Below are 111,736 nucleotides of genomic sequence, written 5' to 3'. Positions count from 1 at the left end.
AAGCCAAGCTCACCAAGCCGGGTGAAATCGTCGTCGGCAAGTCTTCCAAGCCTGCCGTCGAGCCGCAGCACCCCGCGCCCAAGGGCGTGAAGGGCGAAGGCACCTACACGGCCAAGCACATCATCATCGCCACCGGCGCCCGCCCGCGCGCGCTGCCGGGAATCGAGCCGGATGGCAAGCTGATCTGGACCTATTTCGAGGCGATGAAGCCGGACCTCATGCCGAAGTCGCTGGTCGTCATGGGCTCGGGCGCCATCGGCATCGAATTCGCGTCCTTCTACCGCTCCATGGGTGTGGATGTGACCGTCGTCGAAGTCATGTCCCAGATCATGCCGGTGGAAGATGCCGAAATCTCGGCAATCGCCCGCAAGGCGCTGGAGAAGCGCGGCATGAAGATCCTGACCGAGGCCAAGGTTGCCAAGGTCGAGAAGGGCGCCAATTCCATCACCGCCCATGTGGAGACCAAGGACGGCAAGGTGACCCAGATCACCGCTGACCGCCTGATTTCCGCTGTCGGCGTGCAGGGCAACATCGAGAACCTCGGCCTTGAGGCGCTTGGCGTGAAGACCGACCGCGGCTGCGTCGTCATCGACGGCTACGGCAAGACCAACGTTCCGGGGCTCTATGCCATCGGTGACGTGGCCGGCCCCCCGATGCTCGCCCACAAGGCCGAGCACGAAGGCGTCATCTGCATCGAGAAGATCGCAGGCCTGCCGGGCGTTCATGCCATGGACAAGGGCAAGATCCCGGGCTGCACCTACTGCAACCCGCAGGTCGCCTCTGTCGGCCTGACCGAAGCCAAGGCCAAGGAACAGGGCCGCGACATCCGCGTCGGCCGCTTCTCCTTTGCCGCCAACGGCAAGGCGATTGCTCTGGGTGAGGACAACGGCCTCATCAAGACCATCTTCGACAAGAAGACCGGCGAACTGCTGGGTGCCCACATGGTCGGCACGGAAGTGACCGAGCTGATCCAGGGCTTCGTGGTGGCGATGAACCTCGAAACCACCGAGGAAGATCTGATGCACACGATCTTCCCGCATCCGACCCTGTCGGAAATGATGAAGGAAAGCGTTCTGGACGCCTACGGGCGGGCGCTGAACGCCTGACGCAAGTCCCGCGGGGCCGCCCTTCGCAAGAGGTGCGGCCCTCTTGGCATTTCAGCCAGACAGGCCTCTTGCGGAACCGCGATGGTGTCTTCAGTGTTGATAAGGCAGCACGTCAATAGGGAGACTGCATCATGACACTTCAGACCGTGATCATCTGGGCGCTGATTGGCCTTGTCGCCGGGTGGATCGCCAGCTTCATCACTGGCGGCGGCGGGTTGATCCGCTACATCCTGACCGGTCTTGCCGGTGCCGTCGTTGGCGGCTTTCTGATGCATTACTTCGGGTTTTCTCTGAACCTCGGCAATGCCATCGCCAACGAGATTGCCGTAGCGGCCATCGGCGCGGTCGTGGTGGTCTTCGTCGCCCGCATACTCGCCTGAATACGGGTTTGAGCGGACGGTATCCCGGAGCAACTCAGCGCTTCCGGCGGCAGCGCCGGAAGCAGGGGAGGCAGAACGCATGATTTTCTGGATCATCATCGGGCTTCTGGCGGGCGCCATCGCCCACCGGGTGCTGGACAGCCGGGGCGGGTTCCTTGGTTCACTCATCGTCGGCCTGATCGGCGCGCTCGTCGGCGGCAAGCTGGCCGAAATGCTGCGGCTCAACCTGACTGGTGGCTTCATCGACCAGCTGGTTGTGGCGACGGTCGGAGCCATTCTGTTCCTGTTCGTCTGGCGCAAGATCAGAGGGCGCTGACAGGCGCGACGGGATAGGGGCGCCACAGGAAACTGGCGCCACAGGATGAAGGCGAAGGGAAGGGGGCATCATGCGGGGTGATCTGCCAGGTCTGGAAGACTTTCCGCTGCACAGCGAGGACAAGCTGCGCTATGGCGACACGGACCGTCAGGGCCATGTCAACAATGCCGTCTTCTCCACATTCCTTGAAACCGGCCGCGTCGAAGCGCTTTATGGCGCCGGCGCATCGCAGCAAGGCCTTGAGGAGGAGGGGGCAGCCTTCGTCATTGCCCGGCTTGAGCTGGATTTTCTGGCCGAAGTCACATGGCCGGGCACGGTGGTGACCGGCACGCGGGTCAAGGCGGTTGGCCGCAGCTCCATCACGCTGGAGCAGGCCCTGTTCCAGAATGGCGCCTGTGTGGCGCGGGCAGTGTCCGTGGTGGTGCAGATGGATGAAGCCACCCGCAAATCCCGTCCGCTTTCGCAGCAAACCGCCGCCCGCTTTGCTGCGCTGAGCGGATCTTCCGAAAACGCATGACACCGCGGCAAAGAGGCACTTGACCTTCGGCGCTGCTCACGACATTTGGATGCCATGGTAACGATCCTCGACACCCTGAACCGTCCGGCTCCCGCGCAGAGCGCAGACGACGCGAAGCCCCGGCATCCGGAAAAGGCCCACAGGCCCGACAATCCGGTCGCCCGCAAACCTGCGTGGATTCGCGTCAAGGCGCCGACGTCGCCGGTCTACCGCGAGACCCATCAGGTGGTGCGCGAGAACAAGCTCGTCACCGTGTGCGAGGAAGCCGGCTGCCCGAACATCGGCGAATGCTGGTCGAAGAAGCACGCAAGCTTCATGATCCTCGGTGATACCTGCACCCGCGCCTGTGCCTTCTGCAACGTGCGCACCGGCATGCCGGGGGCGGTGGACAAGAACGAGCCGGAAGGAATCGCCACGGCGGTTGCCACCATGGGGCTTGAGCATGTCGTCATCACCTCGGTGGACCGGGATGATCTGGATGACGGCGGCGCGAACCATTTCGCCGATGTGATCGCCGCGATCCGCGCCAAGGCGCCGAAGACCACCATCGAGGTGCTGACGCCGGACTTCCTGCGCAAGGAAGGCGCGCTGGAGATCGTCGTGAAGGCCAAGCCGGATGTGTTCAACCACAATCTGGAAACGGTGCCGTCGAAGTATCTGAAGGTGCGCCCCGGCGCCCGTTATTTCCACTCCATCCGCCTGCTGCAGCGGGTGAAGGAGCTGGATCCCACCATGTTCACCAAGTCCGGCATCATGGTCGGCCTCGGCGAGGAGCGCAACGAAGTGCTTCAGCTGATGGATGACCTGCGGACGGCGGACGTGGACTTCCTCACCATCGGCCAGTATCTGCAGCCCTCGAAGAAGCATCATCCGGTGCTGTCCTTCGTGACGCCGGAAGAGTTCAAGGCCTATGAAAAGATCGCCTATGCCAAGGGCTTCCTGAAGGTGTCGGCCAGCCCCCTGACCCGCTCCTCCCATCATGCGGGCGAGGATTTTGCTGACCTGAGGGCCGCACGCGCTGCAAAGCTCGGCCATTGACACAAAGAACCGCGCCGGCGGCTGCACCGCTCCTGCCGGGCGCATGAAGAGACTTACATGCCGTCATTTGAATCGAGCCGGGACGTGGCCCACAGCGCCAGCGACATGTTCGACCTTGTTGCCGATGTGGAGAAGTATCCCCAGTTTGTGCCCCTGTGCCAAAGCCTCGTGATCCGCGGACGCAAGCCGCTGGATGAAACGCGCGAGGTTCTGGTGGCCGACATGACGGTCGCCTACAAGCTGTTCAAGGAAACCTTCACCAGCCGCGTGGTGCTGGACAGGCCGAAGAACCAGATCCTCGTGGAGTATCTGGACGGCCCGTTCCAGCATCTGGAGAACCGCTGGACCTTCCAGCCGCTTGAAAATGGCGGCTGCAGCGTCGGTTTCTTCATTTCCTATGATTTCAAGAGCCGGACTTTTGCAGCCCTGATGGGCGCCATGTTCGACATGGCCTTCCGCAAGTTTGCCTCCGCCTTCGAGGCGCGGGCCGATGAGGTCTATGGCCGCAAGGCCGGGCTTCCGGTCACCGCCCGGTAAAGGCCCGGCGTATCTCCTGGAACCTGAACTCCCGTGGAGGAGGGGCCTCGCCGGTCAGGCTCCGCTCCACATGGGCCGGCAGGTTCAGGTCCTGAACCGTGACATGCAGTTGCGGGTTGCGGCAGACAGCCTGCCAGCGGCCGTTGGCGTTGCTCTCCAGATTGAGTTCAAAGCCGTCGTTTGCCTCTTTCTGCGTCCAGGCGACGGTGGTGGGGCGGACCCAGAATTGCGAGCCGCAATACTCCACGGCCATGAAACCCTGCTGTTCCCGGCGAAGCACCACGTGGCTGCCGCGGAAGCGGCCATTGTCTCTGGAGATGATATGAAATTCTGCGGCCTGCGGCTGTCCGGCCGTTTGTGCTGCAGTCTGGGCCACCGCCGTCACCGGCAGGACGCTGACTGCAATAAAAACCACCAGAAGAACACCAGCGAGGGTTGCCACGGCACAATTCCCTGTGTTGAGCCAGGCTTATGGTCGCCTGCAGGTTGCGCCGACCTGCCTGTCACTTTTTGCGACTAGAAGTTTTGCCTGCAAAGGAGGCAATATCAAGTCAATCCTGCGTCAACCTTGCGGATCGGTGTGCTCAGAGGCGCTGTTTTCCGAGGAATAAGTGTTACTGCTGATGGTACGTGCCCTTGGGCTTGCCGCCGGACTTGTTGGCAAAAGCTTCGCTGATCCGAGACAATTTGCTGCCCGGCGGTGTCATCGCGGCCGGTGTGTCGTTGCTGACCACCAGCGGGTCCTCGTCACTGCCAATATCCGCCATGGAGACATGTTTCTCGGCCTTGGCGCAGACCTCCACCCAGCCGCGTCCATTGCTGTATTCAAGACCGACGACGCGCTTGTTCTCAACTTCGATCAGGCTCCAGGCCACCGACTTGGGCCGGACCCAAACCCTGCGGCCGCAGTAAGCGACGGCGACATAGCCAGCCGCCTGCTCTTCAAGCACCTGATGGCTGCCGTGAAACGTGCCATCGACCTGCCGCGAGATGAGATAGAAATCTCCCGCTTTCACCACTTCCTCGGCTTGAGCCGGAAGAACGGTTGCGAGAATTCCCGTTAGAAAAATCAAGACGCGCATAACAACCTGCCCCGTTGTCAGCGCCAAGCCAGCAGATGCGCAGGCTCAGCACAAGTGCCACGATATAGTATAGCCGTCTTGATATTCTCTTCTGTCAGTCTATCAAATTTGACAGAATATCCAATGCTGTCGCTGCAGCGAGCACGCGGACCCCGTCCCGGCCCTGGTCTCCGAACTGGCAGGCCAGATGCCGTGTCTGCTTACCTTTACCTGCGGCTGCAAAATGGACGAGGCCCACCGGCTTTTCCGCTGAGCCACCGCTGGGGCCGGCGATGCCCGTTATGGCGACAGCCACATCTGCACGTGAGTGAGACAGAGCCCCTTCCGCCATGGCCCGGGCCGTTTCTTCGCTGACGGCGCCCACGCGGGCAAGCACCTCTGCCGGCACGCCCAGCATGTCCATCTTCGCTTCATTGGAATAGGTGACGAAACCCCGGTCCAGCACAGCGGAAGATCCGGCAATCTCCGTCACCAGCGCACAGACAAGGCCGCCGGTGCAGGACTCGGCCGCCGCCATCATCAGCCCCTTGCTTTTCAGCTTCAGGACAAGCGCCTCGGCCTGCGGCCGCAATTGCGTCAGATCGGTCATCGAAGCCTTCGGAGGGTTCAGTCCCCCAAATCTGGCAGACGGACCGTTGCCGTGGCAAGAGCGGCGATGCCTTCGCGCCGGCCGGTGAAGCCGAGTTCTTCCGAGGTGGTCGCTTTCACCGAAATCCGCTCGACCGGCAGGGAGCAGATGGCAGCGATGCTGCGCCGCATATCGTCGCGCACCGGGCCGATCTTCGGCGCTTCGCAGACGATGGTCACATCCAGATGCGCCACCCGCCCGCCGCGGGCGGCCACGAGCGACAGGGCGTGCTGCAGGAACCGGTCCGAGGACGCGCCCTTCCACTGCGGGTCGGAGGGCGGGAAATGGCCGCCGATGTCCTTGTCGGCAATGGCACCCAGAATGGCATCGGTGAGCGCATGCAGCGCCACGTCCGCATCGGAGTGGCCCTTGAGGCGCTTGTGGAAGGGAATGGCAATGCCGCCGAGAATGACCGCATCGCCATCCTCAAAGGCATGCACGTCATAGCCGTTGCCGGTGCGGATATCCGGCAGTTCAGACCAGGGCTTCATGCTGGCTCCTATTCGCTTTGAGGCCGGCGCAGAAGCACGGCCATGGCGCGCGCCCGGTCAAGGTCCGCGCGGGTTGTCACCTTGAAGGTTTCGGCCGCCCCTTCCACCAGCTGCACGCGCAGGCCTGCCCATTCGGCCAGGGATGTGTCGTCGGTGAAATGGTCCTGACCCAGAACGGCGGCCTTGCGGTGCGCTCCGAGCAGAGGCTCGAAGGCAAAGCCCTGCGGTGTCTGGGCGGCCCACAATCCGCTGCGGTCCACGGTTCCGGTGGCATAACCATCCGGCCCGGCGCGCTTCAGCGTGTCATGCACGGGCAGGGCGGCCAGCACGGCCTGTTCTCCGGCCTGAAGGGCGGCCGTCATGCGTTCAAGTGTGACGGCCATCAGGAAGGGACGGGCGGCATCATGCACCAGCACATGTGCAGGAACGTGCTCTTCCGGCCGGGAGGCGAGCGCCTCAAGCCCGGCATGCACGGACGCCTGACGGGTGGCGCCGCCGATGGCGGGCGGCAGAATTCTTTCGCGCATGGCCGGTTGCACTGCCGCCAGCGATGCTTCATAGAGGCCGCCATCATCGGCATGGATCACGACAAGCGCATCAGCCACATGCGGGCTTTGCAGAATGGCCTCCAGCGTCCAGGCCAGCATGGGCCGGTCGTCGAGGGTCAGATATTGCTTGGGGCACCTGTCCTGTGGATCGGCGAGACGCGTTCCGCGTCCGGCAGCGACGATCAGGGCAGATGTCTTGCGCGTCATCGAGGGTTTCCGCTGGTGGCGCCGCCTCATGCGCCGGGGCAATCAGGACCGCCAGCCGCCGCATATGGACAGTTTTGAGGCAGGCCGCGTTTCGTGCCTGTCTCTTAAGGGTTTTCCGGGGTTGTTCTCAACTCATTTTCAGAAGCTGTTACAACTTGTCCCTTGCCGCAATGCAAAAAATGTCTAATGTGTAGGCAAATCGAGATATGCACACGATATGAGCACACCTGCAGCTGCACGTTTTGAGAGTTCCCTGACGATCGGTCCGCACGTTCTGGCGAACCGGGCCTTTCTTGCGCCCATGTCCGGTGTGTCGGATCTGCCCTTCCGCAAACTGGCGGCGCGCTTCGGTGCGGGACTTGTCGTGTCCGAGATGGTGGCTTGCGAACAGCTGGTGGAAGGCGATGCCGAAACCCGCACCCGGGCGGAAGGCGAGGGGCTGGATCTGCATGTGGTGCAGCTGGCTGGCCGCGAGCCGCACTGGATGGCGGAAGCAGCCCGCATTGCGGAAGCTGCGGGTGCTGCGATCATCGACATCAACATGGGCTGCCCGGCCAAGCGCGTGACCACCGGCTATTCCGGCTCGGCTCTGATGCGCGATCTTGACCATGCGCTGACGCTGGTCGAGGCGACGGTGGGGGCCGTATCCGTGCCGGTGACGCTGAAGATGCGCCTTGGCTGGGACCGGGACTGCATGAACGCGCCGGAGCTGGCGCGCCGGGCACAGGATGCGGGCGTGCAACTCGTCACCGTGCATGGCCGCACGCGCAACCAGTTCTACAAGGGTGAGGCCGACTGGCAGGCGATCCGCGCCGTGTCCGAGGCTGTCAGCATTCCCGTCATTGCCAATGGCGACTGTGTGTCCATCGGGGCGGCGGAGACGATGCTGGACCAGTCCGGCGCCGATGGGGTGATGGTTGGCCGCGGTGCCTATGGCCGCCCCTGGCTGCCGGGGCAGATCGGCGCTCATCTCAACGGCACAGAGCCGCAGCCTGCGCCCGAGGGAGACGCCCTCGGCGATCTGGCGCTGGAGCATTATGACGCCCTCATCGCCCTTTACGGGCTGGAGCTGGGCCGGCGCATCGCGCGCAAGCATCTGGGCTGGTATCTGGACCAGACCGCCGATGTGCCAGCCGCCCTGCGTCAGGAAATCCTGACCAGCGACAGCCCCGCCACCGTCACGCGGCTTGTCCGCACCTGGTTTTCTGATCAACCCCAACGGAGCGCCGCATGACAGGACCGTCTGCGAAATCCGTGGAAGGACGCACCGAGGCCCTCGCCACCGATGGCCCGACCATTCTGGACTCCTTGCCACACCCCGTACTTCTGGTCGCTCCCGATGGAGTGATCGAGGCCGCCAACATGGCCGCCGAAATCTTCCTGCGCTCATCCGTATCCTTCCTGCGGCGGCATACGATTGACTATTTCGTGCCCTTCGGCAGCCCGCTCCTGACCCTGATCGAGCAGGTGCGCGAGCGCGGGGCTCCGGTCAACGAATACAAGGTGGACATCGGTTCGCCGCGCATCGGCGCCGAACGGGTGGTGGACATTCACGCAGCCCCGGTGGTGGAGAGGCCCGGCGCGGTGGTGCTGATGTTCCAGGAAAGGGGCATGGCGGAAAAGATCGACCGCCAGCTGACCTCGCGCGGGGCGGCCCGCACCGTCACCGGCCTTGCCGCCATGCTGGCGCATGAGATCAAGAACCCGCTCTCCGGCATCCGGGGCGCTGCCCAGCTGCTGGAACAATCCGCCAGCGAGGATGACCGGGCGCTGACGCGCCTCATCATGGACGAGACCGACCGGATCGTGAAACTCGTCGACCGGATGGAAGTCTTCTCGGATGAACGGCCGATCGAGCGCGAGCCGGTCAATATCCACGTGGTGCTGGACCACGTGAAGCGGCTGGCGGACACGGGCTTCGGGCGCGGCAAACGCATCATCGAGGAATATGACCCGTCGCTGCCGCCGGTCTATGCCAACCGCGACCAGCTGGTTCAGGTGTTCCTCAATCTGGTGAAGAATGCCTGCGAAGCCATCGGCGATGATCCCGATGGCGAGATCCGCATCACCACCGCCTTCCGTCCCGGTGTGCGCCTGTCGGTGCCCGGCACCTCGGAAAAGGTCAGCCTGCCGCTGGAATTCTGCGTCAAGGACAACGGCCCCGGCGTGCCGGAAGACCTGATGCCGCATATTTTCGAGCCTTTCATCACCACCAAGACCAACGGCTCGGGCCTTGGCCTGGCGCTGGTCGCCAAGATGATCAGCGACCACGGCGGCTTCATCGAATGCGACAGCGCGCCCCGGCGCACCGTTTTCCGCATCCTGATGCCTGCCTTCACCGAACCTGAAACCTCCTCCAGCGACAGGACCGCCTGACCATGCCGACCGGCACCATTCTTGTTGCAGACGACGATGCCGCCATCCGCACCGTGCTCAATCAGGCCCTGTCCCGGGCCGGCTACACCGTCCGCCTGACGTCCAACGCGGCCACCTTGTGGCGCTGGGTCAGTTCCGGCGACGGCGATCTGGTGGTCACCGATGTGGTGATGCCGGACGAGAACATCTTCGACGTTCTGCCGCGCATCAAGAAGCTGCGGCCGGACCTGCCGGTCATCGTCATGAGTGCTCAGAACACCTTCATGACGGCAATCCGCGCCTCGGAAAAGGGTGCTTACGAATATCTGCCCAAGCCCTTCGATCTCAAGGAACTGACCGGCATCATCGCCCGCGCCCTTGAGGAGCCCAAATCCCGCCGCCCGGCGGAAATGGACGACATGGGAGAGGCCATTCCGCTGGTCGGCCGCTCGCCTGCCATGCAGGAAATCTACCGGGTGCTCGCCCGTCTGATGCAGACCGACCTGACGGTCATGATCAACGGCGAAAGCGGCACCGGCAAGGAACTGGTGGCCCGCGCGCTGCATGACTACGGCAAGCGCCGCAATGGGCCTTTCGTGGCCATCAACATGGCCGCCATCCCGCGTGACCTGATCGAGGCGGAACTCTTCGGCCACGAGAAGGGCGCCTTCACCGGCGCGCAGGCCCGCTCATCCGGCCGGTTCGAACAGGCGGACGGCGGCACGCTGTTCCTGGACGAAATCGGCGACATGCCGATGGAAGCGCAGACCCGGCTTTTGCGCGTGCTGCAGCAGGGCGAATACACCACCGTCGGCGGGCGCACGCCCATCAAGACGGATGTGCGCATCGTCGCCGCCACCAACAAGGATCTGCGTCAGCTGATCAATCAGGGCCTGTTCCGCGAGGATCTGTTCTTCCGCCTCAACGTGGTGCCCATCCGCCTCCCGCCGCTGCGCGAGCGCGTGGAGGACATTCCGGATCTGGTGCGCCACTTCTTTGCGCTGGCCGAGAAGGAAGGCCTGCCGGCCAAGCAGATCGATCAGGCCGCGATGAACCTGCTGCGCCGCTACCGCTGGCCGGGCAACGTGCGCGAGCTGGAAAACCTCGTCCGGCGTCTCGCCGCGCTCTATCCGCAGGATGTCATCGGCGAGGGGCTGATCGAGCAGGAGCTGAGCACGCCCGCCGTCACCAGCGCCATCGAGGAGCCCACCGGCGAAATCAATCTCGGTCAGGCGGTCGAGCGCTATCTCAACACCTATTTCGCCAATTTCGGCGATGCCCTACCGCCTCCGGGCCTCTATCACCGCATCCTGCGGGAGGTGGAATATCCGCTGATCAGCGCCGCCCTTGCCGCCACGCGGGGCAACCAGATCAAGGCGGCCGAACTGCTCGGCGTCAACCGCAACACCCTGCGCAAGAAGATCCGCGATCTCGACGTCCAGGTGATGCGCTCCAGCCGCTGAGGGGCTGGGCGAGGGGACATGAAAGAAGGCCCGGATGCGTCAGGCATCCGGGTCATCAATTGGGGGAAAGGCGTTTTCCTGCCTCTCCATCGTCATCCCGGACGCGCCCGCGCGATCCGGGACCGGTGAGCCGAGGTGAAAGCTGGTTGTCCCCTGAACCACAATCGATGGGCCTTGGCTCACCGGTCCCGGATCTCCGCTTCGCTTCGTCCGGGATGACGATGGAGAGGGTGTGCAACGTTCCTGCAGTCCCTCAATGCGCTGCCGCAATTGATTTGCGGAAGCGGATGGCGGCGAGGGTGAAGAGGAGGAGGCCGACGAGGGTCATGGCAACGAATTTCGGCCAGACGATCCAGAAATCCGCCCCCCGGTAGAGCACCGCCTGCGCCATGCTGACGAACTGGGTGGAGGGCACCGCGCTCATCAGCGTGCGCAGCATCAGCGGCTGGCTCTCGATCGGGGTTTCGCCGCCGGACAAGAGGTTCATCGGCAGGATGGTGAGGATGAACAGCAGCCCGAACTGCGGCATCGACCGGGCGATGGTGCCCAGCAGGATCCCCAGAGCCGAGGCAAAGAAGAGATAAAGGGCGGTGCCGCTCAGGAACAGGGCGACGGAACCGGCGACCGGCACGCCCAGAAGCTGCTCGATGACGATCTTCAGCGACAGCCCGGCCACCACGAGAATGACGAGGCCATTGGCCCACACCTTGGCCATCATGATCTCGAAGGGCGTCAGCGGCATGGAGAGCAGATGCTCCAGCGTGCCATGCTCGCGCTCGCGCATCACCGCGGCCCCGGTCAGAACCACGGTCAGCATGGTGATGTTGTTGATGATCTCCATGATGGCCGAGAACCAGGAGCTGGTGAGGTTCGGATTGAAGGCATAGCGGATGATGAGATCAACCGGCATTGCCGCCGCCGCAATGCCCCGGCCGTGCTGATAGCGGGCGATTTCCTGGGCAAAGGCCTGGGCGATGTGATTGGCGCCCGTTCCGGCCTGCATCATGGCTGTGGCATCGATGTTGAGCAGGATCTTCGGAGTGTTGCCGCGCACCACATCCGCCTCGAACCGCTCCGGAATGACCAGCACGAAGGAATAGGCCTGCGTGTCGAGGCCACGGTCGATCTCGGCGAAGCTGATCAGCTCCGGCTTGCGGAATTCGGGCGGCCGCAGGGTGTCGATGAGCTGCCGGGACAGGGGCGAGCGGTCCTCATCGACCACGGCAACGGCCACGTTGTTGAGGTCCGAGCGCATGCCGTCGGCCGCCATATAGACCCCGGCGCTGAAGGCCCAGAGAATGAGGATCAGCAGCACCGGATCGCGCCGCAGGCTCTGCAGTTCCTTCAGTCCCAGCCGGAAAATACTGGCAAGCCTGTCCATCTCAGCGCTCCTGCCGCGGGAGAAGCAGGGCGCAGGTGGCAAGCACCAGCGGCGCAACCGGGGTCAAGGCCCAGAAATTCGCCGAGAGATCCGCAAAACCCAGCCCCTTGGTGAAGGTGCCGACGCTGATGGTCATGAAATGGGTGGTCGGATAGAGCGAACCGATCACCGCACCAGCGCCCGTCAGCGAGGAGACCGGCTGCAGCATGCCGGAGAACTGCACAGCGGGCAGAACCGTGCCGATGGCCGTGCCGAAGATCGCGGCCACCTGCGTCGAGGTGAAGGTGGAGAACAGCAGGCCGATGGCCGTGGTGGCACAGACATAGAGCAGGGCGCCCGCCGTCAGCGCCAGCAGGCTGCCTTTCACCGGCACGCCGAAGACAACCGTCGCCATCAGCATCATCAGTGCGAAATTGACCATGGCGATGGCCACATAGGGAAGCTGCTTGCCCATCAGGAACTCAAGCGGCGTCACTGGCGTCACATAGAGATTGGTGATCGAGCCCAGCTCCTTTTCCCGCACCACCGAAACGGCGGTCAGGATCGCCGGGATGAACACCAGCAGCAGCGCCATCACGGAAGGGGCGATGGCATTGATGCTCTTGAAGTCCTGATTGTAGCGGAAGCGCGGTTCAATGCTGGCAGCGGCAAAGACCGGGGTCTCGCCGAAGCGCTGGCGGTATTGCTCGGCGATGTAGGACTGATGCAGCCCCGTGACATAGCCTGCAATCGTATTGGCCCGGAACGGCATGGAGCCGTCGATGGTGGCGGCAATCTGCGGTGTCTCGCCGCGCAGCAGCGCCTTGCCGAAGCCTGGCGGAATTTCGACGGCGAGTGAAATATCGCCGCTGCGCATCCGCATCAGGATATCCGCTTCGCTGGTGAGCGGCGCCTGTTCCTTGAAGTAGCGCGAGCCGGACATGCTTTCGGCATATTGCCGGCTTTCAAGGGTCCGGTCATGGTCCAGCACCGCATAGGTGAGATCGTCCACGTCGGTGGTGATGCCGTAACCGAAGACCAGCATCAGCAGCATGGTGCCCGCCAGCGCCACGGCAAGACGCACCGGATCGCGCCGCAACTCCTTGGCCTCGCGCAGGGAATAGGCCATGAGGCGGCGCTTCGACAGGAAGCCCTGCCGCCGCTTCTGTGGCTTGGCGGGCGGCTCGATAGCCGCAGCCAGTGGAGCCTGCGCCTCTGTTGCCGGCTGCGCGGCAGCGGATGCGCCTTCAAGCGCGCTGATGAAGGCCTCTTCCAGTGTGGCGGCGCCGTAGCTGCGCACCAGCTCGTCCGGCGCGCCGCAGGCCAGCACCTTGCCCGCATGCATCAGGGAAATGCGGTCGCAGCGCTCACCTTCGTTCATGAAATGGGTGCTGAGGAAGATCGTCACCCGGTCCTTGCGGGCCAGATCGATCAAGAGGCTCCAGAACTCGTCCCGGGCAACCGGATCAACGCCGGAGGTCGGCTCATCGAGAATGAGCACATCGGGCCGGTGAACAATGGCAACGGCAAGAGACAGGCGCTGGCGCACGCCAAGGGGCAGGGAGCCGGGCAGGGCATCGGCATGATCCGTCAGGCGGAAGGTCTGCAGCAGTTCATCGACGCGGCCGGGGATTTCCGCTGCCGGCATATGGAAGAGCTGGGCATGCAGCGTCAGGTTCTGGCGCACCGTCAGCTCGCCATAAAGCGAGAAGGCCTGCGACATGTAGCCGACGCGCTTGCGGGTGTTCAGGTTGCGCGCATCGATCTCCTCGCCGAAGAGCCAGGCCTTGCCTTCGCTGGGCGGCAGCAGACCGGTCAGCATCTTCATGGTGGTGGACTTGCCGCAGCCGTTGGACCCGAGAAAGCCGAAGATTTCGCCGCGCCGGATCTCGAAGCTGACATGATCAACGGCGGTAAAACTGCCGAAGCGCTGCACCAGATCCTGCGCGACGATGGCCGGACCCTCGCCATTGCCTTCATAAGGCGGCACGGTGAGGCTCTGGTGCGGCTGGTTGGCGTATTCCGGCAGCAGGTTGACGAAGGCGGCCTCCAGCGTTGCGGCCTGTCCTTTTTCCTTCAGGTCCGCTGCGCTGCCTTCCGCCAGTATTTTCCCGCCATGCATGGCCACCAGATGGCCGAAACGCTCCGCCTCGTCCATATAGGCGGTGGCCACCACCACGGTCATGCCGGGGCGCGATGTGCGGATGGTGTCGATCAGCGTCCAGAACTGGCGGCGGGACAGGGGATCAACGCCCGTGGTCGGCTCATCCAGAATGAGCAGGTCCGGATCGTGAATGAGCGAGCAGCACAGCCCGAGTTTCTGTTTCATGCCGCCGGAGAGTTTCCCCGCCGGGCGGTCAAGGAAGGGATCAAGGCCGGTCGCAACGGTCAGCTCCGCAATGCGGCGCTGGCGTTCCCGCCGGTCCTGCCCAAAGAGGCGGCCGAAGAACTCCAGGTTCTCCGCGACCGTCAGGTCCATGTAGAGGTTCTTGCCAAGGCCCTGCGGCATATAGGCTATGCGTGGCAGCACGGCGCGGCGGTGGCGGGCATTGGCCATATCGCCGCCGAGCGCCTCCACCGTGCCCGTCTGGATCTTGCGGGCGCCTGACAGCAGGGCCAAAAGGGTGGACTTGCCGACGCCATCCGGCCCGATAAGGCCGATCATGCCGCCTGCGGGCAGGGCGAGCGTCACCCCATCAAGTGCCCGTGTCTTGCCGTAGAGATGCGACACGCCGGTCAGACGTGCCACGGTGGAAGCGGGCGAAGCCTGCAAGGGGGCCTGTGTCATGACCGCCTCACCGGGGTGCCGGCAGACGCACCGCCAGGGAATCCGGCCATGCCACGGGCGGCGCCATCATCACATAGGCCTCGCCGGGCAAACCGGTGCGGACCATCTCTAGATATTCGGTGAGCAGGGCCGGATCGATGCGCAGCTTGACGCGGAACATCAGCTTGTCCCGCTCGGAGCGGGTCTCCACCTCGCGCGGGGTGAACTGGGCATCGGCGGCGACAAAGGAGACACTGGCCGGAATCACAAGATCGGGAGCCGCATCCAGCACGATCCGCGCCTCGGCCTTGATGAAGACGCGGCCGACGCTGGCGGTCGGCAGATAGACGGTCATGTAGACGTCGGTGAGATTGAGCAGCGTCAGCACACGGCCGCCGGCTGCCACCACTTCGCCGGGCTCCGCCAGCCGGTACTGCACGCGGCCGGTGATCGGCGCGGTCAGGACGCTGTCGCGGATCAGGGATTCGATCCGGGCCACCTCGGCCTGCGCCGCCGTGACGGTGTTGCGGGCATTGGCGAGCTGTGCCCGGGCTGCTCTGAGTGCGGCTTCGGCGGTTTCGCGGGCGGTCTGGCGCTGATCCAGCTCCTGCTGCGAGACATGGCCGTTTTCCCGCAGGGTTATCGCGCGCTGAAGGGACTGATCCGCCAGCTTCAGTTCGCTTTCACGCTGTGCGATCAGCGCCTCTGCCGTATTGGCCGCATCCTCGGCGGCGCTGACCTGGGCCACGGCGCCAGCCTTGCGGGCATCCAGCTCATCCGTGTCAATCCGGGCGAGAACCGTGCCGGCTTGTACCAGATCACCTTCCCGGACAGTCACTTCCAGCACCCGCCCGCCGGTCTTGGCAGCGATCTGAACGGTTTCGGCTTCGATGCGGCCATTCGCCGTAGCGATTTCCGGCGGAAGTGTGGGGCGCGTTGCAAACCAGGCAAAGACAGCCCCTGCAATGACGGCAACAACCGTTGCAACGATCAAAAGGATTTTCTTCGTCATCTTTGCTTCAGCCCCTATGAAAGCAGATCACTGTTCAGCGTATTATTGCAGCTTCACGTCCGTCCAGCTGATTTATGGGCATGCCCCCTATGCATATGCAACGGCGAAGAAGTCCGTAGTGACGCGGACCTGGAAGAGGGCTGGCCGCATTCTTGTCGCATTTAGGCAACAGTGTGTGGTAACAAAGCCGCGCATTTGTGCCGGCGTTGCATTTCTGATTCTTCCCTCCGCCTTGCCTTGAGGACTGATGATACTGGAACGTGACCCGCCCGCGGATTTGGACCAGGGGTCGCGCGGCCGCGCTGGCCGCCGAGCCGGGCTGGCCGTCATGCTGGCTGCTCTCCTGGCGATTTCTGTCACCTTTGCCGTCCTGACGGGGCTCACCCCGATTGCGCCGACGCCGGAAGTCGTCTGGGTCGCGATGATGGTCAATGGCGGGCTTGGCGCCGCTCTGGTCGGCATGATCGGCCGGGAAATCTTCAAGCTGATGCAGGCGCGGCGAAGGGGCAGGGCGGCCGCGCGGCTTCATGTGCGCATTGTCGCCATGTTCTCTCTGATTGCCGCCGTTCCCGCCATCCTGATGGCGATCGTTGCGGCAATTACGCTGGATCAGGGCCTTGACCGCTGGTTCGAGCAGCGCACCCGCCAGATCATCGACAATGCCCTGACTGTGGCGCAGGCCTATCTGCAGGAACATGCCCGCGTGCTGCGCGGCGATCTGATCGCCATGTCGCAGGATGTGGATCAGGCCAAGGCCGTCTATGAATTCGAGCCCACGCGCTTTGATGCCTTCTTCGCCGGTCAGGCGCAGCTGCGCGGCATCGTGGCGGCGTTCCTGCTGAAAGCAGATGGCACGGTCGTCACCCGCGTCATCCTGGTGCCCGATGTCAACATCCTGCTGCCGCCGAACGACGTCTATGCCAAGGCGGATCAGGGCGAGGCGGTGCTGATCGCGCCGGGCCGGTCCAATCTGGTCGGCGGCATCGTCAAACTGGATGCCTATGACGGCATGTATCTTTATGTCGCCCGGACGGTGGATCAGCGTGTGCTGGATTACCAGCGCCTCGCCGAAGAGGGGGCGAGTGAATACAGCCAGCTGGAGCGCAGCCGCTTTGGCGTGCAGATCGCCTTCGCGCTCGTCTATCTGGGCGTGGCGCTGGTGCTGCTGCTGTCCGCCATCTGGATCGGCTTCGGCTTCGCCAACCGGCTGGTGTCGCCCATCCGGCGTCTGATTTCGGCGGCGGATCAGGTTTCCAAGGGCAATCTCTATGTGGAAGTGATGACCGAGAAGTCGGAGGGCGATCTCGCCAATCTCGGCACCACCTTCAACAACATGACCGGCCAGTTGCGCGGCCAGCGCGATGCACTGCTGGCGGCCAACGAGCAGATCGACCGCCGCCGACGCTTCACCGAGGCCGTTCTCTCCGGCGTCACCACCGGTGTGATCGGCATCGATGATGACGGGGCCATCACGCTCGTCAACCGTTCGGCGCGGGATCTGCTGAGGGTGGAGGAGAGCGAAATCCTCGACCGTCCGCTGGCCGATGTCATTCCGGAGCTGGAGGCCTTCGTCCGCGAAGCCCTGGCGAAGGAAAGCGACCGTATCAAGCAAACGCAGATTTCCCTGCGGATCGGCGGGCGCGAGCGGACCGTGAATGCGCGCATCACCACCGAACTCTCCACCCGGCGCGAGCATGGTTATGTGGTGACGCTGGATGACATCACCGACCTTGTATCCGCGCAGCGCAATTCGGCCTGGGCGGATGTGGCAAGGCGCATCGCCCATGAGATCAAGAACCCGCTGACCCCGATCCAGCTGTCAGCCGAGCGCATCCGCCGCCGTTATGGCAAGAAGGTGGAAGACGACCGTTCGGTCTTTGACCAGTGCATCGACACGATCATCCGGCAGGTTGGCGATATCGGTCAGATGGTGGACGAGTTCTCCTCCTTTGCCCGCATGCGCAAGCCCGCCAAGTCCATGGCGGACCTGCGCAACACGGTGCGCGAAGCTGCTTTCATGCAGAGTGTCGGCAATCCGGAAATCGAGGTGAAGACCGAATTGCCGGAAGAGAGCATCGAAGCCTGCTTCGACAGCCGCCTGATCGGTCAGGCACTCACCAACGTGATCAAGAATGCGGCCGAGGCGATTTCCGGCCGCAGCGGAGACAATTTGCCCAAGGGCCGCATCCGCATCCGGCTGAGCCATGAAAACGGCAAGGCTTTGATCGATATTATCGATAATGGCATCGGCCTGCCGAAGCAGGAACGGCAGAAGCTGCTGGAGCCCTACATGACGACGCGCGAAAAGGGCACCGGCCTTGGCCTCGCCATCGTGCGCAAGATCATGGAAGACCACAATGGCAGCATCGAGCTGCTGGACGCGCCGGACCTCGCCCCGGACGAAACCGGCGCCATGGTGCGCCTCATCATTGGACCGCCCGCCGCAGAAGACAGCACGGCGCAGGCCGGAAGAGCGCAGTCCGGATCCCAATCAGAGACCAGAGAACAAGTGACGAGCCATGGCCTATGACATCCTGATCGTCGATGACGAGACCGATATCCGTGAGATGATCGCCGGCATCCTTGATGACGAGGGTTATGGCACGCGCACGGCCAGCGACAGTGACACGGCGCTTGCCGCCATCAAGGAGCGGCGGCCATCCCTCGTGGTGCTGGACATCTGGCTTCAGGGCAGCCGCCTCGACGGGCTGGCGCTGCTGGACGAGATCAAGGCCCAGGACAAGGATCTGCCGGTCGTCATCATTTCCGGCCACGGCAATGTGGAAACCGCCGTTTCCGCCATCAAGCGCGGCGCCTATGACTATATCGAAAAGCCGTTCAAGGCCGACCGGCTGCTGCTGATCACGGAGCGCGCGCTGGAAGCCTCCATGCTGAAGCGCGAGATCCGGGACCTGAAACAGCGCAGCGGCGATGCGTCCCGCTTCATCGGCGAATCGTCGGCCATCAACCAGCTGCGCCAGACCATCGAGCGGATCGCCGGCACCAACAGCCGCATTCTGATTTCCGGCCCATCGGGCGCAGGCAAGGAACTGGCGGCGCGGCAGGTGCATGAGCTGTCGCCGCGCGCCAAGGGGCCATTCGTCGCCATCAACGCCGCGACCATCACCCCCGACCGCATGGAAGAGGAGCTCTTCGGCATCGAGGACGAAGGCGGCAACCTGCGCAAGGTTGGCGCGCTGGAAGAGGCGCATGGCGGCACGCTCTATCTCGATGAAGTGGCCGACATGCCGCGCGAGACGCAGGGCAAGATCCTGCGGGTGCTGGTGGACCAGACCTTCACCCGTCTTGGCGGTTCCACCCGCGTGCAGGTGGACGTGCGCATTCTCTCCTCGACCGCCCGCAATCTCGAAGAGGAAATCGCCAGCGGCGCCTTCCGCGAGGATCTTTATCATCGCCTTGGCGTGGTGCCGCTGCGCGTGCCGGGGCTGGCGGAGCGGCGCGAGGATGTGCCGATCCTGGTGCGTCACTTCATGGAGCAGATCTCCGCCTCCGCAGGCCTTCCCATGCGCCGCATCGGCGATGACGCCATGGCCGTTCTGCAGACCCACGACTGGCCCGGCAACATCCGCCAGCTGCGCAACAATGTGGAGCGGCTGATGATCCTCACCCGGGCCGATCCCGAGGCCGTGATCACGGCGGATCTCCTGCCTTCGGAAGTCGGCTCCATGGTGCCCAGCCTTCCGGCCAATGGCGGCGGCGAGCATCTGATGTCCATGCCGCTGCGCGATGCACGCGAAGTGTTCGAGCGTGAATATCTTCAGGCGCAGATCAAGCGCTTTGGCGGCAACATCTCGCGCACCGCAGAATTCGTGGGCATGGAACGTTCGGCCTTGCATCGCAAGCTGAAGTCGTTAGGTCTATCGTGAGACAAGCGCCGTGAAAGCGCTTCAAACGGGGACATGTGACCGATGAAGGTCGTCATTTGCGGGGCAGGGCAGGTCGGTTACGGCATCGCCGAACGTCTGGCTGCGGAACAGAACGATGTGTCGGTGATCGATTCGTCGTCGAAGCTGATTGCTGCCATCGGTGATCAGCTCGACGTGCGCGGTTTCGTCGGCAACGGCGCCCATCCGGATGTGCTGGCGCAGGCCGGTGCCGACGAAGCGGACATGATCATCGCCGTCACGCTCTATGACGAGGTGAACATGGTCGCCTGCCAGGTGGCCCATTCCCTCTTCAATGTGCCGACCAAGGTCGCGCGCGTGCGCGCCCAGAGCTATCTCCAGGGCCGCTGGCGCAATCTCTTCGCCCGCGAAAACCTGCCCATCGACGTGATCATCTCGCCCGAGATCGAGGTGGGGGACATGGTGCTGCGCCGCCTGTCGCTGCCCGGCGCGGTGGAGACCATGCGCTTTGCCGATGATCAGGTCGTGGTCATCGGCGTCAATTGCGAGGAAGACTGCCCGGTTGTCGACACGCCGCTGCGCCAGCTGACCGATCTGTTCCCCGATCTTGGCTCCGTGGTCGTCGGCATCAACCGGGGCGGCAAGCTGTTTGCACCCAAAAGCTCCGACAGCATGCTGGTGGGCGACCTTGCCTATGTGGTGGCCCGCCGCGATCAGGTGCGCCGCACCCTCGGCATCTTCGGTCACGAGGAACCGGAGGCCACCCGTGTCGTCATTGCCGGCGGCGGCAACATTGGCCTTTACGTGGCCCGCGCCCTTGAGCAGCGCCAGACATCCACCCGTGTGAAGATCATCGAATCGTCCCGCGAGCGGGCTGTCGGCATTGCCAATGAGCTGAAGCGCACCGTGATTCTTCACGGCAGCGCGCTGGATCAGGGGATCCTGGAAGAAGCGGATGTTGAAACCGCCGATACCATGATCACGCTGACCAATGATGACGAGGTGAACATCCTCTCCTGCGTCATGGCCAAGAAGCTTGGCTGCAAGCGCAACCTGTCGCTGCTCAACAACCCGAGCTATCCGGCCTTTGCCAATGCGCTGGGGATCGATGCCTTCATCAATCCGCGTGCCGTGACGATCTCCCGCATTCTCCAGCATGTGCGCCGGGGCCGCATCCGCGGCGTCCAGTCGCTGCACAATGGCGCGGCGGAGATCATCGAGGCCGAAGCGCTGGAAACCTCGCCGCTGGTGGGCCGCCCCTTGCGGGAAGTTGACCTGCAGGACGGTATCCGCATTGGTGCGGTGTTCCGCAATGGCAAGGTGCTGACCCCTAATGGCGATGTGCAGATCCAGGCGCGCGACCGGATCGTCATGTTTGCCATGGCCAATCGGGTGCGCCAGGTGGAGCAGATGTTCCGCGTCAGCCTTGAATTCTTCTGATCCGCCGGTCAGGATGTGCCGAAAGGGTACCCTCCCGTACCCGCCTCCCGCCTTGCCCGCCCAACGCTCCGGCCTTTGCCGTAAGGAGTTCTCATGAGCCGCATTGCCTATGTGAATGGACAGTACCTGCCGCACTCTTCGGCCGCCGTGCATGTGGAAGACCGTGGCTATCAGTTTGCCGATGGCGTCTATGAGGTCTGCGAGGTCTGGCAGGGCAATCTGGTCGATGGTCCGCGCCATCTGGCGCGTCTGGAGCGCTCCTGCAGCGAGCTGCGCATCCCCATGCCGATGGAACATAAGCCGCTGACGCTGGTTCTGAAGGAAGTCATCCGCCGCAACAAAGTGCGCAACGGCATCGTCTACATGCAGGTGACGCGCGGTGTGGCCCGGCGCGATCACTTCTTCCCGCTGACGCCCATCGCGCCGACGCTGGTGATCACGGCCAAGCCGGCGAACCCGGCAGCCTCCGACAAGCAGGCCGAAACCGGCATTGCCGTTGTCAGCCACCCGGAAAACCGCTGGCCGCGCGTGGACATCAAGACCGTTGGCCTGCTGCCGAACGTGCTGGCCAAGCAATACGCCCGCGAGCAGGGCGCCAAGGAAGTCTGGTATGTGGATCAGGACGGCTTTGTGACCGAAGGCGGTTCGACCAATGCCTGGATCGTGACCAAGGACGGCGTGCTGGTGACGCGCCCGGCCGAAAGCGGCATTCTGCGCGGCATCACCCGCAGCGTGGTTCTGGATCTGGTTGAGCGCGAGGGCCTGCGCTTTGAGGAGCGTCCGTTTACGCTGGAAGAGGCCAAGACCGCGCGTGAGGCTTTCGTGACGGCCGCCTCCACCATCTGCATGCCGGTGGTCAGTCTCGATGGGGCTTCGATCGGCAACGGCCATCCGGGAAGTGTTGCGACGGAGCTGCGCAAGCAGTTCCACACAGCAACCCATCTTGATGAAATATATTGATGATATGAAATAGTGCTGGGGTAACGGACGGGACTTGTTGTAAACTTGAATACCGGCGCCCGGTTCATCCGGGAGAGGCGCTTACGTTTGTGTTTTTTGCCTCGCTTGCCGGTCGCACAACAAGAACATGTCAGATGCCCCGGCCGCGGACGACAGAAACAGGATAAGAAGACTCATGGCTGAGCGTGCACAGAATCTGCAGGACACCTTCCTCAACTACCTTCGCAAGCAGAAAGTTCCGCTGACGATCTTCCTCATCAACGGCGTGAAGCTGCAGGGCGTGGTGACGTGGTTTGATAATTTCTGTGTTCTTTTGCGCCGGGATGGTCATTCCCAGCTTGTCTACAAGCATGCCATTTCGACCATCATGCCGAACGGCCCCGTGCAGCTGTTCGAAGGCGGTGAAGAAGGCGCCGAAAAAGCAGGCGCCTGATTGGCTCGCAAGAACAGACAGGCCGGAGAGGGCAGCTCCGGCAACGAATTTGAAGATCAGGACTGGCTGGACGGGGAAGACAGCCGGGGCAGGGACGGTGGCCATGGTGAGCCCGCCGCCCACGGCGGTGAACTTGTCTTCAAGGGACCGTCTTCCCGGGCGCTGGTGATCGAGCCGGTTCTGCCGGAACGGCTTCCCAAAGGCTTTGAAGGCACGCCGCCTCCGACGCGCACGCCCGAGGCGCGGCTGGAAGAGGCCGTCGGCCTGTGTGCCGCCATTGAGCTTGAGATCGTTTCCGCCTCCATCGCGCGCATCCACACGCCGCGCCCGGCAACCCTGCTGGGCCCCGGCAAGGTGGAGGAAATCGCGCGTGCGGCGGAAGAGGGCGATGTGGACGTGGTCGTGATCGACCATGCGCTGACGCCGATCCAGCAGCGGAATCTCGAAAAGGCGATGAAGACCAAGGTGATCGACCGGACCGGTCTGATCCTGGAGATCTTCGGCGCCCGCGCCCGCACCAAGGAAGGCCGCCTGCAGGTGGACCTTGCCCATCTGACCTGGCAGAAGAGCCGCCTTGTCCGCTCCTGGACCCACCTTGAGCGCCAGCGCGGCGGTGTCGGATTCATGGGCGGCCCCGGTGAAACCCAGATCGAAGCGGACAGGCGCCAGATCCAGGACAAGATCATGCGGCTGGAGCGGGAGCTGGAGCAGGTGCGCCGCACCCGTGACCTGCACCGCAAGAAGCGCAAGAAGATCCCGCAGCCGGTCATCGCGCTGGTCGGCTACACCAACGCCGGAAAGTCGACGCTGTTCAACCGGCTTACGCAGTCGGATGTGTTCGCCAAGGACCTTCTGTTTGCCACGCTCGATCCGACGCTCCGCCGCATCCGCCTGCCGCATGGACGCGAGGTGATCCTGTCCGACACGGTGGGTTTCATCTCCGAACTGCCGACCCATCTGGTCGCCGCTTTCCGCGCTACGCTGGAAGAGGTGCTGGAAGCCGATCTTATCCTGCATGTGCGCGACATCTCGCACGAGGACAGCGACGCCCAGTCGGTGGATGTGGGCCGCACGCTGGCCGACCTTGGCGTCAATCCGCAGACCGGTGCACCGGTGGTGGAAGTGTGGAACAAGATCGACAACCTCGATCCCGAGCGCCGCGCGAAGCTGCTGGAAGCCAACGGTCCGGACGGTGCCATCGCGCTCTCGGCGCTGACGGGTGACGGCATTCCTGCGCTGCTGTCCCGCATTGAGGCCTTCATGGCCGTGGGCGACGACCGTTTCGAGCTGGCGCTCCCGGTGACGGAGGGCGAACTGCTGGCGGGCCTCTACCAGATGGGGGAGGTGCTGGATCGGGCCGACGGCGAAGAGGTCATCGAGCTGACGGTGCGCATCTCCGACAAGCAGAAGGGCCCCTTCCGCAGCCGCTACGGCGCCTATATCTCCGGGGCGGATTGAGAAGGCTGCCGGAAATGGCCGGTGCCTTTATACCAAGGCTCTGAGATGCTGACGCATCACGCCTTGAAAAGGCTCAAGCGCCGCACGGGCTTGACCAAATCCCGATGAGTCAAGCTTATCGGGATTTGGCATTACCACACGAGCAGCGGTCATCCCGGGCCGAACGCAGTGAGGACCCGGGATCCACTCGCTTGCAGAGCGCTTGAGGAGCTCTCAAGCCAGTTTGCCTGACTGTTTCGGCAAGACATTCACCGCTCTGAGAACGAGTGCTTCCCGGCTCGCGCTGCGCTTGGCCGGGACGACGCTAGGGTGATTAGCCGCCTTACTTTCCCTTCGCGGCCTGCCAGATCTCTTCCATTTCGTCCAGAGTGAGCGCTTCCAGCGTGGTGCCGCGCCGGGCAGCTTCGGCTTCGATGGCGGCGAAGCGGCGGCGGAACTTGGCGTTGGTCCGCTTCAGGGCTGCCTCCGGCTCCACTTCGAGATGACGGGCGAGATTGGCAACGGCAAAGAGCACGTCGCCCAGCTCGTCCTTCACCGCATCGGGCACGGAACCGGTGACTGCTGGCGGTGTATGGTCCGTGAGTTCCGCTTCCAGTTCGTCCAGTTCCTCGCGGATCTTGGCAAAGACCGGGGCGAGCGTGTCCCAGTCGAAACCCACCTTCGCGGCGCGGCGCTGGATCTTCTCCGCTTCCATCAGGGCAGGGAAGGCGGAAGGCACCGCGTCGAGATAGCCGGGCTCTGTGTCCGGCAGGCCCATGGCTGCCCGGCGGGCCTTGCGCTCGGCCTTCTCCTCGGCCTTGATCCTGTCCCACATGCCCTTGGCCATGCCGGAGGAGCGGGCTTCCTCGCTGCCGAAGACATGCGGATGACGGCGGATCATCTTCTTCGTGATCGCCTCGACCACATCGGGAAAGCTGAAGACGCCGTCTTCCTCGGCCATGCGGGCGTGATAGACCACCTGCAGCAGCAGATCGCCCAGTTCCTCGCGCAGATCATCCAGATCATTGCGGCTGATGGCTTCGGCCACCTCATAGGCTTCTTCCACCGTGTAGGGCGCGATGGTTCCGAAGTCCTGCTCCAGGTCCCAGGGGCAACCGGTCACCGGCGTGCGCAGCGCCGCCATGATGTCGATGAGAACGGAGATATCGCGGCCAGGTTTCATGGGAGAATCCGGTAGGGAGGGAATGTCGGGACCCGGACCTTACCGGCTTGCAGGCCCCGCGTGAAGCTGCGGGGCCTGTTTTCGCTCACCCTCTCTGGGACGGGTGCCAGAAGGTGGCCCAGCGTTCCACCGCCGAAACAGCGGCGTAGAACAGGGAGCCGGCCAGCGCCGCCACGGCGATTTCCGCCCAGACCATGTCGAGGTTCATCCGGCCCACTTCCGTCGAGATGCGGAAGCCCATGCCGACGATGGGGGTGCCGAAGAACTCCGCCACGATGGCGCCGATGAGGGCGAGGGTGGAGTTGATCTTCAGCGCGTTGAAGATGAAGGGCAGCGCCATGGGCAGGCGCAGCTTCACCAGAGTCTGGCCGTGGCTGGCCGCGTAGGTGCGCATCAGGTCCTTCTGCATGGCATCGGCTGCGGCAAGGCCGGCCACCGTGTTCACCAGCATGGGGAAGAAGGTCATGATGATGACCACCGCTGCCTTCGACGGCCAGTCAAAGCCGAACCACATGACCATGATGGGTGCGACGCCGATGATCGGCAGGGCCGAGACCAGATTGCCGATGGGCAAAAGGCCGCGCTTCAGGAAGGGCACCCGGTCGGCGATGAGGGCCACGAGAAAACCCGAGCCGCAGCCCGCCACATAACCGAAGATCACCGCCTTCAAAAACGTCTGCTGGAAATCGGCCCAGAGGATGGGCAGGGATCCGGCAATGCGCAAGCCGATGGCGGAGGGAGCGGGCAGCAGCACCTGCGGCACCCCGGCGCCAACGGTGATCAGCTCCCACAGGGCCAGCAGTGTCAGGCCAAAGACGAGCGGAATGGCCAGATTGACGACTCGCGCCGCCGTCTTGCCAAGCCCCCGCCAGGCGGAGAGGCGGCTTGCCAGAAGCCAGGCGGACAGCCAGATGGCCACCACCAGCGCCCAGAAGCCGGGAGCGGCCTGCCCACGGTGATGATGCGCAACGCCGATCAGCAGCAGGGCGGATATGGCGGTGACGATGCCGATGGCCACGTCGCCGATGCGGTTCTGCTGGAAACCGAGCATGATGCGCACGCCCATGATGGCCATGAGGCTGACTGCGATGGCAACACGCGGCATTTCGACCACGCCGAGATCCGGCGTGAAGATGAGGCTGGTGAGGCCAATGACGGTGAGAAGCAGACTGGCACCGGCAATGAACGCCGTGCTGCTGAAGGAGGTGCTGTGCCGGGACTGGATCATCGGCTCATCCCCATGCGGCGGAGGGTGATTTTTTCGGCAAGGCCGATGAGGGAAACCAGAAGCCCGGCGAGAACGGCGGCCATGATCAGCGCCGACCAGATCTGCACCGTCTGGCCGTAATAGGACCCGGCCAGCAGCCGCGCCCCGAGACCCGCAACGGCCCCGGTCGGCAGCTCGCCAACAATGGCGCCAACGAGGCTTGCGGCAATCCCGACCTTCATCGAGGTAAAGAGATAGGGCACCGCATAGGGCAGGCGCAGCTTCCAGAAGGTTTCAAGCTTCGTCGCCGAATAGGTGTGCATCAGGTCCATGTGGATGATTTCCGGCGAGCGCAACCCCTTCACCATGCCTACGGTCACAGGAAAGAAGGACAGGTAGGTCGAGATCATGGCCTTGGGCAGAAGCCCCGAAATCCCCACGGCATTGAGGACGACGATGATCATGGGCGCGATCGCCAGGATCGGAATGGTCTGGGACGTGATCACCCAGGGCATGAGCGACTTGTCCAGAACGCGGCTGTGCACGATGCCGACGGCCAGGAGAATGCCGAGCAGCGTTCCCATGGCAAAGCCGGTCAGCGTCGAGGAGAGCGTGATGCCGGTGTGGTAGAACAGGCTGCGGTTGGAGGTGATGCGCCTGTTGACCGTCGTGTCCCAGATTTCCACCGCCACCTGCTGCGGCGAAGGCATGACGGGCCGTTCCTGCATCATGGTGTCGGCGACCAGCTGTGTGAAAGGCACATCCGTCTGGCCGGCGCGGGCATAGATGTCGCGCTGGAACGGGGCATTGAGGGCGATCGTTGCCACATACCAGAGGCCGAGGATCGCCAGCAGGAGCGTGAGGACGGGCAGGGTGGAGCCCGAGAGAAGCCGTGCGGTTTTGCCCTTGTCAGTCATCATAGGCATGCCCCGCCTTCAGCCCTTCGCGCACCCGGTGGGCGATCCTCAGGAATTCCGGGCTCTCGCGCATGTCCAGCGTCCGCTTGCGCGGCAGATCGCTTTCGATGATGTCATAGATACGGCCCGGGCGCGGGCACAGGACGACGATCTTGGTGGAGAGATAGACCGCTTCCGGAATGGAGTGGGTGACGAAGACGACCGTCTTGTTCGTCTTGGCCCAGAGCTGGTGCAGCTGGTCATTGAGGTGATCGCGCACGATTTCGTCCAGCGCGCCGAAGGGCTCGTCCATCAGCAGGAGATCGGGCTGAACGGCAAGGGCGCGCGCAATGGACGCGCGCTGCTGCATGCCGCCGGAGAGCTGCCAGGGGTATTTGCGGGCAAAGCCGCCGAGTTCCACCAGCTCCAGCACGTCGGCAATGCGCCTGCGCTGCTCCGCCCTGGCAAGGCCCATGATTTCCAGCGGCAGGGCGATGTTCTTCTCGATGGTGCGCCAGGGATAGAGCGCGGCGGCCTGAAACACATAGCCGTAGGAGCGGTCGAGGCGGGCATTTTCCGGGGTGGTGCCGTTGACGCTGATCTCGCCGGAGGTCTTCTGCTCCAGATCGGCGATGACGCGCAGCAGCGTGGTCTTGCCGCAGCCCGATGGGCCGATGAAGGAGACGAAGTCGCCCTTGGCAATGTCCAGATTGATGTTCGACAGGGCATGGACCGGCCCGTCATTCGTCTCGAAGGTCAGGCACAGATCCTTCGCCGAAATCACCGGCTGGGAGGCGGCTGGCCGCTCAACTGCTGCACTCGTCACGTTCATCGTTCCCCGCTGTTGCTGCTCACCCGCCGCCGGATTTTCCCCGTGTCATGCGGATGCCTCTCGCCCATTTTCACTGCTCTTCTGCCAGCTTACGGCAGGCACCGCATCAGTGGCCCCCAGCTCATTCCGTCCGGAAAGGTGACGAGATAGCCATCTGCCTGCTGCGAAAGGATGAGGGTGAATGGCACCGCTTCTTCCTCGCCCTCCTCGCGGCATTGCGCCTCGATTTCAATGCCGTCTGCGCCTGTCTTGCGCTCTGCCGAAAAGGCGCAATATGACACGGCGGTTGAAATGCCCTCATCATCCATCAGAAAGAAAAAACCGTCTCCCGCCGTGCTGCCGGTGCGTGCAAGGATACAGCCCTCCTCATCCCCGTAACGTCCGTCGAGCCGGCCCGTGCCGTCTGCGGCCAGGGCGCTGCCGCAAAGCAGAAGCATGACGAAGGCACAAGGGCCGGGGAGACGGACGGCCATGGTCTGTCTCACACTCCGCTCGCCGGAATGCCGGTGCGTTCCACCTTGCGGGGGGCGGTGAGTTCCTTCCAGGTGGAAAGCGCCTTGTTGACCGCCTGATAGGGCTCGCGCTTGACGAACTGGCCGTGGCCTTCCTGCGGGCGCACCGTGCCGTCTTCCACGGCCACACGGCCACGGGTGAGGGTGAAGCGGGGCAGGCCCTTCACCGTCTTGCCTTCGAAGACGTTGTAGTCGATGGCCGACTGCTGGCTGGCGGCGGAAATGGTCTTTTCCTTCGCCGGGTCCCAGACCACGATATCCGCATCCGCGCCCACGAGAATGGCGCCCTTCTTGGGATACATGTTCATGATCTTGGCGATGTTGGTGGAGGTAACGGCGACGAATTCGTTCATCGTCAGCCGGCCCGTTGCAACGCCGTAAGTCCAAAGCATGGGCATACGGTCTTCCAGGCCGCCGGTGCCGTTCGGGATCTTGGTGAAGTCGCCAAGGCCGAAGCGCTTCTGATCCGTGGTAAAGGCGCAATGGTCCGTCGCCACCACCTGCAGCGAGCCGGAGGCAAGGCCGGCCCAGAGGCTGTCCTGATGCTTCCTGTCACGGAACGGCGGGCTCATCACCCGGCGGGCGGCGTGGTCCCAGTCGGCATGGCGGTATTCGCTGTCGTCCAGCGTCAGATGCTGGATCAGCGGCTCGCCATAGGCACGGATGCCGTTCTGGCGCGCCCGGCGGATCGCCTCATGCGCCTGTTCGGACGAGGTGTGGACGATATAGACCGGCACACCGGCCATGTCGGCAATCATGATGGCGCGGTTGGTGGCCTCGCCTTCCACTTCCGGCGGACGGGAGTAAGCATGCGCCTCCGGCCCGTTGTTGCCTTCGGCCAACAGCTTCTGCTGCAGCGAGGCGACCACATCGCCGTTTTCCGCATGGACGAGCGGCAAGGCCCCCAGTTCGGCGCAGCGCTGGAACGAGGCGAACATCTCGTCGTCATTCACCATCAGCGCGCCCTTGTAGGCCATGAAATGCTTGAAGGTGTTGATGCCCTTCTCGCGAACGATGGTTTCCATCTCGTTGAAGACCGTCTCGCCCCACCAAGTGATCGCCATGTGGAAGGAATAGTCGCAATGGGCGCGGGTGGACTTGTTGTCCCACATGGACAGCGCCTCCAGCAGCGATTGGCCGGGCGAGGGCAGGGCGAAATCCACCACCATCGTGGTGCCCCCCGCCAGCGCCGCGCGGGTGCCGCTGTCGAAGTCATCGGCGGAATAGGTGCCCATGAAGGGCATCTCAAGGTGGGTATGCGGGTCGATGCCGCCCGGCATGACATAGCAGCCCGTGGCATCCAGCACGGTATCGCCGGAGAGGTTCTTGCCGATCTCGATGATCCTGCCGCCCTCGATCTTCACATCGGCCTCGTAGGTGAGGTCGGCGGTCACCACGGTTCCGCCCTTGATCACAGTGCTTGCCATGTCTGTTCCCTTTTTTCCGTTTCCGCGCTGTTGCCCCTTCGCGAAGCATTGCGCGGCTGTCTTCGTGTCAGTTTCCGCTGAGGCTTCTGCTCATGAACAGGCTGTAGGGATTGTCCTCATAGGGCCCGAAAGGCCCGCAGGGCGCATAACCGAAAGCCTTGTACATGCGCACCGCCTCCACATTGAGCTCACCCGTTTCCAGATAAAGCTGCCGCACGCCGCGCTCCCGCGCCAGATGTTCCAGCTTCTCCATCAGCGCCCGCCCGGCCCCCATGCCGCGTGCGGCCGGATCAACGAAAATGCGCTTCAGCTCGCCGCTGCCTTCGTCGAACCACTTCACCGCCCCGCAGCCGATCGCCTCACCATCCCCCTTGCGCACCACGATGAAATCCACATCGGCCCGCATCAGATCCTCAAGCGGCGAGCCGAAATTGCCCTCCGGCGGATAGAGACTGTCCGCATAGGCATCCGACTGCGTCAGAAGCTCCAGAACCTCGGGCTGGTCAGGTGTTTCGATGGCGATGCGCAGCGATGTCATGCGGTGCTTTCTGTGGTTCATGGTTCTGTTCGAGACTTGCCCCCCACTCCGCGCCGTCCCGGCCTTGTGCCGGGACCTGTTATGTGGAGTGAGGCCTGCATCAGCGGGCTCTTCTGTCTTCTTTGACCACCGGATCAACGTCCTATGCGGTACCTTCCTTACAGGTCCCGGCACAAGGCCGGGACGGCGTGTGGGGAGGGGCATGAGCGAAATTTCCCGATTCCGTACAAGTGTCCCCCGACCCACGCCGTGTGTGTTCCTCTGTCTTCCAACCTCACTCCGCACCGTCCCGGCCTTGTGCCGGGACCTGTTATGCTGCGTGAAGTCCGTGTTGTTTCTGCATGCCACGTCTTCAGTAGGGGATCTGGTCCGATACATCCCACCAGCCGGGATTGTGTTCGGTGATCAGATTTTCCTTCCAGATCCGTGGCCATCGTTTCAGCCTTTTCTCCCGGTGCAGCGCTTCGATGACGGTTTCATGCTGTTCAAAATAGACGAGGGTCTTGATGTTGTACCGCCGCGTATGCGCCACCACAGTTCCCGCCCGGTGCTGTTCCAGTCTCTGTCTCAAATCCCGCGTTGACCCGACGTAGATCGCGCCATGAGGCTGGTTTGCGAGAATGTAGACAAAATGGCTCAGCTCCAGTCTCCCTTACAGGTCCCAGCACAAGGCCGGGACGGTGCGTGGGGTTGGCATTTGCGCGCAGTTTGCATCGCCATCTGACCTGTAGACTTCAAATTCAAGAACCATCCGTCCTCCGAGCCTTTGTCTCTCCAAACCTTAAATCCCGCTCCGCGCCGTCCCGGCCTTGTGCCGGGACCCGTTATTTGAAGTGAGGCCTGCGTTACCGTGTTGTACTCCGTTCAGCAGCCGCTTCGAATGCCGTGCGTCCCTTACAGGTCCCGGCACAAGGCCGGGACGGCGCGAGAGGAGAGGCAGCGTTGGGATCACAAGGGTGAAGTAAAATGCTCACCCCACCACTTCCGCCGTCTCCAGCACCGAGTGCAGCAGAACATCACAGCCCGCGCCCGCCCATTCCTTGGAAATCTCCTCAGCCTCGTTATGCGAGAGCCCGCCCACGCAGGGGCACATGATCATGGTGGCGGGGGCGACCTTGGCGGCCCAGCAGGCGTCGTGGCCGGCGCCCGAGATGATGTTCATGTGGCTGTAGCCGAGCCGTTCGGCGGCGGAGCGCACGCTGGAGACGAGTTTCGGGTCGAAGGTCACCGGATCGAAATGGCCGACAGCCTCCACCGAACAGCCGACGCCGAGCGCCTCGCAGATGGTGGCGGCTTCCGCCTCGATGCGGGCGCGCATCGAGGTGAGTTTGGCAAGGTCGGGTGTACGGATGTCGACGGTGAAGACCACCTGACCGGGCAGCACGTTGCGGGAGTTGGGCGAGAAGAAGACCTGACCGACCCCGCCAACGGCGCCGGGCTGATGGTCCATGGCAACGCTCTGGACCATTTCCAGAATGCGCGACATGGCAAGCCCAGCGTTGACGCGCAGGTTCATCGGCGTGGAGCCGGTGTGCGCCTCGCGGCCTGTCAGGGTGAATTCCAGCCACCACAGGCCCTGGCAATGAGTGACGACGCCGATCTGCTTGCCTTCAGCCTCCAGAATCGGCCCCTGCTCGATGTGCAGCTCGTAATAGGCGTGCATCTTGCGGGCGCCCACTTCTTCGTCGCCCAGCCAGCCGATGCGCTTCAGCTCATCACCATAGGTCTTGCCCTCCGGGTCCTTGCGGCCATAGGCATAGTCAAGGCTGTGCACCCCGGCGAAAACGCCGGAGGCGAGCATCGCAGGAGCAAAGCGGGCGCCTTCCTCGTTGGCCCAGTTGGTGACAACGATGGGATGCTTCGTCTTGATGCTGAGATCATTCAGCGTGCGCACCAGCTCCAGCCCGGCCAGAACGCCGAGCACCCCGTCATATTTGCCGCCGGTCGGCTGGGTGTCGAGATGCGAACCCACATAGACGGGCAGGGCGTCCGGATCGGCGCCCGCCCGGGTCATGAACATGGTGCCCATCTTGTCGACGCCCATGGTCAGGCCTGCGTCCTCGCACCAGGACTGGAACAGCCTGCGTCCTGCGGCATCGGCATCCGTCAGGGTCTGGCGGTTGTTGCCGCCTGCAATGCCGGGACCGACCTTGGCCATGTCCATCAGGCTGTCCCACAGCCGGTCCGGGTTGATCTTCAGGTTCTGTCCGAGTGCTGTCATCGTGCTCTGCCTTGAAAATTGCGCCGCTGGCGGGATCTGGTCCTCTGGCCAGCCTCAGTCGAGGCTGGGGAAGGTGAAGACCGCGCCGTCCTTGATGCCGGCCGGCCAGCGGGTGGTCACCGTCTTGAGGCGGGTGTTGAAGCGCACGCCTTCCGGGCCGTAGATGGAATGATCGCCGAAGAGCGAGCGCTTCCAGCCGCCGAAGGAGAAATAGGCGACCGGCACCGGGATTGGCACGTTGATGCCGACCATGCCCACCTCGATCCGGTCGGCAAAGGCGCGGGCGGCGTCGCCGTCGCGGGTGAAAATGGCGGTGCCGTTGCCATACTCGTGGGTGCTGATGAGGTGGAGCGCCTCGTCATAGCCCTTGGCCCGCACCACGGAGAGCACCGGGCCGAAGATCTCTTCCTTGTAGATGGTCATGTCCGGGGTGACCCGGTCGAACAGGGTGCCGCCGACGAAATAGCCGTTCTCATAGCCCTGCAGCGAGAAGCCACGGCCATCGACCAGCAGCTCTGCGCCTTCCTTGACGCCCTGATCGATGTAGCCCAGCACCTTGCGCTTGTGTGCCTCGGTGATGACCGGGCCCATTTCGGCGTCCTTGTCCGTGGCCGGGCCGATCTTGAGGGCCTGCACACGCGGCACCAGCCTTTCGATCAAGGCATCGGCGGTCTTCTCGCCAATCGGCACGGCGACGGAAATGGCCATGCAGCGCTCACCGGCAGAGCCGTAGCCTGCGCCCATCAGCGCGTCGGCGGCCTGATCCATGTCCGCGTCGGGCATGATGATCATGTGGTTCTTCGCCCCGCCAAGCGCCTGCACACGTTTTCCATGGGCGGTGCCGGTGGCATAGACATATTCGGCAATCGGGGTGGAGCCGACGAAGGACACGGCCTTCACATCCGGGTGGGTGAGCAGCACATCCACGGCCTCCTTGCCGCCATGAACCACGTTGAGCACGCCTTCCGGGAAACCGGCCTCGCGGAACAGCTCATACACCACCATGACGGCGGAAGGGTCCCGCTCGGACGGCTTCAGGATGAAGGTGTTTCCGCAGGCAACCGAGATCGGATACATCCACAACGGCACCATGGCCGGGAAATTGAACGGCGTGATGCCGGCGACGACGCCCAGCGGCTGGCGGTCGCAATAGCTGTCGATGGCTGGTCCCACGTTGCGGGCGAAATCACCCTTCAGCAGATGCGGAATGCCGCAGGCAAATTCAACGACCTCGATGCCGCGCGCGACTTCCCCCAGCGCATCGTCATGGGTCTTGCCATGTTCGGCGGAAATCGCCCGCGCGATGTTGTCCGCGTTGGCTGTCAGAAGTTCCTTGAAGCGGAACATGAACCGCGCGCGCTTCAGCGGCGGCGTGTCGCGCCAAGCCGGGAAGGCCGCCTTGGCCGCAGCGATGGCACCGGCCACATCGGCGGCATTGGACAGGCCGAGTTCGGCCACCTGCTCGCCGGTTGCCGGGTTGAACACGGGCGAAACCTTGCCGGAGGTGACGGGCGTTTCCTTGCCGGCGATGATGTTGTGAATGGTCTTCATGGGTCGCGTTTCCGGGTTCTGCCTTGGAGCGCGCAAGCGGGGGCCTGGCGGCGGTCTGGCATCATCTTGTTGTGTGTGCGGGGCTTTGGTGCCGCGTCAGGGCAGGCGGTCCCGCCCTGACGCAACGCTTCATCAGATGTTGTTTTCCAGCACCTTGCGCAGCTTGCCGAACAGCTCGTCGATCTGCTCCTTCGAGATGATCAGCGGCGGCGACAGGGCGATGATATCGCCCGTGGTGCGGATGAGGATGCCGTCTTCATAGGCCTTCAGGAAGGCCGAGAAGGCGCGCTTCGTCGGCTCGCCGGGGATCGATTCCAGCTCGATGGCGCCGATGAGGCCGAGGTTGCGGATGTCGATCACATGCGGGCAGTCCTTCAGCGAATGCACCGCCGCTTCCCAGTAGGAGGCAAGATCGGCCGCACGGGTCAGCAGGCCCTCTTCCTCGTAGGTGTCGAGGGTGGCAAGCGCTGCGGCGCAGGCGACCGGATGGGCCGAGTAAGTATAGCCGTGGAACAGCTCGATCATGTGCTCCGGGCCGGTCATGAAGGTCTCGTAGATCTGCTTGGTGCAGAACACGGCGCCCATCGGAATGACGCCCGAGGTGATGCCCTTGGCCGTGGTGATCATGTCCGGCATCACGTCGAAATAATCGGTGGCGAACGGCGTGCCGATGCGGCCGAAACCGGTGATCACTTCGTCGAAGATCAGCAGGATGCCATGCTGGGTGCAAAGCTCGCGCAGGCGCTTGAGGTATCCCTTCGGCGGGATCAGAACGCCCGTGGACCCGGCCACCGGCTCGACGATGACGGCGGCGATGGTTGAGGGATCATGCAGCTGGATGACCTTGATCAGGTCATCGGCAAATTCCGCGCCATGCTCCGGCTCGCCGCGCGAGAAGGCATTGCGGACGGGATCATGGGTGTGGCGGATGTGATCGACGCCGGTCAGCATGGTGCCGAAATGCTTGCGGTTGTTGACGATGCCGCCAACGGAAATGCCGCCGAAGCCAACACCGTGATAGCCGCGCTCGCGCCCGATCAGCCGGGTGCGGGTGCCCTGGCCGATAGCGCGCTGATAGGCGAGCGCGATCTTCAGCGCCGTATCGACGCTTTCCGAACCCGAGTTGGTGAAGAACACGTGGTCCATCGGCGAGGGGAGCATGGCGGCAAGGCGGGCCGCCAGTTCAAAGGCCTTGGGATGGCCCATCTGGAAGGCCGGGGCATAATCCAGCTCGGCGATCTGCTTCTGCACCGCTTCCACGATGCGCGGGCGCGAGTGGCCCGCGTTGCAGCACCACAGGCCGGCCGTGCCGTCCAGCACCTTGTTGCCCTCGGCCGTGGTGTAATGCATGTCCTTGGCCGCGACGAACATGCGCGGCGCCTTCTTGAACTGGCGGTTCGAGGTGAACGGCATCCAGAAGGCTTCCAGATTGTTGGGAATGGCAGCGGACGCGGCCTTGTCAGACATAGTTCCTCCTTGCCGGTTCCGGCCCGATGCGGCACGGAAACACGGTCGTGGCTGCAGCAAACTTGCACACGGGTTCGGCTTCAGGCGAACACGGGTAGCCTGAGCCTAGCAGTGCCGGGCACGGTTGTCCGTCATCGTCTTGCGATTTTGCACCTGCGCTGTTCCCTTCATGGCCTGCCGCAGTCTTGTTGCCGCGTGCGGGCCAGTCGATCTCTGGACATGCCCCGTTCGGGGTCTTGTGTTTTGCGGTCAGGCCGCTTCGAGAGAGCCCGAAAGAAACCTGACCAATTGGTCAAGGAGCGTATGAATCCTTGACCAGACGGTCAAGATGATAATTTCATCGGCAGGATGAAAATCTGACCACAGATGTGCTGCGCCGCAATAGGCTGGCCAGCAGCGGGGACAGGAAGCGGGGGGCAATGGAGCACAAGCCATCCAGCCGGAGCACAGCGCGGGCGGAAACCGAACGGGCGATCCTTGAGGCCGCCGAAGCGGTGTTCGCCGAACACGGCTACCGGGGCGCCACCACGGGCATGATCGCCGCCCGGGCCGGCATCCCCAAGGCGAACCTGCACTACTACTTTGCCACCAAGGAAGCGCTGTACCGCCAGGTGGTGGAAAACATCTTCACGATCTGGCTGGAAGCGGCCAATTCCTTCGATGACTGCGAGGATCCGGAAGAGGCGCTGACCCGCTACATCACCACCAAAATGGACATTTCCCGGCAGCATCCCATGGGGTCCAAGGTCTGGGCCAACGAGATCCTGCACCGGGCGCCCGTCATCCAGGACTATCTCGAAACAACGCTGCGCGACTGGACCGCGAGCCGCATTGCCATCATCGACCGCTGGGTGGCGGAGGGGCGGATGGACCCGGTCGACCCGCGCACGCTGCTCTACATGATCTGGGCGACGACCCAGCACTACGCTGACTTCATTCATCAGATCGAGACGCTGAACGGCGGAGCGCCCCTGTCGGAGGCACAGTTCGCCTTGGCCCGGGAGAACGTGGTGCGAATCGTGCTATCGGGCGTCGGCATAAGGCCCAAGGCTTGCACCGGGGCTCAGGGTGGAGACAGTGCGGCATGACGGATCAGACTTCTTCCGGCCATCCTCCGGCCCGTGCCCGCACGCCGCGCCCGCGCACCCGCACGGCCCGCAGCACAGGCGCTGCGGCGCAGAACGAGGATGGCAATCTCAGCCGCATTCAGGAACTGAACCGCAGCCGCCTGCTGGATGCGGCGCTGGCCGAGTTCTCCCGCCTTGGCTTTTCCGGTGCGACGCTGGAAGCAATTGCCGGCGGGGCGGGCATGTCCAAGTCGAACCTGCTCTATTACTTCCGCTCCAAGACAGAGATTTATGAGGCGGTTCTGGCCTATATTCTGGAAGTCTGGCTTGCCCCCTTGCGCCGTCTTGATCCGGAGGGCGATCCGGCCTCGGAACTGACCGCCTATATCCGCCAGAAGCTGCAGATGTCCGCGGATCTGCCGGAAGCCTCGCGCCTCTTTGCCAACGAGGTGCTGCAGGGCGCCCCGCGCATCCGCAAGGTGCTGGAGGAGGATCTGAAGGAACTGGTGCGCGAGAAGGCCGGTGTCATCCGGCTCTGGATGGACAAGGGGCTGATCCGGCCCGCCGATCCGGTGCATCTCATCTTCATGATCTGGGCCATGACACAGCACTATGCCGATTTCGAAACCCAGATCCGCATGGTGACGGGCAAGTCGCTGGAAGACCCGGAGTTCCGCGAAGGGGCGGCGGAGACGGTCTGCGGGCTGGTGCTGTCTTCTCTGGGGCTGAAACCGGCCTGAAAGGGATAGGGCTGAAACGCGAAAGGCTGCGGCGCCAGTGGCAGCGCCGCAGCCCTTGCGGGAGGTCAGATGTCTTGAGAGACCGCAGGGAGCGTCAGGGCGGGGATCTCCTGACGGGATGGGCGGTCAAGGCTCAGCCCTTCTTCTTGTGAAGCGCCGTGCCAGAGGCACTGGAGGCCGTGCCGCTGCTTGCGGACTTCTGCTGTGTCTTGCCCGTCTGGGCGGCTGCGGCCGGTTTGGTGGCCGAAGTCTTCGTCAGCAGCTGCGTCTGGTGCTGTGCAGGTGCTCCGGTGTCCGCCCGCTTCATCGTGGTGGCTGCGAATGCGCCGCCTGCCATGGTGGCAAGGAAGGAAGCGGCAAGGACCGGGGCAATCATCTTCTGCAGTTTCATTTCACCAACTCCTGGGTTATCAGGCCATAAGGACCTGCAGGAAGCATCCGCCTTGCCCGGAGCGGCGCGTGGAGCGCTGTGGGGGAGGGCTTGGCTGGCCGCTCCGGAAGGCAAGATCAGCATCCGCCTTTCCGGGCATTCTGCCAAGCCATTGTTTTGTTAAATCTTTTTAAGATGGATGCGCGCAATTCCGCCGTAATGCAGGCGGACGGGAGCAAAGGAGGCGGGACTATGGCGGAAGAGAACGGCATGCCGCCGCGCGGCCGTATTCCCGTGACCGGGCGGCTTTTCATCGAGGAAGCGGACCTGCGCGAGGAGTTCATCCGCGCCTCCGGTCCGGGCGGGCAGAACGTCAACAAGGTTTCGACCGCCGTGCAGCTGCGCTTTGATCTTGCCGGCAACACAAGCCTGCCGGAGGATGTGAAGGCACGGGCGGCAGAGCTTGCCGGCAGCCGGCTGACGCGCAGCGGCGAGATCATCATTCAGGCCGACCGGTTCCGCACCCAGCAGATGAACCGGGACGACGCACTGGCCCGGCTGATTGAGTTGCTGGCGCGCGCTGCCCACCGCGACAAGCCCCGCAAGGCGACCCGGCCGACGCTCGCCTCCAAACGCCGCCGCGTCGAAGGCAAGAAGCACCGCGGCACGATCAAGAAGATGCGCGGCAGTGGGCCGGTGGAGTAGGGGATGGGCTATAGACTGGTGTTCTATAACTCATGAAGGGCGCGGTTTGTGAGCTATAGAAGGCCTTTGGTTTTGAGGCCCGGGGCAAAGGTTGCCAGTGGAATGACCAGCGTCAGGGGGCTGTCCTGCAAGGGCTCGGCGCCAAAGCTCCGGTACCAGGACGCTGCCCGGTCCGATTTGGCATCGATGATCAGCAACAGGCCACCACCGTCATTTGCAAGGCGCAGGCATCTGAGGGCGGCAGCCGCCAGCAACTGGCCGCCAAGACCCTTGCCCGCCATGGAAACATCGACGGCCAGCCGGGCCAGACGGAAGCCGGGCACTTCATGCCGGGCAATCCGCCGTGTCATGTGAGAGGGAACCTCGGCATAGTCGACACTGGCCGGAGCGAGTGTGTAGAAACCGAGAACGCGGTTGGGCTGCGCATCGGAAATTGCACAGAAGGTCTTGGAGGCGTTCATCTCATGGCTTTGGCGTGCATAGCGCCGCAGGAAGACATTGAGGTCTGCATCCCCGCAATCAAAGGCGTCGCGGTCATGAGCCTTCGCCACAGGCTCCTCATGCCAGCCGGGCAGGTTCACAATGATTCAGGCAGAGCGTGGATGGCCGCAGCCAGACGGTCATTTGCCTTGGGCGGATTTTCAAGAAGCGTCATGATCCTCGTGAAATCCCGGCTGGAGGCCTTGAGGGATTCAGCCTCTTCAATCACGGCTTCGGCTTCACGCAAAGCCGTTTGCGTGACGAAGCTGGTAAGGTCCGTGTGCTTCAGGGCTGCCGCACGGACAAGCTTTGCCTTCACCTCCGCCGGGATGCGCAGGTTCATGCGTTCATTGTCTTCAACAGCGGCCCTGGGCATCGCACTTATCTCCGTATGTCTTCAAAGAGTACAGAAAAGGAGCCCTGCCGTCAAACTTACGCTTCTTGCGCCTTCGGCAGGCGGAAGTTCCAGGCGATCAGCAGGTTCATGATCAGCGCGCCCAGGAGCGACCAGACGAGCTTGTCAGGCGCGATGACGAAAAGCGCGCCGGTGAAGATGAGCAGATCCAGCGCCATCTGCACCCAGCCGGCCGGGATGCCGCGGGTTTCCTGCAGATAGAGGCCGAGAATGCCGATGCCGCCGGCGCTGGCCTTGTGGCGGAACAGGGCGATGAGACCGATGGAGCAGCAGCAGCCGGCAAGAACGCCCGCCAGCGGCACGGGCAGCTGATGGAAGGTGATCAGGTCCCCCAGCAGCGGCGACAGCAGCGAGATACCTGCAACCGATATCAGCGTGCGCAGGGTGAAACCTGCCCCGCGCCGCCGCCAGGCCAGCACATAGAAGGGCAGGTTGACGCAGAAGAACGCCAGACCGAAGGGCAGGGGCGTTGCCATGGAGACAAGAACCGAGAGGCCCGCCAGCTGCCCCGTCACCAGCCCGGCGGCCTTGAGGAACACGACACCGAGGCTGGTCATGATGATGCCGAAGGCAAGCCCCTGCACGTCATCGAAAATGTCTTTGGCTCTGGACATGGCCGGAGGGCTCCGAAGGATCAGGACAGCTGGCTGGCCGGGGAAAGGGCATGGGGCAACGTGCCGGGGGCATCCTGCTTCAGCTCCCCGTCCAGCGCACGGGCAAGGATATCCGCCGTGACCGGCCCCAATGTAAAGCCCTGATGGCCATGGCCGAAATTCACCCACAGGCCTGTTTCGCGCAGCACCGGACCCACCATGGGCAGCATGCCCGGAAGGCAGGGGCGGGTACCGGACCATTGCGGCTCCTCGATGCGCGGCCCCAGTTCGATCAGCCCGCCAACACTGGCCTCTGCCCGGCGCAGCTGGCGCGGATCGGCCTTGGCACCATGCGTCACCAGCGCGGCCCCTGATGAGAGGCGCAGGCCCTTGCGCATGCCCGCCACAACAATGCCGTTGGCGGCATCCAGGAAGGGGCGGCGGGGCATCTGCGGTGCCTGATAATGGGCGTGATAGCCGCGCTTCAGTACCATCGGCACGGGGATGCCGAAGCGCTTCAGCAGCTGCCCCGTCCAGGGGCCGAGGCAAAGCACCACGGTTTGCGCACCGGCCGGCCCCTCCGCACCCGCGACCTGCCAGCCGGAGGAGGTCCGCCGCAGCGTTGCGGCATCAGCGGCGGCGATTGTCCCGCCACGGCTTTCAAAGAGCGCGGCATAGGCCTTGGTGAGGCCGCCGGGATCGGAGCAGCTCCAACTGCCTGTGTAGTGAATGACGCCTGCGGGAGCCTGCCGCAAGGAAGGCTCTTCACGCATCCATGCAGCCCCGGCCACAGCCCGGAACGGCACGCCATAGGCCTCCTGCAAACGCCGGGCCTCACCGGCCTCCGTTTCAAACGCCTTCGGGTCCCGGTGGAGAATGGCCAGTCCCTCGCGGGCAATGAGGTTGCCGCTGCCGGAGGCTTCGATCAGCGGCGCATGAGCGGCACAGGCCTGCGCCGTCAGCTGGCTGTAAACGGCAGAGACTGCCCGGTGCCGCGCCGGGGACGATGCCCGGAAATAGCGCCACAGGGCAGGGGCCATCGACGCAATGCCGGCAGGAGACCAGACAAGGTCATTGCTCTGCCCGAGCACATAGCGCAGCAGAGTCGGCAGATCACGCGGCATGGCATAGGGCTCAGCGGCCTCGGCCTGAATAACACCGGCATTGCCGTAGCTGGTTTCCTCACCCGGTAGCCTCCTGTCCGCCAGCACCACCTTATGCCCGCGTCCCTGCAGCGCCAGCGCGGTTGAAACGCCCACCATGCCGGCGCCCAGCACGAGAATGTCCTGCATTCATAAGGTTCCTTGAAGGAGGCCGGCAAATCGATGCCGGGGCAGAGAACTGTCCACCGCGCCGTCCCGGCCTTGTGCCGGGACGGCGCGGAGTTTGAATGATCTTACGCCTGCGCGATGACGGTGATTTCCAGCTTCGCATCGATCATCAGGCCGGACTGGACCGTGGTGCGCACGGGCAGGGGATCGGCGAAGAACTCCGCATAGACAGCGTTGAAGGCGGCGAAGTCCTTGGGGTCCGTCAGATAGCAGGTGCAGGAGACCACATGGGCCATGGTCAGGCCCTCACCTTCCAGCGTTGCCTTGATGCGCGACAGGCAGTTGCGGGTCTGTGCCTCAATGCCTTCGGGAACGGTGCCGTCTGCGGCAAAGCCGATTTCACCGGCGAGATAAACGGTGGAGCCGGCGCGGCGGACCTTGGAGAAGGGAAGTTTTGCAGGTGCGGTCATGGGGTCAGTCCTCTTTCTGGGTTGAAGAGCATTTGCGGCCTTCGCCAAGCGCGGACAGGCCATTGATCAGGAGGTCGAGCAGGAACTCGTAACTGGCGCCGTAAGGCACCTGCGTGCCGTTCTGCCAGCGCAGCACGAAGATGCGGTTGGCAATTTCCGGCAGGGCGGCATGGGTCAGCGGATAGAGGGCCGGGTCGATGGTGGCCACCTGCTGCTGGAAATGGCTCTCCCAGCCGCCGCTGCCGCCTTGCGGGCCGGGGGCAAGCTCCATGGTGACGAAGCCGCCGAGCCCGCCAATCAGGGCATTGAAGGCGCGGGTCAACTCATCCCCGCGAAAGCCGCCATCACGCAGGGCCGCGAGCACGGTTTCCACCCAGCCAAGATTGGCCACGCCGTTCGACTGCATCTCCGCACCCAGCAGTGGCGCGAGGTTGGGATGCTCATGCACCAGCGCCCGGTAGCCGAGAAACACCTGCCGAAGCCGTAGGCGCCAGTCCGCCGAGCGGTCAAAACCGGCGGGCAGCGCGCTGGTGATCGCGCCGGAAATGGCAGCGAACAGGTCTTCCTTGGTGCCGCCCACATGCCAGTAAATGACATTGGGCGAGACCTGCAGCGCCCTTGCCAGCTCGCGCAGGGAAAAACCGGCAAGGCCCTTCTCGTCGATCTGGGCAATCGCGGCCGCCACGATCTGCTCCCGTGTCAGGCCAATGGAAGCCGCCCGCCCGCGCGGCGGTTTGGTTTGTCCTGTGTCCGTGTCAGCTGCCATCTTTCCCTCAAAGGCTCAGGAAGCCATCGGCTTCGGACAGGCACGGCGCTGCCTTGAGCGCGGCAAGATCCGGCCCGTGTGGCGCAAGATCCGCGATGCCGGCAATGACAGCTTCCAGCTCTGCCGCCACAGTCAGAACGCCAAGGTCGTCGTGGCGCTTGCCGACGATCTGTAATCCGAACGGCATGCCATTGGCATCGAAACCGCAGGGAATGGTGATGGAGGGATGGCCTGCAATGGTCGAGGCATAGGCCATGGCGAGCCAGTGATAGTAGCTGAGCGTCGGCTTGCCGTCGATCTCAGTGGGGTAAAGCTCGTGCCAATCCCGCGGGCTGATGCAGACGGCTGGCGAGATCAGCACGTCCCAGTCCTCGAAGAAAGCCTGCCAGCGCTGGTAATAGGCGCCCTGCTGCGTCAGCGCACCCGCCACATCCTCACCGCTGAAGGATCGGCCTTCGCGGACATTTTCGGTGACATTGGGGCCGACCAGATCCGGGAACTCGTCCACCCGCTTGCCGTGGGTGCTGACGAAGACCACGCCGCGCAGGACGGAGAAGATCCGGTCCGCATGGGCGCAGTCCGGTGTTGCCTCATCGGCCGTGCCGAAGAAGGGCAGGAGGGTTTTCACGGCCTTGCGGAAATGATCACGCACCAGCCCCTCGACCGGCGCGAAGCCGTAATCTTCGGTGACGGCCACCTTCAGGCTGGACAGATCGCGCCGGGGCAGGGCGGCGAAGCTCTGCGCATCCCAGGGCGTGCGGCCGTTGATCACCGTGGTGTAGGGGTCCTTGCGGTCAGCGCGGGCCAAAACCGAGAGCATCAGCCCCGCATCGGCGACGGAACGCGCCATGGGGCCGGAGGTGGACATGGGGATGAGGCCGATGGAACGCGTATCGCCCGGCACCACGCCGGGGCTGGGACGGAAGCCGACGGTGCCGCAAAAGGCCGCGGGATTGCGCAAGGACCCCCCCGTGTCCGAGCCCGTCGCCAGCGGTGCATATCCGCAGGCGAGCGCCACGGCGGAGCCGCCGGACGAGCCGGCGCAGCTGCGGGTCACGTCATGCGGATTGGCGGTGACGCCATAGACCCGGTTGCGGGTGTTGCCGCCCGCGCTCCATTCCGGATTGTTGGTCTTGCCCAGCGGAATGGCACCTGCCGCCCGCATGGCTGCAACGATGGCATCGTCCTTCGCGGCGATGTTCCTGGCAAAGAGTTCCGAGCCGAAGGTGGTCGGCAGGCCCTTCACGTCGATCATGTCCTTGACGCCAAAGGGCAGGCCATGCAGCGGGCCAAGCGCATCGCCGCGCGCCAGCGCCTCATCGGCCACCTTCGCATCCTTCAGCACAGCGTCGAAATCCCGCGCGACCAGTGCATTGACCGCGTGGTCCACCGCTTCCACCCGGCGGATGCAGGCCTGCGCCAGTTCCGCCGCTGACAACTGCCGCCGCACCATCATCTGCCGCGCTTCAACAGCGCCAAGATCAGCCGGGTCTGTGGCAGTAGAAAGGGGACGGGCGGCTGCAGACATCGGCAAGGCTCCAGCGGAAGTGGCATCTGCCTCTATCGCTAGCGCACAATTGCACGATGTTCAATTGATTTGAGGAGGAGGTCAGACACGCACTCTGCGAGGAAAGGCAATGGTGAGACGCTGCGTGCTGACCTGATTTCAGCACCGCGTCACAATTTACCGCAGCGTCGCCCCGGCCTTTGAGCCGGGGCCCACTCATTTGCAGAGAGATGCCAAAATCTGCTGAAGGTGAGAAAAGGATGAGCTCATGCGCCTGCTGCGCCTTCGCGGTTCATTTCACCGCTCTGCAAGCGAGCAGCCCCCGGGTCTGCGCTCCGCTCCGCCCGGGGCGGCGCCGGATTTGTGGCATCGGGCAGAAATTAATGCGGAACCCAGATGAGGTTCTTCCTCACTCCACCGCGAACAGGCTGATGACCACGCCCTTGCCGAGCCTGGCGCCGCGGCTGACGAAGATGGTGCGGTTGACCCATTGATAGCGCGGGTCGCCGGTTTCGAGCCTTGCGGAGGAGCGCATGTAATAGGCGTCGGGGGAGACATCGCCGCCTTTGGCAAGCTCTGCCATCACATCCGCCGGGCCATGGCGGAAGCCGCTGTCGCGCATTTCGATGAGGGCGCCGTCCTCGGTCTCGAAGGCATAGCGGGCATCAAGCACCGCCAGCCCGCCTTCGTGCAGCGTCAGCCAGTCCGCGCCCAGATTGAGAATGCGGCCATTGAGACGGGGGCCGGAGACCGTGCCGCCGGTGATCTGCATGATCTTGCGCTCGCCGCCTCTGCCTTGCCCCATGGCGCGCGGCGGCGCGACCTCGACCCTCAGATCGCACATGTGCACAAGGCGTGGCGCCGCCAGGGCAGGGGATTCTGGGGCAGGGGCTTCGCGGCTCAAGTCTTCCGGCGTTCGGCTTGTCATCTGCGGCTTCCTTCCTGAGGTTCACACAGGCGCCGACACAGGCGCCGGGGCGGGCACCCTTGCACCTTCGGCAATCATGCGCGGGGCGGCGTTGAGGGCGTCCTTGGCAAAGCCGGCAGCGGCCTTGTAGGCGCCCATGAAGCTGGCGCGCTCTTCGGGAGAAATCACGTCATCAATGTTGTCAAAGTCGCCGCCACAGCGCTCGTCCACCATGTTGAGAAGGCCGAAGGGGCCTGCGCCCCGGTTGCGCAGGATGAGCTGGGAGACGGGGCCGCAGAGCTTTTCGTCATAGGCGGCAAGCGCCTCCGGCGTGACGCCATGGGCCAGCATCATGACACCGAGCGTGCGCGCATCGATGATGGCCTGGCTCGCGCCATTGGAGCCGGTCGGATACATGGCGTGGGCCGCATCGCCCATCAGCGCCACCGGGCCATCCACCCATGTGTCCACCGGGTCCCGGTCGATCATCGGGTTTTCATAGGCGACATCCGCACCGCGCAGCAGGGCCGGAACATCCATCCAGTCATAGGTCCAGTCCGCAAAGTGATGGAAGAAATCTTCCACCTCCACCTGACGGAACCAGCCGGTGGCATCGCGCTTGCTGATGTCGTCATAGGTGACTTCGGCGATCCAGTTGATGCGGGCAAGGCCGGTCTGCGGATCAACGGGCGAAATCGGATAGATGACCATGCGGTGCCGGTGCGAGCCGAGGCCGATGAAGGATGAGCCGGTGCGCACCGGCTTTGCCATGGCCGTGCCGCGCCACATGACAGCGCCGCCCCAGTGGATCGGCGGCTGGTCCGGGTGCATCTGCGCGCGCACGGCCGAGTGGATGCCGTCAGCGCCGATCAGCAGCGTGCCGGTTTCCTCGCCGGAAGAACCATCCGCATGGCGGAGCAGGGCGGTGACGGTTCCATCCGGGTTCTTGCGGTATCCCGTAACCTTCGCCCCCAGAATAACAGCTTCCTCACCGGCGCGGGCGCGGAAGGTCTCATAGAGCAGCATATGCAGTTCGCCCCGGTGCACGGCATATTGCGGCCAGTTGTAACCGGCCTCCAGCCCGCGCGGCTCGGCGTAGATTTCCTGGCCGTTGCGGCCGACAAGCGCCCATTCGCGCGCCGGAACACCCACCTTGTCCAGCATGTCTGCCGTGATGCCGAGATCGAACAGCTCGCGCACCGCATTGGGCTGGATGTTGATGCCGACGCCCAGCGGCTTCAGCTCGCGCACGGATTCAAACACCTTGCAGCGCACGCCGATCTGATGAAGCGTCAAGGCCAGCGCCATGCCGCCAATTCCGCCGCCTGCGATCAGGACCAGAGGTTCCGTCACCCGCATTCCTCCCCGAGTTTGCTTTTGGCAAGGGGTATAGCGGGAGCAGGGCGAAATGGGAATGGATTTGGCGGGAAGGGATCAGCCCGTCACCCCATGCGTTGCCCAGACGGCGCGCACATCCTCGTCAGACGCAAACTCACCACGGGCCGCCTGTGACCGGGAGATGGCCAAGGACGCCGTTTCCTCCGGGCTCAAATCATGAACAAGCATGCTGGTTGATTGCCCCAAGCAATCCAGCCCCCTTCGCATCGCCGGGGGAAGGGCGTCCGGTGACACCCAGCTGAGGGCCGATATCTCGTCAGGATTGGCAAGAAGCGCGCCGGACGGGTTCGCAAAGAGATAGCGCAGATCGATATGGACATGCGCCGGCTCGTTCTTCTTCCTGTTTTCAGGGATGCCGTGGACATCGATATCGATGGGAAGCCTATCCTGCAGCTGCGCGGTGAGACCGGTTTCTTCGGCGAGTTCCCGGGCGGCAGCTTCATGGGGCATTTCTCCGGCATCGATGTGTCCGCCGGGAAACAGCAGTTTTCCGAGCGTGAGATGTTCCACCATCAGGACTTTGCCATCCTGCAGCAGCACGGCACTTGCGGTGACATGCGCCGGAACCGTTGAACGAGCCGTCATATCCGCATCGCTGCGCCAGAGGCGGTCAATGGCGGAAAGCTCTTCGAGACGCGCCGGATGGGCCGCGCAAAAGGCGCTGATCAGGTCTTTGATTTCCGTATTATGGCTTGAAAACAAGGCTCTGGCTCCACAGTCCGGACGGGTCATTCAGCGGGCCGCGATGGCCTTTAGAATGGCAGAAGCCGGCGCAACTGTCGCGATTTTGCCGTCCATATAGGCCAGCGAGACACGGGCGTGTTCCTCGTCATAGGAGGCCGTGCAGTCCCGTGCAATGGTGACGCGCAGATCGCGCTGATAGGCATCGATGGCAGTCATGCGGACGCAGGCATGGGTGTTGATGCCGCACAGAACCACATGCCCGGCGCCCATATGCGCCAGCCGGTCTTCAAGGTCTGTCCGGAAGAAAGCGCTGTAGCGCTTCTTGACGATGACCACATCTCCGGGCCGCCAGTCGAGATCCGCATGAAGCTGCGCGCCGCGCGTGCCCATGATGGTGGCCTTGATGTTGCGCTCACGCATTTCGGCAAAGGCATCGCTGAGGCCTGGCTCGAACTCCTGACGCACCCAGATGACGGGAAGCCCGGCCATCCGGAAGGCAGCGGCCAGCCGGTTGGTCTGCGCAATCAGCTCCGCCGTTCGCCCGGCGTCACAGCTGTCGAGAAAGTCGTTGAGCAGATCGATGATGATGAGGCAATGTGAGGCCATGGCGCGAAACAACCGCAGCACCGTGTCATCCATGTGACGGGAGGCATGTGACGGGTGATATGCAACGGGCAGCCTGTGACAAGCGGCGGCGCTTCGGCGCCAATCTCACCGTATATAGATAAGTTCCATAATATATCTTATCCGACATTTGTGTGCGTGAGCTGAGTTCCCCAGCTTGGCAAGCTTCCTGTGAGTCAAACTCATCTGGAACTGGTATTGGGAAACGTGCCATTCGAAACGGAGCGCTGGTGAGATGGACGAACGCGAAGCCGCAGCTTCGAGCTGGGATCACCCCAAATGAAAAAAGCCGCTGATGGTTCAAAGATCAAAGTTCGGCTGGCCGCGATAGACGATTGTGCTCGCTTGATCCAGATCCACGAAAGCGCCATTTTGATCTCTGGCCGCGCCGCCTATTCTCAGGATGAATGCGAGAGTTGGGCGACCGGGCTCAAGCCTGAAAATTACGTTGAGGCGATGACCATCAAAGGACAGACTTTTTTGGTTGCTGAAACAGGCAATAAAATATGCGGCTTCTGTTCATGCAAAGATGATGAAATAATTGGTCTTTATGTTGATCCGGAAACCGGGCGGTCAGGCATTGGATCTCTTCTTCTGGAGCATGCAGAAAAAGCAATTGAGAAAAAGGGTCACAGATCAATTCACATTGACGCTGCTCTATCTGCGCTCGATTTTTACTTACATCATGGATATTCCATTCAGCAGCGGCGCTCTGCCAGTTCTCGTGGCGGCCTCGAGTTGAATGTTTGCGACCTGACGAAGACCCTGCCGGGCCAGAACCGGTTTTGATCGTCGATTTCGCCGTTCCTGCCGCTCACTCTTCCATTCCCTCCACGTACTGCAAGGCGGCGCGGGCGGCGGAGATGGAGTGGCCGGCGCGGCACATGGCGGCCATGTCCTTGCGGTCCTTGTCGCGGCGGGTTTCCGGGCTCTCGTCCTGGTGGCCCTTGCGCCACTGCCCGAGCCTGCGGCGCTGCGCAAAGCGGCGGGCGGCGCTGGCGTCCGAGGTTTCGTCCTGATCCAGCACCGCATCGATCATCTGACGCGCCACACCTTTGGCCCCCAGTTGTGCGGCGATCTTGCGTGTGGAGGCTCCCTTGCGGCGCAGGCTGGCGAGTTTGGTTTCGGCAAAGGTCTGGTCGTTCACCAGACCGCTGCGGCTGCACTTGTCCAGCACCGTCTCGATCATCGGCGCATAAACGCTTGCATCCGTGCCATGGTGGCGGGCGGCGCGGGAAACCTTGCGCTCCAGCACAAGCCGCAGATTGGCCAGCGACGTGGCGTAGCGCTCCAGATAAGCCAAGGCCTGCCGCGTGAGGCGCTCCTCTGTCGGAATGCGCGGCGCCCGGCGTTGTGCCTTGCCGCCAGCGGGCCCTGCAGACGCCGGCCTTACGTCGCTGCGGCCGTCTGTCCGGGCGCTGGCCGGATGGTCCTGCGCGCCGTCATCGGCCATGAAGCCCTCCGAAAATCCGTTCCATACCAATCAAGGTATTGGAAATATTGGATTTTTCAAGAGTAAAATGGCCAAGTCTGACCGGAGGGCATCAGTGCCCTCCTCCGCCGCCGGAGTTCAGTTTCGGCTTTTCGACAAAGAAGATGGCGGCCAGCAGGCAGATGAACAGCAGGGTCAGCAGCATGAACATGTCGATGAAGGACATGATGAAGGCCTGCTGGGTGACCATGCCCTTCACCGCATTGAGGGCCGCTGTGGGGGCGGCATCGCCCAGCGGCGCATAGGCCTGCGTCAGCATGGACATGGTTTCCTGCACCGGCTCGCGGGCGCCATTGACGCTTTCGGCCAGGCGCTCGTAGTGGAAGGCGCGCCGTTCGGTCAGGAAGGAGTTGATCAGCGCAAGGCCCACGGCACCGCCGAGGTTCCGCGTCAGATTGAACAGGCCGGACGCGTTCTTGATCATCTGCGGCGGCAGCATGCCGAGGGCAATGTTGTTGATCGGCACCATGCACAGCATCAGGGAGCAGCCGCGCAGGATCTGCGGCAGCAGCAGCTCGTAGAAATCCCAGTCCTGCGTCAGACCGGTGACAAGATAGGTACCGAGCGCAAAGCCGCCAAAGCCGATGCCCATCATCACGCGCGGATCGAGCACGCTCATCAACCGTCCTGCGATGGGCGCGGTCAGGAACATGGCAAGGCCGCTGACGAACATGGTCTCGCCGATCTGCAGCGCGGTATAGCCGCGGATGCCGGAGAGATAGACCGGATAAAGATAGGTCAGGCCATAGAGTCCGATGCCCATGACGAAGCTGAACAGGCTGCCCATGGCGAAGTTCTTGTTGCCGAAGGCGCGCAGATCCGCCACCGGCTCGTCCACCGTGAAGGCCCGGTAGAAGAACAGCAGCGCGGCGGCACCCGAGAGCACGGAGAACAGGACGATATGTTCGCTCTGGAACCAGTCGTCATTGGTCCCCTCCTCCAGCACATATTCGAGCGACCCGAGGAACACCGCCATGGCGGCAAAGCCGGTCCAGTCGAACTTGTCGAGAAGGCTCATGTCCGGCTCGTCGAAGTCGATCAGCGAAATGGCGGCAATCGTCACGAAGATGCCGGGAATGACGTTGATCAGGAACAGCCAGTGCCAGGACATGAAGTCGGTGAGATAGCCGCCCAGCGTCGGGCCGATGGTCGGGGCCAGCGTTGCAACGAGGCCGATGATCGGCGACACGATGCTGAATTTCTCACGCGGGAAGATCAGATAGGCCGTCGCAAACACGGTGGGGATCATGCCGCCGCCGAGAAAGCCCTGCAGCGTGCGCCAGAGGATCATTTCGTTGATCGTCGTGGCCGTGGCGCACATGAAGCTCATGGCGGTGAAGCCGCCGGCGGAGATGGCAAACATCCAGCGGGTCGAGAGCATGCGCGACAGATAGCCGGACAGCGGAATCATGATCACTTCGGCGATCAGATAGCTGGTCTGCACCCACGGAATTTCATCGCTGGAGGCGCCAAGCCCGGCCTGGATCTCCGACAGGGAGGCCGAGACGATCTGGATGTCCAGGATCGCCATGAACATGCCGAAAACCATGCACAGGAAGGTCAGCATCCTGCGTGGGGTCACGACGGGTTGGGTCGGAACGGCCATCGTTGCGTCTGTCATGTTGCGTCCGCCGCCCTTCTGGGGCGCCCCCTGTCAGCGGGCGCTCGCGGTCTTGCTGCCGGGAAGGCCCGTGATCCGCGTGCCGGTGCGGGTATCGACTTCCACGACCACCGACATGCCGGGACGCAGCACGGAAGCGCCCTCCTCGCTTACCGGAACGGAAATGCGCACCGGCACGCGCTGCACCACCTTGGTGAAGTTGCCCGTGGCATTTTCGGACGGCAGCAGGCTGAAGACGGAGCCGGTCGCCGGGGACAGGCTCTTCACCGTGCCGTGCAGCTCAAGCTCCGGGTAGGCATCGACGGTCACCTTCACCGAAGCGCCGGGCTGGATGGCATCCAGCTGGGTTTCCTTGAAATTGGCGTCAATACGGGCATCGGCCAGCGGCACGATGGAGGCGACGCGGCTGCCGGTCTGCAGCAGCGAGCCCACCTGCGCCGCCCGGTTGCCGACGACACCGGAAACCGGCGCCCGCACCACGGTGAAGTCCAGATCCCGTTCGGCCTTTTCCAGCGCCGTGCGGGCGGAAGCTATGGCCTGTTCGGCTTCCTTCTTCTGGCTCTCCAGCACGGCCACGTTGGCTTCGGCGACCGAGACGGCCGCCTTGCTGCTGGCGACCGTGGCAGAGGCATCGCGCATGTTGGCAAGAGCCGTGTCCAGAGAGGCCTGGCTCGACACCTTGCCTGCGGTCAGTTTCACCTGACGCTCGTAACTTGCCTTTGCCTCGATGTCGCGGGCTTCAGCCGCCTCAACTGAGGCCCTCGCCTGCTCGACGGAGGCTTGGCTGGCGATGATCTGGCGGGCGATACGCTCTACCGTCGCTTCGGCGCTGGCCACATTGTCCTTTGCGGACTGCACGGCCAGCCGGTAATCGCCGTCATCAATACGGGCGATCACCTGCCCGGCTTCCACATGCTGGTTGTCGGCCACCTCGATGCTGGCGACATAGCCCGACACCTTGGACAGAACCGTGGTGATATCGGCCGACACATAGGCATCATCCGTCGACGCCATGAAGCGGCCATGGGTCCACCAGCCATAGCCCTCATAGGCACCGGCCGCGGCGGCAAGAAGCAGGATGACCCGCATGACCTTGCCCGCCTTACCTTTCTTCTTCGCTGCGCTGCCGCCCTCGCCTGCCTGCTGACCGGTGGCAGGCTGCGGGTCTCCCTGGGCATTCCGGGCACGGGTGGGGGATGGTGCTTCCGGGCTGCCAGCGGGAGACCCGCTGCCATCCGCCGCGGGTGCAGCCGCGCGGCGCTCCTCTCCGCTGCCGGTGGGGGTACCGGAAGCGGGAGATTGGGTTTCAGTCTTGAGAAGTGTGGCAGTGCTGGTCACGGCGGGGGAGCCTTCGTTGTGTGCCTTTCGCACATAAATAGTTTGACTGAACGGTTCGGTCAATAGATGATTTGAAAAGACCGCCCTCCGGAACAGGGTTCCTCCCCCGCTGAAATCACGGCATCTTCCGGGTGGAATTTGACAGAGGGCCCCTCACGAACCTACGTAGGGGCAACGCCGCTGCAACAGAGCTGAAACGGATCATGACTGCACAGGATGCCCAGGTGGACGGAGACAAGTCCGGCCAGCCCGCCAATGCCAAACGCCACCAGATTCTGGACGGCGCACGCCGTGTGTTCCGCGCCAATGGCTTTGACGGGGCCAGCATGGAAACCATCGCCCGTGAGGCCGGGGTGTCGAAGGGCACGCTCTATGTCTATTTCGACAGCAAGGAAGCCCTGTTCAAGGCGCTGATCCTGAAGGACCGGCAGCTTCAGCCCGAGCATTGCATCACGGATCTGGATGACAGCGCGCCGCTTGAGGACGCGCTCATGCGGCTTGGCATCGTCTATCTTTCACGGATGATCCTGCCCGAAACCATCTCGACCCTGCGCATGGTGATGGGGGCATCGGAGAAGTTCCCCGAATTTGGCGCCCTGCTCTATGAGGAAGGCCCGAAGAAGGGCATCCGCCACCTGAAGCAGTTCCTGCTGCACCGGCACGAAATCGGCCAGATCACGGACTGCGATCTGGAACTGGCGGCGAGCCAGTTTCTGGATCTTTGCATCTCCGGCACCATGCGGCGCATGCTGCTGACCTCAGGCTCGGCGCCCTCTCAGGCCGAGCAGCAGGCAATCGTCGCCTCAGCCGTGCGCGTGTTCATGAAGTCCTATGCGATGAGCAACGGCTGACAGGAGCTTGAGCCCGGTCAGTCCGAAGAGCCGGGCGCCGCTCCCCCGCCTGCCAGCTTGATCACCATGCCGTCATAGGCAGGTTCCACATGCGGCGGAAGCTCACGGCAGAGCGTGGCATAGTCCATGTCGTTGTGCATGTTGGTGAGGATCGCCCGTGCCGGCTTCAGGCTGGCAATCCAGTGCAGCGCATCGTCCAGCGAGAAATGGCTGGGATGCGGCGTGCGGCGCAGGGCATCGATGATGAACAGCCGCAGACCGGCAAACCGCGCCACTTCGCTTTCGGGAATCTCTGATACATCAGGTAGATAGACCACGTCCTGAAAGCGGAACGCGAGGGAATCGATTTCCCCGTGATGCACCCGGATGGGCTGGAAGGCGATCGGTCCGCCTGCTCCGCCGATCACGGTTTCCTCTCCTGCCGCCAGCCGCTGCTCGTCGAGGATCGGCGGATAGGAGGAGCCGGGCGGTGTGGTGAAACAGTAGTCGAAGGCCTCATGCGCGCGGGCCGAGGTGGGCTCATCCATGTAGACGGGCACCTTCATGCGGTTGCGCAGCGCCAGCATCCTCAGGTCATCGATCCCATGCAGGTGATCGGCATGGGCGTGGGTATAGATCACCGCATCCAGATACCCTGCCCCGGCGTCGAGCAATTGGGCGCGCATGTCCGGCCCGGTGTCGATGAGAACCGTTGTCTCGCCCCCCTCGCCTTTCTGGCGCACCAGCAGGGCGCAGCGGCGGCGGCGGTTGCGCGGCTCGGCCGGATCACAGCGTCCCCAGTCGTCACCAAGGCGCGGCACGCCCCCTGATGATCCGCAGCCGAGGATGGTGATCTCCAGCTCTGCGCTCATTCTGCCTCCGGCCGTTTCGCCTTGGTGAAGAGACGGAAGAAGTTGTCCGTCGTCTGCCGGGCCATGTCTTCCGCGCTCACGCCATGCACTTCGGCAAGGATCTGGGCGGTGAAGGCCGTATAGGCCGGCTCGTTGCGCTTGCCGCGCCAGGGCTGCGGGGCGAGATAAGGCGCATCGGTTTCGACCAGCAGCCGGTCACGCGGCACGCTGGCGGCAATCTCGCGGATCTCCTCCGAGCGCTTGAAGGTCAGAATGCCGGAGAAGGAAACATAAAGCCCCAGTTCCACGCCGCGCCGGGCCAATTCCGGGCCGGAAGAGAAACAGTGCAGCAGCGCCGGGAAGGCCGCCTTCCCCATTTCCTCGGTCAGGATCGCCATCATGTCCTCATCCGCATCGCGCGAATGGATGACCAGCGGCAGCTGGGTGCGGCGGGCAGCCTCGATATGGGTGCGAAGCCCCTGCGCCTGCGAGGCCCGCGGCGCCTTGTCGTAGAAGTAATCGAGCCCTGCTTCCCCGATGGCAACGACCTTGGGATGCTGGGCCAGCTGCACCAGTTCGTCCGCCGTGACGTCCAGTTCCTCGTGAGCATTGTGCGGATGGGTGCCGACCGAGCAATAGACGCTGTCATAGGCTTCCGCGATGGCCAGCACCTGCGGGAACTTGCGCACCCGCGTGGAGATCGTGACCATCAGCTTCACGCCAGCCGCATGGGCGCGTGCAATCACCTCGTCCCGTTCGGCCTCGAAGTCGGGAAAATCGAGATGGCAGTGGCTGTCGACAAGCATGGGAAAGCCTCGGGGGTACCTTGTGGATAACATGCGGGCAATCCATGTGGAGAACCGGTGCCCTCCCCTGTGGACCAACCTCGGAACTCTTTGAAAGAGCGGGGACTTTCCCGCTCTTTCGCATTTTCGCAGCTTATGCGTCCGCCTGTTCCGGCTCCACATAGCGCGGGAAAGCCGGCTCGGGCTTGGGGATTTCCACGCCGGCGGCAAGCCGCCCGGCTGCGCCAAGCGTTGCAAAGCTGCGGGCGCCGGCCGGAACCGACAGGTTGTCGAGCAGCTTGGCCGCCGCCGCCGGGGTCACCGGCTGGGCCAGAATGGCGATCTGGCGGATCACTTCGGCCGTGACATAGAGCACCGTGTTCATGCGCTCCGGATCGGTCTTCTTCAGCGCCCAGGGCTCCTGCGACGCAAAGTAGCGGTTGGCTTCGGCCACGCAGGCCCAGATGCAGGCAAGACCCGCATGGATTTCCTGCTTGGAGAAGGCCGCGCGGCAGGTCTCCAGCATGGCGTCGGCCTGCGCCAGAATGGCCTCGTCGGCCGGATGAAGCGCACCCGGCTGCGGCAGCTTGCCGTCGCAGTTCTTGGAGATCATCGACAGGGAACGCGACGCCAGATTGCCAAGGTCATTGGCCAGATCGGCGTTGATGCGGTTGACGATCGCCTCGTGGCTGTAGTTGCCGTCCTGTCCGAAGGGCACCTCGCGCAGGAAGAAGTAGCGGGTCTGGTCGAGGCCGTAATGCTCGATCAGGCTGAAGGGGTCGATGACGTTGCCGACCGACTTCGACATCTTCTCCCCGCGGTTGAACAGGAAGCCGTGGGCATAGACGCGCTTGGGCAGCGGGATACCGGCCGACATCAGGAAGGCAGGCCAGTAGACCGCGTGGAAGCGGATGATGTCCTTGCCGATGATATGGGCATCCGCCGGCCAGTAGGACCAGCGCGCATCCCCCTCATCCGGGAAGCCAGCACCGGTGATGTAGTTGGTGAGCGCATCCACCCACACATACATCACATGCCGCTCGTCACCCGGCACCGGAATGCCCCAGTCGAAGGTCGTGCGCGAAACGGACAGGTCCTTCAGCCCGCGGCTGACGAAGCTGACGATCTCGTTGCGGCGCTCGGACGGGCCGATGAAGTCCGGATTGGCCTCGTAATGGGCCAGAAGCTTGTCCTGATAGGCGGACAGGCGGAAGAAGTAGCTCTCCTCCTCCACCCATTCCACCGGCGTGCCCTGCGGGCCGTAGCGCACGCCATCGGCGCGCACTTCGGTCTCGCCCTCCTGATAGAAGGCCTCGTCGCGCACCGAGTACCAGCCGGAATAGCTGTCCTTGTAGATGTCGCCATTCGCCGCCATCCGCTTCCAGATTTCCTGGCTCGCCTTGTGGTGGCGCTCCTCGCTGGTGCGGATGAAGTCGTTGTTGGTGCAGCCGAGGGCCTCCACCATGGCGCGGAAGCGGGCGGAGTTGCGGTCGGCCAGTTCCTGCGCGGAGATGCCTTCCTTGCGCGCCGTCTGCAGCATCTTCTGGCCGTGCTCGTCCGTGCCCGTCAGGAAGAACACATCCTTGCCGTCCAGCCGCTGGAAACGGGCCATCGCATCCGTGGCAATCGCCTCATAGGCATGGCCGATGTGCGGCACACCGTTGGGATAGGAAATGGCCGTGGTGATGTAGTAGCGGGGCTTGTCGGTCATGACGCTTCGGATGCTTTCGGGCGAGAACTGGCTACAAACGGGAGAAACAGCCGGACAGGTGTCCGGTCATCAGCAGGTGCCTTGCGGGCGGCAAGGCTTCATGCGGGCATTCGCATGGCCTCGGAGAGGGACCGGAACACGTCGATGACTACCTGTTTCTTGTCAAGATTGAGCGCCTCGGCATCCGCCGCCGCGCGGCCCATCTTTTCCCATACCTCGGTCCACCTGACAAGCCGTGAGGCATGCCCCGCGTCCGGACCGCGCAACTGGGCGTGCATCCAGTCCCGCGCCACCGACAGGAAGGCTTCCCAGTTGTCGGTTTCGCCGCGTGCCGAAACGAGATCGGCAAAGGCATGCAGCGCCACCGGATCAATGCGCGGCAGGCGGGCGGCGAGATTGTGGAAGCCCTGCGTCACCGCCAGCCCCTCACCGGCCAGCAGCAGCAGGGCCGAGCGCAGGCTGCCGCCGGCAAAGCGCGCCACATCCGCCATGGAGGAAGGGTCAGCACTGCCGCCCAGGCCGGAAAGCGCCTGGGTCATGGCGCGGTCGTCCAGCGGCTGCAGGTCCAGCCTGCGGCAGCGCGAGCGGATGGTCGGCAGCAGGCGCCCCGGCGCGTGCGACAGCACGAAGAACAGAGAGTTGGCGGGCGGCTCTTCCAGAATTTTCAGCAGCGCGTTGGCGGAACTGGCGTTCATGTCATCCGCCGCATCGACAATGCAGATCCGCAGCCCCTGACCCGATGCCGTGGTGCCGTAAAAGGACACGGTGCGGCGCACCTCGTCCACCGGCAGATCGGTCTTGAAGCGCTTGGTCTTGTCGTTATAGGGCCTGCGCAGATGCAGCACATTGGGGCTCGCACCCGCCGCGATCTGGCGGCTGACGATATGCCCCTCCGGCACGGCAAGGCTGCTGGCTGCGGCAACCTCGGGTGAAAACCTGTCCGGATGGGCCAGCGCGAAACGCGCAAAGCGGAAGGCAAGCGTCGCCTTGCCGATGCCCTTCTGCCCGCCGACGAGCCAGGCATGATGGAAGCGCGGCGAACGGTAGGCCTCGATCAGCTCGCGCTCGGCTGCCTCCTGCCCCACGAGGGCAAACTGCTCGCGCGGCAGCGGCACGCCGTCGATGGCGTCGACCTCCGGGGTGGCTTCGATGTCCGTGTTACGCGCCATGGCCGGATCCTGCGCCTTCCCTGTTCTTCAGGCCGAAACGGGAGGACACCACCTGCCAGATGGCCGCTTCCACGCCGCCTGCATCCTGCGCGCCGTCAATGACCACAATGCGGTCCGGCTCGGCGTCCGCAAGCTCCAGGAACAGCTGCCGCCGCCGCTCGTGGGTTTCCATGGCATCGGTCTCGAACCGGTCCGGGCTGTTGCCGCTGGCATTCTGCGCCCGCGTGTCCACCCGCTTCAGGCCGATGGCAGCCGGAACGTCGATCAGCACCGTCAGGTCAGGCCTCAGCCCGTTTGTGGCCGTCACTTCCAGCACATCCAGCACCTGCGGCTCCACCCCCGCCTCGCCCTGATAGACGCGGGTCGAATCGGCATAGCGGTCGCACAGCACCCACTCCCCGCGCTCCAGCGCCGGGCGGATGGTCACATCCACATGGTCGGCACGGGCTGCGGCAAACAGCATCGCCTCACCGCGCGGGCCCAGCTTGCGCGCCGCACCCGACAGCAGCACCTCGCGGATCATCTCCGCCCCCGGCGATCCGCCCGGCTCACGCGTCAGCGTCACCCCCAGCCCCTGTTGCAGCAGGCGCTCGCGCAGGCGGCGGATCTGGGTGGACTTGCCCGCCCCCTCTCCGCCTTCAAATGTGATGAACCGCCCCAGCGCCAACGAAACTCTCCAACTCATCCGCCCCGCAGGGCGCTGCATCACAGCCAGCCAAACAGCAGCTGACGCACACCATTCATCGCCCGCTGGCTCAGCGTGCCTTCGCTGACGTCACCGCCCGTCAGAAGCGGTGCGCGGTAAACGACGGCATCATCCGGCCCCAGCACCCTGATTTCGCCCACCACGGTGCCCTTTTCAACCGGCGCAAGCAGCGGCCCGTCATAAACGGCGCGCAGACGGTAGTTCATCGTGCCGCCCGTGGGCAACAGAACCTCGACAGTGCGCGCCGCCACCAGCGGCACCTCGCCTGCCGTGCCGCCGAACACGCGCGCGCTGGCCACCTGTGCCCCGGCATCAAACAGGCGGTTGAGGGTGAAGGCATCCCATGCCCCCTCGACAAGATCCTTCAGCGCCGCCAGCCGTGCCTTGTCCGTGGGAAGGCCGGAAAGGGCCGCAATCACCCGCCGCCCGTTCCGCTCCACCGAAACAAGACCGCTGAACCCATCCTTTTCGGTCTGACCTGCCCCCAGCCCGTCGAGCCCGGTGACATTGCCCAGAAACGGGTTCTTCGCCCGCTGGAAAATGTTGTTCCAGGTGAACTCCGGCTGGCTGAACAGGCCGTAGCGGTCCTTGTGCTCGCTCAGGATATAGCCGGCCAGCAGACTGAGATCGCGCGCCGTCACTTTCACACCCGGCGCCGGATAGCCGGTCGGATTGGCAAAATGCGTGTTCTTCATGCCGAGCTTTTCAGCAAGAGCGTTCATGCGCCCGGCAAAGGCCTCCTCGCTGCCTGCAAGTCCTTCAGCCAGAACGATGGCCGCATCATTGGCATTGTGAACGAGGAGCCCCTGCAGCAGGTCGGACACCGCGATCTGCGACTTCACGGCCGCAAACATCGTCGCCCCGCGTGACGGCGCTCCGCCTGTGCGCCAGGCATGTTCGCTGACTGTGTAAAGCGTGTCTTCGGACGTTTCCCCCGCCTTCAGCGCATCGAAGACGATCGCCGCCGTCATCACCTTGGCAAGGGAGCCCGGCTCAAACGGCTGGTCCGGCGCCTTGGCATAAAGCAGCGTGTCACTGGACTGGTCGAGAAGAATGGCGGTCGTGGCACGGGTCGCCAGCACATCCTGCGCCGCGGCGGGGTGCGGCATGCACAGGCCGGAAAGCAGAAGCCCTGCGGCAAGGGCCGCAAGGCTGAAGCGCTTGAACCTTGTCTGCAGCGGCCGTGCGGCCGTTTCACCCTGCCCGATCATGTTCCACCCGGCCGAAAACCGCTCAAAACCGCCCCAAACAGCCGGAATCCAGCCTGCGCCTGCCGCCAGATCAGCGGTTCAGCTTCTGAAGGGACGTTGCGCTGTTCTCGAACGTTTCGAACGCGCCGAAAACACCATTGATACGGTCGTTGGCGGCATAGGACGACACGGCCCCGCCGCGCAGCAGGTTGCGCGGAGCGTTAAGCCCCGGCTGCCAGATCATCTGCGGCTGACCGGCGGCTGACGGATCCTGATAGGCCGCAGGCGCCGCATTTACCGGCGATGCCGCAGGCACGCGGATGGTGCCAAGGGTTTGCGGCTGTTCACCCAGCGTCTGGACGGCGGGAGCGGCAGCGGGAACCTCGGTAGCGGTGGCAGCGGCCGGGCTCATGATGGCCTGGGCTTCAGCGGCAGCCGCCGATGCATTGACCGCAGAGGCAGCCGGGCTTGCCGAGGCGACCATGATCTGCGCCGCGCTTTCATAGGCAACCGCCGGATCGAACGCGATCATGTAGGACGGATCAAGCTGCGGATGAGTGGTGCCGGAAGTGGAAGCCACCGTCACCGGCTGCGGCAGTGTCAGAGGACGCGGGCGCGGCGCGAAGCTCGGCACATAATTCATGCTGCCTGCGCCCTGCGCCAGCGGCTCGGCAGAGGCAACCATCACAGAAGCGGCAGGTGCGCGGACGGGTCCTGCTGCAGGTGCAGGCGCAGCAGGGGCCTGTGCCAGCATGGTGCCCGGCATCGTGCCGCCCGGCGTCACGGCACCCGGCCCGTCATAGCTCGCCATCAGGAAGGCCTCGTCATTGCCGTCCATGCGGGCCGGGCCGATATATTCCACCTTCACCTTGCCGATACCGGCCTGCTTGGTGCCCAGCATCTTGGCGACGCGCTGCGACAGATCGATCTCGCGGTTGCCATGGAACGGCCCGCGGTCATTGACGCGCACGATCATCGAGCGGCCGTTCTCCACGTTGGTCACGCGGGCATAGGACGGCAGCGGCATGGTGGTGTGGGCAGCCGTCAGCGAGTGACGGTCATAGATCTCGCCATTGGCGGTCTTGCGGCCGTGGAAGGCCTCGCCATACCAGGACGCAAATCCGACCTTGGTGTAGCCCGGCTCTTCCTTCGGATAATACCAGCGCCCGGCCACCTTGTAGGGCTTGCCGACGATGGCGCGGCCACCGCCTTTGGGCACCGGCTGACCATCGGCGACCACGCGGGGGCTGGCCTTCACGCCGTATTTGGATTCAGGGAAATATTCGGAGGAGCGTTTCTTGGTCGGCGCGCTTTCGCAGGCTGCCAGTGCGAGCGCTGCAGTCAGCGCGATCATCAGTTTCAGGGCGGGCTTGCGGAGTTTCACACCGCCTGCCTCCTGAGCGTCCTTGCTGGCGCATACGGCCTTCTCAGCCATAGCTGCCATCGGGCGTTTCCCCAAACCTTGCATCCTGCCGTCCCACTCACAACGCGTCTGGCGGCCCCAGCACACGCGCTCCATGAAGCCGGTTTCCCGGCACTGTCTCGCGGTTGCGCAAACTGACCGTTCGGTCTCTTGCGCGCAAGTGCATTCCGCCCCCGCAGAAATGCAACAGCCGCAGTTAATCGCATAGTGGTTACCTGATCCTTACCGCTTCGCCAAGTCCCAAAGCGCCGCAGAGGCCATCAAACCGTATCCGGTACACCGTATAGTCCCGGGGCGGCTGTTTTCCGCCGTTCCGGCAGGGGCGGAAGCGCCGCCGCCTTCTTGAAATAATTTACCATCCTGCAGCATGGCAGAGGGCTCATGCCCCGAATCTGCACCCCTGCCCGGCCCTGCCTGCCTCTGGCAGATCCCCCTGCCGGTCTATCCAGGCTTTGCGGCGCTGACGCGCCCCGCCCTAAAAAGGCTCAGACCCATCAAGGCCTGGATCCCTCAAGGCTCGGGCCCATCATTGCATCACTTTGTGATCGTCATCACAAACCGCAGCGGCGGCAGCGCCTAAGGTGATGTCACTGCAACGGGCCGCCCCGCCCTGCGCAGGCTGGGGCCTTCCCGGCACCGGCCGCTGATCCTGCACCCCTGCCCACGACACGCCGGATCAGCGGCCCCCTTCCGGGGGACACACGGCGGGCAACTCTTCCTGACAAGGCATTATATGCACAGCGCGGCGGCAGCCGTTCTGGCTGCGGAGCGGCTGCCCCCTTGCCGCAGCGTCGCCCCGGACGGAGCGCAGCGGAGATCCGGGGCCTACTCGTTTCCAGAGAAATGCCGAATTCTGCAAAGTTTCCCGCAAAGACATCTTTGTGCATCTGCCGTAGCCGCCACACATCCCATGAGCGGCTCTGCAAGCGAGTGGTTCCCGGGTCTGCGCTCCGCTCCGCCCGGGATGACCGGCGGAGGGAACCGCAAGGCTGAGGCCGCCTTTCCGCGTCAGTCCTGCCGTTCCGGGGATGCGCCCCAAGGTGCCGCCCGCCCCGTCCCCGAGCGTTTTCAGCCAAGGTTTCTGCGAGGTTCTCCGGCAGGTTTCCGGCACGTTTTCTGACACGTTTTCTGGCAAGTTCCGGGCAGTCCTCACAAATTCACACCACCCCGCTTGACATTCCCCCCCAAAGCCCCGAAACGGTTTGCAGAACGGAAGAGTGGCCGAGTGGTTTAAGGCACCGGTCTTGAAAACCGGCGTAGGTGAGAGCCTACCGTGGGTTCGAATCCCACCTCTTCCGCCATTTCAGACCGCCTTTGGGCACGCCAATTGCCGCCGATTGCCGCCCTTGACCGGCAATAAGCGTCTTCAGCAGCTCCGTTTTCGATCCCATGATGCGAATTGCGTCGTCCGCGACCTCGACGCGCTGCGCCAGCGCGCGCAGGTGATCCCGCCGATAGCCGCCCTCATGGCCGCGAATGCGCTCCCGCGCGCGGCGTGCAAACCCTTCGATCATTTCGGGGCTAAGGGCGCCGTGGCCGGGGCTTTCGAGCAGCGCCTGCGCCCGGTCGGCGTCAGCCCGCGCCTGATCGCGGATGACCTTGAGACCGGCGATACGCTCCTTGAGCGCCGGGTCGTCCAGATCAGCGACGCCGACCTCGATGGCATCATAGAGGCGCTTGAGGCGCGATTCCGATTCGGTTGCCTGCCGCTGCAAAGAGGCGATGTGCTCCCTGCGGCGCGCGGCCTGATCCTCGCGGCGGCCGAGGATGCTGCCGAGTAGCTTCTCCAGACGGGCGGGATCGAGCAAGCGGTCTTCGATATGGCTGACCACCATGCCGTCGAGCTTGTCCATGGGGATCGCTCGGCCCTTGCAGCCGGTCTCGCCCTGCCGTGCCTTGATCGAGCAGGCATAGTAACGGTAGCGGCCGCTCTTGCCGGTGCGGATGGTCATGGCACCACCGCAATCGCCGCAATAGCAGATACCAGTCAGTAGGGTCGGCCCGATCACCACACGGGCGGGCAGTTCGGTCTTGGGGTTGCGAGCCTGCAGAAGCGACTGAACGGCGTCGAAAGTCTCCCGCTCGATGATGGCGGGCACCGGGACGATGACGATCTCGCCTGGAGCGCGTGGGTCGTTGTGCTTGCTGCGCTTTCCCCATTCATGTTCGCCGATATAGGTGCGGCGGGTCAGGACACGATGGACTTGGCCGATGCCCCAGCGACCGCCGTCGCGGGTGAAGATGCCCTTGGCGTTCAGATGCTTGACGATCGCCTTGACGCCCATCTGGCCGCTGTCGCCTTGCCCTTCCAACGCGAGCCGATAGATCAGGCGGATCGTGTCGGCGTGCAGCGGGTCGATTTCCAACTTTTTCTTGGTCTTGGCACCACGTTGTTCGGCGGCGGCGATCCGGTAGCCGATCGGCGGCAACGCTCCGTTCCAGAAGCCTTGCCGGGCATTCTCCTTCAGGGCGCGCGTGACGTGCTTGCCGTTTTCCTTCGACTGGTATTCGTCGAACAGGGACATGATCCGACGCATCATGTCGTGGATCGGGTCGTCCCCCAACTCTTGCGTGATGGAAATCAGGCGCACGTCGTTCTTGGCGAGCTTGCGATAGTAATATTCCATGTCGAAAGCGTCGCGGAAGAAGCGCGAGAAGCTGTGAACCAGCACCACGTCGAAGGGCGCAGGTTTCGACGTGCCCGCCTCGATCATCCGCTGGAATTCCGGGCGGCGGTCGTTGGTGGCCGTGTTACCCGGTTCCACGAAGATTTCGACAAGCTGATAGCCTCGCGCGGCGCAATAAGCCTCGCCCTGCTTGCGCTGGTCGGGGATCGACACGTCATGCTCGGCCTGCCGGGCGGTCGAGACGCGCAGGTAGAGGGCCGCCCGTAAGGCGACGTTGGGAGATTGTGCGTTCATTTGCGGGTTCCTTTCGACTTGCGCCGTTCGATCAGGGGCAGGACCAGCTCCACGCGGTCATGAATGACCTTCGGCACCAGCTTGAGGCCTTTGCCCTTCTCCATGCGGACGAGGCCGTAGCCAGCCATGGCCTTGAGGGTCCGGGACAGGTTGGATTTCGCGCGGCCGGTGATTTGGGCCAGTTCCTCCAGCGAGTCCGGCTCACGCTCATGGATGATGCGGAGCAGTTCGCAATTGCTGGGCGACAGGAACTTGGCAAAGGACATGGTGGACGCGAACCAAACGGTCGGATCGCCGGGCGCGGGCTTCTCCTCGCCCTTGGCGATTCGCATGGTCCGGGCCTTCATTTCATCGGGTTCGGCGATCCCGACCTTGAGTGTCGTCATGGCGCATCTCGATCATCCATTACGGCTTTTCATTATCATACAGAGATAACTTTCTCAAGTCTTCCGGCAGATCGACTGAGCCGAACATCTCGTCAAAAACATCGGCGAACCAGCGCTCGAATACGTGAATCTCGGCCTCGGTGATCGGCACGTCTTCGGGCCAGTCGTCGATGACGGGCAGCTTCTCCACGTCGAAGACATGAGGCGGACTGCCGCGCGGCGGGCTGATGCGCGGCGCGGGATCGTCGTCATAGTCGAAAAGATCGTCGGGTAGCGTTCCAGGAGCTGGCTGCTTTGGGCGGCCTCGTTGGGCGTGGCGGCGCTCTGCGCACATGGTATCCTCCGTGTCTCGCTGGTGGAGTCAGGAGCGCTAAAGCCCCGGAACTAAGCGAAGCATGGAGGGGGATCGGCGGTGTGTAGCGTGCCGCATTCGCGCCTGTACGCTGGCGGCACCCCCGCCGTGATGGATCAGGAGGGTCGCCGCCGCGCCTTGGCGAAACCGCGATCTGTGGCGATGAACCGCTCCAGCATCGGCACGATAAGTCTGGCAGGCTCGATCGGCGCACCGCCATCGGCCAACAGAGCGCCATAGTCGATCAGGTCACGGTGGAGTGGTGCCGGCAGTTCCAGCGTGACCTTCACCGGCCTGTCGTCGGCCAGAGGACCGAGTTTCAGCTTCGCCATAATCAATTCCTGTAGGGTTCGAGGACTAAATCTCGCGTCACAATGACCCTGACCGGGAAGCCCGGCCGGATGGTCAGCGTCGGTGCGACCTGCAACTGGCGCTGGACGATCTGCTGCCCAGCCTGATTGATGGTGTCCTGCGCCCCGTCGCGAATAGCGCGGATCAGCCGGTCCTCGTCGTCTGTCGCCAGTTCCGTGCCGATACCGAGCAGCGTCGAGAGGCCGGCGGCCTTCATCAGATCCCACCAGTGATAATCGACGCCATCCTCAAGGCCGGCATAGCCGGAAGCGTCCGCGCCGGGCTGACGCTCCAGCACGATGGAGCGGCCGTTCGGCAGGATCAGGCGGTTCCAGACGAGCAGGACGCGGCGCTGGCCGAAGGTCACGCCGGCATCGTACTGGCCGATGATGCGCGTCCCCTGCGGGATCAGGAGAAGCGAGCCGGTCGGGCTGTCATAGACGTTCTCCGTGACCTGCGCGGTGATCTGGCCGGGAAGGTCCGAACGGATGCCGGTAATCATCGCCGCCGGGATCACGGCCCCGGCCTGAAGGATGTAGGGCGAGGCTGGCGCCGCGATGCGGTCAAGGGCGACCGTCTGCCGATCCACCGGGCCGTTGAGGAAAGCCGTATGCCGGTCCTGCGTGCCGGTCGCGCCGGGCTGCGCGGCAAGGCCAAGGCCGGCAAGGCTCGGGTTGGCGGTCCCTGTGCCGGGCGTTGTCTGGAAAAAGACGCGGCTGACGCGCGCGGCCTCTTCCTCGGCGAGACGACGCTGTTCCGCAGGATCGACGGCGGGCGTCGCCATGACGGGGGCGGCAACGGGTTGACCCCGGTTCTGCGCGTCGAGGATCGGGCCGCCCAGATCGCCCGGCAATGCCGGTCCCAGGACCGGGCCGGTATAGTCGCGCGGCAGGCCGGACAGTCCGTCCGCCGTGGGGCGGTTCTCGGTCGAGTAGAGTTCGTCACCGCTGCCACTCATGTCACGGGTCTGGAGCGCATAGATCAGCGCCCCGCCGATCCCGAACAGCGCGACGGCTCCGACGCCGGCCAGCATCTTGCGGGACAGACGGGTGACGCGGGGCGGTTCGGCACGCAGGCGCATGGGTGCGGTGGTGTCCGCTGCGGCTTCTACAGGGATCGTGTCTTCGGTCATGACGGGGATTCTCCGGTCGCTTTTGCCGGCTGTGCAGCCTGCCGTTGCTCGATGCGGACGATCCTGACCGTCTGCTGGCGATCACCGCTGCCAAGGCGCAATTCGGCCGCGCCGAACAGGCGGTCCACGATGAGGATGTTCTGCTGGATGCGGCTGTTGACGATCTGGGTTTCGCCATCCGAGCCGATGACGAAGATCGGCGGCATCTCGCCCTGCACGATGCCGCGCGGGAAGATGACATAGATGCGGCGGCCATCGTCGAAGACGGAGATAGGCTTCCAGGGTGGGTTATCGCCGGTCAGGCCGTAGCGATAGTTGCGCGCCGCCTCGACCGGGATGATCGGTGCGGCCGGAACGGTCTGACGCTGGCCTGCCGGTTGTGCCGGATAGGCCCAGGCGACGGACGGCATATAGAGGGCTTCGCGGGCGCGCAGCTCGATCATGTAGGTACGCCGGTCGGTGGTCACGACGAGGTTCGTGGCGATGTCCGGCCGACTCGGTTTGACGAGGATATGGACGCGGCGCGTTGTGCCCGAGCCGCTTTCGGTGTCGCCGATGATCCAGCGGGCGGTGTCTCCTGCTGCAATCGGTCCCGCGCCGGTCAGGCTCTCGCCCGGTTCCAGCGCAATATTGGTGATCTGCCCCGGCGCGGCATATACTTGATAGAGCGCACCTTCCGACCAGGGATAAATCTGGATGGCGTTATAGTAGCCCTCGCGGCGCGGCTCGACGCGCGCGGCGGCATTGGCGTTCTCGACACGGCCGGCCGGTGTCCCGGCGGCGGTCCCGCCGCGCGCCACGGTCCAGGCCGGCGGCGTGTGCAATCGCCGGGGGAGGTCATCGGTGACGGCGGCCGGCACAACGGGCAGCGATGGCACGTCGGGGTCGTAGCTGAACTGCGGGGGTTTGTTGGTAGCGCAACCGGCCAGCATGGTGGCGGACAGCAGCAAAGCCGGAAGGCCGTGTTTACGGAAAGCCGGAACTGCGGGTTTGCGGGTCAACGTGCTCATTGGCTCATCTCCCGCGACCACGAGATGGCGTTGACGTAGATGCCGAGCGGGTTGGCGCGCAGGCGCTCGGCGTCGCGCGGGGTCTGGATCACGATGGTCAGGATCGCGGTCCATCGTTCGGTCGTGGAAAGCTGGCCGTTCTCGTAATGGCGTTCTGTCCAAGCCACGCGGAAGCTGTCGTTCGACGCCCGGATGACGCTGGACACCTCCACGGCGACCTGTTGCCGTCCGACCTTCGTGAAGGGGTCGTTGCTGCGGGCGTAGTCGTTGAGCGCCACCGCGCCGCGATCCGTGGTCCATTCATAGGCGCGGAGCCAATTCTGCCGGACAATGATGGCGTCTGCCGGGATCGCCCGGACCTGTTCGATGAAGCGGCCGAGATGGAAAGCAATCTGCGGATCGTTTGGCCGATAGTCGGCCGTGGCGGGTGCGACAGTCTGCGCCTGGCCGAGATTATCGACCTGCACCACCCACGGCACGACGGACCCGCGCGCCGATTGCCAGACCAACGCCGAAGCAAAACCGGCCGAGAGGATCAGCGAGCCGAAGGCCATATAGCGCCAGTTCTTCGCCTGCACGCGGGCTGAGCCTATGCGCTCGTCCCAGACCTGCGCGGCTTTCTGGTATTGCGTCTCGGGTTCCGGCGATTTGCCGTAATGGGTCGATGGTCGTTTGAAGATGCTCATGAGCGGTCACTTTCGGAAAGATTGACGGAGGAGCCGCCGCCGTGGCTGTCGCCCGAGCGAACCGCATGGGCGGCCATGGTGGTGCCGTGGTTGACGGACTGTGAGCGCCGCATCCGCTGCGCCCAGGCCGGGGGGCTGGCAGTTGCTGAAGGCGATGCGGCTGCGGTTTCGGGGCCGGCGCTCGCGCCGCTGACGGTGCCTGCGGTGGATGATCCGCCCGTCACGCCGAAGGCAGCACGCGCGCCATTGGAAATACTGGATTTGACGCCTTCCGACGCTTTGGAGGCGGCACGCTTCAAGGGGGATGCAGCGGCAGAGCCTGCGGCGCGAGCGACGCCACCCAGGCCGGAAGCGACCCCCGCCGCGCCAGACTGGCCGAGCGAACCCATGCTGTAGGCTGCGGAGGCCCCGCCTGCGGCGGTTGCACCGCCGCGAACCGCCGCGGCTCCACCGGACAGAGCGGCGGCACCTCCCTTGACGGCGAGACCGGCCGCACCGCCTGCGGCAGCACCGCCGGCGAGCACCATGCCGCCGGCGGCCAGGCCGGTGCCGACCGCCGCGCCCGCGCCAAGCTGCGGCCCGCCCGAAACCAGACCGGAGGCGATGCCGGGTCCGAAGATGCCGAGGCCGAGCAGGGACAAGGCGGCGAGCACGACAGCCATGGCGTCGTCGATGCTCGGGGTCTGGCCGCCGAAGCCTTGCGTGAATTGCGAGAACAGCGTCGAGCCGATGCCGATGATGACGGCCAGCACCAGAACCTTGATGCCGGACGAAATGACATTGCCAAGCACGCGCTCGGCCATGAAGGCAGTTTTGCCGAAGAGGCCGAACGGGATCAGCACGAAGCCCGCCAGCGTGGACAGCTTGAACTCGATCAGCGTCACGAAAAGCTGGATCGCTAGGATGAAGAAGGCGAGGATTACGAGCGCCCAGGCGAACAGCAGGCAGGCGATCTGGATGAAGTTCTCGAAGAACGCCACCCAGCCCATCAGGTCGGAAATGGAGTCGAGCAGCGGCCGCGCGGCGTCGAGGCCGGTCTGCGCCACTTTGCCGGGCCGCATCAGATCCTGCGCGGTGAACCCCGTGCCGGATGCTTTCAGCCCTAGGCCGGCGAAGCTGTCGAAGACGATCTTTGCGAGGTTGTTCCAGTTGCCGATGAGATAAGCGAACACGCCGACGAACAGCGTCTTCTTCACAAGCCGAGCGATGATGTCGTCATCGGCGTTCCAGCTCCAGAACAGTGCGGCGAGCGTCACGTCGATGACGATGAGCGTTGTGGCGATGAACGCCACCTCGCCGCCGAGCAGGCCGAAGCCGGAGTCGATATATCGGGTGAAGACCCCGAGGAAATTGTCGATGACGCCCGCACCGCCCATGCATCACTGCCCTTCGCTGGAGGCCGGCGCGGCGGGCGCAGGCGAGCGGCCAAGAAAACGGTCGCGGGTTTCGGCCCAAACGCGCAGGCATTCGGCGTCGCTGGCTGCCGTTGTCCCAAGCTGCTGGCACCGGCGCTGCCCTTCTCGCAGCGGGTCCCGTTCGGGCTGGGCAAGACGCGGCGGCAATGCCGGCGTGTCTTCCTTGCGGGTCCTCTCGATGGCCGTCGCGGTGATGGCCATCGCCACGAATATGACTGCGCCCAGCCGGGCCAGCATCTTGCCGTCCATGGCCGCGCCCTCAGTTGCCGTTGTTGAACATCTGCGCGTTGCCGGGCGTGTAGCCCGAACCCGGCGTGAGGAAGCGTCGGCGCTGCTCGCGTCCCTGTTCGGCTGCTGCCGCACGCTCGGCTTCGGTCAACGCACCCGCCCGGCCATTGGCGGCGAGAAGCGCAACGAGATCGGAAAGCTGCTGCGACTGGAGAGCGAGAAGCTGGTTGCCGGCCTGCGTCGCCTGAAGCGCGCCAGTCGCCGACTGGCTCTGGCCGACAAGCTCGGACATCTGTGTGCGGTTGGTGTCGATGTTGCCGACGACGCCCGCCTGAACCCGCATGGCGTCCTGCAAGCCGCCGACCGTGTTCTGCCAGCGCGAGCGGGCGTCGGTGACGAGTTGGGCTTCGGTCGCCGACAGCGAGACATTGCCATATTGGGTCTGGAAGATCTGATCGACCTTCTGCACGTCGAAGGCGATGTTTTGGGCTTGGCTCAAAAGCTGCTGCGTGCGCTGCACGTTTTGTTGGAGCTGCTGAAGCGATGAATATGGCAGGCTCGCCAGATTCTTCGCCTGATTAATGAGCATGGTCGCTTCGTTCTGAAGTGACGTGATCTGGTTGTTGATCTGCTGGAGCGTGCGCGCGGCCGTCAGCACGTTCTGCGCATAGTTCGCCGGATCATAGACGATACGACCGAATTGCGCGTGAGCCGGGCTGGTCAGCATCGGTGACAGCGCGACGGGCATGGCAAGCGCCAGCGCGAGCATGGAAGCGCCGGCGAAGCGGGCAACGGGAACACGGATCATGGAAGGGTCTCCTCTGCTTGGGGGGCATCCGGCACGACCGGCGCGGCGGTTTCCGTCCGGTCGGCAAGATTGGTGAGATCGGGGATAAGGTCGGCTGCCCAATCGACGCCGCGCAGGCGCAGCCACGCCGCAAGGAAGCCGTCGCGACCATGCTCGGCGATAAGTCCGGCGATGCGCTTGTGGTCGGATTTCGCGGATACGGTGCAGAGCGCGAGGCCGACTTCGGACAGGCCCAGCTCGAAGAGGCGGTTTCCCCTGCGGCTCTGGCAGTAGTAATCCCGCTTGGGCGTGGCCCTTGCGAGGATTTCGATCTGCCGGTCATTCAACCCGAAGCGGCGATAGATGGCCGTGATCTGGGGTTCGATGGCCCGCTCGTTCGGCAGGAGCAATCGCGTCGGGCAGCTTTCGATGATGGCGGGCGCGATGTTGCTGCCGTCGATGTCCGATAGCGACTGCGTGGCGAAGATGACGCTGGCGTTCTTCTTCCTGAGCGTCTTCAGCCATTCGCGAAGCTGGTTGGCGAATCCTTCGTCGTCCAGCGCAAGCCAGCCCTCGTCGATGATAAGCAGCGTGGGCCGCCCGTCGAGCCGGTCGCCGATCCGGTGGAACAGATAGGCGAGCACGGCCGGGGCCGCGCCGGTTCCGACGAGCCCCTCGATCTCGAACGCCTGCACATCCGCATGCCCAAGATGTTCGGTCTCGGCGTCGAGCAGCCGACCATAAGCGCCGCCGATGCAATAGGGCCGCAATGCCTGTTTCAGATCGTTGGATTGGAGCAGGACCGTGAGGCCGGTGATGGTGCGTTCCCCGACCGGGGCGGACGCCAGCGAGGTCAGCGCCGTCCAGATATATTCCTTGGTCTCGGGCGTTACGGCCAAGCCCTCACGACCGAGAATGGCGGCGATCCAGTCGGCTGTCCAAGCACGTTCATAGGTGTCGTCGATGCGGGCGAGCGGCTGAAGCGAGACGGACGCCTCGTCTCCGTCCGTCAGTCCGCCGCCCAGATCGTGCCAGTCGCCGCCCATAGCGAGCGCGGCGGCGCGGATCGAGCCGCCGAAATCGAAGGCGAAGACCTGGCTGGCCTCATAACGGCGGAACTGCAAAGCCATGAGCGCGAGCAGCACGGACTTGCCCGCGCCGGTCGGACCGACAACGAGGGTGTGGCCCACGTCGCCGACATGGAGGGATAACCGGAATGGGGTGCTTCCCTCGGTCTTGCCATAGAGCAAGGGGGGCGACCCGAAGTGCTCATCCCGTTCCGGCCCCGCCCACACCGCCGAAAGCGGGATCATGTGGGCGAGATTCAAGGTGCTGATGGGTGGCTGGCGGACATTGGCATAGGCATGTCCGGGGATCGAGCCGAGCCAGGCGTCGACGGCGTTGACGGTTTCAGGCATCGCGGTGAAATCGCGGCCCTGTATGATCTTTTCGGCGAGGCGCAATTTCTCGTCGGCTATGCGCGGGTCCGCGTCCCAGACGGTGATAGTGGCCGTGACATAGGCCATGCCCGCCATATCCGCGCCGAGCTCCTGCAAGGCCATGTCGGCGTCAGCGGCCTTGTTCGCTGCGTCGGTGTCCACGAGGGCGGACGCCTCGTTGGTCATGACTTCCTTAAGGATCGCGGCGATGCTTTTGCGCTTGGCGAACCATTGCCGCCTGATCTTCGTCAGCAGCTTCGTCGCATCGGTCTTGTCCATGAGGATCGCGCGCGTGCTCCACCGATACGGGAACGGCAGCCGGTTCATCTCGTCGAGGAGGCCCGGCGTCGTCGCGGTCGGGAAGCCGATGATGGTCAGGACGCGCAGATGCTGGTTGCCAAGACGCGGCTCCAGCCCGCCGGTCAGTGACTGGTCGGCGAGCAGCGCATCGAGGTGCATCGGCACCTCCGGCACGCGCACGCGATGCCGGTTCGTGGAGATGGTCGAATGGAGATAGGTCAGCGTGCCGGCGTCATCGAGCCAACGGCATTCCGGCATGAAGCCATCGAGCAGAGCCAGAACCCGGTCGGTGCGATCCACGAAGCCGCGCAGCAATTCCCACGGATCGACGCCGGACTGCTCGCGGCCCTCGTAGAGCCAGGTTTCCGCGCGGGCGGCGTCCTCGGCGGGCGGGAGCCAGAGGAAAGTCAGGAAATAGCCGGACACGAAATGCGTGCCGGCTTCCTCGAAACCGGCCTTGCGCTCGGCGTCGAGCAGCGCCGACGCGGGATCGGGAAAGGTGCTGTCGGGATAGGTCGCAGCCTCGGAGCGCTGCGCCTCGACGAAGATCGACCAGCCGGACCCGAGACGGCGGACGGCATTGTTGATGCGGCCGGCGACCGCCACGAGTTCGGCCGCGACGGCGGAATCCAGATCGGGACCGCGGAACTTCGCAGTTCTCTGGAAACTGCCGTCCTTGTTCAAGACGACGCCGGGGCCGACAAGTGCTGCCCAGGGTAGGAAATCCGCGAGGCGACTGGCGGTGCGGCGGTATTCGGCAAGGTTCATCATGGTCACACCCTCACACCGAGAGATGGCCGGGGATGCGCAGATGCCTGCGGCCCACTTCGACAAAGAGGGGATCGCGCTTGGCCATCCACACGGCGGCGAAGTGGCCGATGACCCAGATGGCGAGGCCGACAAACCAGAGGCGCAGGCCGAGGCCCACGGCCCCGGCCAGCGTTCCGTTCATGATGGCGATGGAGCGCGGAGCGCCGCCGAGCAGGATATGCTCGGTCAGCGCCCGGTGGACCGGAACAATGAAGCCCGGCACCGCGTCGAGTTGTTCGAGGCCGCCCGTCATCAAACAAGCGCCCCGCCGCCGAACGAGAAGAACGACAGGAAGAAGCTCGACGCGGCGAAGGCGATCGACAGGCCGAACACGATCTGGATCAGCCGCCTGAACCCGCCGCTCGTGTCGCCGAAGGCCAGCGCGAGGCCGGTGGCGATAATCACGATCACGGCGATGATCTTGGCGACCGGCCCCTCGATCGATTGAAGGATGCTCTGAAGCGGAGCCTCCCAGGGCATCGACGAACCGGAGGCATGGGCGGCCGGGGCAAGCATGAGGCTGATGGCAAGGGTGGATGCGGCGGTCGCGGCGAAGCGATAGCCGCGCGAAAGCGTGCGGATCATGAAATTTCTCCTGTGTTGGTGGGGGTTGCGGGGGTGATGCGGTAGTCGCCGTCTGGCCCCAGCCCCTCGACGCGGGCGAGTTCGGCCAGCCGGCGCGCGGAACCGCGCCCGGCGAGGATGGCAACGAGGTCGATGGTCTCGGCGATCAGCGCGCGCGGGACCGTGACGACAGCCTCTTGAATGAGCTGTTCGAGGCGGCGGAGCGCGCCGATGCCGGTGCCGGCATGGATGGTGCCGATGCCGCCGGGGTGCCCCGTTCCCCAGGCTTTCAGAAGGTCGAGGGCTTCGGAGCCGCGCACCTCGCCGATGGGGATGCGGTCGGGGCGCAGGCGCAGCGACGAGCGCACAAGATCGGAAAGCGTCGCCACACCATCCTTGGTCCGCATGGCGACGAGGTTGGGCGCGGCGCATTGCAGCTCGCGCGTGTCCTCGATGATGACGACGCGATCCTGCGTCTTCGCCACTTCGGCCAGGAGCGCATTGGTCAGCGTGGTCTTGCCGGTGCTGGTGCCGCCTGCCACCAAAATGTTGGCGCGCTCGGCGACGGCTTCGCGCAGGGTCACGGCCTGATCGGCGGACATGATGCCTGCCGTCACATAGTCGTCGAGCGTGAAGACCGCGACGGCGGGCTTGCGGATGGCAAAGGCCGGTGCGGCGACGACGGGCGGCAGCAGCCCCTCGAACCGTTCTCCCGTCTCGGGCAGTTCCGCCGACACGCGCGGGGATTGGGCGTGAACCTCCGCGCCGACATGGTGTGCGACCAGCCGCACGATGCGTTCGCCATCGGCGGCGGAGAGAATCTCGCCGGTATCGGTCAGACCTTCGGACAGCCGGTCGATCCAGATGCGGCCGTCCGGGTTCAGCATCACCTCGATGACGGTTGGGTCTTCCAGAAACCGGGCGATGGACACGCCGAGGGCCGTGCGCAGCATCCGCGCGCCGCGCGCAATCGCCTCCGGTTTCTGGTGATGTGCAGTCATGTCGGCCCCATTTCTGGCGGGGCGTGACAGACGGACCCCGCAACGGGGTCGATTAAAAGAGCCTGAATTCAGACCGTTTCAACAAGTATCTAGCAGGATGCGGTGATCGGCGGCCATCGGCGGCAAATAGGATGGGTTGAAAATCTAAGAAGCGTGGCCATCGACCTCGGCCTGATCTTGCGACGAACTGTCGTGAAGCGAATCCATGTCGCGCGATAACTCTTTCAGAAACCTGTCTCCGGTCGCCAGCCTGCGGCCGAGATTCTGCATGAAGCCCTCGAACCGCTCGTTCCCCTTGATCCGTGCGGACTGCTTGGCGCTGTCGGGCAACGGCGGTGTCATCGTCAGCCAGAAGTGGACGAACAAGGAAAGGGTCTCGCCGAGCACGGCGAGATCTTCGTCCAGCGTGCCGATCTGCCTGCCGATCTTGTCCAGGCGGCGCGACATGGCCGCTTCCAGCCGGTCAGACGTGTCGCCCGACAGGAAGGATGCGACCGCCGCCTCGATGATGGCGGATTTCGAGACCTGTCGGCGCAGCGATAGCGCCTCGACCTGTTTGAGCAGTTCCGGGTCGAAATAGACATTCATGCGGGTGCGCGTCGTCATGGGCGACCTCTCAAAGCTCTATACCGTCATCGGAGTTCATCGAGGCCTGCCGGGCGATCATTCGCATCCGCGAGCGCAGCGCGCGGGCCTTGGCCGCGTCCACGTCCGGCTCGTCGTCCAGAATGTCGAACTCCTGGGCGGGCGTTGGTGGCGGCGGGATGATCTCCTCATGCTCGGGCAATTCCGGCTCGCGACGGATGCCGGCATTGTCGGGATCGCCCTCGGCCCCGCTGGCAGCGCCGGTCGCTGGCTTGTTCGCCGAGACGATGACGCGGCTCGTCCAGTCGTCGGTTGCTGGCTTCGCCACTGGTGCGGATGGCAACTCGGGCGGCGGCAGGATGCGCTCCTGCAATCGCGCATCCTCGAAATACCGGGCCTTCTTCGCCCGGATAGGTGGGGTTCCCGCGACCATCACGATTTCGTCTGCGGGCGGAAACTGCATGATCTCGCCCGGCGTGAGCAGCGGCCGCGCCGTCTCCTGCCGCGACACCATCAGATGCCCGAGCCAGGGCGCGAGGCGATGGCCGGCATAGTTGGTGGAATCACGCATCTCTGTTGCTGTGCCAAGCGAGTCCGAAACGCGCTTGGCGGTGCGCTCGTCGTTGGTGGCAAAGGCAACGCGCACATGGCAGTTGTCGAGAATGCTGTTGTTTGGCCCATAGGCGCGCTCGATCTGGTTGAGCGATTGGGCGATCAGGAAGGACTTGAGGCCATAGCCCGCCATGAAGGCGAGCGCCGATTCAAAGAAGTCGAGACGGCCGAGCGCGGGAAACTCGTCCAACATCATGAGCAGGCGATGCCGCTTGCCGGATAGCATCAGTTCCTCGGTAAGCCTGCGGCCGATCTGGTTGAGGATGAGCCGGATCAGCGGTTTCGTCCGGTTGATGTCGGACGGTGGCACGACGAGGTAGAGCGTCACCGGCTCTCGCCTGCCGACCAGATCGGCGATGCGCCAGTCGCAACGGTCCGTGACGCGCGCCACGACCGGATCGCGATACAAGCCCAGGAACGACATGGCGGTGGACAGCACGCCCGACCGTTCGTTCTCGCTCTTGTTCAGCAGCTCGCGCGCCGATGAGGCGATGACGGGGTGAACGCCAGCTTCGCCCAGATGCGGCGTGTCCATCATCGCGCGCAAGGTCGCTTCGACCGAGCGGCGGGGATCGGACAGGAAATTGGCGACGCCCGACAGGGTTTTGTCCGGCTCGGCATAGAGGACGTGCAGAATCGCGCCGACAAGGAGGCTGTGGCTGGTCTTTTCCCAATGGTTGCGCTTGTCGAGGCTGCCTTCGGGATCGACCAGAATATCAGCAATATTCTGCACGTCGCGGACTTCCCATTCGCCCTGCCGCACCTCCAGCAACGGATTGTAGGCGGACGATCTGGCGTTGGTGGGATCGAACAGCAGGACGCGGCCGTGCTGTGCCCGGAAGCCGGCCGTCAGCGTCCAGTTCTCGCCCTTGATGTCATGGACGATGCAGCTTCCCGGCCAGGTCAGCAGCGTGGGCACCACAAGGCCGACACCTTTGCCCGACCGCGTGGGTGCGAAGCACAACACATGCTCCGGCCCGTCATGGCGCAGATAGTCCCTGTCGTAGCGGCCGAGCACGACGCCATCGGGGCCGAGCAATCCGGCCGTGCGGATTTCCTTGTCCTCCGCCCATCGCGCGGAGCCGTAAGTGGCGACGTTGCGGGCTTCGCGCGCCCGGATGATTGACAAGAGGATGGCGGCACCGATCGCGAGGATGCCGCCCGATGTGGCGATAGCCGCGCCCTCCACGAAGATCGTGGGCGCATAGGCGTCGAAGGAGAACCACCACCAGAAAAAGGCGGGCGGATAGTAGAACGGCCAACCGGCCAGATCGAACCAGGGATTGCCAAGCTGGGGCTGGAAGCCGAGCCGAAACGCCACCCATTGCGTTGCGGCCCAGGTCATCACCATGACAATGGTGAAGACGACGGCAATCTGCCCCCAGAGTATTCGGCCTCCGCGCATACAGACTCCAATCGGCAAAATTGATGGAGCCGATCAGAGAATGGGCAATCATGCGGTAATCAACAATAAAGGTGGAGCGATAGGGCGACCGGATACTATCGGCGGTAAATAGGATGGGTCACGGCGGGACCATAACGGCACTGCTCGCCGCAAACTAACGCGAATCAGGTTTCGGATGTGGACGGCCCATTTTCGTCGCTAAGGTGAGCAGGCTCAAAAGCGCCGGGTCGCGGTTTCTCGGCGACCAGACGGCCGAAAATGGGATGGTTTCAGGCTCGTCACTGATTGGCAGGAAAATAACATTCGCTGTGTTGCCGACTGTGCTGTCCTCGACAAAAAGCGAGATGCCATGTCCGGCCGCGATCATCGCCAGCAGCGCCTCGCGCCCGACCTTACGACGCAGAATTGTCGGCACAGGCCATTTTCCGGCCGAACGCAGCACGATCAGATCGTGCACCTGTGGGCCGGTACCATGGTGGCGGATAAGGAAGGTTTCGTCGGCAAGCTGCCGCCATTCGACGTTCGATAGCTCCGCCAGCGGATGCTTCAATGGCAGCGCAACCATCAGCCGGTCCCGCCAGATGACGCGGGAGTTTAGGTCGGAGATTTCGTGAGCGCCGGCCATGAAGGCGACATCGAGCCGACCTTCACGCACCATGAATTGCGCATCCCGCGCCGTGCCTTCGGTGATGTGTAGACGAATGCCCGGATGCTTATCGTGAAAGCGTTCCAGTAGAAGATCCAGGAAGCACCCTGCCGTGAGGGCATGAACGCCGATCCGAATATCACCTTGCTCGCTGCGCGCATGCATCCCGGCCGTCTTGATCGCCCGGTCGAGAATACCCATGGCGTCATTGACCTGATCGACGAAACGGCGTCCGGCTTCGGTCATCCGAACGCCGCGCGTGTTGCGGTCAAAGAGGACGATTCCAAGGTCAGTTTCCAGCGCCTTGATCCGGGCGCTCACGCTCGACTGGCTAGTGCCCAGCGCCAGAGCGGCACGGTGGAAACTGAGATATTCCGCGACAGCGAGAGTCTGGATCAGGGCAACCATCGGGACATGGCTTCGAAGGATTGAAAGGCGAGAAGCTATTTCCGGTTCTTTTCTCTGCCTCCTTCGCATGTTGTTTACCGCCGAGCTGAAACGTCACACTTCAGCGGCGGAAGCGGAGTTCTTGAACAAGGAAAGGCTGTTGCAGCTACGAGTCCAACGACATGCGGTCACTTTGGATTCGCGCATCACGGCTGCCCCTCAGCAGTTACTTCATCGCGGCGTTCGCGGCGGTTTCTCGCGGGAATTTCGCTGTTGACCAGCCATAATGCGATGCCGATCAGAATGCCTCCGCAGGCCTGGAGCCAGGAGAGCGTGGCGCCAAGTATGAAATACGACAGGATCACCGTGAACAACGGGGCCAGGAACAGAAAGCCGCTCGTCTTCGTTGCGCCCCCCTTGTTCAACGCCACGAACCACAAACCGAAGGAGCCTGTTGAGGCGGGGATTGCGAGCCAGAAGAACCATCCCCACTGCTCCCTCGTGACGGATGCCGGCCAGTGCTCGCCTGTACCGTATGCAAGCCCCAAGACAGCGAGGGAGCCGATCAGCATCTGCCAGAAGCTCAGCCCCCATGGACCAAACGGCAGATTGGCGCGTTTGTTGATGATCGTAGCTGTCGCCCAGCAGAGGGCGGATGCAATACCGATGATTTCACCGAGCAAAGTGTCGCCACCGGAAAGCATGTCTGGTCCAAGACCAATGGCGAGTCCGACGCCGATGACGCCGAGGACAAGCCCGGTCAATCTTCCACGATGAAGTGTTTCGCCAAGAAAGAAACGGCCCAGCACGGCAACCCAGATAGGATTGGTGAAAAGTAAAATGGCGGCGGTCGATGCGGACACGAACTGCATTGCCCAGAAGAGCAGGCCCATGACCGCTGCCGTCTGGACCAGCCCAATAAGGATCACCAGAGCAATATCACGCAGGCTAGCTCGGCGCGGAAAAAGTACCTGTCTGAGGTTACCCTTGTCGAGGAGGACCAAAGGGAGGGTGGCGAGTGCTGCAACAAGGAAGCGCCATCCCACCAGAATCATGGGGTCGAAACCCTGCTGGATCAGGATTTTCCCTGCGACGAAGCTGGACCCCATCAGAAAGGTGGATGCAATCAGTATTATAAAGAATGGCACTTGAGATACCGGCGCAGGTCGCGTCCGCGTGGGCATGATTACGCTCCCTGGCTGGACGTGGTAAATTTCGTGATGAGTTCTGCAAGGAATTCGGGCGCGTCTTCCGGTAGGAAGTGTCCAGCGTCGGCGACGATCTCAAGGCGAGCGTTGGGCATAGCTTCCACAAGTCGCTGACCATAGGTAACGGACTGAAAAACATCGCGCTCGCCCCATATAACCATGGTGGGAACTGGCAGAGTCTCGATCGCACCCATCCGGGATGTAAGGTCTTCTGTACGGAGCGCTCGCGCTGCGCGGAGATAGGCCCCGCGTCCTTCAACCCCTCTAAAAGGACGCTCATAGGCATCAATCAGCGCTGTCGTCACTCGGTCGGCACGAACCATCCCGCGCGTCAGTCCTTTCGCGAACCCTTTCTTCAGGTCGAAGTCTGGCGCAGTGAGGATATCATCCCAGGCCGGCTCTTTGAGACGCGCAATGCCGGGTTCCGGGAAGGAATCGTAGGCGATTGTGTCAATAAGAACGAGACCAGCGATGACGTTCGGATTTGCAAGGGCTATCAGCTGGGCGACCCCGCCGCCGATGTCATGGCCGACGATGTATCCGCCTCGCCAACCGACCTCTTCAAGGGCATCAACGATGTAGCGCGCTTGGGCGGCAATGCCGAGATCGGCGTCAACCGGCTTATCGGAGTCGCCGTAGCCGAGAAGGTCAAAGACAGTAACCTCGAAGCCGGCTTCCACGAGACGAGGCGCAACCTCGCGCCAGAGAAAACCATGTGTAGGTATTCCATGCAGAAGTACTATCGATGGTCCCTGACCTGCCCGAGCCATCGACAGTCGATAGGGACCGACGGCTACAAAATTGCTCTTAAGTGGCGGGATGTTCATGGCCGTCCTTTCTTCGCCTCTGCCGAAACGTTTCGCCTTTAGCGCGACTGCCGCACCGATCCATCGAGCACCAGCGCCGCCGGGAACTGCGGGATGAGTCGAGGAAGAGCATTCGGCAGTCAGGCTGCTCACACGCCTTGATGCGTGTTCGTAGCGGGCTGCCGAGAAGATCGATTGCATCCCTCGCAATTGTTGCGAGCGCTGTCTGAAATGGATCGTCGGCAAACAGCTTCACGGTTGCCGACCTCGCATCGAGCTTCGGCACCGCCAATGGCAGTGCCGCCATTTCATTCAATGTTGCGACCGCCTCTGCGGGCAAATCGCGCTCGGCGGCAGCCGCATCGGCAACCGCCCATATCGCTTCCCGGAGCGTCTCAAGGTCAGATGTCTGCTCAGGGGAAAGCGCCAGCAACTCTTGGCTCAGACCAGCGTCGCGCAGCCAGCGAGCCGGTGCGCCTGATGGCGCCAGCACGTCTTGCGGCTCGGAAGCCCTACGACGGACGGTTGCCGGAAGATCCAGAGCAAGACGGCCGGAATTGAATCGGAATTCATCTACGTTGATCATACAAACCGTATAAACCGGTTTGTTAGGTTTATCAAGTTTTCTTTATCCGAGCGTCACCTGCCGACTAATCCCTGCACGCGGACATCCTGACTACGACGTGCGGAGCCACTTCCACGCTACGCCGCCTATGGGAGCACTGTCGCCGCGAACTCGTTCACGTCGCCTGCGGCGCACGCGACAGGGCGCGCCAGCAGCTTGCGCACAGCTTCGTCGTTCACTTGCCGCCGGTGACGTCCAGGAATGTACCGGTGATGAAAGACGCTTCGTCACTCGCCAGCCACACAATCGCGCGGGCGACTTCTTCGGGCTGACCACCCCTTCCCATGGGAATCGTGTCCCTGACCCGATCCACCCGTCCGGGTTCTCCGCCGCTGGCGTGCATCTCGGTATAGATGTGGCCGGGGCGAATGCAGCAGACGCGTATTCCCTCCCGCGCAACTTCCTTGGAGAAGCCGGTTGTGAATGTCTCGAGAGCACCCTTCGAGGCGGCGTAGTCGACATATTCGTTCGGGCTACCGAGCCGGGCCGATGCCGACGAAATGTTGATCACGACACCACCCCGCCCGCTGTGGCGGGTGGACATCCGTCTGACCGCCTGCTGGGCGCAGAGCATCGGACCGATCGCGTTGACCGCGAATATCCGCTGCATACGCTCGAAGCCGAGATTTTCCAGCCGGGATTGCTGTGCAATGATCCCGGCGTTGTTCACCAGCACATCGATCCGGCCAAACTCCCGGTCGATCGTGGAGAAAAGCTGGGTGATTTGCTCGGGGTCGGCACTGTCTGCCCGCACGGCCAAAGCCCTGCGCCCGGCGGCTTCCACATCGGCTGTGACCGCATGAGCCGCAGCCTCATTGGAAACAAAAGTGATGACGACATTATAGCCTTTGGCCGCGGCCAGCCGCGCAGTCGCAGCACCCACGCCACGGCTTCCTCCGGTTATCAACATCAGGGGTGCCTGCAAAACGGTATTCATTTTCTGGCCTTTCTCAGGGCGTTGAATGAGGCCGGTCAGGAGCCGGTCGGTTATTTGGGGTCAGTCAATTATGCGACAGTTGTGGCGTCGGCTGCCGGGCTTCGCAGATGGGAGCCTAGCGCCAGGACAAGCGGAATGATCGAAACCGCGGTGGCGGCCGCCGCAAGAACCCCGACCGTTCGGCTGCTGTGATCCGCGATTGCCCCATAAAGGATCGGGGCGAGACCCCCGGAGCCGATAACGCTCGTATAGAAGATTGCGAAAGCTCGACCTGTATCGCCGTCCGACAGTTCAGGCACAGTGCCGTAGAGCACCGACGATGTGCCGTTGAGAACAACGCCGAGCAGCGGCAACAGGATGAGCGTCAAGGGCAGCGGCGTGAACAGCGTCGCGACGATCAGCGAGGCGGTCATGGCCTCGGCCACCATCACGGTCCTGACGACGCCCAGCCTTACTCCAAGGCCGCCGAAAACTGCTTTCCCGAACGCGCCACCGATAAACAGTAGCGCAAGTGCGACACCAACCGTCGGTAGGCCACCACCGCGTCCCTGAACAAGAAAGGGAAGAAACAGCAGATACCCCATGCGGGTGGCGGTATCGAAGCCGCCGATCACTGTGAGAATACGAAAACCGCTGCGTCGGCGGCTGATGGTCCGCTGTCTCTTGCTTTCGGTGGCAGCAGAAACGGGCGGCACCAGCCGAACCAGGGTGAACATCAAAGCGGCCCCGAGCGTCGCCATCAGTCCCAGCACTGGTCGCCAGGTAAGAACCGTCAGCAGCAATGCGACAAGCGCCGGCAAGATGGCCTTTCCGAGATCGCCCGCGAAATTATAGATACCGAGAGGGCGTCGCGCGGCATCCCCATAACTTTCGGTCACAAGCAGAGACGCACGCGGGTGCTGAATGCTCGACCCAATGCCGGCCACAACGAGGCCGACGCAGAGCCCCGCCAGCCCCAGTGGCAGAGCCATGATCACAAGGCCGGCTACCGCGATAGCTGTGGAGAGGATCAGCGCTGCGCGTGGCGACCAACCGCTAAGGAGCCGATTGGCAGGTAGCTGAAGCCCGCCCATGGTCGCGTAATAGAGGGCACGGATAACGGCAAGAGCCGCATAGGACAGCCCGAACTGCGCCTGCCATACCGGCATGAAGGCATAGAGGGAGTCTGTGTAACCATCATGCAAGGCATGTGTGAGGCTCGCTCCGACAAGGCTACGTTTTTGATTATTCCATCGATTGCTGCGGTTCATCTCTCACTGTTCTGCCCGGAATGCTGTTTACCTTGCCATGTCTGGCCAACTTGTCATTCGACGGTATACGTGTGAGATTTCATCGACTAGTATGGTTTTGCTCACGCATATCGTTCGCTTTTCTCACGGTTTCAACATGCGCCATCTTCCTCCCTTAAATGCCCTGCGCATATTCGAAGTCGCTGCCCGGACAGGCAGCTATGCAGAGGCGGGAGCTGAACTCGGCCTCACCCATGGCGCGGTGAGCCGTCAGATCGCCGTATTGGAAGGCTGGTTGGGGCAGAAGCTGTTCGTGCGGGATGGTCGCCGCATGGTCGCTACGCCAACAGCGAAAATCTTCGCCGCAGAGGTCGGGCTTTCATTCGACCGTCTGTCTGTCGCAGCAGAAGCCTGCGGCCGCCCGAACGCGCGCCGCATCCTGCGCGTGAGCGCCCCGACCAGCCTCGCGATGCGCTGGCTCATTCCCCGGCTCGGTCGCTATCATGCCGATCACCCGCATGTCGGAGTCGTCGTCACGACCGTGTCCTGCGTGCAGGAAGAGTTGCGCGGCGGCGTGGATCTCTCGATCCGGCGTGGCGTTGCGCGGGATGATATCTGGCCCCAACACCATGTCGTTCCGGTGCTGGACGACGTGGATACGTTGATCATGAGCCCCGCGTTATTCGCCGAGCGCCCAATCCTCAAGCCTGCGGAAATTGAGGGACATACGCTGCTTGCTAGTGAAACGCGTCCCGGCGATTGGGTGAACTGGCTTGAAGCGGCAGAACTCCAGCATCTCGCCGGACTGTCGCGTCAGACATTTGACCACTTCTTCGTTGCCCGCCAGGCGGTGGAAGATGGGCTTGGCATCGGGATCGGCCCGCTTCCCATGCTTGATATCGACATTGCCAGCGGAAGGCTGATGACGCCTCTGCCAGACATTCGGGTGCCGAGAACGGGCTATGTCGCGGTTATCCCCCGTCAAGCCGATCCTGGAGACTTGGTTCGAGGTTTCGTTGACTGGCTGATCCACGAAGCGCGTGGCATGAAAAAGGGTGCTGCGGAATTTGGCCAAGCAGCCGAATAGAAGGCACTACAATCCAAGCCCACGTTGCCGTCCAAGCTGCCATGAGACCGATCCGCCCTGCACGATGGCCATGACTTCGCGGCCGAGCTGACGGTCGATGACCGGCCGCCACGGGACAAGCGTGAACTCATGGCTCTTCTCGATGAGCGCGAACTTGCCGCTGGTTAGCTGCACGGTGCTAGTGAACTTGCCGCTGACGGTTTCGCCGCCTGTGGCAGCGCGGAACGGCAGCGCCTTGCTTTCGGCCATCTCTGCACCGACGCGGGCCACCTCCCGCTCGCGCAGGTTGGCGAGAAGGTTGCGTCGGTAGAAGACGCGGCCATTCTGCTGGCGGGTGGCGTCGCCATGTTCGATATGATGGTCGCGCCGCTGGTCCATGGCCTCGCGCACCTGCTGGCCGAATCCGGTCGAAGCGAGATCCGATGCGTCGTTCGCCAGCATGCGCCGGTCGAGCCAGGTGGCGCCGTCAGCGCCGATCTGTTTTTCCAGATCGAAGGCGGAGAGGACGCGCACGCTGGCCTGCCGATTGCGGCCGGCATCATAGGCGGACGCACGGTTCTCGAAGTCTTCAGGGATACGCCATTGGTCGGCGTCGATCCGCTCGACGATCCCGGCCCGGCGTAGCGCCTCCAGCCGGCGCACATGGGCATCGACATAGGCTTCATAGTCGCCGCCGGGAACGCGGCCCTCAAACTTCGCCTGCTCCAGATGGCGGCTCGGCCGATAGACGCCATCCTCGGCGATGGCCGTGATGGTGCGGTCGGACGGTCGGGCCATCGTTTCGGCCGGGCCGATCTCGATCACGCTGCCTATCCGCGCATCCTCGACGCGAGCCGGGTCAATGCCGGGGACATGGTGCGTGCGGCCGTCGATGCCGTCCACCACGATAGTCAGGTTCTCGCCCATCTCGTCGGTCAGATATTTGTCAACGACGCGGCCAACGATCGGAGTCTCGGGCGGCCCGTCATGGATATGGAAGGTCATGGGATCGCGCTCCAGGCCATCGGCCTTCAGCGCCTTGTGCATGTTGCGGATGATGTCGCCGCGCTCGCCCAACTCGCGCAGGGTCGGCTCCATGCGTTCGCTCATTTCCCAGACGCCGGGCGCGTGCTCGGTGGCCAGCCCCATCTTCTCCAGCTTGGCGAGACGACGCAGGCGCAGGGTCCGGTTGAACTGGCGGCGCGGATCGTCGGGTTCGTGGCGCAGGTCGAGGAACCGTTCGTCCGCTTCTTCGGTCATCGCCCGGTCGATGCGGGTGAAGCGGTCCTGATCGACTTCGGCCGAGAGCTTGCGGCTCTGCTCGATCTCGGTCACGGGGCCAAGCTCCAGCGTGGTCAGCTCGCTTGCACGCTCTCGAATGCCGTTGGCGAGATAGTCGCCATTGATGACAAGGTTCTCGCCCAGATCGTCCTTGCCCCGGACGATGACATGCACATGGGGATGGCCGGTGTTGTAGTGGTTGACAGCGACCCAATCGAGCTTGGTGCCAAGGTCGGCCTCGACTTGTTTCATGAGGTCGCGGGTGTGGGCGGTCAGATCGGTCAGGTCCGCGCCGTCCTCCGGCGAGACAATGAACCGAAACTGATGCCGATCCTCCTTGCCGCGATCGAGGAAGGCGTCGCCATCGGCCCGGTCCTCGTTGGCCGAATAGAGCTGACCGCGCTCGCCGTCGCGCGAGGTGCCGTCACGCTGGATGTAGCGCAGATGGGCGGCGGCCTTGCCGTTCTTGCCGGCCTGTTGGACGTAGCGGGTTTTGACGACGACGCGCCGGATGCCGGGCGCGCTATGACGCCAGCCGCCTGACAGGGTGCGGGCGCGGACAAAGGATGCGCCACGGCCTCGCCGGACGCCGGGACCGCCAGTCGCGCGGGGCGCCTTGCCGCCCCCGGCGGGCGACTTCCCCGCCGAGCGCGATCCGAGACGCGACGAATATTTGGGATGGGCGTTGCTATGCTGGCGGGCGAGCTTCTTCGCTTGGGTGAGAAAGCTCTTGGCCTTGCCCGCCTTCGGCGTGTCGGACCGGATGCGGCCGGGCTTCACCCGGAAGCGGTTCTCGTCGTCGGCGCTCATGGACGCGCCTCCGGCCTGAATCCACGAAAATCGGGTGATCGGCGGCCATGGTGCCGGTCGAAACCCAGCAAAGCCAAGGCTTTGCGCAAGATCACGGCACGCGCCGTCCAAAAACAGGGTGCCGCTCGCGGTTCCCCTAACCAGTGTGCAGACAACAAGAATTTCCAGAACATTGGCGACGTGGTGCCATGTTCCTTTATCTTGCCCTCCGCACTTCCTTCCCTTTCTGCCCTTCCTCCCCGGAATCCAGCCAGGCGAAACCCCGCATGACTGGACACCGGAACGGCTCGCACGAAGCGCGGGAACGCCATCCTCATGGCGCTCCCCCGTCATCGGCGCGAGCCACGAAAATGCTGCCGTCCTGCGGCTCCGTGTCGGCGGCATCCCGCACCGGAACGGTTGCGCGAGTGCCGCCGGATTGCACGTCCGACGACGGCGCGGCGGCAGTCCGCGTGTCGGCCGAGCGCGCAACGAACAGCGGAGCCGCGCGCCAGTCGGGCGGCGGCGCTGGTGCTGGCGCGGGCGTTTCGGATACGACCGCGCCGCCGAGAACCGGCGCGAGCGCGGCGACATAGGCGCGTGTCTCGGCGGGCAAGGCGCGGCTGGTCGCGCGATGGTCATCGTAGCGGCCGGGACCGGCATTGTAGGCCGCGAGCATCGCCGCGACATTGCCGTAGCGATCCCACATTTCGCGCAGATAAGCCGCGCCCGCCAGAATGTTGTCGCGCGGGTCGTAGGGATCGCGGCCGAGGCCATGACGGACGCGCAGGCCCGCCCAGGTGTCAGGCATCACCTGCATCAATCCCATCGCCCCGGTCGAGGAGATCGCGCGCACGTCGCCCGCGCTCTCGGCGCGCAGCACGGCGCGAATCCAGTGCTCGGGAATGCCGAAACGCTGCGAGGCTTCGGTGATGAAGCCGGCATAGGGATCGGCGGCGAGGACGCGGGCGACCGGCGCGGTCTGTGCGACCGCAACGGTCGGTCCCATGCCAAGCGCGAGCAGCGCGGCCAGCAGGAAAACGGCGCAGAGCGATCCTGCCCTGTCTCCGCCACGACGCCAGCCTGCCAGCGTGCTCGCTGCGGTCAAGGGTGCGCGCGAAGCGCCGGCCGTTGGCCGCCCCTGACCTTCGCTGCGCGCGCCGGCCGTCCTGCGGTCGAGCGGGACGAAGGAATGAGCCCGCTTTTCCGCGAACAAAGGAATGGCCGGAACGCGCACCGATCAGCTCCGATCCTCGCGGGGCTTCTGCCGCTTCCACGACAGCCGGTAGGTGCGACCCTCATCGCCGGCCTGGAACAGCGCCGGACGAAACAGCGCGCCGAAAAGCGGGCTGTCGATCTCCAGCGCGATGTAATCCCCGGCGCGTTCGCCGTTGCGTTTCCACGCGGCGCCGATCTCCGGGCCGTCCTCGTCGTCGAGGTGGATGCGCCAGGCCGGTGCATTGTCGGCGTCGCCCGGCTCGATGTCGACGAGCACGATGGGTTCATCGATGCCGAACAGCCGGACGCGGCCGGCATAGCCGTTGGCGGTGGATTCAAAGATATTGTCAGGCATGGTCAGTCTCCTTGTGGTTTGGGGTGAAGTGACGCTTCAGAGCGCCGGCCATTGCGTGTGGGCGCGCCATTCGTAGCGGCCGTCGCCTTCTTCATCGGTCCAGAGCGGCAGCGCCCGGCCGATGACGGAACTTGCGGGGATGGGTCCGAAGTAACGGCCGTCGAGGCTGTCCTGGACCTCCCAATTCATGAGGAAGATTTCGCCGTCGCCGATGACGCGGCAGCCCTGCCAGATGGGCAATTCGCGGCCGATCCGGTCGCGTTGCAGTGCCTTGCCCATCTCCACGCCGTCCACCGTGATGGTGGATCGCACGCGGCATACGCGCTGTCCCGGCAGGCCGAGGACGCGCTTCAGAAGCGGCACGCCGCGCCCGACATAGCCGCGCCCGACCATGAAGTCGGCGAGCGGCTTGGGCGGCATCACGGCGACCAGCTCGGGCACCTCGATCCGGTCACCCGGCTCGACGGTGTAGAAGCCGATCGGCGCGCTGGCCGTGGCGTTCCAGATCAGTTTGGTGGGCGTTGGGATGAACGATGCGATGGCGACGCCCATCGCCGCGAAATACGTCACCATGACGTAGCCGAACCGGGTCATGGCGCGATCCTCCGACGCCCGATCCACGCCGCATGTCGCTCCGGCGTGTAGGCATGTGGTTCCAGACCGGCGATCAGCCGGTTGTGGACGTGCCGCCAGTGATCCGGCGCGGCGTCGGCCGGATCGAGGCCGAGCGCCTCCACCGCGTCGATGGCGGCCAGCACGCGCTGAACCTTCCCCCAGCTATCGAGGCGCAACAGGATGTCACCGCCGGGGCGCACGAAGGGCAGCGTCTGGAAGGGTTCGCCGCGGCCGATGGCGCGCACGATGTCGATGCGTGAGACGACAGTGCCATGTTCGCCGGAAGCCCAGCGGACGAAGGCGAAGACGCTCTCGGGCGAGAAGCCGACGATACTGCGGCGGCGGTCGATGATCTGTTCGTAGCTCTTGCGGCCGAAGCGTATCCAGCGCTCGACCTTGCGCTTGTCGAAGGTCAGCTCGACCAATGTGGTGAAGGGCGCAGGCCCGTCCGGCAACGGACGGCCGTGCGAGCGGCGGGCCGCGTTGCCGGTCATGTCGGATCTCCTTCGGTGGTTGGAAATTCGCGGGCGAGCAGGTCACGCAGCATGTCGGCGACGGTGATGCCGCGCCGGAACGCCGCGACCTTGATGCGCCCGCGCAGTTCGGGCGTGATGTCGATGGTCAGGCGGGCGGTGAACGCTTCGCCGGCCGCCTTGCCGCTTGGCGGAGCTTCGGCCGCCCTGACCCAGCTTTCGGCATTGCCCGGCCGGGAGGCGAAGTCGGATTTGCGGGGAGCGCGGCTCATGGAGCAGCTCTCCCGACGCCGAGACGGTCGATCTCGGCGGCCAGCGCCACGATCTCGCGCGCAGCCGGGCTGCCGTCGTCGATCTCGGAAGCGAGCCGCCCGGACTGCGCGGCATCGGCGAAGACGACGCGCTGGCCGATGGTGGCGGCGAGCAAGGGCGGATCGTGGTCGGCCAGCGTCTCGGCCGTCTCGCGAGCAATGACGGTGCGCGCGCCGCAACGGTTGAGCACGAAGCGCGCCCCCAACTCGGGCCGGTAGATGCGCGCCTCCTTCAGAAGCGCCAGCATCTCGGCCGAGGCCCAGCCGTCGAAGGGGGACGGCTGCACCGGCATCAGCACCAGATCGGCGGCGAGCAGCGCCGAGCGCATGAGACCGGCGACGCGGGGCGGCCCGTCGATGACGACGAGATCGGCGTCACGCGCCAGCTCCGGGGCTTCGCGGTGCAAGGTGTCGCGGGCCAGGCCGACGACACTGAACAGCCTCGGCAGGCCCTCATGGCTGCGCGTCTGCGACCAGTCGAGCGCGGAGCCTTGCGGGTCGGCGTCGATCAGGATGACGCGCCGTCCCTGAGCGGCCCAGGCTCCGGCGAGATGCAGGGCGAGCGTGGTCTTGCCGACGCCGCCCTTCTGGTTGAGGAGCGCGACAATCATGGCGCACCTCGGTGGCCGGAACCAGCACTGGCACCGGCACCATGGATCGCGTGCGCGCGCGTCAAAGAAGAAGAGTTAGATTCTTTGTTAGATTCTTCTATAGAGTCCGGCGTGCGATTTGCGCCTAATGTCCCGATACTGCGTGCGCCTAATGTCCCGATAGGATTCACATGGTTATCCACAGGCACTGTGGATAGATTTTCGGGCAGAAAACGCAGCAGTTCGCGCCCGTCTTCCCATTCGGTCAGGAGCAGGTATCCGGGCAGCGACTGACGAGCCGCGATCCGCCGCAGGTCGAGCGCGAAGTCGGATGGTCGCGCTGCGCTGCCGGATTTCTGATGAAGGTGGGAAATCTCGAACGCCCAGCCCTCGGGCTGGCGCCCGGCGTGTTTGCGGGCGACGCGGTAAAGCCAGCGTTCGATCCCGCCCGTCAGCCGGAAATAGGCCGGGTCGATGGTCAGGACCAGCGAGCGGTCGCTGACGCTGTTGTAGAACCATTCGGGCAGGACGAATTCCATGCCTTCGACGCGGCCGGCGCGCGTCGTCATCTCTTCCCATTCGTTGATCCATGAGAATTGCCGCCGCCGCCAATGCTTGCCGTTGCGGATGGTGGTGGCGATGACGGTGGATTGCAGGCGCGCAAGCGCGGCCTTGAGCAACAGATATTCCCGATTGCCGGTAGCTCGTCCGATCGAGCGCAGAAGCTGATAAGGCATGAAGCGGAAGAACCGCGACGTGGGGATGCCGTTGTTCCCGGCCGCGACGATCTGCGAAGCGGCCCAGATCAGCACATCGGCGTCCCAGATCGTCGCCATGCCATGTTCGGGCATGGCGAATACCTGCACCTCGACATCGGCGGCCCGGTAGAGGATCGGCGTGGTGCGGGGGCGCTTCGCCAGCGAGAAGAAGGGCCGTTCCATCAAATCGCGCTGGTCGCGCGGGGCGGCGTCGCCGGTCGCCACGATGAACGGGTCCAGGCGGGTGCGCTCACTGTCTTCGCTCGGCTGTGCGGGTCTGGGGTCGTCGTCGCGCAGCATTTACAGTTCGTCCCGCTCTTGCGGCGTCAGCGGGCGAGCGGCGAAGACCGTGCCGGTATTCTTGTCGCTGGTGGATTTGCGGGTGCCGATGGCGCTCCATGCTTCCAGATCGCGCAGGGCGTAGAGGACGCGGCCGCCGATCTTGCGGTAGGTCGGGCCGGTGCCATAGGTGCGGTGCTTTTCTAAAGTGCGGATGGACAGGCCGAGGAAGCGTGCGGCTTCCTTTGTGCGCAAAAGGCGCGGTGGCAGGTCCGGATTGCGAACGGCCATGGGGAATCACCTCGTAATTCGTCAGACAGGCGGCTGCCGAAGCGACAGCGGGCTGTGGCGAACGATGGCGAGGGATCGGCGGCCTGTAGCGTGCCGCATTTGCGCCTATGCGCTGGCGGCACCCCCTGACGGGTGATAGTCAGCCGGAAAAGGCGAGATATTTCAGCGTTTCACCGCCTGCGGCGCGGATTCGGTCAAGACAATTGCGCACGCATCGGCTAAGGGTGAAAGCGGAGCAGACGCGCTGCTCCGGGGCGTCGAAACCCCTGACTAGTGGTTGTTGCCGGCCGTAACGGCAACGCACTCCTTGACCTATGGTCGGGGAGCCTGTGGCGTATACAACAGGCTTTCCGAGCTAAAGGCCATGGGGCCGTCTAGTCACGGTTTCGAACTCCCCGATCACCAGGAGTCAGAGAGTCTTATCTGCGGGGGCGCACCGCAGGCACTCTTCTGAAGAAAGGGGAATGACGATGCGGGTTCCTGTCGAACTTGATCCCGATGTGGACGACATCGCGCCGACTGGCGACGAGATCACCACCTATGACGAACGGCATTTCGTGACCTATCTGCGCCTTCTCGATGCGAAGGCCGAAAATGCGGACTGGAAGGAAGTGGCGCGAATCGTGCTGCACCGCGATCCGGTCGCCGAAGAACTGCGGACACGGCGATGCTGGCAAAGCCATCTGGAACGGGCACAATGGCTCTCACGCGAGGGCTACAAACGGATTTTGGAACAGGCTGCCGCCAATAAGGCGTGACGCTCGGTATCGTCGGCAACCGCAAATACTGGCTGGATTCAGGTTTTGCCGGGTTTGATCGGATAATGCAGCAGCAGGCGATAGCCGCCGCGCATCATCCTGATGCCGTGGGCGACGAGGCGACGGGCTTTGTTCTTGGCTGGATCGCCTTCGAAATCCTCCTTCGTGCCGTGGAAGCCGAGCAGGACTTCGGCGATGGCGCGATAGCTCTCACCGCGCAGACGAGCATCAAGCGCGCGCAGGGACAGGATGTGCCATTCCCGGAGCTGGTCGGGAAGGATGCCGATAGGCGGTCCCGGCGGTCGCCGGGTGAGAGATCGCCAGAGACGGCGTGCGGCATGGGCGCGAAGCTCCAGAAATGAATCCATCGGCAAGGTCACGGCATAGAAGGCTGCGGCGTCGGGCACCGCGTCCGGCAACCAGAACTGGTGCGCGACGTTGCCCACCTGCCAGACGCCATGCCAGCCATCGGCGGCGCGGCGCAGATCGAGACCATCGAGATGGGCGAGAGCGACCAGCGGCTCGGTTTCTACGGCCTCCTGTTCGACAGGCGACAGCATGACCGCCTGCGGCTGAAGGCGCGGAGACCAGAACGGGGTATGGCTATCAGGCGATGCGTCGGGGTCGCTTGCGAAATCGCAACCCCCAGCGCTGCGCGAACCGCTCCAATTGCCGCGCGCCGGGTTCTCCGGTCAGGGCAATGGCGTTGAAGTCATGGCGATACTCATCGTTGCGACGAAGATATTCCCAGGCGAAACCGGCGGCGGGCAAATTCTTGGTGTGCTTGTAAGCCGCCGGAACACGCCAGTCGATGCTAAGCATGGCGTCTCTCCCAATGGCGGGTCGCACAAGGCAGACCCGAACTGGAAGCCTGCTGGATGTCAGGCGGCGACTGTAGCTGCGCCAAGGGTATAAGTGGTGTCGGTAACTCGATAAATTCCTTAGTTATTTTTGTCTTAACAGTGGTTATCTGGATTCGCGAGCCGGGCCTAGCCCGGCGAGCGGCGGCCGTGTCCCCGGCATGGCCGCACCGCCGATCCGCTGAGCCGGATCGGCGAAAAATTGGGCAATCTGAAAGCCTGAAAAGCGGAAATCCGTAGAGCCGGTTTTCCGGCTCTACGGCTTGGCGGTCATCGGGCCTTGAGGCGCTGCATGCCTTCGGCCAGCGTCCAGAGCGCGCGATTGAGGGTCACGTTCTGGTCGATGCCGTTGATAGCGCGGGTCTGGCTGCGGCGAATACGGCCGTCCGAAGTCTGGCGGCGTCCATGCAATCCGCCCCTTATCATGTTCTCCTGAATGGTGTTGTAGGTCATCCAAAGACTTTGCCCGACATCCTCGCGGCGGCGCGGCTGGATGATCTGATCCGGGCGAACGGGGCTTTCTTCTTCGCCGTAGCGGGCGACAAGGCTCGCCTCCGCCAGAACGCGGCGCTCATCTTCGCCAAGCTGGATTTCCTTCATGGTCTCGCTGGCGTCGATCAGCCGGGGGAAGTCCTCCGCGACGGTATAGACGCCTTCGATAATGTCATGCTGGATACTTCCCTTGTGGGGAACGCGCACGTCCTCGAACCGCTCGCCCGCCACTAGGCTGTTGGTGCAGACGAAACGCAACATTCCGGCGAACATCTGATAGCTGCTGGTTCCGTCATGGGAATTGACGATGATGACTTCCGCCGCCTCCTGCTTGCCGATGCCGTCATCCCGGCGCAGGCGCAGCATATGCTTGGCGTGGCCGTGGCGGCTGCCGTCGCGTGGGACCGACTGCACGGCGAAGAACGGGAACCATCCTTCCCGGCGCAACCCCTCCACAATGTCAATGGTGGGAACATAGACGTAACGCTCCGACCGGCTGTCATGGGCCTCGCGGGCGAAGATCGAGGGGACGTGCCGATAAAGCGCCTCGTTGTCGAGCGCTTCGCGCCCGCTGATCTGATGGCTGTTGCGGCCGAACCGGGTGGCAAGGTGATGATAGGTCATGATCTTGATCCTTATGGGTCTGGGTTGGAGCGCAGCGCTGCGCTGCAACCCTGGCCGTCGCCGAGACCGGGGGGTGCAAGGCGCAAGGGCGGACGGGCGGAGGGGGATCACCCGGCCTGCACAAGCGGATCGAAGTCGTGACGAGAGTGCGGAGCACATATCCGCGCGGAAGGCTGGGGATACCGCCCGGCCGCCCTTGTGCCGCGCCAGGGGGCAGCGCCCCCAAGCAACCCGCCCGGCCAGAGCAAAGCGGAGGACGGGGAGAAGATCCGATCGGGATACGCAAAGCCTGAAAACCGGAAAGCCGCGTATCCTGATCTCCTGGTTTCCTGAAAGGCGGCGGAGATGAGCAAAAAGAAGCCCCGCTCGGTTGAGCGGGGCAATCGGGGAGCTGGCCTTAGTCGCCGTTGCGGCGGGACCAGATGAGGTTGTGGGAATTTCCGTCCTCGGCTTCGACCAGGCTGGCGTAGATCGGTGCGGGGAAGCTCGGATCGTCCAGCTTGACGGAGAGGTATTCGCGCTGCGTCTCGCGGGCGGTCTTCCTCCAGGCCGCGCCGAACTCGGTAGCACCGGCGAAGATGCGGAAGTCGGGGGCGCGCTCGCTGTCGCCCTCGCTGGGAACGAACTTGGCCTTGACGTTGAGGGTCAGGGTCTTGACCGCGCCGGTGAAGCCCGCGCCGTTCTCGTTCTGGGTGAAGGTGCCGATGGTCGCCATTGTCGTATTCCTTTTCCTGTCGGGCCGCACCATTGCGACCTCGATGGTGGTCGTGAGACCGGGGACGATCGGCCCCGCACCCCTAGGGGCTGGAACATCGTGGAAGGCGGCCGGCGGCAGCTTTTTTGCTTCGCGATGCAAAGCCGAAGGCGGCGGAAAAAAGTTGGCGACGGACGTTGCGGGAAGACGAGCGAGGCGAAGCCGATCTTCGGTCAGACCCATTCCAATCGAGGACGCGAATGGAGCGCCCGTTTCAGGAAATCGCGGGAATACGGCAATGGCGGCCGTCCTGCGCCTCGCCGGGATCGGGGACGCTGCGCCGGTCGCCTTGGGTGCGGTCTTTTCCACCCTGACCGCCAAGGCCAGTTCGTATGATACCAGCGGGGCGTTGGCGGGCACGGCTTCGTCTGACCTTCGCCGGTGCTGGCGTGCCCGGTGTGGCCGGAAGACCGCTTGCGGGGCGGCATGCACTACCTCGCCAAGCGGATGATCCGAGCTTCCCGGCGCTGATCCGCCCCGCCCGTCGAAGCGGACGGAAAGCCTAACCTCATCATGGGGCTGCCGTGGCGACCGTGACCGGCCTCCGAGACTGCCTCCCTCACCGGATGGGAGCTTCCCGCGAAATGTCCGCCGCCGCCCCTTGCGTTATGGGATTGAAGCCGAATGGCGGAAACGCGGCGAAGTCGTGGTTCCGGCGCAGCCGAAAGCCCGGCCCGGAGGGCAACGCCCAATCCTGTGACGTTCAACAGCACTCGTCATGGATTCGGGGGCGAGGCTTTTTCCAGCCGTGCAACGGCCTTGGGGTCGGAAGCCTCTTTGTGCAGAGCATCCCAATTGTCGGGCGGATTGCCGTCATCCAGCATCCCCTTGAAGACCTTGTAGGCATCCGTTTTGGAGCCATAGGTCCGCAAGCTGTTTTCGTCGTTCACCCATGCGAAGATGATGACCTTGCTGGTGCTGCTGTAGCGGAAAAAGAGCCGGAAACGACCATTGCCGAACTTGGCGCGAAACCAGTGCTTGCGGTCATCGCCAAGGGTCGCGCCCTGGCGATAGATGGAAGCTGTCGGGTCCGATGGCACATTGACGGTGACGAGCTGGACCAGGGACGCGAGTAACTTGGCGTCTGCGGATTTCTGATAATCGTCCGGTTTCTTCGCTTTGAGCGCGCCGACCGCCTCGATCAGCTTTTCCCACTGATCGAGAAAGAGAGGGTGTGCGAGGACCGTCCAGCCATTGATCGTCGGCATATCAGATCGAAACGTCCCCCTCGATCTCGGCATCGAGATCGACCGTCATGCCCGCCGTCAGGGCAACAGCCCGGTCGAGCAAGGACTGGGGGAACGGAAGAACGGATTTCTCGGGGTGCTTCGCCATGTCTCGCGCGAGAAATTCGAGAAAGCGGTCGATCACGGGATCGGCGGTTTCTTCAATCTCGGCCTTCTGGACATAGACGCGGTGCTGCTCGTCAATGAGAAAAGCAATGCGTCCACCATAGTCAACGCCCAGCGCCTGCCGAACGGACTTCGGCACGGTGGTCTGTCCCTTGGCGGTGATGGTGCTTTCTTCTTTCAGCAACGCTCCCATGGCGGGCCTCCATAAATCGGTCGAGTGGAATGTAAGGAATATTCCTTATCATGTCAAGATTGGCCGTCGCCTTGCTCTGCCAGCCGGTTCCGCGCCTTTATTTCGCGGGGTGGCCGACACCGTTCACCAGCCGCGCCAAGGCAGAGAAGCCGACGAAACCGCCTCCGACGATACAGAAGATTTGCCGCCAGATGTCGGACGGGACGGCCTCCTTGGTGACGCCATGGACCAGCGCATAGCCCGCAACGGCGGCGGGAGCGGCGAAGATTAGCGCCACGATCAGGCGGATGATGGGAGTGCGGATCGTCTCGAACAGCCCGGCCAGAATGCCGAAGGCGGCACAAGCCGAGAACAAGCCGACGAGTCCCGCACCGATCAGGCCAGAGCCGGTCTGATACGCGAACTGCGCTGCGGTCAGCCCGAGCATGAAAGGCAGGGCATAGACGGCGAGATTGTAGGCGAGGACGCAGAGCAACGCGACCAGCGCAACACTCATGAACATGACGGCGACCATGATGTTTCACCTTTGCTGACGGCACCGCCTTTCGTGCAATCGCCATGATGGCGGCTGCACGTTCCGATGTGTGCCGATGTGTTCTTGTTCTGTCGAGGTCATCCGGCCGCGCGGGGAAGCCGCGCGGCCGGATTTTACGGGTAGAAGGCCGGGACCGCTGACGCGATCCCGGCCCGCCGTTCATTCCGCCGCGACGGCGAAAGGCTCATCTTCCACGGTTTCGGCGCTGTCGGTTTCGGGCAGAGCCTCGTCCTCCATGGCGAGGGCTTCCGGCTGCTCGTCCACCGCCAACCATGCGGGCCGCTCCGTGCGCAGGATCGGCGGGAGCCACCCGGTTCCGGCCAGAAGCCGTTCGGCAGCTTCCGCCATGTCCGGCTTCTTCTTGTCCGCGATCCGCTCGGCGGCTTCGTCGCCAAGCGCCTCACGCACGGCGTCAAGGATATGGGCCTTCGTGACACGCCCGAGATAGGCCCGAACGGTCGGCGTCCAATGCGCCGTCATGTCGAGCGCAACCGCCGTCGCCAGCCTGTCCGCCGTTGCATAGGCGTGGCGCTTGTTCTGCTCCCATGGCAGCTTGAGGGCGTTGACGGTCTGCGCGGCGCAATGGGCGAACAGCGCCATGACGCTCGCATGGTCCAGACCGGCGATGAAGCCCCAAAGCTCGGCCACGTCGCGCGGCATGTCCGCCGCCCATCCGGCATGACGATCCGCCAGCGCCTTCGCCGCCGCCGTGTCCTCGATGCCGTCCGCATGCCCGCCAAGGCTGGCGCTGATCGGGCGGATTTCGAGGGCGTGGGCGTCCCCGCCGCCACGATAGAAGGTCTGCGCGGCAAGCGCATGGGTGACGGCGATCAAGGCCATGTCCGGCTGTTCGCCAAGAGCGAGACGCAGGCCAAGCGTCCGATGGGCCGTCAGGTCGCGAATGAGAAGATCGGAAATCGGCTTGCCGTCTTCCTCCGCTTCATCGTCCTCGGCGTCGAACGCGGAAACATGGTTGCCGTCCTCGTCATACTCGCCGTCCTCTCCGATGATTTCGCCATCGCCGTTGACGTGAACGCCGTCGATGATGGTTTCGCCATCTGTGCTTGCTTCTTCTTCCGGTTCCGGTGCCTCGTCCTCGGGCCGGATGAAACCGCGCTCGATCCGGGCTTCGCCGTCATGGTTCAACACCACGAACACGCCGCCGCGCCCGATCTCGTCGGCGTCATAAGCGTAGCGCAGCCCGTCGATCCGCTCGATCTCGGCTTCAAGCTCCGCAAGGCGCTGATCCACATCGGGCGGCAGGTCTGTGTCTGCGTCCTGCCATTCCGCCGACAGGCGCTCAAGTTCCTCCTGCGCGGCGTCGTAGGCGGCTTCCTGTTCCTCGGAAAGCTCCACCGGCTGCGGATAGGTGCGGCGCATGCCGTGCGCATGGGGCCAGTCGATATAGGCCAAAACCCATTTCCACCCCTCGGCCTCCCGAACCTCGGCGGCAGTGCTTTCCAGTTTGTCGAGGGCAAGCCGGTCCAGCAGCGCGGCGTCCTCGTAGAAGCCGCCGCGATCCTCGGTGAACAGGTCACGGATAATGTTGCCACCTGCCTCGGTATAGGCTTCCGCGCCGACGAACACCGCGCGCCGATCCGAAGCCGCCACATTGCTAGCGGTCAGGTCGCGGCGGATGATCCACGGCTCCTTGTTGTAGGACAGATTCTCATAGACCTGTTCCTGCCGGTCGTAGTCGTCGGTGATGGCGAACGCCTGCAACTGGTCCATGGTCAGCCCGCCATCGCGGTAAACTTGAATCAGCTTGGGGCTGACAGCGCCGAGGCGAAGCCGCTGCTTCACGACATGCGCGGACTTGCCGAACCGGGCCGCGATTTCCTCCGCGCCCCATCCGCGATCTTCCGAAAGCTCGCGGAACTTCTCGAACTCGTCGGCGGGGTGAAGGTTTTCGCGGTTCACGTTCTCGTCAAGGCTGATCTCGGCGGCGTCGTTCGCCGTGTCGATGACGCAGCGGATCGGCTCCGTCTTCTTGATCTCCTTGCGCTTGGCGCGCAGAAGCTGCGCCAACCTGCGGCCTTCCCCGACGCTGACGAGATAGAAGCCGGTCGGTTCCCCGCCCGCGTTCGTTTCCGGCTCTACCACAAGGTTTTGCAGCATCCCCTTGGCGGCGATGCTTGCGGCCTTCCCCTCGATAGACGCCTCGCTGTGCGGGGTCTTCCGGGCATTCTTCGGATGCTTCTTAAGCTTGTTGAGCGGGATGAAAACCGTTTCGCCATGTTCTGGAACGGTCGTGATCTGTGTAATGGTCGTCATGATCTTGATCCTTTTGGTCTGGGTTGGAGCGCAGCGCTGCGCTGCAACCCTGGCCGTCGCCGAGACCGGGGGGTGCAAGGCGCAAGGGCGGACGGGCGGAGGGGGATCACCCGGCCTGCACAAGCGGATCGAAGTCGTGACGAGAGTGCGGAGCACATATCCGCGCGGAAGGCTGGGGATACCGCCCTGCTGCCCTTGTGCCGCGCCAGGGGGCAGCGCCCCCAAGCCACCCGCCCGGCAAGAGCGAAGCGGAGGACGGGTACAAAGCTAGATCAGGATGTGCAAAGCCCCAAAACCCGAGGACCGAGCATCCTGATCGCCGCTTTTGTTATTCTGTTGCGATATAGTTGGTATCGCTTAGGAATTGATCATCTGCCATACTGGCCAAATAGATGTCAAAATATAAAGACGAGAAGACGCGCTTGGACATTCACGAGCTTAAACTACTGTTGCAACAGCATCTGACAGACGGCCTAGTAACGGTTGTCGGCTCTGGTCTGTCATGCGCGGAAGGGCTGCCGGGTATGGGCGAGTTGGGCACTCATCTCGATGCGACAGTGACAGCAGGCTTGGCGGCAGCGGAGGTAGATCGGTGGAAAGCGATTTCACCGCTCCTGCCAACCAAGGGACTCGAAGCGGCTCTTCTGGAAGTGCCCCCGACGACAGGACTGGAAATCGCGATCGTTGCGCGCACGGCCGAACTGATCGCTATACGTGAGCGTCAAATTGTTGCCGAAGTTTTCTCGCGGACCCGGACGCTGCGTTTTACCGGGCTCGTCAAGCACTTGTTGAAACCTCATACCGGACTTCCGGTGGTTACTACCAACTATGATCGCCTGGTTGAGGTCGCCGTGGAAGAAGCCGGTCTCGGCGTTGATACGTTGTTTATCGGCCATTTTGCAGGAGAGTTGAACGAGCAGGAAAGCCGCCTGAGCTTCTGCCGGGAAGTGACGCTGAAGGCCGGACGAGCACAGTTTCGTTATCGTCCGCGCGCCAATATCTTCAAACCTCATGGCAGTCTCGACTGGTATCACCGTGACGGGAAGCCCGTCCGCTACTCTGGTGATCTCGATCTACCGAGGCTCATCATCACGCCGGGGTTGAACAAGTTCCGCAACGGCTACGAAAGCCCGTTTGACCGCCATCGGGAACGGGCAAATTCGGCGATCGACCGTGCCAGCCGCTTTCTCGTGATCGGCTATGGTTTCAACGACGATCACCTTGAAACTCACCTGACGCCCCGTATCCGCAGCGGCGTGCCCACGCTGCTTTTAACTTACGGACTGTCGGATAATGCGGTGAAGCTCGTAAACGAGTGCCGCAATGTCATCGCGATTCAGCGCGCCGAACAAGCTGGTGTTTCCGGCTCTGGCGTCTTTGTCGCTGGCGTCGAGACCTTCTTTCCTGGTCTGGACCTGTGGGATCTGGGCTCATTCGTTGCCGAGGTGCTTGAACCATGACTGAAGCCGCTCTCCAATTTGCTGACGAGGATAAAATCGGGCGCGTCGCGTCGGTCGATACCAGCCGTGTTGCGATCGATGTGACGAACTCCGTTCTGCTCACGCGGATCGGCATCGGACAGCTCATCGCCATTCGCGGCGCGACGGAGCGCGAATACCTCATCGCCATGACAGAGCGCGTTACCCGCAGCATCAGGGAAGAATTGCCCGGCCCGGACGATGAGGATGCCGATGGCGGGCTTTTGGCAGCGGTGCCGACCGACCTGATCCAGGGCGTGTTGATCGGTACGTTCAGAACGGTGGAGGGAGATCGGCGGAATACATTCAAGCGCGGTGCGGATAGCTTTCCGCAGATCGACCGGGACTGCTTCGTCATTGAAGGCGGAAATCTTCAGCGCTTCATGGGAATCCTGGGTGCCGGTTTTTCCGCCGATGAAAGACTCAAGCTCGGCACGTTCGTTGCGGATCGCACGGCCGATGCGATCGCCAGTGGGGACAAGTTCTTTCAGCGGCACGCAGCGATCCTCGGAAGCACCGGGTCCGGCAAAAGCTGGGCTGTTGCACTGATCCTCGAACGGGCCGCCAAGCTGAAGTTTCCAAACATCATCGTGTTCGATATGCACGGCGAATACGCTCCGTTGGCAGATAAGGCGAACGGAGGATTCGCTACGCGCTTCCGCGTCGCTGGTCCCGGCGATCTGGAAAATCCGGGAAACGACACGCTGTTCCTGCCATATTGGTTGCTCAACCGTGATGAAATGCTGTCGATGATCCTCGATCGCAGCGACCAGAACGCGCCAAATCAGGCGTCGCGGTTCACGCTGCATGTCCGCTCCTTAAAAGGGCAGACACTCGATGCTGAGAAGAAGGCCGATATCAAGAAAACGTACACTGTCGATTCGCCGATTCCTTACGACGTCAAACAGTTGGTCGGGCTTCTGAACACAGACAACACCACAAAAGGGGTGGGTAAGAACGGCCCGGTGAAGGGGGAATGGGAGGACAAGCTGACCCGGTTCCTGTCGCGCCTCGAAGCAAAGCTGGACGATCGTCGCTACGGCTTCATGTTCGCACCGCCACCTGCTGCGATGAAATACGACTGGCTTGCAACGCAGGTGCTCAAACTGCTGCAATCTGGCGATGACACAGGCATCAAGGTTATCGACTTCTCCGAAGTGCCCGCCGACGTACTCCCCGTGGTGACGGGAACGCTGGCGAGGCTACTTTATGATGTTCAGTTCTGGATGAGCGGGAAGACCCGGACGCCGGTTACGCTGCTCTGCGACGAGGCTCATCTTTACCTTCCGGTTCGCGATGACGCTGACGCGGTCCAGCGTCAGGCCCTCGGATCATTCGAGCGGATCGCCAAGGAAGGCCGTAAATACGGCTTCTCGTTGCTCGTGGTGAGCCAGCGCCCGTCGGATGTCAGCCGGACGATCCTGAGCCAGTGCAATAATTTCTTGGCTTTGCGCCTGACGAACGAAACCGATCAGGGCGTCATCAAGCGCCTGATGCCGGATTCGCTGGCTGGGCTGACGAGCATCTTGCCATTGCTTGATACGGGTGAGGCGCTGTTGTTGGGTGACGCTGTTCTGCTACCGACGCGGATCAAGCTCGACATGCCAAAAGTGCCGCCGGATAGCGCGACGCGAGATTTCTGGAAGGAATGGGGATCGGCCAAGCCGGATGATGCCGCAATAACTTCTGCGGTCGAATGTTTGCGGGGGCAATCGCGTAACGGCGGATAAAGCCCGCAAAGGCGCATTGGGGGGGAAATGATTCTAACGGATAATGAGACAAAGGTGGATCTCCTCAACAATGAGGCGATCGCCAAAACTATCATCGAACTGCTGCGTGAAAAGCCTGACCGCGCTGTGACAATCGGTGTTCATGGCGACTGGGGCGCAGGCAAATCCAGCATCCTTGAGATGATCGAGAATGGCCTCAGTTCGGATGAGGACGTGCTCTGCATCAAATTCAACGGGTGGCGTTTCCAGGGGTTCGAAGACGCCAAGATCGCGCTGATCGAGGGCATCGTTACCGGGCTCGTTGAAAAGCGGCCCTTACTCACCCAGGCCGGCGTGGCCGTGAAAGACATCTTTCGGCGGATCGACTGGCTGAAGATCGCGCGGCGCGGGGGCGGTCTCGCGTTCACCGCGTTCACCGGCATCCCCACAGCCGATCAGATCGGCGCAGTGGTGGGCACCTTGAAGGGAATCTTCTCCGATCCCTCGAAACTCGCCACGCAGGAGAATTACGACAAAGCGATCGATGGTGTGCAGGGTCTGCTGAAGCCCGGAGAGTCGAAGAACGTCCCGGAGGAGATCGAAGCCTTCAGGAAGGCTTTTGACGATTTGCTCAAGCAGGCAGGCATCAAGCAACTGATCGTACTCATCGACGATCTTGACCGCTGCCTGCCAGACACGGCGATCGAAACGCTCGAAGCCGTCCGACTGTTCGTCTTCACCGCTCGCACCGCATTCATCGTCGCGGCCGACGAGGCGATGATCGAGTATTCGGTGCGCAAGCATTTCCCCGAGTTGCCGGACACGACTGGCCCCCGTGACTATGCGCGCAACTATCTCGAAAAGCTGATCCAGATTCCATTCCGGATTCCGGCTTTGGGCGAAACAGAAACCCGTATCTACGTCACCCTGTTGCTCATCGGCGCCGAGCTGGGTGACGACGATCCCGCTTACTCGTCGCTCATCACAGTCGCGCGTGAATTGCTCAAACGGCCTTGGAAGACGGCCGGGCTCGACGCGCAGACGGTGAAGACCGCCTTGGGCGACAAAGCCGGCCAGGTACAGAACGCGCTCACCTTGAGCGACCAGATCGGTCCGATCCTGGCCAGCGGTACTCAGGGCAATCCGCGGCAGATCAAGCGCTTCTTGAACACCTTGCTGCTGCGCCATCAGACCGCGCTCGCTCGCGGCTTCGGAGAAGAGGTGAAGCTGCCCGTCCTGGCGAAACTAATGCTGGCCGAACGGTTCCTCTCCAGACTATTCGATCAGATCGCCAGCGCCGCCGCCCGTGATCCAGACGGCCGTTGCGCAGACTTGGCGGCGCTTGAAGCCGCCGCGTTGGAGAAGAAGCCAGTTCCAAAGGCCAAGCGGGCCGGGCCGAAAATCAGTGTCATCGATGACACCAAGCCGACCGTCGTGCCGGATTCCAAAGACAGTGCCGTTCTGACGGAATGGAAGGCGGCCGACGCGATACGGGCCTGGGCGCGGCTATCGCCGGCCTTGGCTGAGGTCGATCTGCGCCCCTATCTGTTCGTCACCAAGGATCGGAAAGACTATTTTGGCGCGGCCTCCGTCCTCGGGCGTCTCGCCGCTGTGGTCGAAAAACTGCTCGGCCCAAAACTCGCGGTCCAAGCGTTCGAAGGCGAACTCAAGCAACTCGTTCCTGCGGAGGCGGCGCAGGTCTTCGAGGAACTGCGCGGGCGCGTTATGGGCGGAGACACCTTTGATACCGTGCCACCCGGCATCGACGGACTCGCGGTGCTAGTTCGCGCGCATCCGACGCTTCAAGCCAATCTTCTTGACCTGCTCGAAGCCTTGCCCGCCGATCGGTGCGGGCCTTGGCCCGCGTCGGGTTGGGAGGGTGTCGTCAAGGATTCCGACGCCGTGGCGCGCTTCGAGAATCTACTCTTAGGATGGTCCACCTCCGGTTCGTCCTTCCTGAAGCCCACGGCGAGCGCCGCGCTTCGCACGCGGAAGGGTGGTCGCTGATGGGCACGTCGAACGCCTATGGGGGTGCAGGAGGCGGTACGCCGCTCATTCCGAGTTGGTTGCAAGGTGACAGCGACGGCGGAGCTGGCGCGGGTGATAGCGACGGAACGCAATCCCCGGCTCCTGATGGAGCGCCGCCCGCAGTTCCTCCCGCGCCAGCACCTCGGCCGACCGCGCCGGCAGGGGCGTCGGATCGCTTCACTTCCGCCCGAAACAATTTCACGCGTTTCGCAAGTTCGGGCGGAAGCGACCGTAGGAGCCTCGGCCGCGCGGTTTCGCAATATGTGTCCAAATCAGCGGGCGGCTCACGCCAGGCTGCGCAGCGGATGGGTTCGTCGCGGGGCGCGGGTGCTGGACTGGTCAGGTTCCTCAACGACGCCAGCGCGAATGGCGTGCGTGAGGCGCTACGAACGCTCAACCTTGAAAGCCTCGCCGGGCGTCCGATCGAGGAAGTGTTCGCGGGTCTCGCCGATTATATCTGCCCCGAAGGTGGGTCTATTGATGAGGGAATCGCGCGAGACGCCTTCGTCGAGACGATCGCCGATCTCGCCGGTGCTGGCATTACCGACATCGACGCGCTGACACCTGGGCAAATCCAGACCGTCTTCGAACTATATGCGACTCACGCGATCGAGGCGCGCATCTGTAACGACATCGGCACCAAGGTCGTAACCTTGCCTGCCGATCCGCGCGCGGCCGAGAGGGTTCAGGCGCAATTGCGTGATTTCATCCAGCGGGGTGTCAGCGACGCGATCAACGCCGCGGGTGTCAACATTCAGTCGCTGACCCCAGATGCAGTGATGGGCTTTGTAACTAACGTCTATCAATCCGCCTTCGACGTGTTGCAGACGATGGGCGATGGGGAGGCAGCGAAATGAGGCGCCATGTCATCATTGGCCGTTTCGGCGAGGACGATAAGACCCGTGTTCCAAAGGCGCGCGACGAAGTCGCATCGATCTTACAGTTGGTAGCGGGCAAGCGTCTCGATCATGGGATCGGCCACGCCTTGGCTGACCTCAAGGCGCTGCACCTGACCCCGAGCGAGATCGGCGCGGACATGCTCGTGGTCGCGGCCCACGTTCACGCAGCGGACACCCGCATCTCCCGCTCGACGGAATCGCAGGATGCCTGGACGCGCGAGATTCGATTAGTCGTCCCCGTGAGCGATCCAGTGCGATGGACGGCCGCCGCGCCGATCTTGGTCCGCGCCTTGAACTTCCTGACAGGCGACAGATGGGATGTGGGCTTCCGCAAACGGGCCAAGGGCTACGCGAAGCTGGTTTCTCCTGCCGCGCCCACCCTCATTCCCGCCCCGTTCGATGGCGTGAGCTTGTTCTCCGGTGGTTTGGACAGTTTGATCGGTGCGATCGACAGCTTGAATGCCGGCGAGACGCCGCTTCTGGTCAGCCATGCCGGCGAAGGACTGGTGAGCAAGTCGCAGGAGCAGTGCTTCCACGGTTTGAAAGCCGCTTATAAAGCCTCTTCTTTCGATCGGCTGCGGGTATGGATGAGCTTCGATAGCGGGTTTGTCGAGGACGTCGGATCGGAGGACACCACACGCGGCCGCTCGTTCCTGTTCTTCTCGCTGGGCTTGGCCGCCGGGACTGCGCTCGGCCGCGACTTCGTGCTCAAGGTTCCGGAAAACGGGTTGATCGCGCTCAACGTGCCGCTCGATAGACTTCGGCTCGGCGCGCTCAGCACCCGCACGACGCATCCCTTCTACATGGCCCGGTGGAACGATCTGCTGCGGGCGCTCGGTGTCGGAGGGAAGGTCGAAAATCCCTATTGGGACAAGACCAAGGGGGAGATGGTCACCCAATGCACCAATCCGGCCCTGTTGAAGCAGCTCGCCCCGCTGTCGCTATCATGTTCATCGCCGACGAAGGGGCGCTGGACCAAGAAGCCACAGGGACACTGCGGATACTGCCTACCGTGTCTCATTCGACGGGCCTCTCTACAGGGCAAGGATTCGACAATTTACGGCGTGCCAGACCTGAAGACTGCCACATTAGACACCCGACAGGCCGAAGGTCAGCAGGTCCGATCCTTTCAGATCGCGATCGCGCGGCTATCGAAGCGTCCGGAACTCGCCAAGGCCCTCATCCACAAGCCAGGGCCGCTCTATGATGATCCTTCCCGTCACGATGACTTGGCTGATGTCTACCGCCGCGGATTGGAAGAGGTTGGGCGCTTGCTGACTGGCGTTCGCACCGCACCGTCGTAAGAGGCATCATGCGATCAAGTCTCGTTGATTTTCATTGCCACCTCGATCTCTACCCGGACCACGTGGCCGCGGTGGAGCGTTGCGAGAGCGATGGCGTTTTCACCCTCGCCGTGACCACCACGCCTAGAGCTTGGCCGCGGAACCATGAACTGGCGTCCGCCACCCGTCACGTTCGCGCGGCTCTCGGCCTGCATCCTCAACTGGTCGGCGAGCGCGCCCGCGAGATCGGGCTGTGGGAGGAATTGCTTCCGCTAACACGCTATGTTGGCGAGGTCGGACTGGACGCCGGCCCGCGGTTCTACAGGTCGTTTGAGACGCAAAAAGAGATTTTCGCTCGTGTGCTGACGCTCTGTGCGGCGGCGGGGAACAAGATCGTCACGACGCATAGCGTCAGAGCGACGAAAGCCGTGCTCGATATGGTCGAGCAATACATGCCGCCCCAGCGTGGACGCGTTGTGCTTCATTGGTTCACCGGTACCGCGAAAGAGGCAAAGCGGGCGGTAGATCTCGGCTGCTATTTTTCAGTGAACGCCGAGATGCTCGTAAATGAAAAGCGGGCGGCAATAACCAAATCTTTGCCTCTCGATCGCATTTTGACAGAGACGGACGGACCGTTCACACAAACTAGCGGTAATCCTTCCACACCAAGCGATGTTTGGGTCGCTGTCGAGGGATTGGCGCGTCTGCATGGGATTTCAGTAAGAGACATGTCCGCAGCCATTCTGAATAACCTCAAAGACCTACTTGCCGAGCGGAGCTAGATGGGCGGCTCACCGTCGCCTACGGATGCATTGGTATGTGCTGCATCCCCGGCGGTTGCAAACGCGGCAAACCATGGCTCGACTTGTAAGGCATTCCTTAGAGGCGTTCGGATTAGATCCGGTGCGCTTCAAACATAAGTTGCGGCCATAGACTTGCCGTCTTTAGTCAGCGATTGGAGGTGACTAATTGCCTCTGCGACTGAGAACTCTTTGCCAGTCTTATCCTTGAAGTTGCTGGGCAGCCCTGTCCACACTACGACATCATATTCTTTTTCGGCAGCCCATTCAGCGACTGCGTCCGGCACGGGGGGCGAACAAGTCCGGCTGCCATCGCGGAAATAGAAACCTATTCGCTTCATGATCGTACCTTCGCGGCAGCGCAGATCGGCAATCGCGTCATCAGGGTTGCTGCGCCTGCTGAGCGAGTAGGCGGCCAGGCCCTGCGCCCGTGCAAGCTTATCCTCGGGGTATCCGGGCCGAGCGGCGCTCGGTCGCGTGGAGAAATGTTCGAACCACGTCTGTAGTTTGATGCATTCCGGTGGAACCGGTACCGCGTAGAAGTCTGCCGCATATTGCAGGGTCGCCATGGCAACGCAGTCGGCCACGGTTATCCGATCTCCTGCGATGAACTCAGTGCCGCCAATCATTTTCTCGATAAGACGCAGTTGCCCGAAATACCTGATAGCGCAGATTTCGGCGACGTCCTGACTGGTCCGCACGATGCCATGGCCGAGCGGACTGCCATGACGCCCCCATAGGCCGAAGAACGTCAGCGCTTCATCGAGCATATGCACGAATTGCCGGGTGCGCGCCCGCGCAGCAGGCATTGCTCCCAACATGTCGGGACCGAAGGCCTTGTCCTCGAGATATTCGAGGATCGCCAGCGACTGACCAATGACCGTGCCGTCCTCATCTTTGAGGATAGGCATCGACCCGGTCACAGTAAGCGCCGTGATCGCTGCCGGCGGGACATCGGCCCGTCTGTCCGGCTCGTCGAACAGGGTGACCTCAACATTGGTTGGCTTTTTCTCGGCCAGGTAGATGTTGAGCCTTTGCGGATAAGGCCCGAAGGCAAAATTGTAGAGTTTGATGGCCAATATGTCGGCTCCTATGTCCGGTCAGGCAAACCCACCACTCAGCCGGCGATCGCGACCCAGCCGCGGAACGAAAACGCGGCATAGAACAGCGCCGGGTCCACAAAACCTGCTTCCAGCAGAAGCGTCTCCTCGTCGTCAGGCGTCAGGAGGGGCAGACGCTGTGCCATAATAGCTGCGGAAGCGGCGGCCTTTGCCGGATCGGACCCGTCCCGGTCGGCGAAGAGAGCCGAGCGAGCGAGCCATCGCTCCGAGGCGGCGTCCGGCGCGGTGTGATGAGCGACGACGACGGCGCTGCCGGGTTTCAGGCGATGACGGATTTCCCGCAGCGTCTTCAGCCTTTCATCCCTGTCGAGAAAGTGAAGCGTGAGAAGACATGTCGCGCCGTCGTATGGACCGGGCGGTGCCTCATCCACAGTTCCGGCACTCAGGTCCATGCGGCCAGCGAACGGCGAGACGGCTTTGTGTGCGAGGTCCAGCATGGCAGGTGACGGATCGACGCCGGTGAAGCGCCATTCCGGTCGCACTTGCGCCATCGCCTTCAGTTCCAGCCCGCCGCCGGCGCCGACCACGAGGATGCGCGCTGCGTCCGGCGCGTGCTCGGCGAGAAGCAGCTCGGTCATGCGGTGCAGGTCGGTGAGGCCGGGGACTTTCTTCAAAGTTTCCTCGGCGTAAGATGCGACAGAGGTCGGGTTCAGGAACGGCGTGAGATTGTCGTTCATTGCTTGTCACCCCCGAACACAAGGGAGCGATGGATCGCCATTGCCGCCATGACCCCGTCGGCGCAGGCGAAGGTGACGTTGTGCGCCATGCGGGTAATGTCGCCGGCGGCATACACGTCGGGAACGCTGGTCATCTGCATCTGGTCGACCTTCACGGTTGAGCCGAGTGGCCCATGATCGATATCGCAGCCCAGCGTCCCGGCAATCTCGCTGTTGAGACGATTGCGTGGACTGATGAACAGAGCATCGATGGGCTGCGTGCTGCCATCCGAAAGGTGGATTGCCGAAAGGTTGGATCCGTCACCCGTCACATGTTCGACACGCGCCGGCTCGATGCGCACACCGCGCCGGGAAAGCGCTTCGCTGGCCGCTGCCTCCAGCTCGCCGCCGTCCAGGTAGAAGGTCGCCGGGCCCCAGTCTGCGATCAGCATCGCCTGATGGTAGGACATTGGCGAGACGTTCAGCACGCCGAGCAGGCGGTCGCTGAACTCGTAGCCGTGGCAATAGGGGCAATGAATGACGGATGCGCCCCAGCGTTCGGCTAGCCCCGGCATCTCGGGAAGAATGTCTGAGACGCCGAAGGCGAGCAGCAGGCGCTTTCCGGCGATGGTCGCCCCGCTCTGCAAGGTCACGGAGAACGAACCGTCTGCCTTCTGTGCCTCGACGGCGGCATCGTTGAAAAAGCGTACGGTCGGATAGGCGCCAACCTGCTGGCGCATCGTGTCAAGCATGAGTTTGGGATCGCTCCCATCCTGCGCAAATAAGCCGTGCGATGCGGCGGCGAAGCGATTGCGCGGCTCACCCGTATCGAGAACGCAGACGGATTTGCGGGCGCGGGCAAGATACATGGCAGCGGAAAGGCCGGCGAAGCTGCCGCCGATGATGATCGCATCATAGTGCATGAAATTCTCCCCGCATCAGGCTTTTGCGGAAGTGGATTCGGTTGACGCAGGCCGCTCAGGGCCGCGCAGGACGATAAAAAGGAAAAGCAGCGCCATCACACCGACGCCGACCCACATCGCCTGCTGCCAGCTTTCGACGAAAGCTTCCTGCGCGGCCCTGTAGAGGCTATCCGCGTAAGGCAACCCGCCGTCCGCGAGGGCCATTGCGTTGGCAATGTTTTGTCCCGCCAGTCTGGCTGCATCGCCGGGAAATCCGGCCAGTCGCGGAGCGATCGCGCTTGTGTAGCCTGCGGCGAACACCGCGCCGAGCAGAGCGACCCCAAGTGATGTTCCCAACTCGCGCGTGACATCGTTGAGCGCCGACGCGACACCCTGCTGATCGCGTGGCAGGGAGGACGTGATCGCTTCCGTCGAGGGCGCCATGGCCAATCCCATGCCGATGCCCATCGCGACCATGCCCGGCAGAACCGAGAGGTATCCGCCATCGACCGACACAAGGAGCGACATCAGTGCCAGCCCCGTCGCACCCAGCAGCACGCCCCCGGCGATCGTCGTCTTCGGGCCGATTCGTGCGGACAGAAGCGGCGCGACCCCGGAAAAAACCATCATCAGCAACGCCATGGGCATGAGGCCCAGCGTGGCGCGCAGGCCCGACCACCCGAGGACCGCCTGGAAGAATGGATAGAGGACGATGAATACGCCGGCCTGCACGCCGAACCAGGTCGTCAGAGAGACCGAGCCACTGGTCAGACTGCGTTTCCTGAACAGCCTGATATCAAGCAACGGGTCGGGATGGCGCAGTTCCCACCAGACGAAAGCGATGAAGGCGGCGATGCTGACCGCAAAGCCAAACAGCGTCGGAGCCGCTGTCCAACCAATCGCCGGGCCTTCATGCAGAACAAAACTCGCGCCCATGATGGCGAGAAGCGACAGGACAGAGCCGACCGTATCGAACCGATGTTCCGAGGACTGGCGCGAATTGGGAACGGCACGCAAAGCCATGACCGCGGCAACTGCTACCAGTACGACAGGAAGCGCGAACAGCCAGCGCCAGGACAGGAAATCGACCAGCACGGCGGAAAGGAACATGCCGAGGATGCCGCCCGCGCCGGCCACGCCGGTCCAGATGCCGATGGCCTTCGATCGTTCCTCGTCGGGAAAGGCCGAGGTAATGACCGAGAGCGTCACCGGCATGATCATCGCCGCGCCGACGCCGCTCAGGAAGCGTGCGCCGAGCATCACCTCGACGCTCGGGGCAAGAGCCGAGCCAATATTGGCGACCCCGAAAACCGCAAGGCCGATCAGCAGCACCGGCTTGCGGCCCCAGCGGTCTCCCACCGCGCCCAGCGGCAGCAGCAGCGAGGCAAGGCTGATCGCATAGAGATTGATCATCCAGAGCACCTGGCTCTGGCTGGCCCCGAGATCGAGCGCCAGATGCGGCTGCGCGACATTGAGGCCGGTCACGGCGGCGATGACCGCCATCAGCGCGATGCAGACCGTGATCAGGATGCTGCGGCGTCGCGCGGGATCGTGGACCGTAGGGTCGGGCAAGGAATCACCATGAAGAAGAATGGCGTCTTCAGGCGAAGTCGAACTGTCAAAGCTGGACATTTGGGCACCGGATCATGTATCAGACGAAGATACATATAACCAGTGCCGCCTTACGTATCAAGAACAGATACATGAACTCCGGATCAGGCCGGTCTGCGGCCTGAAAGCTCGCAAACGGAAATACGGATGAACAAGGACACAAGGCTTTCCGACGTGCTGCACGTCCTGCTCCACATGGGGCAGGTCGACGAGCCGCTGACCTCCGAGATGCTCGCCAAGAGCATGGGAACCAATCCGGCGGTGTTCCGCAGGACGATGGCGGGGTTACGCGAGGCAGGCCATGTCCATTCAGGCAAAGGCCATGGTGGTGGCTGGCGGCTGGCGCGTCCGCTGGCGGAGATCACATTGCTGGATGTCTATCAGGCGCTCAATTGCCCGACCCTGTTCGCCATAGGTAATCGCAGCGAGCGTACGGATTGTATGATTCAAAAGAACGTCAACGCCGCCCTCTCCGAGACGATGGCGCAGGCGGAAGCGCTGTTCGTCAGGCGGTTCGGCGAGGTGACCCTCGATACGCTGCTGCCGGCAAATCCGGATTCCCCCACATTGCATGTGCACGACGCCGGCTGAGCACGACTGCTGCACGATACGCCGATTTCGTAAGGTCGGTGCCGGCGTTCCTGTTGGCGCTTCTCAATCCTGAGCAGT

The 111,736-nt window shown here is 63.5% G+C and carries 114 protein-coding genes and 1 tRNA gene (2 of these 115 running past the window's edge); 30 read left to right on the top strand and 85 right to left on the bottom strand.

Annotated features, from left to right (window positions below):
- The 6 genes from lpdA to AC0CMF_RS03850 form a co-directional block, all read left to right on the top strand.
- Positions 1-1,106: the 3' portion of a dihydrolipoyl dehydrogenase gene (gene lpdA / locus AC0CMF_RS03875; RefSeq protein ID WP_374628239.1), read on the top strand. 340 nt of this gene lie to the left of the window's left edge; 1,106 of the gene's 1,446 nt are visible here — the last part of the coding sequence; its start codon lies beyond the left edge, outside the window; it ends in the stop codon at positions 1,104-1,106.
- Positions 1,107-1,237: 131 nt separating this feature from the next.
- Positions 1,238-1,486 carry a GlsB/YeaQ/YmgE family stress response membrane protein gene (locus tag AC0CMF_RS03870; protein ID WP_019966306.1) on the top strand — a complete coding sequence of 83 codons (249 nt, stop codon included), beginning with the start codon at positions 1,238-1,240 and terminating at the stop codon, positions 1,484-1,486.
- Positions 1,487-1,565: 79 nt separating this feature from the next.
- A complete protein-coding gene (locus tag AC0CMF_RS03865; RefSeq protein ID WP_050471544.1) occupies positions 1,566-1,802 on the top strand; it encodes a GlsB/YeaQ/YmgE family stress response membrane protein in 237 nt (78 codons plus the stop codon).
- 70 nt (positions 1,803-1,872) lie between these two features.
- Positions 1,873-2,319, top strand: a complete 447-nt coding sequence (locus tag AC0CMF_RS03860; protein WP_050471543.1) for an acyl-CoA thioesterase — start codon at positions 1,873-1,875, stop codon at positions 2,317-2,319.
- Positions 2,320-2,373: 54 nt separating this feature from the next.
- Complete coding sequence (gene lipA, locus AC0CMF_RS03855) at positions 2,374-3,357, top strand: lipoyl synthase (protein ID WP_019966309.1); 984 nt, start codon at positions 2,374-2,376, stop codon at positions 3,355-3,357.
- A 57-nt stretch (positions 3,358-3,414) separates the two neighbouring features.
- Entirely contained in the window at positions 3,415-3,894 is a 480-nt protein-coding gene (locus AC0CMF_RS03850; protein WP_050471542.1) for a type II toxin-antitoxin system RatA family toxin, read from the top strand.
- On the opposite strand, the gene AC0CMF_RS03845 is transcribed toward AC0CMF_RS03850, so the two are convergent.
- The 5 genes from AC0CMF_RS03845 to ispD all read right to left on the bottom strand — a co-directional run bounded on the left by AC0CMF_RS03845 (position 3,881) and on the right by ispD (position 6,850).
- The gene (locus tag AC0CMF_RS03845) at positions 3,881-4,336 is read right to left on the bottom strand and encodes a hypothetical protein (protein ID WP_050471541.1); all 456 of its coding nucleotides are present in this window, start codon (positions 4,334-4,336) and stop codon (positions 3,881-3,883) included. The genes AC0CMF_RS03850 and AC0CMF_RS03845 overlap by 14 nt on opposite strands.
- 172 nt (positions 4,337-4,508) lie before the next feature.
- Positions 4,509-5,003, bottom strand: coding sequence for a hypothetical protein (locus tag AC0CMF_RS03840; protein WP_157757177.1), 495 nt, complete (start codon positions 5,001-5,003; stop codon positions 4,509-4,511).
- 67 nt (positions 5,004-5,070) lie between these two features.
- Positions 5,071-5,565 (bottom strand): CinA family protein, encoded by a 495-nt coding sequence (locus AC0CMF_RS03835; protein ID WP_374628238.1) that lies wholly within the window; start codon positions 5,563-5,565, stop codon positions 5,071-5,073.
- Positions 5,566-5,582: 17 nt separating this feature from the next.
- Positions 5,583-6,095 (bottom strand): 2-C-methyl-D-erythritol 2,4-cyclodiphosphate synthase, encoded by a 513-nt coding sequence (gene ispF / locus AC0CMF_RS03830; protein WP_162936357.1) that lies wholly within the window; start codon positions 6,093-6,095, stop codon positions 5,583-5,585.
- An 8-nt stretch (positions 6,096-6,103) separates the two neighbouring features.
- On the bottom strand, positions 6,104-6,850 hold the full coding sequence (ispD, locus tag AC0CMF_RS03825) for a 2-C-methyl-D-erythritol 4-phosphate cytidylyltransferase (protein ID WP_374628236.1): 747 nt from the start codon (positions 6,848-6,850) through the stop codon (positions 6,104-6,106).
- A 217-nt stretch (positions 6,851-7,067) separates the two neighbouring features.
- On the opposite strand from ispD, the gene dusB reads away from it, so the two are divergent.
- The 3 genes from dusB to ntrC are packed head-to-tail and all read left to right on the top strand — an operon-like array spanning position 7,068 to position 10,668.
- Positions 7,068-8,084, top strand: coding sequence for a tRNA dihydrouridine synthase DusB (dusB, locus tag AC0CMF_RS03820; RefSeq protein WP_374628235.1), 1,017 nt, complete (start codon positions 7,068-7,070; stop codon positions 8,082-8,084).
- A complete protein-coding gene (locus AC0CMF_RS03815; RefSeq protein ID WP_197717611.1) occupies positions 8,081-9,226 on the top strand; it encodes a two-component system sensor histidine kinase NtrB in 1,146 nt (381 codons plus the stop codon). Before dusB ends, AC0CMF_RS03815 begins: the two co-directional genes overlap by 4 nt.
- Positions 9,227-9,228: 2 nt before the next feature.
- Complete coding sequence (gene ntrC / locus AC0CMF_RS03810) at positions 9,229-10,668, top strand: nitrogen regulation protein NR(I) (protein ID WP_019966316.1); 1,440 nt, start codon at positions 9,229-9,231, stop codon at positions 10,666-10,668.
- Between the two features lie 253 nt (positions 10,669-10,921).
- On the opposite strand, the gene AC0CMF_RS03805 is transcribed toward ntrC, so the two are convergent.
- Genes AC0CMF_RS03805 through AC0CMF_RS03795 form a run of 3 tightly spaced genes read right to left on the bottom strand, consistent with a single transcriptional unit; the run spans position 10,922 to position 15,807 of the window.
- Positions 10,922-12,049 carry an ABC transporter permease gene (locus AC0CMF_RS03805; protein ID WP_094461717.1) on the bottom strand — a complete coding sequence of 376 codons (1,128 nt, stop codon included), beginning with the start codon at positions 12,047-12,049 and terminating at the stop codon, positions 10,922-10,924.
- Position 12,050: 1 nt separating this feature from the next.
- Positions 12,051-14,816 (bottom strand): ribosome-associated ATPase/putative transporter RbbA, encoded by a 2,766-nt coding sequence (gene rbbA, locus AC0CMF_RS03800; RefSeq protein ID WP_374628234.1) that lies wholly within the window; start codon positions 14,814-14,816, stop codon positions 12,051-12,053.
- Between the two features lie 7 nt (positions 14,817-14,823).
- Positions 14,824-15,807, bottom strand: a complete 984-nt coding sequence (locus tag AC0CMF_RS03795) for an HlyD family secretion protein (RefSeq protein ID WP_122520067.1) — start codon at positions 15,805-15,807, stop codon at positions 14,824-14,826.
- A gap of 247 nt (positions 15,808-16,054) precedes the next feature.
- Between AC0CMF_RS03795 and AC0CMF_RS03790 the strand changes: the two genes are divergently transcribed.
- The 6 genes from AC0CMF_RS03790 to hflX all read left to right on the top strand — a co-directional run bounded on the left by AC0CMF_RS03790 (position 16,055) and on the right by hflX (position 23,964).
- Positions 16,055-18,337, top strand: a complete 2,283-nt coding sequence (locus AC0CMF_RS03790; RefSeq protein ID WP_094461720.1) for a sensor histidine kinase NtrY-like — start codon at positions 16,055-16,057, stop codon at positions 18,335-18,337.
- The gene (gene ntrX / locus AC0CMF_RS03785; RefSeq protein WP_050471532.1) at positions 18,327-19,694 is read left to right on the top strand and encodes a nitrogen assimilation response regulator NtrX; all 1,368 of its coding nucleotides are present in this window, start codon (positions 18,327-18,329) and stop codon (positions 19,692-19,694) included. The genes AC0CMF_RS03790 and ntrX overlap by 11 nt, the downstream gene beginning before the upstream one ends.
- Before the next feature lie 42 nt (positions 19,695-19,736).
- Positions 19,737-21,113 (top strand): Trk system potassium transporter TrkA, encoded by a 1,377-nt coding sequence (gene trkA / locus AC0CMF_RS03780; protein ID WP_050471531.1) that lies wholly within the window; start codon positions 19,737-19,739, stop codon positions 21,111-21,113.
- 93 nt (positions 21,114-21,206) lie between these two features.
- Positions 21,207-22,073, top strand: a complete 867-nt coding sequence (locus tag AC0CMF_RS03775; RefSeq protein WP_374628233.1) for a D-amino-acid transaminase — start codon at positions 21,207-21,209, stop codon at positions 22,071-22,073.
- Between the two features lie 175 nt (positions 22,074-22,248).
- Complete coding sequence (gene hfq, locus AC0CMF_RS03770) at positions 22,249-22,506, top strand: RNA chaperone Hfq (protein WP_019966324.1); 258 nt, start codon at positions 22,249-22,251, stop codon at positions 22,504-22,506.
- Positions 22,507-23,964, top strand: coding sequence for a GTPase HflX (gene hflX, locus AC0CMF_RS03765; protein ID WP_374628232.1), 1,458 nt, complete (start codon positions 22,507-22,509; stop codon positions 23,962-23,964). It abuts the gene before it with no gap.
- Between the two features lie 322 nt (positions 23,965-24,286).
- On the opposite strand, the gene mazG is transcribed toward hflX, so the two are convergent.
- The 11 genes from mazG to aptA form a co-directional block, all read right to left on the bottom strand.
- Positions 24,287-25,126 (bottom strand): nucleoside triphosphate pyrophosphohydrolase, encoded by an 840-nt coding sequence (gene mazG, locus AC0CMF_RS03760; protein WP_374628231.1) that lies wholly within the window; start codon positions 25,124-25,126, stop codon positions 24,287-24,289.
- An 85-nt stretch (positions 25,127-25,211) separates the two neighbouring features.
- Complete coding sequence (locus tag AC0CMF_RS03755) at positions 25,212-26,354, bottom strand: ABC transporter permease (protein ID WP_374628230.1); 1,143 nt, start codon at positions 26,352-26,354, stop codon at positions 25,212-25,214.
- A complete protein-coding gene (locus AC0CMF_RS03750; protein ID WP_374628459.1) occupies positions 26,351-27,253 on the bottom strand; it encodes an ABC transporter permease in 903 nt (300 codons plus the stop codon). The genes AC0CMF_RS03755 and AC0CMF_RS03750 overlap by 4 nt, the downstream gene beginning before the upstream one ends.
- Positions 27,243-28,055, bottom strand: coding sequence for an ABC transporter ATP-binding protein (locus tag AC0CMF_RS03745; protein ID WP_374628229.1), 813 nt, complete (start codon positions 28,053-28,055; stop codon positions 27,243-27,245). Before AC0CMF_RS03745 ends, AC0CMF_RS03750 begins: the two co-directional genes overlap by 11 nt.
- 95 nt (positions 28,056-28,150) lie before the next feature.
- Positions 28,151-28,534, bottom strand: a complete 384-nt coding sequence (locus AC0CMF_RS03740; protein WP_374628228.1) for a hypothetical protein — start codon at positions 28,532-28,534, stop codon at positions 28,151-28,153.
- Positions 28,535-28,542: 8 nt separating this feature from the next.
- Complete coding sequence (hydA, locus tag AC0CMF_RS03735) at positions 28,543-30,000, bottom strand: dihydropyrimidinase (RefSeq protein ID WP_374628227.1); 1,458 nt, start codon at positions 29,998-30,000, stop codon at positions 28,543-28,545.
- A 67-nt stretch (positions 30,001-30,067) separates the two neighbouring features.
- Positions 30,068-30,538 (bottom strand): GNAT family N-acetyltransferase, encoded by a 471-nt coding sequence (locus AC0CMF_RS03730; protein ID WP_374628226.1) that lies wholly within the window; start codon positions 30,536-30,538, stop codon positions 30,068-30,070.
- Positions 30,539-30,890: 352 nt separating this feature from the next.
- Complete coding sequence (locus AC0CMF_RS03725; RefSeq protein ID WP_374628458.1) at positions 30,891-31,160, bottom strand: GIY-YIG nuclease family protein; 270 nt, start codon at positions 31,158-31,160, stop codon at positions 30,891-30,893.
- Between the two features lie 348 nt (positions 31,161-31,508).
- Positions 31,509-32,759: a Zn-dependent hydrolase gene (locus AC0CMF_RS03720; RefSeq protein WP_374628225.1), complete on the bottom strand. Its 1,251-nt coding sequence runs from the start codon at positions 32,757-32,759 to the stop codon at positions 31,509-31,511.
- A gap of 54 nt (positions 32,760-32,813) precedes the next feature.
- Complete coding sequence (locus AC0CMF_RS03715; RefSeq protein ID WP_374628224.1) at positions 32,814-34,310, bottom strand: CoA-acylating methylmalonate-semialdehyde dehydrogenase; 1,497 nt, start codon at positions 34,308-34,310, stop codon at positions 32,814-32,816.
- A gap of 132 nt (positions 34,311-34,442) precedes the next feature.
- Positions 34,443-35,777 (bottom strand): omega-aminotransferase AptA, encoded by a 1,335-nt coding sequence (gene aptA / locus AC0CMF_RS03710; RefSeq protein WP_058899767.1) that lies wholly within the window; start codon positions 35,775-35,777, stop codon positions 34,443-34,445.
- 419 nt (positions 35,778-36,196) lie between these two features.
- On the opposite strand from aptA, the gene AC0CMF_RS03705 reads away from it, so the two are divergent.
- Complete coding sequence (locus AC0CMF_RS03705) at positions 36,197-36,865, top strand: TetR/AcrR family transcriptional regulator (RefSeq protein ID WP_122520077.1); 669 nt, start codon at positions 36,197-36,199, stop codon at positions 36,863-36,865.
- A complete protein-coding gene (locus AC0CMF_RS03700; RefSeq protein ID WP_122520078.1) occupies positions 36,862-37,584 on the top strand; it encodes a TetR family transcriptional regulator C-terminal domain-containing protein in 723 nt (240 codons plus the stop codon). Before AC0CMF_RS03705 ends, AC0CMF_RS03700 begins: the two co-directional genes overlap by 4 nt.
- Before the next feature lie 133 nt (positions 37,585-37,717).
- Here AC0CMF_RS03700 and AC0CMF_RS03695 read toward each other — a convergent pair whose 3' ends face one another.
- Positions 37,718-37,975: a hypothetical protein gene (locus AC0CMF_RS03695; RefSeq protein WP_050471517.1), complete on the bottom strand. Its 258-nt coding sequence runs from the start codon at positions 37,973-37,975 to the stop codon at positions 37,718-37,720.
- Positions 37,976-38,206: 231 nt separating this feature from the next.
- Between AC0CMF_RS03695 and arfB the strand changes: the two genes are divergently transcribed.
- On the top strand, positions 38,207-38,659 hold the full coding sequence (gene arfB / locus AC0CMF_RS03690; RefSeq protein WP_122520079.1) for an alternative ribosome rescue aminoacyl-tRNA hydrolase ArfB: 453 nt from the start codon (positions 38,207-38,209) through the stop codon (positions 38,657-38,659).
- Positions 38,660-38,712: 53 nt separating this feature from the next.
- On the opposite strand, the gene AC0CMF_RS03685 is transcribed toward arfB, so the two are convergent.
- The 11 genes from AC0CMF_RS03685 to AC0CMF_RS03635 form a co-directional block, all read right to left on the bottom strand.
- Positions 38,713-39,240, bottom strand: coding sequence for a GNAT family N-acetyltransferase (locus tag AC0CMF_RS03685; RefSeq protein ID WP_094461732.1), 528 nt, complete (start codon positions 39,238-39,240; stop codon positions 38,713-38,715).
- Positions 39,237-39,515 (bottom strand): type II toxin-antitoxin system TacA family antitoxin, encoded by a 279-nt coding sequence (locus AC0CMF_RS03680; protein ID WP_094461733.1) that lies wholly within the window; start codon positions 39,513-39,515, stop codon positions 39,237-39,239. The genes AC0CMF_RS03685 and AC0CMF_RS03680 overlap by 4 nt, the downstream gene beginning before the upstream one ends.
- 56 nt (positions 39,516-39,571) lie before the next feature.
- Entirely contained in the window at positions 39,572-40,168 is a 597-nt protein-coding gene (locus AC0CMF_RS03675; protein ID WP_122520080.1) for a YitT family protein, read from the bottom strand.
- 20 nt (positions 40,169-40,188) lie between these two features.
- Positions 40,189-41,439 (bottom strand): NAD(P)/FAD-dependent oxidoreductase, encoded by a 1,251-nt coding sequence (locus AC0CMF_RS03670; RefSeq protein ID WP_122520081.1) that lies wholly within the window; start codon positions 41,437-41,439, stop codon positions 40,189-40,191.
- Positions 41,440-41,543: 104 nt separating this feature from the next.
- Entirely contained in the window at positions 41,544-41,888 is a 345-nt protein-coding gene (locus AC0CMF_RS03665; protein ID WP_050471512.1) for a RidA family protein, read from the bottom strand.
- 4 nt (positions 41,889-41,892) lie between these two features.
- Positions 41,893-42,654 (bottom strand): TetR/AcrR family transcriptional regulator, encoded by a 762-nt coding sequence (locus AC0CMF_RS03660; protein WP_122520082.1) that lies wholly within the window; start codon positions 42,652-42,654, stop codon positions 41,893-41,895.
- 7 nt (positions 42,655-42,661) lie between these two features.
- Positions 42,662-44,110: an amidase gene (locus AC0CMF_RS03655; RefSeq protein ID WP_374628457.1), complete on the bottom strand. Its 1,449-nt coding sequence runs from the start codon at positions 44,108-44,110 to the stop codon at positions 42,662-42,664.
- A 460-nt stretch (positions 44,111-44,570) separates the two neighbouring features.
- The gene (locus AC0CMF_RS03650; protein WP_374628219.1) at positions 44,571-45,089 is read right to left on the bottom strand and encodes a DUF3237 domain-containing protein; all 519 of its coding nucleotides are present in this window, start codon (positions 45,087-45,089) and stop codon (positions 44,571-44,573) included.
- A 21-nt stretch (positions 45,090-45,110) separates the two neighbouring features.
- Positions 45,111-46,427 carry a flavin-dependent oxidoreductase gene (locus AC0CMF_RS03645; protein ID WP_374628218.1) on the bottom strand — a complete coding sequence of 439 codons (1,317 nt, stop codon included), beginning with the start codon at positions 46,425-46,427 and terminating at the stop codon, positions 45,111-45,113.
- Between the two features lie 75 nt (positions 46,428-46,502).
- Positions 46,503-47,168 (bottom strand): NUDIX hydrolase, encoded by a 666-nt coding sequence (locus AC0CMF_RS03640; RefSeq protein WP_058899776.1) that lies wholly within the window; start codon positions 47,166-47,168, stop codon positions 46,503-46,505.
- Between the two features lie 30 nt (positions 47,169-47,198).
- A complete protein-coding gene (locus AC0CMF_RS03635; RefSeq protein ID WP_374628217.1) occupies positions 47,199-47,777 on the bottom strand; it encodes a cysteine hydrolase family protein in 579 nt (192 codons plus the stop codon).
- A 276-nt stretch (positions 47,778-48,053) separates the two neighbouring features.
- Here AC0CMF_RS03635 and AC0CMF_RS03630 point away from each other — a divergent pair, with 276 nt between their 5' ends.
- On the top strand, positions 48,054-48,563 hold the full coding sequence (locus AC0CMF_RS03630; RefSeq protein ID WP_374628216.1) for a GNAT family N-acetyltransferase: 510 nt from the start codon (positions 48,054-48,056) through the stop codon (positions 48,561-48,563).
- A 25-nt stretch (positions 48,564-48,588) separates the two neighbouring features.
- On the opposite strand, the gene AC0CMF_RS03625 is transcribed toward AC0CMF_RS03630, so the two are convergent.
- From AC0CMF_RS03625 to AC0CMF_RS03615, 3 genes are all read right to left on the bottom strand, one after another.
- Positions 48,589-49,227: a regulatory protein RecX gene (locus AC0CMF_RS03625; RefSeq protein WP_058899779.1), complete on the bottom strand. Its 639-nt coding sequence runs from the start codon at positions 49,225-49,227 to the stop codon at positions 48,589-48,591.
- A 91-nt stretch (positions 49,228-49,318) separates the two neighbouring features.
- Positions 49,319-50,887 (bottom strand): DHA2 family efflux MFS transporter permease subunit, encoded by a 1,569-nt coding sequence (locus AC0CMF_RS03620; RefSeq protein WP_374628214.1) that lies wholly within the window; start codon positions 50,885-50,887, stop codon positions 49,319-49,321.
- Between the two features lie 33 nt (positions 50,888-50,920).
- The gene (locus AC0CMF_RS03615) at positions 50,921-52,225 is read right to left on the bottom strand and encodes an HlyD family secretion protein (protein WP_374628213.1); all 1,305 of its coding nucleotides are present in this window, start codon (positions 52,223-52,225) and stop codon (positions 50,921-50,923) included.
- Between the two features lie 203 nt (positions 52,226-52,428).
- Here AC0CMF_RS03615 and AC0CMF_RS03610 point away from each other — a divergent pair, with 203 nt between their 5' ends.
- Entirely contained in the window at positions 52,429-53,076 is a 648-nt protein-coding gene (locus tag AC0CMF_RS03610; RefSeq protein ID WP_050471504.1) for a TetR/AcrR family transcriptional regulator, read from the top strand.
- A 17-nt stretch (positions 53,077-53,093) separates the two neighbouring features.
- Here the strand turns inward: AC0CMF_RS03610 and AC0CMF_RS03605 are convergent, their stop codons facing one another.
- The 7 genes from AC0CMF_RS03605 to AC0CMF_RS03575 all read right to left on the bottom strand — a co-directional run bounded on the left by AC0CMF_RS03605 (position 53,094) and on the right by AC0CMF_RS03575 (position 60,911).
- A complete protein-coding gene (locus tag AC0CMF_RS03605) occupies positions 53,094-53,927 on the bottom strand; it encodes an MBL fold metallo-hydrolase (protein WP_374628211.1) in 834 nt (277 codons plus the stop codon).
- Complete coding sequence (locus AC0CMF_RS03600) at positions 53,924-54,712, bottom strand: TatD family hydrolase (RefSeq protein WP_374628210.1); 789 nt, start codon at positions 54,710-54,712, stop codon at positions 53,924-53,926. Before AC0CMF_RS03600 ends, AC0CMF_RS03605 begins: the two co-directional genes overlap by 4 nt.
- Positions 54,713-54,845: 133 nt before the next feature.
- Positions 54,846-56,402 carry a methionine--tRNA ligase gene (gene metG, locus AC0CMF_RS03595; protein ID WP_374628209.1) on the bottom strand — a complete coding sequence of 519 codons (1,557 nt, stop codon included), beginning with the start codon at positions 56,400-56,402 and terminating at the stop codon, positions 54,846-54,848.
- Positions 56,403-56,500: 98 nt separating this feature from the next.
- Positions 56,501-57,571 carry a DNA polymerase III subunit delta' gene (locus tag AC0CMF_RS03590; protein ID WP_094461747.1) on the bottom strand — a complete coding sequence of 357 codons (1,071 nt, stop codon included), beginning with the start codon at positions 57,569-57,571 and terminating at the stop codon, positions 56,501-56,503.
- Complete coding sequence (gene tmk / locus AC0CMF_RS03585) at positions 57,561-58,238, bottom strand: dTMP kinase (RefSeq protein WP_247648167.1); 678 nt, start codon at positions 58,236-58,238, stop codon at positions 57,561-57,563. Before tmk ends, AC0CMF_RS03590 begins: the two co-directional genes overlap by 11 nt.
- A gap of 38 nt (positions 58,239-58,276) precedes the next feature.
- Complete coding sequence (locus tag AC0CMF_RS03580) at positions 58,277-59,488, bottom strand: D-alanyl-D-alanine carboxypeptidase family protein (protein ID WP_374628207.1); 1,212 nt, start codon at positions 59,486-59,488, stop codon at positions 58,277-58,279.
- Between the two features lie 70 nt (positions 59,489-59,558).
- Positions 59,559-60,911 (bottom strand): septal ring lytic transglycosylase RlpA family protein, encoded by a 1,353-nt coding sequence (locus AC0CMF_RS03575; protein WP_472480987.1) that lies wholly within the window; start codon positions 60,909-60,911, stop codon positions 59,559-59,561.
- A 1,190-nt stretch (positions 60,912-62,101) separates the two neighbouring features.
- On the opposite strand from AC0CMF_RS03575, the gene AC0CMF_RS03570 reads away from it, so the two are divergent.
- Positions 62,102-62,191 (top strand) — tRNA-Ser (locus AC0CMF_RS03570).
- Here AC0CMF_RS03570 and AC0CMF_RS03565 read toward each other — a convergent pair.
- The 22 genes from AC0CMF_RS03565 to AC0CMF_RS03460 all read right to left on the bottom strand — a co-directional run bounded on the left by AC0CMF_RS03565 (position 62,159) and on the right by AC0CMF_RS03460 (position 82,733).
- Positions 62,159-63,811: a recombinase family protein gene (locus AC0CMF_RS03565; protein WP_472480985.1), complete on the bottom strand. Its 1,653-nt coding sequence runs from the start codon at positions 63,809-63,811 to the stop codon at positions 62,159-62,161. The genes AC0CMF_RS03570 and AC0CMF_RS03565 overlap by 33 nt on opposite strands.
- On the bottom strand, positions 63,808-64,197 hold the full coding sequence (locus AC0CMF_RS03560) for an HVO_A0114 family putative DNA-binding protein (protein ID WP_030091815.1): 390 nt from the start codon (positions 64,195-64,197) through the stop codon (positions 63,808-63,810). Before AC0CMF_RS03560 ends, AC0CMF_RS03565 begins: the two co-directional genes overlap by 4 nt.
- A 19-nt stretch (positions 64,198-64,216) precedes the next feature.
- Positions 64,217-64,531, bottom strand: a complete 315-nt coding sequence (locus tag AC0CMF_RS03555) for a hypothetical protein (protein ID WP_030091816.1) — start codon at positions 64,529-64,531, stop codon at positions 64,217-64,219.
- A 134-nt stretch (positions 64,532-64,665) separates the two neighbouring features.
- On the bottom strand, positions 64,666-64,881 hold the full coding sequence (locus AC0CMF_RS03550) for a DUF2274 domain-containing protein (RefSeq protein ID WP_030091817.1): 216 nt from the start codon (positions 64,879-64,881) through the stop codon (positions 64,666-64,668).
- 2 nt (positions 64,882-64,883) lie between these two features.
- Positions 64,884-66,032: a TraB/TrbI/VirB10 family type IV secretion system protein gene (locus AC0CMF_RS03545; protein ID WP_198585895.1), complete on the bottom strand. Its 1,149-nt coding sequence runs from the start codon at positions 66,030-66,032 to the stop codon at positions 64,884-64,886.
- The gene (gene trbG / locus AC0CMF_RS03540; RefSeq protein WP_030091819.1) at positions 66,029-67,042 is read right to left on the bottom strand and encodes a P-type conjugative transfer protein TrbG; all 1,014 of its coding nucleotides are present in this window, start codon (positions 67,040-67,042) and stop codon (positions 66,029-66,031) included. Before trbG ends, AC0CMF_RS03545 begins: the two co-directional genes overlap by 4 nt.
- The gene (trbF, locus tag AC0CMF_RS03535; RefSeq protein ID WP_472480982.1) at positions 67,039-67,728 is read right to left on the bottom strand and encodes a conjugal transfer protein TrbF; all 690 of its coding nucleotides are present in this window, start codon (positions 67,726-67,728) and stop codon (positions 67,039-67,041) included. Before trbF ends, trbG begins: the two co-directional genes overlap by 4 nt.
- Positions 67,725-69,104 (bottom strand): P-type conjugative transfer protein TrbL, encoded by a 1,380-nt coding sequence (gene trbL / locus AC0CMF_RS03530; protein WP_030091821.1) that lies wholly within the window; start codon positions 69,102-69,104, stop codon positions 67,725-67,727. The genes trbF and trbL overlap by 4 nt, the downstream gene beginning before the upstream one ends.
- Before the next feature lie 3 nt (positions 69,105-69,107).
- The gene (trbK-alt, locus tag AC0CMF_RS03525; protein WP_030091822.1) at positions 69,108-69,392 is read right to left on the bottom strand and encodes a putative entry exclusion protein TrbK-alt; all 285 of its coding nucleotides are present in this window, start codon (positions 69,390-69,392) and stop codon (positions 69,108-69,110) included.
- 10 nt (positions 69,393-69,402) lie between these two features.
- On the bottom strand, positions 69,403-70,179 hold the full coding sequence (gene trbJ, locus AC0CMF_RS03520) for a P-type conjugative transfer protein TrbJ (protein ID WP_030091823.1): 777 nt from the start codon (positions 70,177-70,179) through the stop codon (positions 69,403-69,405).
- On the bottom strand, positions 70,176-72,668 hold the full coding sequence (gene trbE, locus AC0CMF_RS03515; protein ID WP_030091824.1) for a conjugal transfer protein TrbE: 2,493 nt from the start codon (positions 72,666-72,668) through the stop codon (positions 70,176-70,178). The genes trbJ and trbE overlap by 4 nt, the downstream gene beginning before the upstream one ends.
- Positions 72,669-72,678: 10 nt before the next feature.
- A complete protein-coding gene (locus AC0CMF_RS03510) occupies positions 72,679-72,960 on the bottom strand; it encodes a VirB3 family type IV secretion system protein (protein ID WP_030091825.1) in 282 nt (93 codons plus the stop codon).
- Positions 72,960-73,292, bottom strand: a complete 333-nt coding sequence (locus AC0CMF_RS03505; RefSeq protein WP_030091826.1) for a TrbC/VirB2 family type IV secretion system protein — start codon at positions 73,290-73,292, stop codon at positions 72,960-72,962. Before AC0CMF_RS03505 ends, AC0CMF_RS03510 begins: the two co-directional genes overlap by 1 nt.
- A complete protein-coding gene (gene trbB, locus AC0CMF_RS03500; RefSeq protein WP_030091827.1) occupies positions 73,289-74,272 on the bottom strand; it encodes a P-type conjugative transfer ATPase TrbB in 984 nt (327 codons plus the stop codon). The genes AC0CMF_RS03505 and trbB overlap by 4 nt, the downstream gene beginning before the upstream one ends.
- 144 nt (positions 74,273-74,416) lie before the next feature.
- Complete coding sequence (locus AC0CMF_RS03495; RefSeq protein WP_030091828.1) at positions 74,417-74,878, bottom strand: ribbon-helix-helix domain-containing protein; 462 nt, start codon at positions 74,876-74,878, stop codon at positions 74,417-74,419.
- 10 nt (positions 74,879-74,888) lie between these two features.
- Positions 74,889-76,874 carry a conjugal transfer protein TraG gene (locus AC0CMF_RS03490; RefSeq protein ID WP_030091829.1) on the bottom strand — a complete coding sequence of 662 codons (1,986 nt, stop codon included), beginning with the start codon at positions 76,872-76,874 and terminating at the stop codon, positions 74,889-74,891.
- Between the two features lie 154 nt (positions 76,875-77,028).
- Positions 77,029-77,928: a LysR family transcriptional regulator gene (locus AC0CMF_RS03485; protein WP_198585894.1), complete on the bottom strand. Its 900-nt coding sequence runs from the start codon at positions 77,926-77,928 to the stop codon at positions 77,029-77,031.
- A 185-nt stretch (positions 77,929-78,113) separates the two neighbouring features.
- Positions 78,114-79,091: a DMT family transporter gene (locus AC0CMF_RS03480; RefSeq protein WP_030091831.1), complete on the bottom strand. Its 978-nt coding sequence runs from the start codon at positions 79,089-79,091 to the stop codon at positions 78,114-78,116.
- 2 nt (positions 79,092-79,093) lie between these two features.
- Positions 79,094-79,942: an alpha/beta fold hydrolase gene (locus tag AC0CMF_RS03475; protein WP_081876278.1), complete on the bottom strand. Its 849-nt coding sequence runs from the start codon at positions 79,940-79,942 to the stop codon at positions 79,094-79,096.
- On the bottom strand, positions 79,923-80,507 hold the full coding sequence (locus AC0CMF_RS03470; RefSeq protein ID WP_081876279.1) for a CGNR zinc finger domain-containing protein: 585 nt from the start codon (positions 80,505-80,507) through the stop codon (positions 79,923-79,925). Before AC0CMF_RS03470 ends, AC0CMF_RS03475 begins: the two co-directional genes overlap by 20 nt.
- A gap of 214 nt (positions 80,508-80,721) precedes the next feature.
- Complete coding sequence (locus AC0CMF_RS03465; protein ID WP_030091833.1) at positions 80,722-81,483, bottom strand: glucose 1-dehydrogenase; 762 nt, start codon at positions 81,481-81,483, stop codon at positions 80,722-80,724.
- A 68-nt stretch (positions 81,484-81,551) separates the two neighbouring features.
- The gene (locus AC0CMF_RS03460) at positions 81,552-82,733 is read right to left on the bottom strand and encodes an MFS transporter (protein WP_030091834.1); all 1,182 of its coding nucleotides are present in this window, start codon (positions 82,731-82,733) and stop codon (positions 81,552-81,554) included.
- 91 nt (positions 82,734-82,824) lie between these two features.
- On the opposite strand from AC0CMF_RS03460, the gene AC0CMF_RS03455 reads away from it, so the two are divergent.
- On the top strand, positions 82,825-83,799 hold the full coding sequence (locus AC0CMF_RS03455) for a LysR substrate-binding domain-containing protein (protein WP_409928129.1): 975 nt from the start codon (positions 82,825-82,827) through the stop codon (positions 83,797-83,799).
- Between the two features lie 6 nt (positions 83,800-83,805).
- Here AC0CMF_RS03455 and AC0CMF_RS03450 read toward each other — a convergent pair whose 3' ends face one another.
- The 9 genes from AC0CMF_RS03450 to AC0CMF_RS03410 form a co-directional block, all read right to left on the bottom strand.
- Positions 83,806-85,038: a DUF3363 domain-containing protein gene (locus tag AC0CMF_RS03450; RefSeq protein ID WP_198585930.1), complete on the bottom strand. Its 1,233-nt coding sequence runs from the start codon at positions 85,036-85,038 to the stop codon at positions 83,806-83,808.
- Positions 85,039-86,182: 1,144 nt separating this feature from the next.
- Positions 86,183-87,085, bottom strand: coding sequence for a lytic transglycosylase domain-containing protein (locus AC0CMF_RS03445; protein ID WP_030092765.1), 903 nt, complete (start codon positions 87,083-87,085; stop codon positions 86,183-86,185).
- A 3-nt stretch (positions 87,086-87,088) separates the two neighbouring features.
- Entirely contained in the window at positions 87,089-87,421 is a 333-nt protein-coding gene (locus AC0CMF_RS03440; RefSeq protein WP_030092764.1) for a DUF736 domain-containing protein, read from the bottom strand.
- A gap of 36 nt (positions 87,422-87,457) precedes the next feature.
- On the bottom strand, positions 87,458-88,015 hold the full coding sequence (locus tag AC0CMF_RS03435; protein ID WP_030092763.1) for a S26 family signal peptidase: 558 nt from the start codon (positions 88,013-88,015) through the stop codon (positions 87,458-87,460).
- Positions 88,012-88,530: a DUF2840 domain-containing protein gene (locus AC0CMF_RS03430; RefSeq protein WP_030092762.1), complete on the bottom strand. Its 519-nt coding sequence runs from the start codon at positions 88,528-88,530 to the stop codon at positions 88,012-88,014. The genes AC0CMF_RS03435 and AC0CMF_RS03430 overlap by 4 nt, the downstream gene beginning before the upstream one ends.
- Positions 88,527-88,781: a hypothetical protein gene (locus tag AC0CMF_RS03425; protein WP_030092761.1), complete on the bottom strand. Its 255-nt coding sequence runs from the start codon at positions 88,779-88,781 to the stop codon at positions 88,527-88,529. The genes AC0CMF_RS03430 and AC0CMF_RS03425 overlap by 4 nt, the downstream gene beginning before the upstream one ends.
- Positions 88,778-89,431 carry a ParA family partition ATPase gene (gene parA, locus AC0CMF_RS03420; protein WP_030092760.1) on the bottom strand — a complete coding sequence of 218 codons (654 nt, stop codon included), beginning with the start codon at positions 89,429-89,431 and terminating at the stop codon, positions 88,778-88,780. The genes AC0CMF_RS03425 and parA overlap by 4 nt, the downstream gene beginning before the upstream one ends.
- Positions 89,428-90,468, bottom strand: coding sequence for a replication initiator protein A (locus AC0CMF_RS03415; RefSeq protein ID WP_030092759.1), 1,041 nt, complete (start codon positions 90,466-90,468; stop codon positions 89,428-89,430). The genes parA and AC0CMF_RS03415 overlap by 4 nt, the downstream gene beginning before the upstream one ends.
- Positions 90,469-90,738 (bottom strand): helix-turn-helix transcriptional regulator, encoded by a 270-nt coding sequence (locus AC0CMF_RS03410; RefSeq protein ID WP_030092758.1) that lies wholly within the window; start codon positions 90,736-90,738, stop codon positions 90,469-90,471.
- Between the two features lie 470 nt (positions 90,739-91,208).
- On the opposite strand from AC0CMF_RS03410, the gene AC0CMF_RS03405 reads away from it, so the two are divergent.
- Positions 91,209-91,496: a DNA -binding domain-containing protein gene (locus tag AC0CMF_RS03405; RefSeq protein WP_030092757.1), complete on the top strand. Its 288-nt coding sequence runs from the start codon at positions 91,209-91,211 to the stop codon at positions 91,494-91,496.
- 38 nt (positions 91,497-91,534) lie between these two features.
- Here the strand turns inward: AC0CMF_RS03405 and AC0CMF_RS03400 are convergent, their stop codons facing one another.
- From AC0CMF_RS03400 to AC0CMF_RS03365, 8 genes are all read right to left on the bottom strand, one after another.
- Positions 91,535-92,056, bottom strand: coding sequence for a DUF2285 domain-containing protein (locus AC0CMF_RS03400; protein ID WP_030092756.1), 522 nt, complete (start codon positions 92,054-92,056; stop codon positions 91,535-91,537).
- A gap of 46 nt (positions 92,057-92,102) precedes the next feature.
- On the bottom strand, positions 92,103-92,318 hold the full coding sequence (locus AC0CMF_RS03395; RefSeq protein WP_081876353.1) for a transcriptional regulator domain-containing protein: 216 nt from the start codon (positions 92,316-92,318) through the stop codon (positions 92,103-92,105).
- 308 nt (positions 92,319-92,626) lie between these two features.
- Entirely contained in the window at positions 92,627-93,472 is an 846-nt protein-coding gene (locus AC0CMF_RS03390; RefSeq protein ID WP_099865077.1) for a DUF932 domain-containing protein, read from the bottom strand.
- A gap of 397 nt (positions 93,473-93,869) precedes the next feature.
- Complete coding sequence (locus AC0CMF_RS03385; protein WP_030093188.1) at positions 93,870-94,187, bottom strand: DUF736 domain-containing protein; 318 nt, start codon at positions 94,185-94,187, stop codon at positions 93,870-93,872.
- Positions 94,188-94,942: 755 nt separating this feature from the next.
- The gene (locus AC0CMF_RS03380) at positions 94,943-95,434 is read right to left on the bottom strand and encodes a type II toxin-antitoxin system YhaV family toxin (protein WP_030093187.1); all 492 of its coding nucleotides are present in this window, start codon (positions 95,432-95,434) and stop codon (positions 94,943-94,945) included.
- A gap of 1 nt (position 95,435) precedes the next feature.
- Entirely contained in the window at positions 95,436-95,771 is a 336-nt protein-coding gene (locus tag AC0CMF_RS03375; RefSeq protein ID WP_030093186.1) for a type II toxin-antitoxin system PrlF family antitoxin, read from the bottom strand.
- 97 nt (positions 95,772-95,868) lie between these two features.
- The gene (locus AC0CMF_RS03370; RefSeq protein WP_030093185.1) at positions 95,869-96,285 is read right to left on the bottom strand and encodes a hypothetical protein; all 417 of its coding nucleotides are present in this window, start codon (positions 96,283-96,285) and stop codon (positions 95,869-95,871) included.
- 180 nt (positions 96,286-96,465) lie between these two features.
- Positions 96,466-98,580: a ParB/RepB/Spo0J family partition protein gene (locus AC0CMF_RS03365; protein ID WP_099866429.1), complete on the bottom strand. Its 2,115-nt coding sequence runs from the start codon at positions 98,578-98,580 to the stop codon at positions 96,466-96,468.
- 422 nt (positions 98,581-99,002) lie between these two features.
- Here AC0CMF_RS03365 and AC0CMF_RS03360 point away from each other — a divergent pair, with 422 nt between their 5' ends.
- Genes AC0CMF_RS03360 through qatD form a run of 6 tightly spaced genes read left to right on the top strand, consistent with a single transcriptional unit; the run spans position 99,003 to position 106,759 of the window.
- Entirely contained in the window at positions 99,003-100,040 is a 1,038-nt protein-coding gene (locus tag AC0CMF_RS03360) for an SIR2 family protein (RefSeq protein ID WP_099866484.1), read from the top strand.
- Complete coding sequence (locus AC0CMF_RS03355; protein WP_099866428.1) at positions 100,037-101,788, top strand: ATP-binding protein; 1,752 nt, start codon at positions 100,037-100,039, stop codon at positions 101,786-101,788. The genes AC0CMF_RS03360 and AC0CMF_RS03355 overlap by 4 nt, the downstream gene beginning before the upstream one ends.
- Positions 101,789-101,815: 27 nt before the next feature.
- A complete protein-coding gene (gene qatA / locus AC0CMF_RS03350; RefSeq protein WP_099866427.1) occupies positions 101,816-103,774 on the top strand; it encodes a Qat anti-phage system ATPase QatA in 1,959 nt (652 codons plus the stop codon).
- A complete protein-coding gene (gene qatB / locus AC0CMF_RS03345) occupies positions 103,774-104,652 on the top strand; it encodes a Qat anti-phage system associated protein QatB (RefSeq protein WP_099866483.1) in 879 nt (292 codons plus the stop codon). Before qatA ends, qatB begins: the two co-directional genes overlap by 1 nt.
- Entirely contained in the window at positions 104,649-105,998 is a 1,350-nt protein-coding gene (qatC, locus tag AC0CMF_RS03340) for a Qat anti-phage system QueC-like protein QatC (protein WP_099866426.1), read from the top strand. The genes qatB and qatC overlap by 4 nt, the downstream gene beginning before the upstream one ends.
- 8 nt (positions 105,999-106,006) lie before the next feature.
- Positions 106,007-106,759 carry a Qat anti-phage system TatD family nuclease QatD gene (gene qatD / locus AC0CMF_RS03335; RefSeq protein ID WP_099866425.1) on the top strand — a complete coding sequence of 251 codons (753 nt, stop codon included), beginning with the start codon at positions 106,007-106,009 and terminating at the stop codon, positions 106,757-106,759.
- Positions 106,760-106,887: 128 nt separating this feature from the next.
- Here qatD and AC0CMF_RS03330 read toward each other — a convergent pair whose 3' ends face one another.
- From AC0CMF_RS03330 to AC0CMF_RS03315, 4 genes are read right to left on the bottom strand one after another with little or no spacing between them, the layout of a single operon-like run.
- A complete protein-coding gene (locus AC0CMF_RS03330) occupies positions 106,888-107,856 on the bottom strand; it encodes a glutathione S-transferase family protein (RefSeq protein WP_333793438.1) in 969 nt (322 codons plus the stop codon).
- A 38-nt stretch (positions 107,857-107,894) separates the two neighbouring features.
- Positions 107,895-108,575, bottom strand: coding sequence for a class I SAM-dependent methyltransferase (locus tag AC0CMF_RS03325; RefSeq protein WP_099866422.1), 681 nt, complete (start codon positions 108,573-108,575; stop codon positions 107,895-107,897).
- Positions 108,572-109,477: an NAD(P)/FAD-dependent oxidoreductase gene (locus AC0CMF_RS03320; protein ID WP_099866421.1), complete on the bottom strand. Its 906-nt coding sequence runs from the start codon at positions 109,475-109,477 to the stop codon at positions 108,572-108,574. Before AC0CMF_RS03320 ends, AC0CMF_RS03325 begins: the two co-directional genes overlap by 4 nt.
- Before the next feature lie 15 nt (positions 109,478-109,492).
- Positions 109,493-111,088, bottom strand: a complete 1,596-nt coding sequence (locus AC0CMF_RS03315; protein ID WP_198585982.1) for an MFS transporter — start codon at positions 111,086-111,088, stop codon at positions 109,493-109,495.
- Between the two features lie 126 nt (positions 111,089-111,214).
- Here AC0CMF_RS03315 and AC0CMF_RS03310 point away from each other — a divergent pair, with 126 nt between their 5' ends.
- Positions 111,215-111,658, top strand: a complete 444-nt coding sequence (locus tag AC0CMF_RS03310) for an Rrf2 family transcriptional regulator (RefSeq protein ID WP_030091724.1) — start codon at positions 111,215-111,217, stop codon at positions 111,656-111,658.
- A gap of 63 nt (positions 111,659-111,721) precedes the next feature.
- Here AC0CMF_RS03310 and AC0CMF_RS03305 read toward each other — a convergent pair whose 3' ends face one another.
- Positions 111,722-111,736: the 3' portion of a hypothetical protein gene (locus AC0CMF_RS03305; RefSeq protein ID WP_198585981.1), read on the bottom strand. Its footprint extends 207 nt past the window's final position; 15 of the gene's 222 nt are visible here — the last part of the coding sequence; its start codon lies off the right edge, out of view; it ends in the stop codon at positions 111,722-111,724.

This window comes from Pannonibacter sp. CBAS1226, assembly GCF_055685825.1.
The sequence above is the reverse complement of the archived record's forward strand: the minus strand, read 5'-3'. Positions and strand labels throughout refer to the sequence as shown.

Coding starts and splice junctions, on each gene's coding strand:
- AC0CMF_RS03870 (WP_019966306.1), top strand. CDS start 1,238: ATGACACTTCAGACCGTGATCATCTGGGCGCTGATTGGCCTTGTCGCC.
- AC0CMF_RS03865 (WP_050471544.1), top strand. CDS start 1,566: ATGATTTTCTGGATCATCATCGGGCTTCTGGCGGGCGCCATCGCCCAC.
- AC0CMF_RS03860 (WP_050471543.1), top strand. CDS start 1,873: ATGCGGGGTGATCTGCCAGGTCTGGAAGACTTTCCGCTGCACAGCGAG.
- lipA (WP_019966309.1), top strand. CDS start 2,374: ATGGTAACGATCCTCGACACCCTGAACCGTCCGGCTCCCGCGCAGAGC.
- AC0CMF_RS03850 (WP_050471542.1), top strand. CDS start 3,415: ATGCCGTCATTTGAATCGAGCCGGGACGTGGCCCACAGCGCCAGCGAC.
- AC0CMF_RS03835 (WP_374628238.1), bottom strand. CDS start 5,565: ATGACCGATCTGACGCAATTGCGGCCGCAGGCCGAGGCGCTTGTCCTG.
- ispF (WP_162936357.1), bottom strand. CDS start 6,095: ATGAAGCCCTGGTCTGAACTGCCGGATATCCGCACCGGCAACGGCTAT.
- ispD (WP_374628236.1), bottom strand. CDS start 6,850: ATGACGCGCAAGACATCTGCCCTGATCGTCGCTGCCGGACGCGGAACG.
- dusB (WP_374628235.1), top strand. CDS start 7,068: ATGAGCACACCTGCAGCTGCACGTTTTGAGAGTTCCCTGACGATCGGT.
- AC0CMF_RS03815 (WP_197717611.1), top strand. CDS start 8,081: ATGACAGGACCGTCTGCGAAATCCGTGGAAGGACGCACCGAGGCCCTC.
- ntrC (WP_019966316.1), top strand. CDS start 9,229: ATGCCGACCGGCACCATTCTTGTTGCAGACGACGATGCCGCCATCCGC.
- AC0CMF_RS03805 (WP_094461717.1), bottom strand. CDS start 12,049: ATGGACAGGCTTGCCAGTATTTTCCGGCTGGGACTGAAGGAACTGCAG.
- rbbA (WP_374628234.1), bottom strand. CDS start 14,816: ATGACACAGGCCCCCTTGCAGGCTTCGCCCGCTTCCACCGTGGCACGT.
- AC0CMF_RS03795 (WP_122520067.1), bottom strand. CDS start 15,807: ATGACGAAGAAAATCCTTTTGATCGTTGCAACGGTTGTTGCCGTCATT.
- AC0CMF_RS03790 (WP_094461720.1), top strand. CDS start 16,055: ATGATACTGGAACGTGACCCGCCCGCGGATTTGGACCAGGGGTCGCGC.
- ntrX (WP_050471532.1), top strand. CDS start 18,327: ATGGCCTATGACATCCTGATCGTCGATGACGAGACCGATATCCGTGAG.
- trkA (WP_050471531.1), top strand. CDS start 19,737: ATGAAGGTCGTCATTTGCGGGGCAGGGCAGGTCGGTTACGGCATCGCC.
- AC0CMF_RS03775 (WP_374628233.1), top strand. CDS start 21,207: ATGAGCCGCATTGCCTATGTGAATGGACAGTACCTGCCGCACTCTTCG.
- hfq (WP_019966324.1), top strand. CDS start 22,249: ATGGCTGAGCGTGCACAGAATCTGCAGGACACCTTCCTCAACTACCTT.
- mazG (WP_374628231.1), bottom strand. CDS start 25,126: ATGAAACCTGGCCGCGATATCTCCGTTCTCATCGACATCATGGCGGCG.
- AC0CMF_RS03755 (WP_374628230.1), bottom strand. CDS start 26,354: ATGATCCAGTCCCGGCACAGCACCTCCTTCAGCAGCACGGCGTTCATT.
- AC0CMF_RS03750 (WP_374628459.1), bottom strand. CDS start 27,253: ATGATGACTGACAAGGGCAAAACCGCACGGCTTCTCTCGGGCTCCACC.
- AC0CMF_RS03740 (WP_374628228.1), bottom strand. CDS start 28,534: ATGGCCGTCCGTCTCCCCGGCCCTTGTGCCTTCGTCATGCTTCTGCTT.
- hydA (WP_374628227.1), bottom strand. CDS start 30,000: ATGGCAAGCACTGTGATCAAGGGCGGAACCGTGGTGACCGCCGACCTC.
- AC0CMF_RS03730 (WP_374628226.1), bottom strand. CDS start 30,538: ATGACATCGCTGCGCATCGCCATCGAAACACCTGACCAGCCCGAGGTT.
- AC0CMF_RS03720 (WP_374628225.1), bottom strand. CDS start 32,759: ATGACAGCACTCGGACAGAACCTGAAGATCAACCCGGACCGGCTGTGG.
- AC0CMF_RS03715 (WP_374628224.1), bottom strand. CDS start 34,310: ATGAAGACCATTCACAACATCATCGCCGGCAAGGAAACGCCCGTCACC.
- aptA (WP_058899767.1), bottom strand. CDS start 35,777: ATGTCTGACAAGGCCGCGTCCGCTGCCATTCCCAACAATCTGGAAGCC.
- AC0CMF_RS03705 (WP_122520077.1), top strand. CDS start 36,197: ATGGAGCACAAGCCATCCAGCCGGAGCACAGCGCGGGCGGAAACCGAA.
- AC0CMF_RS03700 (WP_122520078.1), top strand. CDS start 36,862: ATGACGGATCAGACTTCTTCCGGCCATCCTCCGGCCCGTGCCCGCACG.
- AC0CMF_RS03695 (WP_050471517.1), bottom strand. CDS start 37,975: ATGAAACTGCAGAAGATGATTGCCCCGGTCCTTGCCGCTTCCTTCCTT.
- arfB (WP_122520079.1), top strand. CDS start 38,207: ATGGCGGAAGAGAACGGCATGCCGCCGCGCGGCCGTATTCCCGTGACC.
- AC0CMF_RS03680 (WP_094461733.1), bottom strand. CDS start 39,515: ATGCCCAGGGCCGCTGTTGAAGACAATGAACGCATGAACCTGCGCATC.
- AC0CMF_RS03675 (WP_122520080.1), bottom strand. CDS start 40,168: ATGTCCAGAGCCAAAGACATTTTCGATGACGTGCAGGGGCTTGCCTTC.
- AC0CMF_RS03670 (WP_122520081.1), bottom strand. CDS start 41,439: ATGCAGGACATTCTCGTGCTGGGCGCCGGCATGGTGGGCGTTTCAACC.
- AC0CMF_RS03665 (WP_050471512.1), bottom strand. CDS start 41,888: ATGACCGCACCTGCAAAACTTCCCTTCTCCAAGGTCCGCCGCGCCGGC.
- AC0CMF_RS03660 (WP_122520082.1), bottom strand. CDS start 42,654: ATGGCAGCTGACACGGACACAGGACAAACCAAACCGCCGCGCGGGCGG.
- AC0CMF_RS03655 (WP_374628457.1), bottom strand. CDS start 44,110: ATGATGGTGCGGCGGCAGTTGTCAGCGGCGGAACTGGCGCAGGCCTGC.
- AC0CMF_RS03650 (WP_374628219.1), bottom strand. CDS start 45,089: ATGACAAGCCGAACGCCGGAAGACTTGAGCCGCGAAGCCCCTGCCCCA.
- AC0CMF_RS03645 (WP_374628218.1), bottom strand. CDS start 46,427: ATGCGGGTGACGGAACCTCTGGTCCTGATCGCAGGCGGCGGAATTGGC.
- AC0CMF_RS03630 (WP_374628216.1), top strand. CDS start 48,054: ATGAAAAAAGCCGCTGATGGTTCAAAGATCAAAGTTCGGCTGGCCGCG.
- AC0CMF_RS03625 (WP_058899779.1), bottom strand. CDS start 49,227: ATGGCCGATGACGGCGCGCAGGACCATCCGGCCAGCGCCCGGACAGAC.
- AC0CMF_RS03620 (WP_374628214.1), bottom strand. CDS start 50,887: ATGACAGACGCAACGATGGCCGTTCCGACCCAACCCGTCGTGACCCCA.
- AC0CMF_RS03610 (WP_050471504.1), top strand. CDS start 52,429: ATGACTGCACAGGATGCCCAGGTGGACGGAGACAAGTCCGGCCAGCCC.
- AC0CMF_RS03605 (WP_374628211.1), bottom strand. CDS start 53,927: ATGAGCGCAGAGCTGGAGATCACCATCCTCGGCTGCGGATCATCAGGG.
- AC0CMF_RS03600 (WP_374628210.1), bottom strand. CDS start 54,712: ATGCTTGTCGACAGCCACTGCCATCTCGATTTTCCCGACTTCGAGGCC.
- metG (WP_374628209.1), bottom strand. CDS start 56,402: ATGACCGACAAGCCCCGCTACTACATCACCACGGCCATTTCCTATCCC.
- AC0CMF_RS03590 (WP_094461747.1), bottom strand. CDS start 57,571: ATGGCGCGTAACACGGACATCGAAGCCACCCCGGAGGTCGACGCCATC.
- AC0CMF_RS03580 (WP_374628207.1), bottom strand. CDS start 59,488: ATGATCGGGCAGGGTGAAACGGCCGCACGGCCGCTGCAGACAAGGTTC.
- AC0CMF_RS03575 (WP_472480987.1), bottom strand. CDS start 60,911: ATGGCAGCTATGGCTGAGAAGGCCGTATGCGCCAGCAAGGACGCTCAG.
- AC0CMF_RS03565 (WP_472480985.1), bottom strand. CDS start 63,811: ATGAACGCACAATCTCCCAACGTCGCCTTACGGGCGGCCCTCTACCTG.
- AC0CMF_RS03560 (WP_030091815.1), bottom strand. CDS start 64,197: ATGACGACACTCAAGGTCGGGATCGCCGAACCCGATGAAATGAAGGCC.
- AC0CMF_RS03555 (WP_030091816.1), bottom strand. CDS start 64,531: ATGTGCGCAGAGCGCCGCCACGCCCAACGAGGCCGCCCAAAGCAGCCA.
- AC0CMF_RS03550 (WP_030091817.1), bottom strand. CDS start 64,881: ATGGCGAAGCTGAAACTCGGTCCTCTGGCCGACGACAGGCCGGTGAAG.
- AC0CMF_RS03545 (WP_198585895.1), bottom strand. CDS start 66,032: ATGACCGAAGACACGATCCCTGTAGAAGCCGCAGCGGACACCACCGCA.
- trbG (WP_030091819.1), bottom strand. CDS start 67,042: ATGAGCACGTTGACCCGCAAACCCGCAGTTCCGGCTTTCCGTAAACAC.
- trbF (WP_472480982.1), bottom strand. CDS start 67,728: ATGAGCATCTTCAAACGACCATCGACCCATTACGGCAAATCGCCGGAA.
- trbL (WP_030091821.1), bottom strand. CDS start 69,104: ATGGGCGGTGCGGGCGTCATCGACAATTTCCTCGGGGTCTTCACCCGA.
- trbK-alt (WP_030091822.1), bottom strand. CDS start 69,392: ATGGACGGCAAGATGCTGGCCCGGCTGGGCGCAGTCATATTCGTGGCG.
- trbJ (WP_030091823.1), bottom strand. CDS start 70,179: ATGATCCGTGTTCCCGTTGCCCGCTTCGCCGGCGCTTCCATGCTCGCG.
- trbE (WP_030091824.1), bottom strand. CDS start 72,668: ATGATGAACCTTGCCGAATACCGCCGCACCGCCAGTCGCCTCGCGGAT.
- AC0CMF_RS03510 (WP_030091825.1), bottom strand. CDS start 72,960: ATGACGGGCGGCCTCGAACAACTCGACGCGGTGCCGGGCTTCATTGTT.
- AC0CMF_RS03505 (WP_030091826.1), bottom strand. CDS start 73,292: ATGATCCGCACGCTTTCGCGCGGCTATCGCTTCGCCGCGACCGCCGCA.
- trbB (WP_030091827.1), bottom strand. CDS start 74,272: ATGACTGCACATCACCAGAAACCGGAGGCGATTGCGCGCGGCGCGCGG.
- AC0CMF_RS03495 (WP_030091828.1), bottom strand. CDS start 74,878: ATGACGACGCGCACCCGCATGAATGTCTATTTCGACCCGGAACTGCTC.
- AC0CMF_RS03490 (WP_030091829.1), bottom strand. CDS start 76,874: ATGCGCGGAGGCCGAATACTCTGGGGGCAGATTGCCGTCGTCTTCACC.
- AC0CMF_RS03485 (WP_198585894.1), bottom strand. CDS start 77,928: ATGGTTGCCCTGATCCAGACTCTCGCTGTCGCGGAATATCTCAGTTTC.
- AC0CMF_RS03480 (WP_030091831.1), bottom strand. CDS start 79,091: ATGCCCACGCGGACGCGACCTGCGCCGGTATCTCAAGTGCCATTCTTT.
- AC0CMF_RS03475 (WP_081876278.1), bottom strand. CDS start 79,942: ATGAACATCCCGCCACTTAAGAGCAATTTTGTAGCCGTCGGTCCCTAT.
- AC0CMF_RS03470 (WP_081876279.1), bottom strand. CDS start 80,507: ATGATCAACGTAGATGAATTCCGATTCAATTCCGGCCGTCTTGCTCTG.
- AC0CMF_RS03465 (WP_030091833.1), bottom strand. CDS start 81,483: ATGAATACCGTTTTGCAGGCACCCCTGATGTTGATAACCGGAGGAAGC.
- AC0CMF_RS03460 (WP_030091834.1), bottom strand. CDS start 82,733: ATGAACCGCAGCAATCGATGGAATAATCAAAAACGTAGCCTTGTCGGA.
- AC0CMF_RS03455 (WP_409928129.1), top strand. CDS start 82,825: ATGGTTTTGCTCACGCATATCGTTCGCTTTTCTCACGGTTTCAACATG.
- AC0CMF_RS03450 (WP_198585930.1), bottom strand. CDS start 85,038: ATGACCGAAGAAGCGGACGAACGGTTCCTCGACCTGCGCCACGAACCC.
- AC0CMF_RS03440 (WP_030092764.1), bottom strand. CDS start 87,421: ATGCCTGACAATATCTTTGAATCCACCGCCAACGGCTATGCCGGCCGC.
- AC0CMF_RS03435 (WP_030092763.1), bottom strand. CDS start 88,015: ATGACCCGGTTCGGCTACGTCATGGTGACGTATTTCGCGGCGATGGGC.
- AC0CMF_RS03430 (WP_030092762.1), bottom strand. CDS start 88,530: ATGACCGGCAACGCGGCCCGCCGCTCGCACGGCCGTCCGTTGCCGGAC.
- AC0CMF_RS03425 (WP_030092761.1), bottom strand. CDS start 88,781: ATGAGCCGCGCTCCCCGCAAATCCGACTTCGCCTCCCGGCCGGGCAAT.
- parA (WP_030092760.1), bottom strand. CDS start 89,431: ATGATTGTCGCGCTCCTCAACCAGAAGGGCGGCGTCGGCAAGACCACG.
- AC0CMF_RS03415 (WP_030092759.1), bottom strand. CDS start 90,468: ATGCTGCGCGACGACGACCCCAGACCCGCACAGCCGAGCGAAGACAGT.
- AC0CMF_RS03410 (WP_030092758.1), bottom strand. CDS start 90,738: ATGGCCGTTCGCAATCCGGACCTGCCACCGCGCCTTTTGCGCACAAAG.
- AC0CMF_RS03405 (WP_030092757.1), top strand. CDS start 91,209: ATGCGGGTTCCTGTCGAACTTGATCCCGATGTGGACGACATCGCGCCG.
- AC0CMF_RS03400 (WP_030092756.1), bottom strand. CDS start 92,056: ATGCTGTCGCCTGTCGAACAGGAGGCCGTAGAAACCGAGCCGCTGGTC.
- AC0CMF_RS03395 (WP_081876353.1), bottom strand. CDS start 92,318: ATGCTTAGCATCGACTGGCGTGTTCCGGCGGCTTACAAGCACACCAAG.
- AC0CMF_RS03390 (WP_099865077.1), bottom strand. CDS start 93,472: ATGACCTATCATCACCTTGCCACCCGGTTCGGCCGCAACAGCCATCAG.
- AC0CMF_RS03385 (WP_030093188.1), bottom strand. CDS start 94,187: ATGGCGACCATCGGCACCTTCACCCAGAACGAGAACGGCGCGGGCTTC.
- AC0CMF_RS03380 (WP_030093187.1), bottom strand. CDS start 95,434: ATGCCGACGATCAATGGCTGGACGGTCCTCGCACACCCTCTCTTTCTC.
- AC0CMF_RS03375 (WP_030093186.1), bottom strand. CDS start 95,771: ATGGGAGCGTTGCTGAAAGAAGAAAGCACCATCACCGCCAAGGGACAG.
- AC0CMF_RS03370 (WP_030093185.1), bottom strand. CDS start 96,285: ATGGTCGCCGTCATGTTCATGAGTGTTGCGCTGGTCGCGTTGCTCTGC.
- AC0CMF_RS03365 (WP_099866429.1), bottom strand. CDS start 98,580: ATGACGACCATTACACAGATCACGACCGTTCCAGAACATGGCGAAACG.
- AC0CMF_RS03355 (WP_099866428.1), top strand. CDS start 100,037: ATGACTGAAGCCGCTCTCCAATTTGCTGACGAGGATAAAATCGGGCGC.
- qatA (WP_099866427.1), top strand. CDS start 101,816: ATGATTCTAACGGATAATGAGACAAAGGTGGATCTCCTCAACAATGAG.
- qatB (WP_099866483.1), top strand. CDS start 103,774: ATGGGCACGTCGAACGCCTATGGGGGTGCAGGAGGCGGTACGCCGCTC.
- qatC (WP_099866426.1), top strand. CDS start 104,649: ATGAGGCGCCATGTCATCATTGGCCGTTTCGGCGAGGACGATAAGACC.
- qatD (WP_099866425.1), top strand. CDS start 106,007: ATGCGATCAAGTCTCGTTGATTTTCATTGCCACCTCGATCTCTACCCG.
- AC0CMF_RS03325 (WP_099866422.1), bottom strand. CDS start 108,575: ATGAACGACAATCTCACGCCGTTCCTGAACCCGACCTCTGTCGCATCT.
- AC0CMF_RS03320 (WP_099866421.1), bottom strand. CDS start 109,477: ATGCACTATGATGCGATCATCATCGGCGGCAGCTTCGCCGGCCTTTCC.
- AC0CMF_RS03315 (WP_198585982.1), bottom strand. CDS start 111,088: ATGTCCAGCTTTGACAGTTCGACTTCGCCTGAAGACGCCATTCTTCTT.
- AC0CMF_RS03310 (WP_030091724.1), top strand. CDS start 111,215: ATGAACAAGGACACAAGGCTTTCCGACGTGCTGCACGTCCTGCTCCAC.